The organism is Siphonobacter sp. SORGH_AS_0500, assembly GCF_031453245.1.
Lineage (GTDB): Bacteria > Bacteroidota > Bacteroidia > Cytophagales > Spirosomataceae > Siphonobacter.
In genome coordinates this window covers 2339019-2454361 of record NZ_JAVIYT010000001.1, presented here as the reverse complement: position 1 = coordinate 2454361, position 115343 = coordinate 2339019, and the positions used below count along the sequence as shown (strand labels likewise).

Here is a 115343-nt window from a genome sequence, read left to right as displayed (position 1 = left end):
TCTGCTCCTTCTTAACCAACCGAATACCCGAATCCTGACTCACATTGGTACTCGGTGCATTGACCGAAGGTGTCAGGACGGGCGTTTGAATTGGCGTATCGAAGGACTTTGGCTTTTCAACAGGTAGGGTCGCAGCCGGATAATCCAGACGATTTAATTTTCGCAGTGTCACCCGCTGAGCAACCAGATTAACCTGAGATTTTTGCCGAAAGTAGGTATCAACCACTTTCTGAATGGGCTGAGGGGGCCTCGAAGGCTCTGCCCGGTAAACCGGAGGTGGCGGAGCCGAAGTCCCCAGGTTTAAACTGGGCGTGTCCCGAATGCGGCGTAAATCAGCCGTTAGTAATTGATCCAGCGTAACCCCAAATAGCTGGGAAAGCTTGATTAGCGTCTCACGCGGCGGATTGGCCCGAGCTTCTTCATAGGCTCCAATATTGGGTCGTTTGGTTCCCAACCGACGAGCTAACTGCTCCTGAGTCAGATCGTTACGATTCCGTAAATATCGAATATTTTCACTAATGATGCTCATACCTCCTCGCGTTTTGACAAAATTTTTAGCAAAACTATTTAAAATTGAAAATCAGGCAAGCATTAATTGAGGTATTCGATTTTCTTGCCCATTTTTACTCGACTTACCACTATATTCTACAATTCTCAAAGGTGTTACTTTCGCAGTTTGTGAGTAGCTTTCCACACTTATTTATTGCAAATCCCTGACGCGTTCAGTTAATACCCCACCTTAGGTATGTCGACTTGTTTACGATTATTAGTTATCCTACTAACGATCAGCTTTTTAGCAATCCCATCCTGGGCTCAACTTGGCAATACTTCCCAAAATCAGTCTTCGCTGCAATGGTCACAAAAACGCACCCCTCACTTCCGGTTAATCTACCCAAAGGGCTATGATTCCCTGAGTAATCATTTAGCGAATACCCTCGAAACGGTTTATGATCCTGTCGCGAAAACCCTGGGACGAAGACCCCGACCTATTTCTTTAGTATTACAAACCCAAACTACCGTTTCCAATGGGTTTGTAACCCTCATGCCCCGACATACAGAGTTCTACATCACACCACCTCAGGACGCTAATTTTCTGGGGAATAACCGCTGGCTGGATTTACTGGCCGTCCATGAATTTCGGCATGTGGTGCAGTACGAGAAGGCCATGACGGGCCTTAGTAAAGCTTTGTTTTACGCCTTTGGCTATAACGCCACTTCTTTTATCAACTTGGGCGTTCCAGACTGGTTCAGTGAAGGAGATGCCGTTTGTACGGAGACCGCTCTAACGGCGGGAGGTCGCGGTCGAATTCCTGAATTTAACCTGCTGCAACGGACGCAGTTATTAAGTCGGCCTAAACCTTTCTCTTACTTTAAAGCCGTCGCGGGATCGTATAAGGATAATGTGCCGGACTGGTATGTGCTGGGGTATCAACTGACCAATTATACCCGCCGAACTTTCGGCCCGGAGGTTTGGGACCAGGCGTTGAACAAGTATTACCGTTTCCCCTTCTACCCTTTTTCATTCTCGGATAAATTACGAAAAACGACAAAAGTTGGCGTAGAGGGCTTGTATAGATTGGCCAATGAGGACTTTAAAAAGCAATGGTCGGAACAACAACCCAGGAACTTAACCCCTGTGGATTACCAATCGGCCCTTCCGAAGGTATATACAGATTATCAATTTCCCCAGTATTTACCCGATGGCCGCTTGATCGCTCTTAAATCAGGTTTAGCGAATATTCCAGCGTTTGTTAGACTGGATACATTAAAGGAAGAAACGCTTTTTGAAACGGGTTACCTCAATAATTCTGCTACCCTTTCTTTCGGTACCCATACGCTCGTTTGGGCGGAACAGCATTTTGATCCCCGGTGGGGAATGCGGGATTATACCGTACTAAAAACCCTGCACACGCAAACGGGAAAACTGAATAAATTAAGCTCCCTTAGCCGTTACTTCGCCCCGAGCATTTCGCCCGACGATTCTCGCATTATTACCGTTGAAGTGGATACGCAGGGCAAAAGTCAACTGGTATTACTTGATGCTTCCACTGGACAAGTTTTGCAGGTATTCCCCAATCCAGATCAGGCATTTTATCAACAGCCCCGTTTTTCAACCGACGGACAGCAGGTAGTGGTTACCAAGCAAATAGGCCGTAAAAAGACGTTCGAGATAGTAACGCTTGCCAACGGCAGTACCCAGGAAGTCTTTACACCCCTTATTCAGAACATTGCTCAACCTTTACTTCACCAGAACTGGTTGATTTACAACGCTCCGTATACAGGCATTGACCAGATTTACGCCTATCATCTTACCACTAAAAAGACGTATCAGGTCACCCGTCGACCTTTTGGGGCTTACCATGCGGCCCTTTCTCCTGATCGAAAAACGCTGGCTTTTCAGGATTTTGGTGAAAAAGGATTTCGAATCGGTACCATGCCTTTTGACCCTTCCCACTGGCCGGAAATACAGGAAATCCCGGCCGCTCCTGATCGCTCTTTTGGGCCTTTGGTTCAGCAGGAAAACAATGCCTCTATACTCTCAAAAGTCCCTGGTCAGGACTACCCTACTCGCTCTTATTCCAAAGCCAATTTATTCAATATTTATCATTGGGGACCTACGTTCAGTTCCAGCATTACGGACTTGAATGTGGGTATTGAATCCCAGAATCTTATTTCAACCGCTTTTACCTCTGGTGGCTACACCTACAACGCAGCCGAAAGGCAGGGCCAATGGTATGGTAACTTCAGTTATTACGGCTGGTACCCCGTGCTGGATGTGAGTGTGAGCAGCGGCTCCCGAGCCACCCGATATGCCTTAGACCGGCAAGCTCCGCTCGACAGCACGGGTGTGGATCGCTGGCGTCAAAACGACCTGAATGTGGGCCTTCGTTTACCCCTTACCTTCACGCATTCCAAGTACCGGGAAGGGCTATCAATGGCCGTTTATGGCAATTTCATTCAAACGAAAGGGTATGACCTTTGGGTTCGAAACCGGAACGAACCGGGCTCTAATAACCTGGCTGCTACGACGGTATCTTTCGCGTATAACCGCTTGTTACGGCAATCCAAACGCGATGTTCAACCTCGCTGGGGACAAACCTTTTTGGCCTACGCCCGCAATACGCCCTTTGGCGGTACTTTGCAGGGGAACCTACTAGCTTTACAAACGCGGTTGTACTTTCCGGGTTTTGCCAAACACCATTCGCTCCGCGTCTTTGGGGGTATTCAGTTTCAGGGAGCTTCGGATACTTATGTTTTCAGTAGCCCGCTATTTTTCCCAAGAGGTTATGCTTACGAAAACGCTCAACGCCTGACGACCGGATCGATTCAATATCAATTACCCCTGCTTTACCCCGATCTGGCCATCGGGCCCTTGTTATACATTCAGCGAGTGAAACTCAATGCCTTTGTGGATGGCGGCCATGCGTTGATTCCGGTGCGGAATAATGGTCTGCGGGATCGTTATTACGGATCTGCGGGTTTGGACATCATTTTTGATTTTAATCTGCTCCGTTTCCGGCAGCCGCTGGAACTGGGATTCCGGCAAGTTATCACGCAGGAAAGGAGGTATTCTGCTCAGCTTTTAGTAGTGGATATTGGCTTTTAATGCTACGCTTGTTCTCGATTAATGGTGTCTCTATGGGGTATCAGGCCAGCCCTTTCACATTTTTTAACGCCTGGAACGTCGATTTTGTCGCTGAAAAGAAAGGTGGGTATTGCTAATGTCAGCTTTGATGCCATACATTGCCCCCCTCAAATTTTGTTAAGCCATTCACTTTTCAGCCATGAAATCATTCCTTTTAGCCTTTGCTCTGTTGTGGAGCACTACCCTATCATTCGCCCAGTTTCGTCCCAACCGAAACGGTAATGCCAACAATCAGACGGTTCAGTTTTATTCCCGTTCCAACTATAAAGGCGATGTCATTCGACAAGGCATAGGTACTTACCGAACCATTGACTGGACCATCAATTCCATTCAGGTTCCTCAGGGGTATGTCGTAGAAGCTTTCTCACAGCCTAACTTCCGGGGAGAGTCCGTAAAACTGATGGGTAACGTTGCTCAGTCGGGTAACCAGATCCGTTCGCTTCGCATTAGCCGGGATTATACCAACGATCGCCCTGATTACGATAATGGTGGCCGCCCGGGTCGTCCAGGCCGCCCCGATAACTCCAGACGTCCCGGTTCCAATGACCGCAATGGTGCTGTCGTTTTATACATGGATGATAACTACCGTGGGGGCTCTGCTACCCTGAACGTAGGTCGTCACCGTTCGTCGGCTCTAGGTCAGTTAAATCGTCAGGCTTCTTCCATTCAGATTCCAGAGGGGTATAGCATTCAGGTTTTTGAAAATGACAGCTTCTCTGGCCCTTCCTATACCTTAACCAGCAGCTCAGATCGTCTGAGAAATATTGGCTGGAATGATCGTATTTCTTCGATTATTGTCAGTCGTACCAGATATTAATCCATCACTTACCAGTGCATAAAGCAGCAAGAGAGGCCCGTTACTACGAGCCTCTCTTGCTGCTTTATGCACTACTACTCTTTAAAACTGAAAATAGATAAAAGGCTGGACTTCGGCGGATTGTACCTGAGTCATTAAAATAATCACTCCTAATAACCAGGCCAGTTTTCCGACCAGCGGTAAGCGGGTAACCAAGCCTTCTGCCTGTAACTCTACTGAACGTGGAATGAAATGCAGGAAGTACCCTAAAACCATGACCAGTAATACATTCTGGTAGCCCAGCACAAATTCTGTGAAGATTTCAGGTTTGAATTGTGTGGCAATCTGGGTGAGTACCTCACGGGCAATTTCCATGGAGTCGGCCCGGAAAAATATCCAGCAGAAGCAGACAAAATGAAAGGTTAACACCTGAGCCAGCAACCGGGGCAGCGGAAAATTTCCCACTGAAAAATACGAGCGAAAGAAGCGATGCACCACCAGAGCTCCGCCGTGAAGCATTCCCCAGAGAATAAATCGCCAGGCTGCTCCGTGCCATAATCCACCCAGCACCATCGTCATAAATAGATTGAAATAGGTGCGAAACGTACCTTTCCGATTCCCTCCCAATGAAATGTAGAGGTAGTCGCGTAACCAACTGGAAAGCGAAATATGCCAGCGACGCCAGAATTCAGTTACGTTTCGGGATTGGTAAGGGGAATCAAAATTGATAGGATACTGAAAACCCAGTAGCAAAGCAATTCCAATCGCCATGTCTGAATACCCCGAGAAATCACAATAAATCTGTAAGGCATACCCATACACGCCAAACAGGTTTTCGAGTCCTGAATAGAGCGTGGGGTTATCGAAAATACGGTCAACGAAATTGATACTGATGTAATCGGAAATGATTACTTTTTTGAACATCCCGCTACCAATCAGGAAAATGGCTCGTCCGAACTGCTCGGGAGTCACGACAACCGGACGGTATAACTGCGGAATAAAATCCTTGGCCCGAACGATGGGACCTGCCACCAATTGCGGGAAAAAGGACACAAAAAAGGCGTAATCTAGAATACTCTTCACGGGTTTGATTTCGCCCCGGTAAATATCAATGGTATAACTCAGCGACTGAAACGTATAGAACGAAACACCCACCGGAAGAAAAATCGGTAGCGGATTAAAGGGTTCGTGCGTCCATTGCGTCCAGGCTTCGTAAAAGAAATTGGTGTACTTAAAATACGCCAGTAAGCCCAGATTGAGCACTAGGTTTATAATCATCCATACTCTTTTGTAAAATCGCTGTTCGGCATCGTAAATGAACCATCCCAGCACGTAATCAACGACTGTAGCCAGCACTAGCAACAGAAAATACCAGCCCGAAGACTTATAATAGAAGTACAGCGAAAAGAGCGTAACAAAAATAACTTTAGCCCGATGATGGGGCCGAAGAATTACGTAAAGGCAGGAAAAACCCAGAAATAACCACAGGAATAAACCGCTGTTGAACAACATCGGTGCATTGGCATGGTACTGGAATAAATCGGCTAACTTATTAAAGTCGATCTGTAACATATTCATTGAAGGCATTCATCAAAGCCTGGTATAACAAATTCCCCTGAAACTCGTAGCCTTGGCGGGTGTAGTGAACGCCGTCGCTGCCAATGAGATGATTCTTTCGCCAGAAAGATGCCGCTCCCGTAATGCCATACAGGTCCCAGCAAGGCAGGTGGTGCTGATTGGCGTAGTCGAGGATGGTCTGCCGTACCTCGCCCATTTTGGCATTGGGCTGTGTGCGTCTTTTGTAGGAGTCTGCCGGCGTAGTTAATAAAACGATGGCTTCGGGATTATTTCGCTGAATGGCCTGCACCATTGAATCAATCTGCATCGTCAACTCCGGCATGGTCAGTTTACTGCTGTGGGATTCATTAGTTCCCAGAGAAACAATCACCAAGTGAGGAGCTAACCCCCTGGTTTGTTCAGCAAAATATTGCGATTCGTTGTAATGCGAATACTGAGCTCCGTTTACGCCCACGGTATGATACAAAACGCCGGGTTGCCCGTTTTCCAGACTAAAGCCAAAGATGGTAGCATGGGTTTGTCCGGGACGACTCTGAACAGACTCAAGGGTGAACGAATCGTTCAGTTCGTGTAGATCAATCTGGTAAGGCTGTTGTCCGGCGACACTATCCGCGTATTCAGCCGAAGCCATGATGGCTCCACTCGCATCCAGAATGTTATAATCATAACTGTTACTATCCCTTAAGCAAAACAATTTCAGCCGATCAAACTGATACCCCAGAGCAGAATCCGAGCGAATTTCTACGTTGATCCGTTTTCCAGCTACAGTGTTTCGAACCGTCACGCCTCCAATTCCGTTGGGAATCAGATCGTTTGGCATTACACACCGACGCGACTCCCAGATGACATCGCTATTGGTTTTATACGTATAGGGTTCGTTGGTTCGGGCTACGTGAAAGGGCACAATAAACCCCCGGCCCGCATTCCCAAACTCATATTGAAATCGCTTGCGAACGATATGAGTCATAAGATCAGCCTGCAAATGCGAATCGCCAATGTGCAGGATATTAATAACTCCGGTCTGTCTGGTTTTAAGTTCAGCCAGTTTATCGAAAAACGGATTCAGGCTTTCGACCTGAGAGATCGCGTTTGGTTGCTGTGTTTCGTACGGTAAGGCTAGCGTCGCTGTGACTAGCGTTTTCTGTGCCTGGACGTTTGTGTAAAGCCCAAGGAGTAGTCCCAGCAGTGCGATTCTGATCATATTTTTTCTTTTCAAATAAAAATGCTCTGGTTAGGAGGCGGGCAATTTTGCGGCCACCGGCATATTTCATGTGGGTGTAATCTTTGTTAGCCAGCCCAGCATTGACGTATTTCACCATAGAACCTTCGCCCCCCATCGCTTCCCACAGATTCCAGAAGGTAACCCCGGTTTTTTGGGACATTTTCCGTTGAGCAGCGATCAAATACGGAATACTGGGGAAGGAAATATAGTTATCCTCCTGCTTCATGCTCCGGTCAGAAACCCCAATGATGAGAATGCTGGCCTCAGGAAATCCCCGTTTAATGCGTTCAATGGCAGCCATCATTTTAGGAACGTACCATCCGAGTTGCGTCGTATTAGGCTGAATCACATTTAAGCCATACTGCAAAATCACCAGCTTGTAATGCTGAAGCTTATTAAACTGCTGATACATGGATTCGGAAACGCCTAGCAAACCCCAACCGGAGTTACCCCGCATGCTGAAATTATCCACGTAAACGCCATGATCGGATTCAAAACTCAGCCCGTACAGAGCCAGACTTCCTCCGAACGACATACGAATCTGATCGCCCGAAGTATGTAAATCGTGTTCGGTTAAATACCCCTGCCCCGCCAGTGAGTCCGATTGCTCAGCATTTTTACCAAGCGTGTAGGTAACCCGGCTGTTCTGATTAGCCCGGTAGAACAATCGTACCCTCTCAAAATGGCTGGGACCATAAGGAGCAGCCGTTTTAAAATTTACTACGTTATTGCCTTCCGGTACAAAGCTGTAACCCGAAACTCCCAGGGGAGGCCCTCCGGGCGTTTTTTCTTGAACGGAATACGTTTTAAAATTTTTAAACTGGTGACGAATGGTCACGCGGAAATTAGCTACGGGCGACGTAACAGGCACGTAACCCACCCCTTTCCCGCCGAACAAAGCCTGTAAGGTATCGCGGAAATCGCCGCAAAGCATATCTCCTTCAATGAAAGAATCACCGAAAAAAGCAATCCGAACGGGTTTGTGCTGGGCTTCTTCCGCCAGTGCTTTCATGATTTGCTTCAGGCCCTGTCCCGTTGAATCATAATCTTCAATGCAGGTTTGCCCTTTCGGACAAGGCACTGAAGCAACCAGACCAGAATCTTTGGTAATGACCTTGGGGGCAACGGTTACCGAATCTGGTTCTTTTTCTTCGCTTACATCAGCAATTAAAGCAGGGTTTTCGGGTAAAACTGGCTTCGAGTTTTTCTCAATAGAAGAAAATAATCGAATGGGCTTTAGCTCGTATTCACTCCAGAATTGTTCGGGAATAAATGAAAAACCTACTAAACAAGCCACCAGCAACAGTGTCAGTAAAGGCACCTGCCGAACAGAATTGGAGGCCATTCTCTAAATCAGAAATTGATACTATGTCGGTTGGAAATAGACTAATGGCCGGATTACTCCCGAAAGGGTAACCCGGCCATTGATAACGTATTACTTTTTATAAATTTCGCCTTTAGCAGCCAAAAGTGTATTCTGCATCAAGGAAATAATGGTCATTTGTCCAACGCCACCGGGAACGGGCGTAATGAAGCTGGCCTTAGGAGCCACTTCGTCAAATTTCACGTCACCTTTCAGCGAGAAACCCGATTTTTTGGTTGCATCAGCTACGCGTTCCAGTCCTACGTCCAATACCACAGCTCCTTCTTTGACCATGTCTGCCGTAATAAATTCCGGGCGGCCCAAAGCTCCTACCAGAATATCCGCCTGACGGCAGATTTCAGCCAGATTTTTAGTTTTGGAGTGCGTAATGGTTACCGTACAGTTACCAGGATAGGAATTCCGTTGCATCAGGATGCTCATGGGTAAGCCCACAATCTGACTACGGCCCACTACCACGCAGTGCTTACCTGCGGTTTCAATGCCGTAATGTTCCAGCAACATCAGGCAGCCCTGAGGCGTGGCAGAAATGTAGGCAGGCAGCCCTTTCGCCATGCGACCAATGTTGATTGGGTGAAAGCCGTCCACGTCCTTCGCGGGATGAATGGTTTCCATCACACGGTCAGGGTTGATATGGGCAGGTAAGGGCAACTGAACGATCAGGCCGTCCATGTCTGGGTTTTCATTGATTTCCCGGACTTTGTCCAGTAGTTCTGCTTCCGTTACGGTTTCGTCAAAGCGAAACAGCGTGGATTCAAAGCCCAGCTCTGCACAGGCTTTTACTTTATGGGCTACATAGGTTTCCGAAGCTCCATTCGTACCAACCAAAATAGCCACCAGGTGAGGCGTTTTGCCATTGCTGGCCTTCAGTTGTTGTACTTCTGCGGCGATCTGATCCTTATAACGGGCAGCAACGGCCTTGCCGTCAATTAATTGCATACTCTCTTGCTCTAAAATGATAAAACAAAAATCAGCTTCAAAGATACGTATTCCTAAGGTCTGGTTGGCCTGTCTTTCCAATATTCCCACTGGAAAATTCAGGGGATAACTTTCCGCTTCTCATGACATACTGTGGGCAAAGGCTTGATTTCTGGCTAGTTATCCATTAATTTCGTGCTTGTATTACCCCCCTTTACTTCATGCAACTCTCTTTACTCCCCAGCGACGAACAACGTTATTTTCTTGACCTCTTCGCTCAGGTGGTGTTTGATACCCGTCGGAATCGTCCCAGACTGAAAACCATTTGTAGTCAAAGGGTTCCGGGCGATCTTGCGGTAAGTTGCCCCGCTCGTTTACTCAATCGTTTTCCCGAAGGAACCATTTATAAACTGGATGCCAAACTGGTTCAGTTACCCGGCAAACAACCGTACTTGGTGGCTGTGAATCGCCGAAATATGCAGCGGGCTCTGGAATTTTACGATCACAACCGACAGCTACAGAACGGCATTGCCAGAACTCGGCATACCTCCCGAAACAAACGCTCCTCTTCTTCATAACCGGGAATCAGTTATTTTATCCCCCTTTCGTTTGATTTTATTTTTATCCGTATTCTTTACTCATCCCGCATTACTCAACCTTTACTTCATCGATTCCTTGCTTTTCTTTCCGGTTTCCTGCTAAACAATCCCTATTTTTGGGCGTTTTTCATACAAAAAAACCTCGGTACCATGCCGGAAAACACGGAAGCAGGGGCGTTCGAAAACCCCATAAGACCAGATCAGGTGGCTGAAAATCCCGGCCTCCTTCCCTACGCTCACAATGCAGGCAGTGCGGTAGTACGCCCTGAAGATGAGGGAAAAATCAAAGCCAAAGCTCTGACCGCCATGCGTCAGCAAACGGGTAAGCAATACGATCAGCTCGCGGGCCAGATGAAGACCTTACTCGAACAGGCGAAAGAAATCCAGCGAAGAGTGGAAGTATCCGAACGGGTATACACCGCAACGGTTAATTTTGAACCTTTTATCGGTCAGACGATGTATCTCTACGAAAAGGCCGACGGCAGTGATCTGCTTTCGCTGGTGGCCCCGCACGAATGGGGCCGCTCGTTTAAATACAATCGCTTCGTAGCTCAGGTAACCATGTTGTATGACCATACCTGGGATGTGCTCTTCTACAATGAAGAAGGCGAAGAAGATCGAATCAAACTATAACGGTCTGCCGGATGACGGATCGTTGAAAACTGAAAATCCGAAAGTAATGAGTGTTAATCCAAAAACTGCCCCTATCCTTTCCTGGAAATTACCCTGGGAACCGATTAAAGAATACCGTGAAATCCGTTACCTCTATTATGAAGGGATCGCGATGATTTCCATTAACCGTCCTGAAGTGCACAATGCATTTACGCCTCTGACGGTATCTGAAATGATCGAAGCCATGGAACTGGCTCGTCAGGATACCCGCGTAGGGGTTATCATTCTGACGGGTGAAGGCGGACGGGCCTTCTGCTCCGGCGGCGATCAGTCCGTTCGCGGACACGGGGGGTACGTAGGCGAAGATGCCGTTCCTCGCCTGAACGTGCTGGATCTGCAACGTCAGATTCGCTCGATTCCTAAACCCGTAATCGCTATGGTAGCGGGCTGGTCCATTGGGGGCGGTCACGTTTTACACGTCATCTGCGATTTAAGCATCGCGGCTGAAAATGCTCGTTTCGGTCAGACGGGCCCTAAAGTGGGTAGCTTCGACGGAGGCTTTGGAGCCAGTTATCTAGCCCGGGTAGTAGGTCAGAAAAAAGCCCGTGAAATCTGGTATCTCTGCGATCAGTACGACGCACAGGATGCTATGTCGATGGGCCTGGTGAATAAAGTAGTTCCTCTGGAAGAACTGGAAGAAACCACGGTAAGCTGGTGCCGTAAAATCCTGGCGAACAGTCCCATCGCTCTTCGCATGCTGAAGTCCTCCTTCAATGCTGATCTGGATGGGCAAGCGGGTATTCAGGAGCTGGCCGGAAATGCAACCTTACTGTATTACCTCAGCGACGAGGCCAAAGAAGGACAGCGTTCCTTTCTGGAAAAACGGAAGCCTGATTTCCGTAAATTCCCTCAGTTCCCCTAAGTCACTTGTTCTGTCCCGGGCTTTTGCTTGGGACAGAATTTTTGTTTCAGGAGCAGTCTTTTCAGAAACTATTGAAAACCGCTGCTCCTGAAACCTCGTATACATAAGCCAACCATTCCTGTATTAGTTATGAATTACATCAAATCACTCGTCATATTTGTGGCTCTTGTCGGTCTGTTTTCAAGCTGTACTAAAGATACGCCACAGGACACCGATGAGCTAAGTTACCTCTATCAGACCTGGAAGCATTCGACGGAGGAAGACGTAGCCAATGAGCGGATCGTTTATCGCAATGCCAGTTATGGCTACCCCAACTCGAATCTTCGTCAAACATTTACATTTACGGAAAGCGATGTGCAGGTTTCAGTCATTACTAATGCTAAATTAACGACCTATAAAGGAAGTTATACGGTGGTTATGAATGGAAATTCCGTCAAGGAAATCACCATCAATTACACCGAAACGGGTCAGAAGATCCCTACCGTTTTGCGGTATGAGGTACTAATTCTGGCTAATGATGCCCTCATTTTAAAACAGTTATAAAAAACCGATGAATTTTTGGCTCGTCAAATCCGAACCTTTTAAATATTCCTGGGATGATTTCGTTAAAGAAAAGCGAGGCACCTGGGACGGTGTGAGAAACTTTCAGGCTCGTAATAACCTGAAAGCGATGGCGGTCGGAGATTTGGTTTTATTTTATCATTCTAACGAAGGTAAAGAGATCGTAGGCATTGCAAAGGTAGTTCGGGACGCTTACCCCGACCCTACTACCGACGATGAACGCTGGGTGGTGGTTGATCTGGAACCCGTAGAAAAACTACCCAAATCAGTTACGCTTGAAACGATTAAAGCCGATGAACGTCTGCAAAACATTGCCCTGATTCGCCAGTCTCGGCTTTCGGTTTCCCCCGTCCGGCCCGAAGAATTTGATATCATCATTGGATTAGGCCATGAACATTCGTAACCCCCTCTTTGTCATTACCCTGTTGCTGCTGGGTAGTTTGAATGTATTTGCACAGCAAAAGCGTTTGGAAATTCCCATTCCAAGCTCAAACGCTAACATCTTCACGATCCCCGTGGGTCAGGAAGGTGTGATGTTATTAACCCAAACCGGACGAAATTCCTACCACATTGACCGTTTTGATACCAATCTGGAGCGAAGCTGGTCGGTGGATGGAACCATTACCGATGGACTGGAATACGTGACGTATTCGTACGACGGTAAGAACATTTACCTGCTTTTTAGCCGGAACAAGAGTAATGTCTACGAAATCATTAAGGTTTATGTAGGCCCCGGTTTCACCGAAAAATTTGAAATTCACTCGGTGGATAAAATGGAAATCTCGCAGTTCAAGGCCTTCCACGATGGCATTTACATCGCTGGCGTGGTTCGCGAACAGCCCATTTTGTCCTACACAAACCTCCAAACCCGTCAGAATCGTCTGCTGAATGCTTCTTTCAAAGGAAAAGCTGAGGTACAGGCTATTGAAGTCGATTCCGTAACGAATCGCGTGAACGTCACCTACGCCGTGCAGCAGAAAAACCGGGAATTTTCCATCGTCGTTAAATCATTTGATGATGAAGGAAAACAGCTTTCTGAAATCGTGGTAACTCCCGACGAAGATTACGCCCTACTTGACGGTCGCCTCAGCCCTCTACCGGATGGCACCCAACTGATGATCGGAACGTACGGGTACCGCAGCATGCAGTCCCAAACGAAAGGTCACATGGTGCAGGGCATTTATCTGTGCAAAGTAACGGACAAGGAAATTCTGCCCTTGAAATACTATAGCTTCACCGACTTCAAGAATTTCTTCTCGTACCTAAGCCCCCGCGATCAGGAACGTCGCGAGCGTCAGGTTCAACGGAAAAAAGAAAAAGGCAGTGATTTGAAGCTGAACACGCAGTTATTACTTCATGATCTGATTCAGAAAGACGGTCAGCTCATTCTGGTAGCGGAAGCTTTTCAGGCTACGTTCCGTAACAACAGCAATGCCTGGGGCTACGGTAGTCCCTGGGGTAGCCCCATGGGTGGATTTTATCCGGGCTGGGGCTGGGGTATGTACAGCCTGAATCCTTTCTATTTTGGCAATCGCGGCTTCTACAACAATGGTGCTCAGATGTTTGACGGCTGGCAATATACCCACGCCGTAGTCGCTGGAATTGATCCTGAAAAAGCGACTCTGATCTGGGATAACAGCTTTGAAATTGACAAAGTGAAAACCATGTCTCTGAAAGAAAAGGTGAAAGCTAATGTTCAGAACAATCAGGTAACCCTGGTGTACAGTGACAATGGCAGCCTGCGTTCCAAATCGATTAAAAATAATATGGTGGTTGAAGACGGAACCGCTCAGGCCCTTGCTACGGGCAATACGGGAGATCGGGTGCGTCGGAATTCTACCGAAAACGTTGATTATTGGTACGATAACTATTTCCTGGCCTGGGGTTTTCAACGCATCACGAACGATGCTGAAGGCCGCCGGAATGTATTTTACCTGAATAAAGTAGCTTACTAATTTAAGTTTTTGAAAAAAAGGACAGGTGATGGCGAATCATCTGTCCTTTTTTAGCTTTTATATTGAACCATGAAATTACTTACCCCTACCCCCTGGCCGGATTACGAGCTGATTGATTGCGGCAATTTTGAGAAACTCGAACGCTTTGGTGCCTACACGCTGGCACGACCAGAACCGCAGGCCATCTGGGACAAAACCCTTTCGGATGCGGAATGGGAACAAAAAGCTCAGGCCTATTTCAAACGGGAAAAGGGGAATACGGAAAAAGGGGAATGGCTGACCAAGAAAGGCATGCCCGAACGCTGGACCGGAACGTACCAGTTAACGAACCAAAAACTGACTTATAAGCTGGCGTTATCTTCCTTTAAACACGTCGGCTTATTTCCAGAACAGGCGGCTAACTGGGAGTTTATTTACCAGAAAACCAAAGCGTTAGGCGTTCCGAATCCTAAAGTTTTGAATCTATTTGCGTATACCGGCGTTGCTTCGCTGGCAGCCAAAGCGGCGGGTGCTGATGTTACTCACGTGGATTCCGTAAAGCAGGTCATTAGCTGGTCTCGGGAAAACATGGAGCTCAGCGAGTTAACTAATATTCGCTGGGTGGTGGAGGATGCCATGAAGTTTGTGAAGCGGGAAGTTCGACGGGGTAATAAATACCATGGAATTATTCTTGATCCCCCCGCTTACGGTCGCGGACCCGATGGCGAGAAATGGGTTTTGGAAGAACAGATTAATGAACTGCTCAAGCTTTGTAAAGAATTATTAGAGCCCGAGCATCACTTCTTTTTGATCAATCTGTATTCGTTAAGTTTCTCGGCTTTGATCGCAGAAAGTCTGATTCTCCGTATTTTTGGCTCAACCAGTAACCCCGAATTTGGCGAGTTATACCTCCCTGATTCCTTCAACAAGAAATTACCTTTGGGTATATTTTATCGGTTCTCAACCGTTGAATAAGCCTGTTTTTAGTTGATTTAGCGTAGCAGGATCGATCCGTTCGGCTGCTTAAAATATATCAAATGATGAAGCTATTAATCATTGAAGATGAACCCAAAACGGTTCAGTCCGTACGGCAGGGTTTGGAAGAAAACGGATTTGAAGTAGACATTGCTTACGACGGCCTGATTGGTAAACATCTGGCGAAAAAAAATCCGTATGATTTAATAGTTTCAGACATCATCATGCCCGGCCTGAACGGCGTAGAACTTACGCGTGAACTTCGTAGCGAAGGTGTTGAAACGCCCATCTTGTTACTAACTGCTCTGGGCGGCATCGACGAAAAACTGATGGGTTTTGATGCTGGAGCGGATGATTATCTGACGAAACCTTTCGAGTTTGCCGAGTTACTGGCCCGTATTCGCGTATTGGCCCGTCGCTGGAATGGCTCAATGCCTATTGCTTCCAACATTCTCCGATACACCGATCTGGAGATGAATTTGGATTCAAAGACGGTTACCCGTGGAGAGAAAAAGATTGAACTCACCGCCCGTGAATTTGCTCTGCTGGAATTTATGCTTCGCAATCAGGGAAAGGTGCTTTCGAAGGCTGAAATTGCTGAAAAAGTCTGGGACGTTAACTTCGATACCGGTACGAATGTCATTGAAGTATACATTAATCTTTTGCGTAAAAAGGTAGATAAAGATTTCACGACCCGCCTCATTCACACGCAATACGGAATGGGTTATGTATTAAAAGTAGAAGATTAATTAAACGTTCTTAGGGAAAGTGTTCTGGCACTTTCCCTAAGAAAAACGCTCCTGATTACCCATTCCTGATCGCTTCATTCAGTATCCACTTATGCAGATTCGTACTCGCCTAACCATTCAATTTACATTGCTGGTTTCAGTGATTGTCTTGTTAGCGTTTACGGCCATTTATTATTTCAGAAAATACAATTTAGAAGAACAATTTTATTACCGGCTTCGCCAGAAGGCGTTAAGTACCGTTGAATTATTGGTTAATCAGAATGAAGTAAATTCTGAAACATTAAAGCTCATTGATCAGTCTAATCGGGACTTATTGTACAAAGAAAACGTCATTTTATATACCTACAGAAACGATATTTATCACCTTTCCAATGACACGATTAACTTCAATTTAGATCGGAATATACTGAACCAGATTCGATTAAATAAAGAGTTAAAAATTGAAAAAGGGGAATATAAAATTTACGGGTTGTACTACACCAACGAAGGTGAACGCATGGTCAGCGTAGCCGGAGCCGTTGACGTAGCCGATCAGATTAGTATGCGGGCTTTACTCCGCATTTTAGTATACGCTTACATCTCTTCTATCTTACTGGTTGCTGTTGTAGGCTGGTTTTTTGCAGGGAGGGCTTTAGTGCCTATTTCGACGGTTATTAATGAAGTACAGCGAATTTATCCGCAGAATTTAAGTAAGCGGGTTAATACCCAGAATGAAAAGGATGAAATCGGGCGATTAACCTTTACTTTCAATGCTCTTTTAGATCGGGTTGAACAGGCTTTTCGCTTACAGAATATGTTCATTTCGAACGTTTCGCACGAATTAAAAAATCCACTTACCAAGATTATTTCCCAGCTTGAAGTAACCCTCCTTCGGGAACGTTCTTCGGAGGAATACCGCAATACCATTGCATCCGTACTTGCGGATAGTCGTGATTTAAGCCAGCTTTCAAACACCTTATTGGAATTAGCTAAAGTTTCCGATCAGAATCAACCCTTTCTGACGGCTCCGGTTCGGATGGATGAAATCGTCTGGGATGCCCGTGATTTATTACGGACCACGCACGAAACCTACACCATTAAAGTAGAATTTCCGGCTGATATTGAAGATGAAACCATTTTGACCTTAAATGGCAACGCGTATTTGCTGAAAGTAGCCGTTATTAATTTAATGGAAAATGGCTGTAAATTCTCGGTAGATCATATTGTTAATGTAGCCGTTCAGCCTTCTGAAAGCGAATTGAAATTGATCTTCAATAATCGGTCCAATATCGCTGAAGAAGAAATTGGCCTGATCTTTCAGCCCTTTTACCGAAGCCAGAAATCCGTACGAACTTCAGGATATGGCATCGGGTTATCGCTCGTCGATCGAATCATCAAACTTCACAATGGAACGATTGAGGTACACTCCCAGAACGGAAATGTTCAATTTGTAGTCTCATTACCGCAGGAAAAATCAAATTTTCAGTAGATTTTAAGGATTGCTTCACCTTACATTAAGTATTCACCCGTTCATTTGCTATTGCAAAGCAAACCAGTTTTCTCATCCGGTTAGATGGTTTGTAATGGGGGAAATGCAGACACGCTGGGGTCCATAACGTCGGCCCCAGCGTAGTCTTTTTAAACCCTTGAGGAGTATGATTAATGATAGGACAATTTACTTAGTTTATCCTGCTAATAATTCACACTAGCGAGTCCATTTACTTAAGATATATTTCGATTATTCTTAAGTAAAAAATTGAAATTCATATTCTTAAATCAAGTGATTTAATTTCTCCTGCCCCACTCCTCCGCCAGTATCCTGTTTGTTATTTGTCAGATCATTTACGTTTTTGTATATGCCTTTCTATTTAAACGGATTACGGTATCGCCCACGCCCGGCCAAACGTACATTTCCCTGGATTATCGTTAGTTTACTAGTTATTTCTGTAGCTGGAAATGTACTGCAATGGACTACTCAAAAATCGATGCAAGTACGATTAAATAATGCCATTATCAGCAGTGACTCTACCCTAGCTGCCCGTCATGAAGCTGAGCAAAAAATCAATAAATTAACGGAAGAATTAGAGATCACTAAAGAAATTCAACAACTGCGGTAACTTACTGAAAATACATTGTTTCGGCTAATCGAAACGTATTGCAGTGAGCTTCTACAATAGCCGCCAGACGTTTGGAATATCCTCCTCCCATCACTACAACTATTGGTAACTGGTATTGCCTGGCATAATGAAACACCATTTCATCACGTTTTTTACAGCCTTCTTTTGTCAGACTTAGTTTACCTAATTTGTCCGTACCCAGTACGTCTACGCCGGAAATAAAAAACAGAAAATCTGGTTTTTGCTCTTCAATTAATGCAGGTAAATGTGCTGCCAACAAAGCTAGATAAGTCTCGTCCTGCGTATGCGTTGCCAGTTCTATGTCCAAGTCTGACTTTTCTTTATGCAATGGATAGTTATCTTTTCCATGCATCGAAAAAGTAAACACTCGAGGTTCCTTTTCAAAAATACAGGCCGTCCCATTACCCTGATGAACATCCAGATCAATGACCAGAATCTTCTTACTTAGTTCGGTTTTCAATAAATAGTTCGCGGCAATTCCTACATCATTCAATAAGCAGAATCCCTCTCCCTTATCCGCATAAGCGTGATGCGTACCACCAGCTACGTTCATTGCTACGCCATATTTCCGGGCATAATGACAGCAGTCGATGGTACCCTGAGCAATAATAATCTCCCGCTGAACCAGTTGTTCCGTCAAAGGAAAACCAATTCGCCGCACCATCTTATCTGATAACTGAAGCGTCCGCAGATCATGCCAGTACTGCTCCGTGTGGGTAGTCAAAATCCATTGTTCCTCAATGGGTTGAGGAACAAAAAACGAGTCCTCGGCTACGGTTCCTTCCCGCAATAACTGTTGAGGGATTAACTCATATTTTTCCATCGGAAAGCGGTGTCCTTCGGGTAAAGGGTAACAGTATTCCGGGGCATAGGCAATCTTTAGCATACCAAAACGCGTAAATAAAATCCTCAGGGTTTTCTAGTCAAACGTACAGCCTTCTGAATTGTTCATTAGCCAGGCTGGTCTCATTTTTTAACAAGTAATCATCAACCAATCTTCGAAATCATGAAAAAGCTGGTAGTTCTTTTCCTCTTTAGTGCCACTGTTTCTTTCGCTCAATCTTCTGTAGACGATTCGCGAAAGGATTTGGTGAGCAACCTGAGCAGCACAAGTGATTATTCCATGTTCACCAATGCGTTGAATGTCAGTGGCTTGTCTCAGACTATCAAAAGTAACGGCCCATTTACGCTCTTCGCTCCTACAGATAAAGCTTTTGAAAAAATGAATTCTTCGGAGGATCTGATGAAAACTGAAAACAAAGAGAAGCTTACCAAACTGCTCTCTAATCATATTCTGACGGGAAAATACACCTCTAAATCAATCAAAGAAGCGATTGAGCAAGGGAAAGGTAAGGCAGAGTTCAAGACTCTTTCCGGGGGAACGGTTGTGGCCTCGCTATCAGACAATGCAATCTTATTGACCGATGAAGCGGGTAACACCTCCCGGGTAACCATGCCCGATCAGAACTCGGAAAATGGAATCATCCACATCATTGATACCGCAGGAATGGCTAAATAATTGATGCATGCTATAACCAAAGGCCCGGTGAGATTTTTTCTTTCGCCGGGCCTTTTTCTGTGTCTGCTATCTAGTAACTTGCCTCCCATTATTATCCAACAGTTTAATATTTTTACATGGCTACGTGGTTTTTAGGTAAGATTCGATTCACGAAGGAGATTGATGCAGGGAAGTTTCAAACGGTAACAGAAGCCTATTTACTGGATGCTGTTTCATTTACAGATGCAGAAGCTCGTTTATACGATTTGTTAGGTGACAATGCTCCTGATTTTCGAGTATCGAGTCTTTCTCCAATGAAAGTTCAGGAAGTTTTTCATGTAGATGGACCTGAGTTAAAGTGGTTTAAGGCCAAAATTGTGATTACTACTTTTGACGAAAAAGCGAAGAAAGAGAAAAAATCATCCGCTACTTTTCTGGTCAATGCCGATTCAATTAAACAGGCGTATGATCGCGTAGAAGAAGCTCTGGGCCGTGTGGATGATTATGAAATTACGGATGTTTCGTTAACGCCAATTCTGGAAGTTGTTCCTTACGAGGCCGATAACCAGCGAATGGACCAGTTCAGACCTTTGCAGGAGGCGGTTTCCGCTTTTGAGAGTGAACCCAAAGCTCCAAAAACGGAAGAAGCTGCCGAAGAATCCATTACTGCTTTCGAAAAGGCAGAGCCTAGTGCGGAATAAGCACGCGTTCAGTAGTTCATTAAAAGCCTGTTCATCAAACCATTATGTCTGTAATGCGTAGAGGTGAACAGGTTTTTTCATGGATGAGCCGTAAATTTAGTTGCCGACGGGTACGAAGTTTAAACTTTTAATAGTTTAGTTCGTTCTAAATCTCAAGCATTGACCTATTTACCCCTCTACATGATGAAAAAGATTGGAATTCTAGCCTTATTCCTCTACAGCTGTGCTCCTACCCAAAGCCCCAGCAAATCTACCCCCTCTACTACTCCAGCATCAACGGACACGCCGGCGGTAGCCTCGGGTGGACGAACGAACATCAGCGATCAGACCAGTCAATCTAATACGCATACCATTCTGGCGAAAGCGTTAAAAGAGTCAGGATTTGCCAATACATTAAAAGGAGCGGGTCCATTTACCTTCTTTGCTCCTACGGACTCCGCTTTTTACAAATCGGATGAAATGCCCGCCTTAACGCAACCACAGGAAGTGGCTAAGCTTAGAAAAATTCTGGCTTATCACATTGTTCCCGGAATGTGGTATACGCAGAATTTCCAGCAAATGATGGATGACAAGGGTATTAAACGTGTGGAATTAAAAACAATGACCGCTCAATTATTAACCGTTACGAAACAGGATACCCTCTGGATTATTACGGATGCAAACGGCAACCGAGCTTCTATCATTGATGCTAATTTAAAACGAAGCAATGGCGTGGTGCACAGTATTAATGCTTTACTGGAGCCTAAATAATAGGCTCTTCTTTAACATTACTTAACTTAATTAGCTCAACTTTGCCGCTTACTTTTGCGTATATATTTTTAATTACAATCAAAAATCAACCCAATTTCTTTATCGCCAAATCAATTTGTCATGAAAAAAATCATTCTTTCAGCGGTTCTACTTGCTTCGGTTTCAGTAGCTCAGGCTCAGACGGGAGCTTTTGCGAAAGCCGCACGAAATGTAAAAGCTACGCCTAATTTTCAAAAGGCTGATTCTGTTACGCAGGGTGAACCAAAGAAATTAGCGGTAGTCATGACTGCTCAGAAAAGCATTTCAGATAATGCGGTTACTTCACCTGATTTGAGCGACTTCACCAAAGCACTTGCTCAGACGAACGTAAAAAATACGCTTTCAACGGCTGGCCCATTTACGGTTTTTGCTCCTACAAACACCGCTTTTGAAGCTGTTCCTGATGCCGCTAAGTTTTTATCAGCAGAGAATACCAATGCCTTGCGTAAGACGCTATTTCACCACGTAGTAACCGGTAAATGGACGTCTGCTAATTTGCAGGATGCTATTAATAAAGGTAACGGCAGAACCGTTTTGAAAACCATGACTGCTCAAAATCTGACCGTTTCTAAGAAAGATAATCAGTTTGTTATTTCGGATGAACAAGGCCATCAGGCTGTCGTAGTATTACCCGACCAGGAGCAAAAAAATGGAATTGTCCATGTTGTTTCCGCCGTGTTAATGCCTAAATAATCCGATACATTTTCATGCATCAAAAGGCTTTCGATGATCCATCGAAAGCCTTTTTTTATACCTAAATATCTTTTATAAACACGACCCGATCTTCCCCTTTCCCGGCGTAGTCCGTTACTACCGGAACCGTATATTTACCCAGTTCTCCTATCATTTCCATTCCCATTTTGTGATGATGAAAAGCAATGGATTTTTCGTTTTGTGGCGTAGTGATCGCCTTCAGCTTATGGTATCCTTTTGCCTTTAAGTAAGCTATAAAATGCTGATAGAGTAAACTTCCTAAACCTTTTTTCTGATAACTCTCCCGAATACCTACCAAATGGACATACCCAGCGGATTGATCAGAAATAAACCCAAAAAGGTAGGCGATGGGCTTTCCCCCATCCCTAATGACGAAAGCTGTTTGTCCAAATTCATGAATGTAAATAGGATGATGATATTTTAACGTCCGATTGCTTCCCCAGAACTCAACGATATCCTCCACAATGCTAAAATAATCCTCAAGTATACAGTTTTCAACTTTCATAGTAATGATGCGACAGAGTGGTTTTAAAACTAAGCAATAAAAAAACCGATGTTCGAGAGAGCATCGGTTTTTTTATTAATTCAATTCAGCTTGCCTTACTTCACTTCCTCGAAGTTTACATCCTGAACGTCTTTGTCATTGGCAGAACCATCAGCCTGACCGTTACCGGCTTCGCCTCCGGGGTAACCTGTAGGTTGACCTTCTGCACCGCCGGCATTTGCCGCATTGTACATTTCAGTAGAAGCAGCAGACCAAGCGTTGTTTAATTGCTCGGTAGCGGCATCAATGGCAGCGACATCCTGGCTTTGATGAGCAGTACGTAAGCCCGTTAAAGCCGTTTCAATGGCTGATTTATTACCTTCTGAAAGCTTCTCACCGTATTCTTTCAACTGACGTTCCGTTTGGAAAATCAATGAATCGGCTGCATTCAGTTTTTCAATTTTCTCACGTTCTGCTTTATCCGAAGCTTCATTTGCTTTGGCTTCATCACGCATGCGTTGGATTTCAGCATCGCTCAGACCGCTGGAAGCTTCAATACGAATCTTCTGTTCTTTACCCGTTGCTTTATCTTTCGCCGATACGTTCAGGATACCGTTAGCATCTACGTCAAAGGTTACTTCGATTTGAGGAATACCACGAGGTGCGGGTGGAATATCACTCAGGTGGAAACGACCCAGCGTACGGTTTTGACCCGCCATTGGACGCTCACCTTGCAATACGTGGATTTCAACCGAAGGTTGATTATCGGATGCCGTAGAGAACGTTTCTGATTTCTTGGTAGGAATCGTAGTGTTGGCGTCGATCAGTTTCGTGAAGACACCACCCATCGTTTCAATACCTAATGATAAAGGAATAACGTCTAACAGAAGAACGTCTTTCACTTCACCCGTTAATACCCCACCTTGTACTGCTGCACCAATGGCAACCGCTTCATCAGGGTTAACGTTTCTTGAAGGCTTCTTACCAAAGAATTTTTCTACTTCTTCCTGTACTTTAGGAATACGCGTCGAACCACCTACCAGAATTACTTCATCAATTTGTGAAGTGCTGATGTTGGCGTTCTTCATAGCCTTCCGAACTGGTTCCATCATCCGTACGAACAGGCTGTCAGCCAATTGTTCGAATTTCGCCCGGGTCAGCGTACGCACCAAGTGCTTAGGCATGCCGTTCACGGGGAAGATGTAAGGAAGGTTAATTTCGGTTTGGCTTGAAGAAGAAAGTTCAACTTTAGCTTTTTCAGCGGCTTCTTTCAAACGCTGAAGAGCCATAGGATCCTGACGTAAATCAACGCCTTCGTCAGCTTTGAACTCATTCGCTAACCAATCGATGATTACCTGATCGAAGTCATCACCGCCCAGGTGCGTATCACCATCGGTTGATTTTACTTCGAAAACGCCATCACCCAATTCAAGAATCGAAATATCAAACGTACCACCACCTAAGTCAAACACGGCAATTTTCATGTCATGTTTTTTGTCCAGACCAAAGGCCAGAGCAGCAGCCGTAGGCTCGTTAATGATACGCTTCACATCCAGACCTGCAATTTGTCCCGCTTCTTTCGTAGCCTGACGTTCTGCATCGTTGAAGTAAGCAGGTACCGTAATAACGGCTTCGGTAACGGTTTGTCCCAGGTAATCTTCAGCCGTCTGCTTCATTTTCGTTAGAATCTGAGCTGAAATTTCCTGTGGCGTATATAAACGATCGCCAATGCGAACGCGTGGAGTATTGTTAGGGCCTTGTTCTACTTTGTACGAAATGGTTTTCATTTCATTTTGTACTTCAGAGAAACTCTTACCCATAAAACGCTTGATTGACTGAATCGTATTCGTTGGGTTCGTAATAGCCTGACGTTTGGCAGGATCTCCTACTTTACGTTCGCCATTACCATTATCCATAAAGGCTACGACCGAAGGAGTAGTCCGACGACCTTCGCTGTTTGGAATTACAACGGGCTCGTTGCCTTCCATTACTGCAACGCAGGAGTTCGTTGTACCTAAGTCAATGCCAATGATTTTTCCCATGATTAATATATTGTTTTAATTTTCTCGGTTATCGGTAGATATGCCTCTATTATCTAAATCCCCGTGCCCGGAAATGTTTTTTATGGCTTTTATGACAGATTGACAGTAAAAAAGGAAAAGTCCGCAGAAATAAATTCCACGGACTTTCTCAATACTTATATATCGTTAATGAATGCGATACGAATTATTTGCCGCCGAAAAGCCCGCCCAGTAATCCGCCGAGGCCTCCTTCATTTTCCTCTTTCTTTGCTGTATTGTTACCTCCTAACAAACTTCCTCCGATATTTTTCAGGTCGTTCATATCTAACTTGCCATCGGCAAAGGCCCCGGCTACTTTGCTAAAATCAAAACCTCCCGTATTAGCTCCTGAGCCCGCTAATAGCGAGCCTAATACTGAACTCATATCTAAGGATTTATCTCCTGAGTTATTTAATTTACTAATAAAGGTGCTGAGTACCAGTGGTAATACTGAGCTAACAATGCTTTGAGCAGTACTCCCACTGATTCCAAATTTATCCATCAGACTTCCTATGGCATTCTGGGAAATTCCAGACACAACGGGACTTTGATTAACGTCCTGTTGTCCAGATAACAATTCCATGATTCCACCAATATTTCCTTTGGCCGCTTCGCCCTGAAAACCTTGTACAATAGAAGTTAAAAGCGTGCTTTGCACCGCTTCATTATCCTGATTTGGAACGGCAGGATTATTCACTACTGCTTCCTGTGAGTTATTTTTGATGATATCTAACAATTGGTCTAACATAATTTCTGAATTTTAGTCATACGTTGATTAAACGAATAACAAGAGTGAAGGGCTTTTTGATTTAGAAAAATAAATTTGACTTCTGCATAACTAATCAGAAATTTACCAAAAAACAATACCGATAACTCATTCCCAAACATAACCTTCGACGTTTTATGACAACCCGACTGGCATCTAATCAGTTAATTGAAGATTTAAAAAAAGAGGTAGAGGGCTTATTGTACACAAGTGAATCAGACGCTCCCTTTGAGGTTACTCCTTTGAGTTGGACGGGCGAAAAATCCCCTGAAAAAGAGGATTTTATCAGGCTTTTAGAGTTGGAAGAAGGAACGCCCATCCAAACTCAGCGGCTGGATACTTTCTTTAAACCTTTACTAAAAAGTTACGACTGGTTTGGAGAAGAAGAAACCGCTACGCTAGAACGGTATCAGAAACTGAAAGAATACGTTACTACTCAACTGACACACACCCAGGTGTATCGGGTAGGCGAAGTAGAAATCAAAGTATACATCGTGGGCGAAACGATCGATCAGCAATGGGTAGCTCTGAAGACCGAAGCCACTGAAACGGAGTAAGGCTCAGAATGTCTTTTCGTCAGTTATGATGAGTTCTGTAACCGAAAAGAATGTCAATCTGACGGTTATAAACGAAAAAGACCTCCGAGTTTTCGGAGGTCTTTTTATGGGTAGATACTAATAGCTTAGTCTACAAATCATTTCACATGATCAACTACAGCTTTGAACGCATCAGGATGGTTCATGGCTAAGTCGGCAAGTACTTTACGATTCAGTTCGATACCTGAGTTATGCAGTTTGCCAATGAATTGAGAGTAGCTCAGACCGTGTTGACGAACACCCGGCGTTGATACGAGCAATCCATAAAGCACGGAAATTCCGTTTTTTCTGCTTACGGTCACGGTAAGCATAATTTAAACCACGTTCAACGGCATTTTTAGCTACCGTCCAAACGTTTTTACGACGGCCATAATAACCTTTGGCCAATTTGAGCACTTTTTTGCGACGTGCCCGAGACGCTACGTGATTGACACTACGTGGCATAATGTGTTAGTTTTTTGACGTTGGCGGAAAGGGTTTTGAGTTTGGGGTTGAGAGTTTTGAGTTAAACTCTAAACAAACAACTCTAAACGCTAAACTCATTTCTCTTGAAGGCCATTAGTCGGGTTAAACAAGGAAAACCTGTAATCAGTCCGAAGAATGAATTACTTAGCGAGCAGAGCGATTACGCGAGCGTGATCTGACTCATGCACCAGCGTGGTTTTAACGAGGTTAGCCTTACGCTTGTTAGACTTTTTCGTTAAAATGTGGCTGTGGAAGGCATGCTTCCGCTTGATTTGTCCGGTTCCAGTCAGCTTAAAACGCTTTTTGGAGCCCGAGTTTGATTTTTGCTTAGGCATAAAACTGAACCTGTTAACGTTATAAAAAAGGTACTATTTGTGAAATGAACCGCAAAGGTAAGGAAAAATGACAAGATTTTAATAGGAAGGCGGATTCAATTTTAGGGAAACTGTAATTTATTCTTGTGTACAGGCAATTGAAATTCTTTTTACCGCATGCACCTTTGAAAAAGGCATGAGCCTTTGCCAAAAATAAAATGCTTATTCTCCCTGGTTGGTGTCCTCACCAACCATTTGGCTCTTAGTAATGGCTAGTGAAGGCACCAGCCAGGGAGGGAACATTCTGAACTGTAGTAATCAAAACTGCCTCTTACCCAGACGCGATCAATCGCGTCTCTACAAAAGATAAATACCTATAATATCCGCCCTGGTTGGTGTCCTCACCAACCATTTGGCTCTTAGTAATGGCTAGTGAAGGCACCAGCCAGGGAGGGAACATTCTGAATTGTAGTAATCAAAACTGCCTCTTACCCAGACGCGATCAATCGCGTCTCTACAAAAGATAAATACCTATAACTAAAAACCCTCCGCAGAAAACTGCGGAGGGTTTTGATCTATTAGATAAAGCTTATTTTTTCACTTTGGGTGCAATGATGATGTTCATCCGGCGACCTTCCAAGCGAGCTTCTGATTCCAGTTTTCCGTGCTCTTCCAGATCTGACATAAATCTTTTCAGCAGGTTGAAACCCTGATCTTTGAACACGATTTCGCGTCCTGAGAATTGTACGTAAGCTTTTACTTTCGAACCTTCTTTCAGGAAGTTGATCGCGTGTTTCAATTTAAAATCGTAATCGTGGTCATCCGTTGTAGGACTGAAACGAATTTCCTTGATAACAACTTTAATTTGCTTGGACTTAAGTTCCTTTTGCTTTTTCTTCTGCTCGTACTTGAACTTAGAATAGTCAACGATCCGACAAACCGGAGGTTCAGCATTGGGAGAAATTTCAACCAGATCCAGCTCTTGTTGTTGAGCCATTTCGAGGGCCTGACGGATATCCACAATACCCTGGTCTACGTTTTCTCCAACCAATCGTACTTGTTGTACTCCGCGAATCAATTGATTAATGCGGTAGGGTTCTTCTTTCCTTACAGGAGGTCTGCGGTTCATACCGCCAGGGCGTAATGCCATACTTCTTAATTTGGTGTTTTTTGAGTTTTTCAGTTAGCGAGTTTTCAGTGGGATACAGATCTTACCGAAACCTCTTTATCCTGACTGAAAACTGAGAAGAAGCCGTTAAATAAGCTTCCTTATTTAACGGCTTCAAAAATTATGTGCCTAAGATCAGCTATTTCTGAAATTTAAGCAAATTTTTATTGATTTCCTCCTTAGCAAGGGCAATAAACTGACCGATTGGCATACTGCCTAAGTCACCTTCGCCTTTTTTACGGATAGAAACCGTTCCTTCAGCCTGTTCCTTCTCCCCAACGATGAGCATAAACGGCGTTTTAGAAACTTCAGCATCGCGAATTTTCTTACCGATTTTTTCATCCCGGTGATCTACATACCCACGCAGGTCTTCTTCCTGTAACAGCAGGAAAATTTCATTGGCGTAGTCGGTATATTTTTCCGAGATCGGTAATACGGCCAGCTGATCGGGAGAAAGCCACAGCGGGAAGTTACCTGCCGTACTTTCAATCAGGATAGCAACGAAACGTTCGAGCGAGCCAAAAGGTGCCCGGTGAATCATAACGGGGCGGTATTTCTTATTATCTGAACCGGTGTATTCCAGATCAAAACGCTCGGGAAGGTTATAGTCTACCTGAATAGTACCTAACTGCCATTTCCGTCCCAGGGCATCTTTCACCATGAAGTCCAGTTTGGGACCGTAGAATGCCGCTTCTCCGTATTCAATAACTGTATTTAACCCTTTGGCTTCAGCGGAGCGAATAATAGCCTGTTCCGCACGATCCCAGTTTTCGTCGGTTCCGATGTACTTCGCCCGATCTTCCTGATCACGCAGGGAAACCTGAGCACTGTATTCACTGAAACCTAAGGCTTTGAATACATACTGAACCAGATCGATTACTTTCATGAACTCCTCTTCTACCTGATCGGGACGGCAGAAAATGTGAGCATCATCCTGCGTAAAGCCCCGCACGCGAGTCAGACCGTGTAACTCACCCGACTGCTCGTACCGGTATACCGTTCCGAATTCCGCAAAACGAACCGGTAAATCCCGGTAACTGCGTGGTTTCGAACGATAAATCTCACAGTGGTGAGGACAGTTCATGGGCTTGAGCAGGAACTCTTCGTCTTCATCCGGCGTATGAATCGGCTGGAATGAATCCTTGCCATATTTTTCATAGTGACCGGAAGTTACGTATAATTGCTTCGAGCCAATGTGAGGAGTAACCACGGGTAAATAACCCGCCCGAACCTGAGCCCGACGCAGGAAATTTTCCAGACGTTCCCGCAGAGCCGCACCTTTGGGTAACCACAGGGGTAAACCCTGTCCTACCCGCTCGGAGAAGGTGAAGAGTTCGAGTTCTTTCCCCAGCTTGCGGTGATCCCGTTTCTTGGCTTCTTCCAACACGTGCAGATACTCTTCGAGTTCTTTCTGTTTAGGGAAGGTAACCGCGTAAATACGGGTCAGCATTTTATTGTTTTCGTTGCCTCTCCAGTACGCACCCGCTACGTTCAGAATTTTCGCAGCTTTGATGAATCCTGTATCTGGAATGTGAGGACCACGACATAAGTCCGTGAAATTTCCCTGGTTGTAAAACGTGATTTTTCCATCTTCCAGATCTTTCAGCAGATCCAGTTTGTACTCATCTCCTTTTTCTTCGAAGTAAGCGATGGCATCCGCTTTCGAAATGGACGTACGGGTGAATACCTCTTTCGTACGGGCCAGCTCCAGCATTTTGTCTTCTACTTTCTTGAAGTCTTCCTGCGAGAATTTGTGATCGCCGAGGTCTACATCGTAATAAAATCCGGTTTCGATGGCGGGGCCAATACCGAATTTCACACCAGGATATAAAGCTTCCAGGGCTTCGGCCAGCAAGTGAGCGGACGAATGCCAGAAGGTTGATTTGCCTTCCGTGTCGTTCCAGGTCAGCAATTTCACGTGGGCATCGGAGTCGATAGGGCGACTAGAGTCCCACACCTGACCGTCTACAACGGCGGCTAATACATTACGGGCAAGGCCTTCGCTGATGCTACGGGCGATGTCCATGCCGGAGACACCCTTCGGAAACGTACGGATGCTTCCGTCCGGCAGGGTAATTTGGATTTGGTTTTCCATTTGTATTTAGTAAATAGAACGATTAAAAAATCACGGAGATACAAAGTCCGTGAGTGCTTTGTTAGTTTAGCGTTTTGGGTTAGGGGTTTTGAGTTAATTATGATTACTCTTTTTCAACCACTCGAAACCCAAAACTCCTAACAACTAAACTATATGGTATCGCCTTCGGCGGTGCCGTTGGTTTTGTCGGGAACGGCTAGTCCGGGGCGGTATCTTTCTTCCTGACGTAAATACGGGTAATTCGTCAATTGCCTCCGCCGGGTTCGCCAATACCCTCCTACGGCTTTGCGATTGGCTGGATTTTCTCTGGCTTCCTCCAGGTAATAATCCATGGCTTTGTCATCGTCCCCTGTATATTCAAGGCACTGAGCCATGAGAAAGTTCAATCCGGGGTAATTTGGGCTTGTTTTCTCAACAATTCGCAAATGCTTGAGAGCTGGGACCACCTTTTGCACGCCAAATAAAATAGATGCTGCGTACATATTCGCTCCCGGATGCTCAGGTTCTACCTTTAAGGTTTTGTTAAATTCCGCATAGGCACTGTCTACCTGAGCGGTATGCGTAAAAGCCAATCCTCGCCGGTAGTGCAAGTCCGCATCTTTGGGGTAATAATTCAGCCCTTCCCGGGCGAACCATAAGGCTTTCGGATAGTCCTTTTGCTGGTAATAAATGGAAGAAAGCTGCTGATACGCTCCCAAAAATCCGGGAACCAGCGTTCGGGTTCGCATGAATAATACCAAAGCTGCCGTCGTGTCTCCAAGCTTGGCCGCAATCATCCCCCGGTAGAAATACGCCTCTCCGTAGTAAGGATTAATCTGCAAAGTACGGGCCAGGTATTGTCTGGATTTCCCTAGCTGATTGACCCGCTGGTATAAGTCGGCCAGCAAAACATAGACATCAGGATTCCGTTCGTTGAGAATTTCGGCTCGCTGAGCGGCCTGTAAAGCCTCGTTAATCTGCTTTTTTTCACGTAAAATCCGGGCTTTGGTCACGTAATACCGACCCGTATTTCGTTTCAGATTAATAGCCGTATTAATATCTTCCAAAGCGGCGTCCAACTCCGACCGTTGCAGGTAAATCTCAGCTCTTTTCTGATAATTTTCCGCCAGATCAGGATACTGCTGAATGGCCCGACTCAGGAATTCCAGGGCTTTAGGCGTTGAGAATCCTTCGTTCATATTCGGTAAAGGTGGAATACGCACGCCCTCCTGTTCTTCCGAAGAACAGCCCATCAATACCCAACTCAGAACGACCAGAAACCCTACAACTTTCCCGAAATGAATCATTTCTACAACTTAAAACGCCGCAAAATTAGTCGGTTTCGGGGAAAGTTTGACGTTTTGCGTTTAGAGTTTTGAGTGAAAGCATTCATTGCTCCCCCTCTATCTTCTCATTAACCTTATTTAACTTTAAAGAAAGGTTCGTTAACCCTTTCCTTTTCTAGGGTCGGGTACTTTCGTCCAAAGAAATGATTTTCCCCATGAAAAACCGATACCTACTCCTCTTCTTACTGACGATGATCTCGGGCTGGGCTGCTGCTCAAACGCCCTGGAATCTGAAAGGCAAACTTGCCGACTCTTCGGGCATTGCCATCCCTAATGCTTCCGTAATGCTGCTGGACACGAAAGATTCAACCCTGATTGAATTTTCCACTAGTGGTACCAACGGTGAATTTTCTTTTAAAAAGTTACCACTTCACGCTTATATTCTTCGCGTAACTCACCTGAGTTTTTCGGAGTATGAAGCCCTGGTCAACAAACCCGATCTGGGTACGATTCGACTAAAAGCCAAAGGCAAAGATTTGAATGAGGTCATTGTGAAAGGCGAAAAGGCTCCGGTAACGATGCGTCACGATACCGTAGAGTTCAACGCCGACAGTTTTAAGACCCGCCCCAACGCAACGGTTGAAGAGTTACTGAAACGATTGCCGGGCGTTGAGGTAGAAAGCGATGGAACCGTCAAGGCTCATGGGAAAGAAGTCCAGCGAATTCTGGTAGATGGGAAGGAATTCTTCGGAACGGACCCCAAAATGGCTACTAAAAACCTGGCAGCCGAAGCCATCAAGGCCGTTCAGTTATTCGACCGCAAATCAGAACAATCGCGTTTTTCGGGGGTGGATGATGGCACGCGGGAAAAAACGATTAACCTGGAGTTGAAGGAAGATTTCAAGAAGGGGATTTTTGGTACGGGCTCGGCAGGGTATGGTTCTCAACATCGATACGCCGGTCGTCTGAACCTGAACCGCTTTGCAAAAGATCAGCAATTTTCGCTGGTGGGTACGTTGAATAACATCAACCAGCAGGGTTTTACGATGAATGATTACTTCAACTTTTCATCGATCAATAGCTCCGGTGGTGGTGGAATGTCGGGCGGTGGAACCCGAACGACGAGTATTCAGGGAGGTAGCAGTTCAATTAATGGCGTTCCTGTCAATATGGGTGGGCAAACGTCGGCAGGTTTCGTAAACTCTGGTTCCGGGGGATTGAATTTCTATCAGCAATTAAGTAAGAAAACAAAAATTGACGGCAACTATCTGATTAATAACACGAACAGTACCGTCGATAAACACTTGGACAAGGAGAATTACCTGGAAAGTGGTAACTACAAAAGTCTGCAAAACAGCAACACCACGAACAAAAATCTGAATCATCGGCTCAGCTTTAATCTTGAACACCAACTGGATTCAGTAAATACCATTCGCTGGACGAATACGGCTTCCCTCACCAACAGTAATTTCCAGACCTCCAGTCTTACTCAAACCTATGGCACGGGGGGTAACCTGCGAAACGAAGGGAACCGGATCAATCAATACGCAGGCGATGCCTATTCCTTAAATTCCAATTTTGCCCTTCGCCACCGATTTGCTAAAAAGGGTCGAACCCTGACGGCCAACCTCATTTTCGGATTAAATAATGATCAGCGGAGCGGTGTTATTAATGCTCTGAATCAATATTTCGATACGAACACCGCTGATACGACGCTTCAGAACGATTCGCAGAAAAATGGTAAAATCAATTATGGACTAACCACCTTTTATACCGAACCCCTGAGCAAACGAAGCTTTCTGGAAGCGAATTATTCTTACCAGAAAAATTTGAATAACACCAATCGTGAAGTATACGATATCAAGGGCGAACGTTCGACGCTTAATAATCAGTTGAGTAACACGTATGATAATCAATATTATTACCATCGTGGCGGTTTGAGTTACCGATATGTGGGCAATCAAATTAATATTTCGACGGGATTGAATGTACAGGAGGCTACGCTGGTCGGTAGATTTCCGAGAACGGAAACGAGTCTGAATCGTTCGTTTGGTAACCTCCTGCCTAACCTTCGGATACGTTATGATCTGGCCAATAGTCGAAACCTGAATTTCAACTACGAAACCAGCGTTAATCAGCCCAGCCTGACGCAATTACAACCCATTATTAATAACACGGACCCGCTGAATATTACCATTGGTAACCCTAACCTGCGACCCGAGTATAACCATTCGTTTTCGCTGAATTACTTCTCTTTCAATACAACTCGGTTCCGTAACTTTTTTGGTAATGCCTTCCTGACGTATACGACTAACAAAATTTCCAGTTCGCAGTCGGTAAACGAGCAGTTAGTGACCACCACGCAATCGGTTAACGTACCCAATGCCATTCAGGGAAATACATTCATTGGCTTTGGCTCCCCCATTCAGCGAATCAAGGGAATGCGGGTAAATGCGAATCTGGGCATAACTTACAATCGGGGGATCAGCATCATTAATAATGCAGAAAATCGTACAAATACGGTGGCCACTACGCTCGGAACACGATTGGATTACCGCAATGATACCAAATTTGATGTGAATGCCGGGGCTAATTTATCGCTGAACCAAACGCAATACTCGCTGCAATCAGCCATGAATCAGAATTACCTGACACAACGCTACACCCTGGATGCGAACTGGAATCTAACGCAAACCTGGTCGATTGGCAGTTCCGTTAACTATCAGGTCTTGACGGGCAATAACTATAACCAGAAAATTCCGATCTGGAATGCCTCGATTACCAAGTATATACTCAAAAATAATGTTGGTGAAATTAAGCTGAGTGCTATCGATTTACTCAATCGAAACGTAGTAATTAACCGCTCGGCTCAGGTGAATTACTATCAGGAAGAGCGGGTTACCTCGCTGGCTCGTTACTTCCTCCTTACCTTTACCTATTCCCTGAGAAATAAGGCAGGCATGGGAGGTAATAACCGTCGCAACGGGCCACAGATGATTCGTTTTAATTAGTTCTAACATCTTTCATGGCTGGTGAAGACACCAGCCATGAAAGATCCTCTTAGCCATGGTTGGTGTCTCCACCAACCATAGAAAAAACAAAGAAGGGGTTGAAAGTCATCATGCTTTCAACCCCTTCTTTGTTAGGTTACTAAAGCTAAGAGAGTTAGTTACCCGGACGCATTCGCATACCACCCCCGTTTTTCCGCATTTCTTCCATTCGTTTCATCATAATTTCCCGCACTTCTTTTTCGGTAACCGCCTTTCCTCCTTTCGGAGCTTTTAACTCAGAAGACTTTGGTTTCCGCCACTCCATTTCGCTAACGGTATACAGGCTTTCACCATTATTCACGTCTACTTCCAGAATCAATCCGGGTAAGCCACTGTATTTTTCCGGACCAATTGAAACCGGAATTTCGGGAGCGTACCAGGCCACGACGGTTCGAAGCATGGGTTGCTGATTTTCTCCAGCCGGAGGGCCTCCCGGCCCCATCATGATTTGCTGAACCCGCATCGTGTCCGTAAAAGAGGCTTTCTGACAGACAAAACCTTTGATTGTTCTGGTTTCCTTACCCAACTTCCACCGTTGGTTCACGAGGGTGTCCAGCACGCGGTACTTTTCACCAAAAATATCCCGAGCTTCGGTTCTCTTCTTTTCGGCTATCTGCGTATACACTATGCTGGAGCTACCTCCGAACCGCATCGGACCGCCCATGGGGCCACCCCCTCCAAAACCATTCCCTTCTTCGATTACGGCGGCGGGTTCATATAAAGCTTCCTGAGGCGTAAACGCTAACTGATATTGCCGGGTAATATTCTCCGGCATACGAGCCTGCATGGCCGGGTCCATATTCTGGAATCTGCTTTTCAAATTAGTTTTTTGAGTATAGGTCAGAACGCCCTCCGTTTTCTGGGCGTAGGTCGATAAACTGATCAAACTCAGGACAACCCAAGCGGTTTTCTTCATAATCAAAGGGGATTTAATGTACCTGACAAAGCTAGGTCACGGGCTCGTTAACGATTCTTACAATAAGGTTAATCAACGTTAATAAATCGGTTTTACCGTTTGAAAGCTTCTATCTTTGAATCCATGTGGAATTTAAAGTCACTCCCTTCCAATCGTACGCTTATTACGTTGATTACTAGCTGTCTGCTCGTATTAACTACCTTTCTTGGCTGGTGGTTGAGTCGTAGTTACAACGAACAAAAACGACTGCTGGCGGCAGAAACCAGTCAGCCTTTTTTTCGTTCGGTTAATATCCTCCAGGACTCTCTGGTCATGAAGCGACTCATTCGTCCGCTGGAAGAATCCATGCGAGAAAAGACTGCTCATAAAAAATTACGGATTCATGTTTTCCCGCGGGAGGACTCCAAAGGACCCGATACAATTATTAGTCTGGGTAGCAGGGGTCGGGTGTTTATTGCTTCACGGGAGCCTCGTTTCCGTAGACCTTTTCCGCCTGATTATCAACCTGATGAAGAAACTGGCGAATTGCATCGTCCGATGCGTTCCCATTTGTTTTCCCGCATATTACCATCGTTAATGGGCAGAGCCAGCCAAGACTCGATTCGGGATTCCATCAAGATCCGTGATCTCCAGCAGCAATTTCGGCGGGAGCTGGATTCTTCCAAGATCAACGTAGGCACCCGTATTGTACGTCTCCAGGCACCGGCTCATCGTTCACTGGATTCCTTGCATACGGCTTCCTATCAGGCAGGTTTGCCCCCCAGAGATTTTTATGTAGCTTATTTAACGGATTACCAGGGAGTAATTTTCAAGCGATTACTCCCACAAATCCTGTTTTCAGTTTTTCTATTAGGGTTAACATCCGGGGCCTTTTTGTTGGTTTTTAAAAGTTTAGAACAACAGCAACAATTAACCCAACTAAAGAACGACTTTATTAGTAATGTTAGTCACGAATTAAAAACGCCGATTTCGACGGTTAGCGTCGCCATTGAAGCTCTGAGTAGTTTTGATGCTTTGAAAGACCCTCATCGCACCAAAGAGTATTTAGCCATTTCTCAAATGGAACTCAACCGACTGAATTTACTGGTTGATCATGTGCTCCGAACCGCTTTATTCGATCAGAAACAGCAGATCTATCAATTTGAGGAGATTAATCTTTCCAGTCTGATCGAAGAAATTCTGCATTCACTAAAATTTCAGTTTGAGAAACACCAGGCACAAGTCGATTTTCATCCATCTGGCTCTAACTTTAGGGTTACTGCCGACCGCATTCACCTGACCAATGTGATTTATAATCTGATCGACAATGCCCTGAAATACAGCAATAATCAACCTAGGGTTACCCTTCATCTGGAAGATCAGGGCGAGCAATTAGGCGAGCAATTAGTAGTACGGATTCAGGACGAAGGCATTGGTATTCCCCCTCAGTATCAGCAACAGGTTTTTGAGAAATTTTTCCGCGTACCTACCGGAAATATTCATAATGTGAAAGGACACGGTTTGGGCCTGAATTACGTCCATCAGGTGATGGGAGCTCACGGCGGGACGGTTACTCTTCACAGCGAACCAGGTCAGGGTAGTACTTTTGTTCTGTATTTTAAGCGATGAAAACTAAAATATTATACGTAGAAGACGAGCCTTTTCTGGGCCGAATTGTCAAGGAAAGTCTGGAAAGTCGTGAGCTGGAAGTCAACATGGTAACCGATGGATTGGCCGTACTTCCTGAACTTGAACAGTTCCTTCCCGACCTCTGTGTGCTGGATGTGATGTTACCCAATCTGGACGGATTTTCCGTTGCTCGGGAAATTCGGCAGCGTCACCCCCACTTACCCATTCTTTTTCTAACCGCTAAAACGCAGGTGGAAGATGTCGTTCAGGGCTTCGGGGTGGGTGGAAATGATTACCTCCGCAAGCCCTTTAGCATGGAAGAACTGATCGTTCGGATTGATAACCTTCTGCGGATGAAGCTCAACTCTCCTTTTTCGACCCCTAAAAGTACTCAGGCGATTCCGCTTGGAAACTATGAATTCTGGCCGCAGAAATTCGAGCTTCGTTTACATGAGCACATTCGAAAGTTATCTCATCGCGAAAATGAATTACTGAAAATCCTCTCCGAAAATCGTCACCAAACCATTGCCCGCAAAGAAATTCTGATGCGGGTTTGGGGCGATGACTCTTTCTTTAATTCAAGAAACCTTGACGTGTACATTACCCGTTTGCGGGAATATTTACGGGAAGATCAACAGCTTCAACTGGTGACAATCAAGGGCGTTGGTTACCACTTCATCACGGATTAATTCACTTTAGTCGCTTTGCCAATGATCTTTTGGAAGGATTCGATAATTAGGGAAGAAAATTCTTTTAATTTTGAATTTTCCGAACAATTTATTCATCGGCATGAAGAAGATTTCCCTTTCCTTACTTTTAACCTTCTTTGCGTTACAAAGTTTTGCACAGCTTTCTCCCAAAGAATTTTTAGGTTACGAACCCGGTACCACCCGTTGTACCCCCCATTACCGCGTTTTAGCTTACTTCGAGTATCTCGCTCAGCAGTTTCCTAAACAAATTAAGCTCCAGAATTACGGCACCAGTTACGAAAACCGTCCTTTGATGGTAGCCGTGCTGGCTTCGGAAGAAAACTTTCCCCAACTGGAAACCATCCGTACCAATCACTTAAAATCGATTGGTTTGATGGAAGGCTCTGCTTCGGGCAAGTCGGTTCCCATCTCCTGGATGAGTTATAACATTCACGGTAACGAAAACGTGTCTTCCGAAGCCGCTATGATTGTAGCGTATAATCTGCTGAAAGGGGATAGCAAAGAGGTGCTGAAAAACACAATCGTTGTGATTGACCCTTGTGTGAACCCCGATGGCTATGACCGCTACGTGAATGGGTACAACCAGCGTTTAGGCAGCATGGCTAACGCCTATGCCAATGCCTGGGAACACACCGAGCCCTGGCCCGGTGGACGTATGAACCACTACATGTTCGACCTGAACCGCGACTGGGCCTGGATGGTGCAGAAAGAAAGTCAGGCTCGTAACAACCTGTATCAGCAGTGGATGCCGCACGTTTTTGCGGATTTTCATGAGCAGGGCATTAACTCACCTTATTTCTTTACGCCTCCCGCCAAACCCGTTCATCAGGACGTAACGAGCTGGCAACGGGAGTTCCAGACCATCATCGGTGATTACAACCGCAAGACCTTTGATAAGAATGGCTGGTTGTACTTCACGCGTGAAAACTTCGATTTATTCTACCCCAGCTACGGCGATACCTACCCTACCTTCAACGGTGCCATCGGTATGACCTTCGAGCAGGCAGGTAATGGCCGGGCAGGTTTAGCCATCATCAAAGCCGACGGCGATACCCTGACCCTGAAAGAGCGGATTAGTCACCACGTTGCGGCGAGTAAAGCCACCATGGAAGCCCTGTCAGCCAATGCGGACAAAGCTTCTTCTGAGTTCATTAAGTTCTTTACAAACGCTAAAAATAACCCCACGGGCACGTATAAGAGCTACGTAATCAAGACGAAAGGCGATGAAGGTAAAGTAAAAGCTTTTACCAACTACCTGACGAAAATGGGCTTTCAGTACGGATACGCCGAGAAATCGCTAAACCTGTCTGGTGCTTATTCTTTTGTGGATGATAAATCAGCGAATGCAGGTGTGGAAGCCGGAGATATCATCATCAGCACCTCTCAGCCTCGCTCCACATTCCTGAAAATCCTGATGGAGCCTAAAACTTCGCTGGAAGATTCTGTTACCTACGATATTACTTCCTGGGCTTTGCCTTACGCCTATGGTCTGAAGGCGTTCGCAACGAAAGACAAGCTGGCTTTTACAACGACCAAGCCGGCGGCAACGGATAAACCAACGGCTGACGTTGCTAAACCCTACGCTTATTTATTACGCTGGAGTTCGCACGAAGATGCTCACGTATTAGCTCATTTGTTCCGTAAGAAAGTCCGGGCTCGGGTGGCTACGAAGCCTTTTGAAGTAGACGGTCAGAAATACGGAATCGGCACGGTCATTATTACACGTGGCGAAAATACAAAGCTGGGAGATGCCTTTGATTCGATCATCAAAGAAGAAGCAGAACACCAGAAAATCAGCCTGATCCCGGTAGCAACGGGTTACGTAACCAACGGCCCTGACTTTGGCTCTAACTACGTTTCTCAGTTAAAAGCACCCAAAGTGGCTATCCTGACGGGCGAAGGAACCTCTCCTTACGCCGTGGGTGAGGTTTGGCACTACTTCGATCAACAACTGCATTACCCCGCCACAATGATTGGCACCAACGATTTCATGGGTGTGAATCTGGCTGATTTCGATGTACTCATTCTGGCAAACGGTAACTACGGTCGCGTATTGAATGAAGCGGCTGTTACTAAAGTTCGTACCTGGATTCAGGCAGGCGGTAAGCTGATTGCTCTCGAAGGGGCGGTTTCGGCCCTGGCGGGTAAAGATGGTTTCAGCATTACGAAAAAAGAAAGCAAGAAAGAAGGGAAAGAATCGGCAGAAGATAATCTGAAACAATTTGGTAACCGCGAACGCGAATCAGTTTCAACAGATACGCCCGGTGCGATTTACAAATTCACGATTGATCCTACGCATCCACTCGGTTACGGGTTACCTTCGTATTACCACGGTCTGGTTTTATCTACCACCGAATACGAATTCCTGAAAGATGGCTGGAATGTAGGTTACCTGAAAAAAGGCCCAGCCGTGGCGGGTTTTGTAGGTAACGAAGCTAAGAAACGACTGGAAAACACCTTAATGTTCGGAACGCAGGATATGGGTCGCGGGCAGGTAGTGTATCTGGTAAATAACCCTCTATTCCGTGGCTTCTGGTATCAGGGTAAACTGGTATTTGCTAACGCTGTATTTATGGTTAATTAATTACAAATACTAAGTTCTAAAAAAGCTCGGCTCTTGGAGTCGAGCTTTTTTTACGGGTAAGCCCTATGTTTTATAAAGTTACAAACGTATCTTAAACTCATTATCAATAGTTCTATTCGCCTAAATCAACCTAATCGAATGAAATTATTTCTTCTTTTGAGTTTATTATGCATTTCAGGAATTAGTTCCGGTCAGGAAACCAGTAAGTATCATGAAGAGGATGTGAGCTTCTGGAATAAAACGGATTCTGTTCAACTACACGGTACGTTAACTATTCCTACGATCGGTAAAAAATTTCCCGTAGTGTTACTAATCACCGGCTCCGGCCCGCAGGATCGCAATGAGACTATTTTAGGCCATAAACCTTTCAAAGCCATTGCCGAGTATTTGGGAGATCGCGGATTTGCTGTATTGCGTTACGATGATCGCGGGGGTGGAAAAATGAATAAAGTTTTCACCAATGCAACGATTGATAACTTCATTAAAGATGCCTCGGCTGGCGTAGATTTCCTGAAAACCAGAACAGAAATTAATCCTAAAAAGATTGGTTTATTGGGACACAGTGAAGGCGGCAGTGTAGCTCCTGTCGTAGCAACCCAGCGAAAAGACATTGCGTTTGTGGTATTAATGGCCGCTCCCGGGGTGAAACACATGGAGTTAATGAAGCAGCAAAACCGCGATTTATTCCGGGGAATGAAGCTGGATTCGGCAGCGATTGAAACATACGTGAATGACTATTACGAAGACGTTTTCTCTGGTTTCGGAAAAGGTCTGGATAGTACCCAGCAATCTCAGTTAATCAGTTCCAAACTGGATCTTCTACGAGAAAAATTATCAGAGAAGCAGTTATTTAATTTCATGATTCCAGCGAAGGATAAAGAAGCCCCCTACATTCGTCAGGTGTATCAGACTTCGCATGGGAAATGGTTCCAACAATTCATCAATTTCGATCCCTCTGTTTACTTAGAGCAATTAACGGTTCCTACCCTGGCAGTCAATGGCACCAAAGACGTACAGGTTAATGCAGACTTAAACCTTCGGGGAATCGAAAAATCGTTGAAAAAGGCGGGTAATAAAAATTATAAAATCGTAAAATTGGAAGGATTAAACCACCTGATGCTGCCCGCAAAAACAGGATTACCGCAGGAATACGCTACCATCAAAGGCGACATTGATCCTGCATTTTTGGAAACGGTTTATCACTGGTTACACGGAATTTATCCTTAATTTAATGTTTTGCAACTCTATGATGTCAACTTGGGCAAGTAATACCCGTCCTGTTTGTATATCCCCCAAGTTCAACTTGGCCCTGCCGATGCCAGCTTTTTTGCTGGCATCCGCCTCGTAAGGTATTAGCCATGTTGTTGTACTTTCCTTTGTAAAACAGGATGGTTAATAACCACTTTACTTTCTTTATTCTCCTCAGTGTATTGTAGTCGATGATGCCAGCGGAAAAGCTGACATCGGCAATTCCAGCTAGCTGTTTTATACGTAGCTGTTTGCTTTGCTTGCTGTTATCCAACTGCAGCTATTATCCTCAATGGTATAACCCTGTCTTTCCTTCTTCTAAATACGAACAGGACGGTTATGAGCCGTCCTGTCTGTGATCTTTTATCCATTTACTATGGTAGTAATGCCAGCAAAAAAGCCGGCATCGGTAGGCTTGATTAGCGGTTTTTTAGTCAGACGCCAGCTTTTTTAGGGCATCCAGCCGACAGGTATTAGTCGCCTCGGTATAGCACCGCCGTGCCTTCCATGATGTACCCATTCGAAGTGGCCGTGGTGTAATACTTGTACTTTACGTCCATAACGGCGTTGGCACCCAAAGCTTCGGCTTTCTTTACTAACATTTCAGTCAGCCGGTTTTTCTGGCGGGCGTCATTCCCCCGACCTACCATAGGGCCACGGGTTTTTCGCTGCTCTTCCGTCAGTAACATTTCTTCCTGAATGCTCACCTGATCAATTACCTGAAAGGGACGATCGGGCTTTTTATCGTTCTCCCAGAAAACATCCAGATCGTACTTCGGATTTCTTCTGATGGGAACGGAGGGGCTAAAGCAACTTACGACACTCCAGGAAATCAGAATCATTCCCAAAGCCTGTAAGCTACGTTTTCTCAACGGACGATTAAATGCTTTCTGAATCATAAATCAGTACACGATCCCAGTATTGTTTGCAAGTTTCAACAAACTTCAGGTGAATGGGTGCAACCTGATACACATCGTGAGCGGCTTCGTCTTTGAAAACGGTTAGCAGGCAATAATCATACGAACGATCAATCACGGGGCGATCCGTTGCCGCAGGCTTTCCTACATTAAACACTTCAATCCCTTCCACATTTTTCAATGAAGAAACCCCCTCTTCAAACTTCGCACGATCTTCCGCCGAGAGGCCTTCTTTCAACCAGAAATTAACTACGTGTACAAACATTACTAGATTTCTTTAAAGATTTAGTTACCAGAATATTATTTCAAAAGATCTCTCTGAAGAACCTTCATTTGACGCTCCTTTAAATCTTCGGATGTCTTCATCAAAGGCAGACGAACGTCGGAGGAAATAATACCCAATGACTCCAAGATGCCTTTAACCCCTACCGGGTTGCCTTCTTCGTATAATAAAGGATCGATATCCAAAAATGAACCTAATCCTTTACGAGCAGTAGCAAAATCTCCGGCCAATGCCGAGTGAATGACGTTGCCGAATTCTTTAGGGAATGCATTGGCAATCACCGACATCACTCCTACGCCACCAATGCTGATAATGGGAACAGCCTGTACGTCATCACCGGAGATCAGCAGGAAGCCTTCGGGCATATCACGATAGATTTCCATGCATTGTTCGATGATGCAGGAAGCTTCTTTCATCCCGATAATGTTGGGGTGTTGAGCCAGTTCTACTACTGTTGCACTGGTCATGTTAATACCCGTCCGGCCCGGGATGTTATACATGATGACAGGTACCGGAGAGGCATCCGCCACAGCCTTATAATGAGCAATAACCCCCTGTTTACCGGGCTTGTTATAATACGGACAAACCGACAGAATGGCATCAACTCCCGAGAAATCAATCTTCTGGATCTGATCTACCACCTTGGCTGTTACGTTACCACCCACCCCATAAACGATAGGAAGCTTACCGGAGTTGTGTTCCTTTACAAACTGTAAAATTTCGGCTTTTTCAGCGTCCGTCGTCGTCGCTGATTCGCCCGTCGTGCCCTGAATCACGAGGTAATCTACCCCTCCGTCAGTCACGTGCTGGATCATTCGTTCAAGACCCGCCCAGTCGATGGAGCCGTCTTCATTAAAGGGAGTAACTAAGGCGACTCCAACGCCGTGAAATTTGTTCATAAAAAGTGTTGCCGCTGGAAGATCGTTGATCGTGGCTAGTTATTTGTTGTTAGTTTTAAAATATGCCAACAACGAACAACCAGTCACGAACAACTATACTCCGCTAAACTAGTAAATCTAAAAATTCTTCTATCGTAATTAACTGTACATTCAACTTCTTAGCTTTATCGACCTTCGAAGCTCCGGGTTTTTCGCCGACAATCAGGTAATTCAATTTACCCGAAACCCCGCTCAATACTTTCCCGGCGTGGGCTTCTATTAATCGTTCGAGATCCTCCCGTTCAAAGTTCTGGAAAGTTCCGGTGTAGAGAAACGTTTTTCCTAAAAGTTTATCACTTAATTGCTCAACAATGGCTTCCTGACCTACCGTCATCTGCAAGCCGGCAGCCTTTAGTTGATCCACCAACGCCCGGTTGTCGGCATCCTGGAAAAACTCTACCACACTCTGGGCAATCCTTCCTCCGATTTCGGGAACGGCGGCCAGTGCTTCAGCCGTAGCATTTTCAATGGCTTCAATGGTTTTGAAATAACGAGCCAGTTTCTGAGCACCTGTTTCTCCGACATAGCGAATACCGATGGCAAAAAGCACCCGTTCAAAAGGAACGGATTTCGAGGCCTCAATCGCATTCAGGATGGATTGCGTTGTTTTTTCCCGAAAACCAATCTTTTTACTCTTTCCCGTTTCAGGATCAGTGATTACCTTTTCTAAACCAAAAAGTGTTTCGTAAGATAACGTATAAAAATCGGCAACCGTTCGTACCAGTCCTTTTTCGTATAATAATTCTATTTTCCCTTCCCCCAAACTATCCATATTCATGGCTTTTCGCTGAATGAAGTGTTCCAGTCGAGCCCGAATCTGCGGCGGACAACCTTTTTCATTAGGGCATAAGCGAGCGACTTCGCCCTCCCGCTGAATCAGTGGCGTGCCACAAACGGGACAAGTCGTGGGATAATGAATTACTTCGGAAGCTTCGGGACGCTTCTCCAGATTTACTCCGGTAATTTTCGGAATAATCTCCCCACCTTTTTCGACAAACACGTGATCGCCTAGACGTAGGCCCAACCGCTCGATTTCGTTGGCATTGTGCAGACTGGCTCGTTTCACAACGGTTCCGGCCAGTAACACGGGCGTCAGGTTAGCGACTGGCGTAACTGCACCCGTCCGTCCAACCTGATAACTGATGGAACGAAGCGTCGTTTCCACCGATTCGGCCTTGAACTTATAAGCAATAGCCCAACGTGGTGATTTCGACGTATAACCCAATTCGCGTTGCTGGGCAAACGAGTTTACCTTCACCACAATCCCGTCGGTATTCAGGGGCAGATCAAAACGTTTGGTTTCCCATTCGTGAATGTAGGCCATAACTTCCTGGATACTCGAACATTTCCGCCAGGTCGGTGAAACATTAAACCCCCACCGCTGCAAGGCCAGCAGGCTTTCTTCGTGGGTATTAAAAATCTCGGTATCAGCCAGAAAGGAATATAGATAGCAATCCAGTCGACGGCGGGCCACCTCACCTGAATCCTGCAATTTAAACGTTCCGGCGGCGGCATTCCTTGGATTCATCAGGGCTTCTTCACCAATATCCACGCGTTCCTGATTCAGCTTATTAAACGAAATCAGAGGCATATAGCCTTCGCCCCGTACTTCAAAAATGGGTGGTACATCTTCGGCTTCGATATGATGAGGTAAAGTCCGCAATGTCTTGACATTGTTGGTAATATCGTCTCCCCGGGTTCCATCGCCTCGGGTTACCCCGGCGGTCAGAAGTCCATTTTCGTAACGGATCGACAGCGAAATTCCGTCGAATTTCTGTTCACAGATAAACTCAACGGGTTCATCAGGAATGATTTTTCGAATCCGTTCTTCCCATTCCAGTACTTCCTCTTCGTTGTACGTATTTGAAAGTGAAAGCATTGGGTAGCGGTGCTGAACGGTCTTGAATTCTTTCGAAACCGTCCCGCCTACGTGTTGCGTAGGCGAACCTTTGTGCTTGAACTCGGGGTATTGTAACTCCAGTTGCGTGAGTTCCTGGAGTAGCTGGTCGAAATCATAATCAGAAACTTCCGAGATGGCGTCCTGATAATATCGTTGATTGAGGTAGTGTAGCCGTTGTGTCAGCTCGTCAATGCGTTGCTGGGGATTCATTCTTTACTAGTTTACAGGTCTCGAAATTTGAATGGTGAAGTAGTGGCCTCACCGAAAATCATTCAGGCGAAAGAAGAAACTTCAGATAGGTTCCCTCCAAAATCACCCGCCGAGAACTGATTTTTTACAAAGGTACTTTTCTGACGGAAAAATTTACCTTTGTGCTATGAAAACGCCTTTAATTGCTCCTTCAGTCCTTGCCTCTGACTTCGCGAACTTGCAGCGGGAAATCGAAATGCTGAACCGTTCGGAAGCCGACTGGATTCATTTTGATGTAATGGATGGTGTCTTTGTACCGAATATTTCCTTCGGTATTCCCGTCCTCGAAGCCGTTAAGAAGTACGCTCAGAAACCCATTGACGTGCATTTGATGATCACGCAACCCGAGCGTTACATCGAGACCTTCCAGAAAGCGGGGGCCGATGTCATCACGGTTCATTACGAAGCCTGCACGCACTTACACCGAACCATCCAGCAAATTAAAGATACGGGGTGTAAGGCCGGAGTGGCCCTCAATCCTCATACGCCAGTAGAGTTACTGGAAAATGTGCTGGAAGATTTGGATATGGTATTGATCATGTCTGTTAATCCCGGTTTTGGGGGACAAAAATTCATTAACCGCACCTTTCAAAAGCTCAACCAGCTGAGTGAAATGCGGGAGACGCTGAATAAAGACCTGTTAATTGAAGTAGATGGCGGCGTAAATGCCTCCAACGCGAAAAAATTACTGGAACACGGAGTCAATGTATTAGTAGCCGGGAATTTTGTTTTCTCTTCTGAAAACCCAGAGCAGACAATTGCTGAACTGAAGAAATAATTGTCGTATTCCCTCATGTAACCACCCCAAAGACAACAGCGTTACGTACATCGCTGCCAGCGGAAAAGCTGGCAGCTTTTTTTGACCCAATCTCGGACCAGTTTAAGCAAGCGACAGTAAAAAGTAACTTCCTTCCTCCGATTCACCCTGCTCCTGAATTTGCCACCCTTGCGACTGGTAAAACGCTAGAGCGTTCACGTTTTGTTCAAGGCATTTAAGCTGGGCAGGTCTCCCCATTCTGGCTAAGCAACGCGACAATAACTCCTTCCCAATTCCTCTGTTTGTGTAGGCTGGATCAATAAACAGATGATGAACAAAATTGGCTGGTGCATACCATGAAATAAATCCAATTGATTGGCCCTCACAAACCGCAACCAGAATTACTTCGTCAACCGTCGCTTGATCAAAATCATCTAGTGTATAATTTGCTGTATCGAGCCAGGTAAAGGTCTGCTGTCGTGACTTTAGATACATTTGTCGAAGGTCATCGGTATGTTCATTCGTAAAAGCACAAACTTCGTAAATCATTGTAAAATTGTTTGTTATAAGAGAATCGTCAGATCAAGTTTGTAGAGCAGCAGACGATTCAACTCCCCGAAAGTTTAAATCAGGGCACGCTGCCTTTCGGGAAGTTATTACAAAGTGTTAAGTTAAATAGATTGCTGTTATCAGTATTCACAGCTATTTCCTACGCTCTATCGTAAATATCTTATAAAATAATCCATAAAAAACTTTTTATTATCCAATATTATTCTTAACTTTCATCTAATCAAACCAAGAAAGTTATGAGTACGATTGAACGTATAGAACATTGGGGCGATACACATCACCCCGTCTGGCTCGACGCCTTGCGAGTCGCTTTGGGTATCTTTCTTTTTACCCGGGGTATTTCCTTCTTAATGGATACCAATGGCATTGGGCCGCTTTTAACGCAGTCGAATTTCATTTGGTCCATGGCCGGAATTCATTACGTGGCCTTTGCTCATTTGTTCGGAGGTTTATTGATTGCTTTCGGTTGCATTACCCGTATTGCCGTTGCCTTTCAGATTCCAATTCTAGTAGTTGCTGTGTTTTTTGTTAATATTTCCCGGGGTTTCTCTTACATCAATTCGGAGTTGTGGCTGTCAATCCTGACCCTAGCTCTGCTGATTTTATTTTTAATCGTTGGCTCGGGAAGATTTTCCGTCGATCAATGGATGAAGTCTCATGTACATTGATCTTTTTCAGTGCCTTCAACCTTTGTTGAGTATGGTGGTAAAAGAAAACCCGAACGAAAATTCCGTTCGGGTTTTCTTTTGGATAATGATTCACTTAAAGTTTAACTTCAAAAGGTATTACCAGTTTGAAGCTCAGGTTACGCCCCATATTAAAGACGCCAACCCGACCCGTCCGCTGGTTTACATCCAGATACTTCAAACGGCTCTGGTGCGACTGATACGCTACGTCAAATACGTTATTAGCCGAAAAATAGAAGGAAGCCAGCGTCCGCTTGTTCTTGCTGACCAGGTCCGTTCCCAGCCCAATGTTCACTAACTGGTAACCCGGCGTAGCCGTTTCAGTGCCATACGCTTCCAGGAAACGATTCTGCTTCTGCGTTACTTCCAGGTCAACCGTTAGATAAAGATTACGCAGAAAATCCTTATATCGATCTTTGGTTAACTTCACTTGGGAAATCCAGCGGGGAGCGGGCATGAAGGGCAAGTATCGGGCAGCCGTTTCCTGAGCGGATAAATTGTCCCCAAATACGGCTGAATAACTTTGGGTGATGCTAAACCAGCGAGCGGCCTGTGGATTGAACGTTACCGTTCCCTCTACTCCACGTAAACGGGCATTTCCCTGAGCATAACGATAAATAGGGACATTTCCGTTATACAATGTATCCTGCCCGTTAGCTCCCTGCACTCGTTCGGAATACGTATAATTTTTAATCGAATTCTGGAAAACGCTCAGATCTACGTACCAGTTTTTGTCTTCGTAGGTTAAGCCCAAATCACCCTGATATGCTACTTCAGGCACCGCATCCAGTTTCCCAATTTCATAGCGGAAGGTTCCGGCGTGAATGCCGTTCGAGGATAACTCAGGAACGGTGGGTGCCCGGAAACCACGAGAGCCATTAATCCGAACCGCCAGCTTGTCCGTCAGGTTATACACCCCTCCGATACTCGCCGAAACATTCTGGTAATTTTTGTCAAAACCAGCGAAACGTTCGCTACCTGAGCCCTGAGGTGTTACCTGAAAATTACCGTCGGGGTCAATGTATAACTTGCCAATATCCAGCAAACGAATGTCATAACGAATACCCCCCGATATTTTCAGCCGCTCATAACTCTTCTTGGCAAACATGAAAACCCCGTTATCGAAGAGATTATAGTTTGGATACAGCACCTGAAAGCCCTGGTTATCCAGTCGCTGGAACATCCCATTCGTACCCACGTTCACCTCCCAGTTATTCTTGGCGGCAAAGTTGTAACGAACGTCGTAATAATTCGTATAGAGATACAAATCCAGTTGTGACTCCCAGGGACGGGTTACGTCGCCATATTCACTCCGGCGGTTACGGGCCACGCTGAATACTCCTGACAACGACGAGCCATTCGAGAAATTCAGCAGGTTATTCCAGGAAACTTTCTCATTAATCAGTCGCTGCGAGTTATACGGAATAAAATCCCGGCTGTTCAATTCCGCATCCGTTACAGGGCGATCTACTACTTCTCCGCTATTGTCCAGACTTGCCGTTGTAAATCGGCCCGATGCGTCACGCGTTCCGTTGATGATGTTATACTTCTGATACGTCCGCAGGAAGTGAATGCGGGAATACCCCCACTTCTTATTTAAACCAAAATAACCATTGAAGTTAATGGGCTCCGTGAAATTGGAGGCAAACACCCGGCCATCGTAGGCATTGCGGTAATTTTTGGTGGACTTAGTGGAAGCCTGAGCCAGCCAGACAAACCCGTTTTTATTACCGGCCAATTGAGCAGAGATCCCGTAGAGATTATTGTTGGTCTGGTAGTTACTCAACACACGACCTACCATTTTGCCCTCTTCCACGGGGCGAGGCGATAACACGGACATCACGCCCCCCAAGCCATCCGAGCCGTACATGAGCGAACCCGCTCCGCGAATGATTTCGTACCGATCAATCGAATACTCATCAATCTGAATGCTGTGCTCTTCGCCCCACTGGTTATCCTCCTGACGAACGCCGTCGTGCATGGTAATCACCCGGTTAAAACCTAACCCGCGAATAATGGGCTTGCTCAAGCCCGCTCCCGTTGATACCTGCGACATCCCCGGCAGCTTAGCCACCGCATCGATCAGGTTGGTAGATGATTGTTGTAACAAACGAAGCTGGGTAATCGCCGCAATCGGAATGGGGCTTTCCTTGATCACCGTTTTTGTAGACGAGCCTGACACAATCACTTCTTCGAGCGACTGTGCCGCATTTTCCATCGTAAAATCTTTCGTGGTGGCTCCGTCAATCGTCACTTTTTCGATAACTGTACGGTGCGAAACATAACTTACCTGAACCGTGAACGTGCCTTTGGGTAAGTTAGAAATCCGATACGCCCCGTTTACATCTGAACTCGCTCCAATGCGGAGATCGGGAATGTAAATGGTGGCTCCGACAACGGTTTCGTTGTCTTCTTTGTGAATAATTTTTCCGGAAAGTGAATTTTGAGCCAGCAAGCTTCCCGAAATCAGGAAGCAGAAAAGTAAAAATAAATTTTTCATGAAGTTTATGCGGGAAAAAATGGACCACACACGAACTCACGCTGAGCAGACGGTACATGAATAAACCACCGCCTACGCAGGCAGAAAGCCCGTTTAGGGTATGAAGAGAAAAAAGAAAGACAGCAGAAATGAGTCGAATAACAAGTACAGACGAGCTCTGCGGAGCTATTCTCCGCAGCCACGAAAACGTACTTCTTTACCCGAAAAATTAACTCAGAGCCGGAGGCCCGCGATGGGAATAATACAGGAAGGGTCGCCGCAGGCGAATGCCCTGGTAAGCGATTACTAAAATGGAGACTTCAGCTAATACGACTAGCTGAAAATCAATGGATTCAAAATCCATTAACTCCAGAACGGGGTTTGACACCGCATCCAGCAGAAGTAACTCCAGTGAGGTATGGGAGTTAGGCTGAATGGGCCCTTTATTCTGGGATTTGAAGGGGTGAGCGTGAGAGATAATCCGCCCATCCGCCAGCCGGTGCCCGTGCCGAAACACTACCCCATTGACGAACATCACCGTAAACAGCACTAGAAAAAATCTAGCTGCTGGTTGCCGGTATAAGCTCCGCCAGGAAGGTTTGGATGACAGCGTCACGAGGAAGGTTCAAATCGGTTTACTACAAAAATAACAAAGGTTTTGACATTGTTTCATTTCCTGCCCTTTTCGTCCCCTTAAATGGCTTCCAGAAATAACAATTTGCAGACCAAATGACTTATACAGAGGACTTGTTTCGGGGTCTTAGGTAATTGTTAGCTTGTTTTATTTGATGAAAAGTCCCGCTTCCGTACTCATTCCCTTAATGCTTGGCACGCTCATGGCCGGGATCGACAGTAGTATTGTTAACGTATCCTTACCAACCATGAGCCGCGAATTTGGTGTGAAAGTCGATGCCATCGAATGGGTCATTACCATTTATATGCTGGGCTTTTGCATCTTCATGCCGCTTACCAACTGGCTGCGTCTCAGACTTGGCTTTTATAAATTGTATATCGGAAGTCTCAGCGTTTTTATTCTGGGGTCGCTTGGGTGTGCCTTAGCCGGAAATCTGGAACAACTCATTGCCGCCCGTGCCTTGCAGGCTTTCGGCGGTGGAGCTTTGTCTCCTACTGCTATGGCTATTCTGACTACCGTTTTTCCGGCGAACGAACGAGGAAAAGTCATGGGTTGGTGGTCGCTGGGAGGCATAACCGGTCCCGCTATTGGTCCAACCCTGGGAGGAATTTTAACAGAAGCCTTTGGCTGGCCGTCCATCTTTTACATTAACCTGCCCATCGGCTTGCTAGCCATCGGCATCGCCGCCCGATCCCTGAAATTCCTGGATCGTTCGAGTGATAAAAACATCCACTTTGACCGTGTGGGTTTTATCTATTTTACTGCTTTCATCGTCCTTTTTCAGTACGGCATCGCTTTATTATCAAGCAAGGGGCTTGGCTCACTTCAGGTCTTGATTCCTCTCGTCGTTTCCCTAGCGGCCTTTATTATTTTCATCAAACGCAGTTACAAACGCCCCGAAGCCTTATTTGATCTGAGTATTTTTGAACGTCCGCTTTACGTAGTTTGCATTTTCATTACTACGCTCCGATCCATCGCTCTCTTTAGTGGTCTTTTCCTGTTACCTTTTTTATTGCAGGGGTATCTTAAGTTTTCAGAACTGGATTCGGGATTAATGATCCTGCCTAACTCGGCAATGATGGCCATTTTCACGCCACTCGCCGGAAAGTTATCAGATAAATACGGCCCCAGACGTTTTGTGATGGCGGGCCTGGCTCTGGTTGGCATTTCCATGTTCCTATTTTCGCAGATCAACACGCCGAGTGTACCCTTCGTCATAGCCGCCATGACGGTGAGGGGCATTGGATTAGGCTTGCTGGTTTCCCCGCTTACGGCTACTGCCATGAATGCCGTATTACCCAATCAGGTAACCCCGGCCTCTTCGGTATATACGCTGGTTCAGCAGTTAAGCGGCTCTATTGGCATTGCGGTTAGTGCCTTATTACAGCAACTCATCTACCAATACTACGTCGGCCAGCACGCTTCTGACATGCTGGCCGAACATTATGCCATTCAATATGTATTTATGATTTCGGGTGTGCTGGTCATGGTCGGTGTACTAGTCGCTCGAAGGTTACCCCGCACGAAAGCCCGCATTCCTGAGCAAACGCCCGATGCCATCGTTTAATAGTTTTGCAATACCTCTTTCAACTCCTGAGTGTCTTTAGCCTGATCTTGCGGTAAAGCCGGAACGTTTACGCCTTCTGAATTCGCCAGCCTCAGAAAGTGGGCCGCCACTTGAGACAAATAAGGCGAATACATTTTCTGGTCGGGTTCGGTCACAATTCGGGCCAGATAGTATTGATTATTAGCCGCAAAAGCCATATACATCAAGATCTTTTGCTTGCCATTTTGTTCTACTTTTCCGGTCAAGGTTTCGATTTGGTCGACCGTCTCGGGCGTAAAATTTTGCGTTAAAAACCCATACTGGATCGCATCTTTTCGGGATTCTATCTTCAACCACTCCGTTAAAGACCTGTGTTTCGTCTCCTGAACGGGGAAAAGCGTATATACGAAAAGTCGTTTCGCAGGCAGGTTTTTCGGCCTCATATCGGTGTTCGTGCCATTTTGCGTACTGGTCCATCCTTTCGGTGGCTCTTCATGCCATCCACCTAATGCCAGTAGCAGGCTACAAATGATGTATTTCATAACAAGCTGTGGTTTAAAAATACATATACGTATCGTTTTCCAAAAAGATTGAATTTTCTCAGTTTTTCCGTTGGCAGTTTTCGGCTCCCGGTTGCTTTTCCCAACCAATTGTCCAGGTTTTAATTCATATAAAACTAAAATTAACGTTACTAAAACGTTTTAATAATTATTGATGCATACTAATCGATCTACCTATCGCTTTTTCTAAAAATTTCAGAAAGAAGGTTTGCTAGCTTAGTTGAATGCGGGTCGCCTTACAATAAAGGCGAAATCATGCGGGTCAGTTTTTCTAGCATTCGTTTCCATTTGGGACGATTAATCCATTGTTGAGGATCGATGCGTTCGGCGTGCTGAAGGTCTTCATAGAAGGCTTTTCGAAGTTTTTCGGAGAAATCTGCATCGTAGATAAAGGCATTTACCTCAAAATTTAACTCAAAACTTCGGTGATCCATATTGGCCGTTCCTACAGCGGAAAGTTGCCCATCGGACACAATGGTTTTAGCATGAATGAAACCCTTTTGATACCGATAAATCTCCACGCCTACCCGCAACAGATCATCATAATATGAACTCGCCGCCGTGTTTACAATCCAGGAGTCCGAAATTCCGGGCACGAGCAGTTTAACCTTAATCCCACTCAGGGCCGCTACAATCAGGGCATCCTGCAAACTATCACCGGGAATAAAATAGGGAGTGGTAATGAGAATCTCTTTTCGGGAAAGATTAATCACTTGTAATAGAGCGAATAAAATTGTAGGCTGCACCGAATCAGGCCCGCTGGCCGCAATCTGAACCAGAGCGTCCGCTGGAAAAGCATCGGGTTCGCAGTAATAGTGCCGGCTTGGTTCCAGCGTATCTTGGGCACAAAAATTCCAGTCGCACATGAAAATGTACTGAAGGTAATACGAACCTGGCCCGTCGATGCGGATGTGCGTGTCTCGCCAGTACAAATCGTTATTATTGGGATTTCGATAACGGTCGGAAATGTTGATTCCACCCGTGAAAGAGGTACAGCCATCAATGACAATAATCTTGCGGTGATTGCGGTAATTCAGTCGGTTGGCCAAAGCAATGAAAATAACTTCGTAAAAGGGATACGCCTCTACCCCAGCCTTCCGAAGCTCGGGAGCAATGGAACGGCGAATGGATCTGCTGCCAAAATCATCGTAAATAAACCGCACCTGAACGCCTTCCTGAGCTTTTTGAATCAGAATATCCTTGATTTCATTTCCAATGGCGTCGTTTTCGTAGATGTAATATTCAATGTGGATGTGATGTTTGGCATTCTTTAATGCCTTGATAATCTCGGGAAACGCCTCTTCGCCATTTAGCAATAACTTCACCTGATTTCGAGACGTTAATGGACTCAGGTTATCATTCAGCAGTAGATACGCTAACTCGCGATTTTGCTGAACGGCCGGGGCGTCGGCCTTCAGGTTATTTTCAGTAATCTGGGTAACCTGCGTATGGAGCTGTTTGAGTAACTGATCGTTGTCAATCAATTTCTTGGAATACAAACTTCGTTTTCGATAATTGATTCCGAAGGACAAATAGATGAAGATTCCGGCAACGGGAAGAAAAACCGTTAACAACAGATAAGCCAGCGTTTTAGTACTGGCTCGAGTATCATAAATGATGCGAACGCATACTAGAAAAACAATAAACCCGTAGACGACTTCCCAGATTAATAGCCAGTCGATTTCTTCTAAAAAATGCATGATTACTCTAAAGTTTTAGGAGCCTCAACCTGCTGACCACCGATTCTCTGAATCATTCGTTGAATACTTCCCGAGTTCCAGCCCGAAAAACGCCCCCGCTGCATCACTAAGCGATTATCATAGTCCGCATTTAAATAGAAGTGGAAAGCAAAGGCTGCATCAGGATTTTCCCAGCCTAATACCTGTCCGAAGCGAAGTACATTAAACTGCAACGCATGGTCCTGATCGCTGATGGTATAAAAGCCCCGGGCAAAATATTTCAGATCCTGCACTTCTTTTTCTTTTTGAATATTCCTCAATAACTCTTCCCGCTGCGGCACGAAATGAAATGGGGTCCATCCATGGTCAAAAACCGAGCGATACCCGATCTGGTACCCACCCGGCACCGCCGCTACCGCATACCATAACAAACTATTGAACGGCGTCGGCGTAGTGAAATAACCCGTACAGGTAATGGATTGAGTACGCAGGGATTCTTCAATCAATTGGTTGATTTTTCGTTTATGAAAAAGGGTAACGGAGAGGTACAAGAAGCAGGAGATCAGCCCCAGACTAACCCAGGCTTTTCGGGCGGAATGCTGGTTTTTCAGATAAAGCAACGCGAGGCAGGAAAGAACCAGCGGTAAGGTAAATAAAGGGTCGATTACGTAAAGTAAATTGAAAGTAATCCGCTGATGACTAAAGGGTTCGAAGATGCCCGTGCCGTACGAGTTACAAACGTCCAGGAAATCATGGAGTAACAGCTGAATCAGAAAGAATAGATAAAAATGGAGAAAGTTTACCTGCGGAAATTTCTTTCTTAATACCCATGAAAAACCCAAAGGAGCTAAAAAGGCGAGTAACAGGGAATGAGTAATCCCCCGATGTACCAATAGATTTTGGGCGGGCGACAGAAATAAAGCATCCAGTGCGTCGATATCGGGGAGATTCTGGGCAACGGCACCAATGAGTAAAGCTTTCTTGCCGATGCGTTTGGCAAGGAATGCTTCTCCGACGCAGGCCCCGATGGTGATGTGAGTGAGCGTATCCAATTCGAGCAGTTGAAAGGTTTTTGTATTAACTACTGAACAGGAACGGTGGTTCTACCAAAGAATTTCTTATGTCTGGTTAAGAGGCGGTTTTGTTATGTTTACGTTCCCCCCTGGCTGGTGTCTTCACCAGCCATTAACAGTGGTTGGTGAGGACACCAACCACGGCGGACACTTCTGAGTAAAGGGCGATTTTAACACCCCTACGTTCCCACCCTGGCTGGCATCTTCTCCAGCTATTAAAGTGGTTGGTGAAGACACCAACCACGGCGGAACGGTGGTTCTGCCAAAGAATTTCTTATGTCTGGGTAAGAGGTGATTTTTGTTACTCCCCCTGGCTGGTGTCTTCACCAGCCATTAACCGTGGTTAGTGAGGACACCAACCACGGCGGATGATTGTCAATCCAAAAAAGCATAGTAACAAAACAGACGGCAGGAAAACCTGCCGTCTGTCATTTGGGGACACCATTTCGTTCCCCGTCCAAACGCGATGGCATCGCGTTTGGGCTATTTTTTCTTCTCGAAATTGCCGCTGGCAGTTACCACCCCGCCTTTCTGGCTGTTTACTTCGATATTCCAGTTACTAGGATTACCCTTTACAATCCAACGTAGACGTACATAACCCAAACCAGGAATATTCGCTACTTCGAGTTTATCGGGATTTAGTTTCTGCTCTCTGTAACTCTCAAAAGCAGGAGATGGACCACCATAACCCATACCGCCACCGTCGGGGTTACTCATCTGCAAGCCACTCACCACCTGTGCTCCTTTCAGTGTTACGTAGTCCGGCAGGTTGATTTTGTTTTTTACGTCAAAAGATGAGTGCGTAGGGATGACGCGGCTATTGGTAATGGTTGCCGTGATTTGAGTTAATCCGTTACCCAAATCCTGCTTTTCCACTTCCTTCACCTCAATTTTTGGCATCTGGTTCGCGTGGAAAATCGTGAAAGCCGCATTCCGGTGGCCGTCGGTTTCCAGAATAAAACCGGGGTGATTTCGGATGTAGTTTTTCTTGAATCCACCAATTTCGATATCACCGTATTGCGGATGTTTGAAAGGTTTCCATTCAACAAATGCATCCCCGTGCAGTAACAGACGATCAAAATCATAAGGCTCGGTATTGGGAGCATTTCTGAGTTCGTTCGACTCTCCTTTTTTGTTGAAATACAGGTAAGACGTCCACAGCTCGTTTGAGAACATAAAAATGCCCCGACCCAAAGCAAACCAGTCGATTTCGCCGCCGTAAACCGTATAAAGGATTTTATGAATCGCTCCGTATTTATAGGATGGAATCATTTTTTCGCCCGTTTGTCCGAGGTAATCGTATACCTGCACGTCCTCGCGGTCGTAATGAATATCGTCCTCCGCCGCACCGGGGCCGCGTAAGAACATCCCGCTGAAATTGTGATAACTCTGGGCACCCGCAATATTGGGATGTTTCATGACCCATTCCATAATGGCCCGAGGTTCGGGAAGACTGAAAGGGTATTTGTACGCTCCGCCCTGAATATAATCGGGCTGCCAGTTCCAGGCCCAGTCACGGTTCGGGTCATAACTTCCCGGACGATCTTCGTTGATCTGACCATCGCCGTCATTATCCAGCCCTTCGTAGCCCAGCATTTCGTATTCTCCTTGCTCGCCGGGTTTTACGGGAATCAGCATCCGGGGGTCTTCAGGATTCGTTTTCAGGCGACCATAAGGCGACTTCCGACGCATCATCGTGATTTCACCATCTCCGTCCAGATCGTCGAAGTTATCTTCATCTACCAAACCATCGCCGTCGTCATCAATGGGTAACATGCCCGAGCGTGGCGTGTTGGCGGTATTGGCATTGTAAATAAAGTCCTCGCGGGCATCGGGGTTAATCGTTGGAGCGAAGTAAAAGGCTTTGTCCCGCAAAAGTTCTTTAATAAAAGCATTGGAAGCATGGTTTTCAGTCAGATACCAGGCGGCATACAAAGCCATTTCCGAACCCTGCAACTCGTTGGAGTGAATGTTCCCATCCGTCCAGAAAGCCGGTTTTTGCGTATCAGGCTTCCCTGATTTCATATCCGTAATGGTAAGCACGTACAGGTCCCGGCCCTGCTGGGACTTACCGATGGTTTCGAGCTTAGCCAGGTTAGGGTAAGCTTTCACGATTCGCTGCATAATGTCCAGCAAACCTTTGTAGTCGTAATAGCGGTTCCAGGAAACCTGTACCTTCGGGTTGGGTGGGGTGCCAATGGCCCGAATCCCCACCGGGTCTTTCTGCTGGGCCATTACTGAAGCTCCAGAGAGCAGTAAGGCCAGCGTTACTAATTTTTTCATGCGATGAATATGTTGAGCGTCATCAGTTCAGGCTGAAGACGACAGAGTCATTATTTCAGGGTAACATTCACTTTCGCCGAACCCGTAGGGCCCGCAGATGCCTCAATTTCGAAGGTACCAGTACCGGAAACCAGCCAGGTCATTTGCTCAACACCGTTACCGGCAATAGCGGTACGAACCAATTGATGCGTACGACCCGAAATGATTTTCTGGTTTTTAGACGGAGTTGCAATTACCTTCAAACGGTCTTCGTATTTCACGCGATTACCGATCTCTGAATGCGTAGGTAATAACCCTTTATTATGCACATCAACCGTGATTCGGTTCAGACCTCCTGACAGATTTTCCGTTTTCACATGCACGATTTCAATCTCAGGCATGGCCTTGGCGAAGGCTAGCAGGAAGCTGGCGTGTTTGTCGGCGGCTGGTGTCAATAAGGCTACCGGAGGATTCCATTTCACAAAAGGCATCATGCCTCCTACTTCTACTTTCTGGTTGGGGAAATCGGGGTGCTTGATTTCTTTCCACTCTACAAAAGCCGGAATGTTATTCGTGGCCGCCCATTTCAGCACATTTACCTCGTCTTCTGAACCTCCCCCTACGGATGTCATGCCACGACCGGGCATTGCACCGGGACGCGGAGCAGGCGTTGCTCCTGCGGGGCGAGCCGCCGCTTTTGTGGTGTCTTTAGGCATCCACCAACCGGGCGTCGAGAAACTGAATTTACCGAAATGGTAATAAGCCCAGGTGGATACGTCACCTTTGCTGGGAGAAAGTGTCGGAGCATCGGTCAGGCCTGCTCCTGTGTATAATTTGCTGACATACTCATTAATCGCCACGTCTTTGGCTTGCCAACCTTTAATAATCCGCTGATTGGCTTTCATCGCATCAAACTTGTTCGGTTCAGTCAGGTTATTCGACATCCCGAACGTAATAATCGCGTAGACGTTTTTATTCTCATAAAGCCAGTCTACCAAGGCCCGATTTTCGTTTTCAGAAACGGGGTAATCACCCGCTCCGGGCTTGAAGGGTTCGTATTCGAAGGTAAAGTTTTTGTTCAGTTGAATCCCGCCTTCGCCGTCTTCGTTGAATTCCCCATCCTTGTCATTATCAATACCTTCCGTGTACACCAGGTAACGTCCGAGTTCACCTTTCGAGGGGTCCGCTTTCACCAGAACGCGACTGTCGCCTTTTGCCACCCGGTAGTTACCTTCGGGATCTTCGATGCGAATTTGGGTAATGAGGCCATCGCCGTTAAGATCGTCCGGGCCATCTTCGTTTATCCGGCCATCCCGATCGTCATCTGTTGTTCGGGCATTACCGCTGCGTTCATATTTTAATTTAGCGAAAAACTGAGCCGCTGCGTCTGGGTTTAGACTAGGGATAAAGTAGAACGTCTTGCTGGCTAACAGCTTCGATACACTATCCGTTGAAGCCTGGGCCAATAATTTTTCGGCGGTTTGCAGGCTTAGTTCCGTTCCGGCCAGATGCCAGCCTTCTACGTTAGCAATGATTACTACTGCTGGTTTTTTCTTTGCATCGCCCTGCCCGACACTCAGAACCCAAAGGTCTTTTCCGGTAGACGTTTTACCAATCGACTGAAGGCTGGTTAGATTTTTATGCTGGGCATTGATTTGCTGGAGACGTTTGGTCAAAGCGGCCTGATCGGGATAGACCGACTGAGCCCACAAGCGTCCACCCAGCAAGAGAGCAAGCCCAAGCGTGCTGATGAAGCGTTTTCTCATAGGGGATAATTGATTTTTTGAAGTATTTTCCGGCTGATACTCAAACGTTAAATTCTGCAAAAGAGGAATCAAGCAGAAAAAAATAAAAGTAGTTTGGTCCGTTACTTACAAAAATAGAAGTTTAGGCTCCAGTTAACTTTAGTTTTGTTTTAAATTTCGACTAAAAAACTAATTCATGAGATAAGAAGCTTTTACTTATCTTGGACTAGTAAATCACAAAGGATGATCGGACGGCTTTCCGTTTCTTTAATTCAGTAACAGGCAAGTTACTTTCCTGCTTGCCCCCTAGTATCTTTATTATTATTTATGAAAAGAGCGATTGGCCTGATCTTTATTTATGTTCTTGGAAGTGTAGCAGGGGCTTTTGCTCAACGCATTCATTGGGCCACCAAAGTAGTGCAGGTTTCCTCGGAAACGAAGACCGAAGACTTTTCCTACGCGGCTAAACAAGCTTTGGGAAAACCCAACTCCGGGCCGGGCATGGGCGATAGCCAAGCCGCCTGGCAACCCGCCCAGCCGGATTCTGGCGAAGAATTTCTGAAAGTATCTTTTGACACCTTAATGCCCGTCCGTCAGATTACCATCGTTGAAAATTACGGGGCCGGGTGCATTAATCAGGTTTGGCTGAGCGATCCGAAAGGAGACGAAAAACTAGTTTATTCTAACTCCGCCGCTTTTCCATCCCATCAGGGTAAAGTCTGGTCTATTCCGTTAGAATCGCTTACCCGTTATCCGGTGGCAGCTCTAACCGTTGTGCTTAACACAACCAGACGTCCGGGGTATACGCAAATCGACGCGATTGGCATTTCACAAGACACCGTCCCGTTTAAACCGACGATCCATCTTTCTAAAAAGTATACGGATCAGAAAATTAGTAAGGAGAATCTGGGAGAAGCCATTAATTCAAAAGTGAATGAATTAACACCGCTGATTGCCTCAGATGGCAAAACCCTCTACTTTACCCGATGGAATCATCCAGAAAACCTGGGGAAACCCGTAAAAGAAGGAGATGATGAGATCGAAAGAAAAAAGCAGGACATCTGGGTTTCCCATCAGATTAACGGAGTCTGGCAGAAAGCTCAGAATATGGGACCTCCTTTAAATAATGAGGACCATAACTGCCTTTTTGCCATTTCGACGGACTTGCGTACCGCTTACTTAGTGAATGAATACGATAAGTCAGGAAAAATGTCTCTCGGTATCTCCTCTTCTCGTAAAACACCAACGGGCTGGACGTTTCCCACTCCCATGAAAATCGAGAATTTTGATATTCTTCGTCAGCATGGTCGTTACTCTACTGAATATGCTCTTTCGGCGGATGAACGTATCTTATTGATGAGCGTATACCGGGCCGACTCTTTCGGAGGTCGGGATTTGTACGTTTCTTTTCTGAAAGCTCCCAATCTTTGGTCTACCCCCAAAAATCTGGGAAAAATCATTAATACCCCCGAAGAAGATGGCTCCCCATTTTTAGCAGCGGATGGCAAAACCCTCTATTTTTCCAGTAAGGGACATCCGGGTTTATGGTGAGCACGACATCTTTGTAACCCGCCGCCTGGATAATACCTGGCAGAACTGGTCAGAGCCAGAAAACCTGGGACCGATGATCAACACACCCAGTGATGATGTTTTTTTCTCTATCCCTGCTTCGGGAGATTATGCCTACTTATCTTCTACCGAGAATTCTTACGGAAAGGAAGATATCTTCCGCATTCGCACCACGGAAGCCATCAAACCCGAACCGGTGGTGATCGTTTCGGGAAGTGTGCTCCATTCGGTTACCAGAAAACCAGTAAACGCCAAAATTTTTGCTCAGGTCCTACAGGGCGAGAAAGACAGTATTCAAACGGAATATAACCCGGCCACGGGCGAGTATAAATTCATTCTGCCCAGCAAAAAGCTTTATGGGCTAAACGCCGCCAAAGAAGGGTTTTATCCCATTGCCGAAGAACTGGATTTGAGAGAGGAAAAACGGTATCGGGAACTTCGTAAAAACCTGTTACTGATCCCCATCGAAGCAGGAGCAAAAATCACGATGAACACCGTCTATTTTGAGCAAAGCCAGCCCGAAGTTGACTCTTCTTCTTTTGCCGAGTTACGTCGCCTGGTTCAAATCATGAAGGAACATCCTACGATGACGATTCTCATGGAAGGGCACACTGACAATCAGGGAGATTTCGATGCCAATCTGGTTTTATCTCAGCAACGGGTCGATCATGTCAAAAGTTATCTGGTCTTCAAAGGCATCTCAGCGAATCGAATTGTCTGCAAAGGCTATGGTTCCAGCCGACCACTGGTTAGTAATTACAGTGAAGAAAACCGGCGAAAAAATCGGCGGGTTGAGTTTACGATATTAACCAAGTAACCTACCCTTTTCAGCATCAGGGTTACCGCGTGAGTATGGGAATTACGTTCAGGTTGTGGATCGTTTTCACATCCTGTATTTACGCTGTACCCATCCCTAGGAAGCTTCTATTACCCGTGCACCGTTTCCATGATACATTCCCGTTAAGATTTGCATCCCCCAGCCTTTTTGACCATTTTCGCGACTCAATCAGCCTTCTTTGGTCCGAATTAGTGCCATGTCACGAAACCAACTTATCCTTTTCCTGTCTGGAATTCTGCTCCTGGCCTTTGGGCTTCGGGTGTATACACTAGGAGATTATAGTTTATTTTTTGATGAAAAATCGACCTTGCTCGTTTCGCAGGGCGTTCCGCTGGAAGGAGCCAATCAGCCCGAACTTCATCAGAAATATTTCACGCCCCAGGATTTCTGGCGACCCAAACACATGGCTGATTATTACGAAGCCATCAACCGCAGTGACATTGGCAACTCCCCGGCTTATTACGTATTGTTCCACGCCTGGGTAGCCCTGTTTGGGATGAGTGATTTCAGCGTTCGTTTTCTGTCGGTCATCTTTAGCGTTTTGATCGTTGCTCTGGGTTTTAGATTTACGCAAAAACACCTCAAAAGTGATAAGCTGGCTCTGAGTGTGGCTCTGGTACTGGCCATTGAACCCTTTTTCATCGCCTACAGTCATCAGGCCCGTAACTACTCGATGACCTTTTTCTTTACCTTATTACTGACCGACGTCTTTCTCGATATTGTTCGTTCCCCGAATCCGGTTCACTGGACGAAGTTCCTCTGGTATGGCGTACTGGCGTGGCTCGTCTGGTTCTGTCATTTACTGGCCATTATTGTCATCGCTATTCACGGCTTGTACGTGCTGTTATACGTTCGGAATCTTCGCACCTGGATCGGGCTGGGCTTATCCCTGTTATTACCCATTGCAGGCATGGTCTGGTGGATGTCGCCCGGAAAAGGCGGAGAATACACCTTGCACACGCTGAAATATCAGGGCGAACTGTATAATAAAGTAGCCCATACGCAATCACCGGAAATGCTCGCTACTCCTAAAAATGTTTGGAGTAAACTGGCTCCCGTGCTGACCGATCAGTTCTGGATTACCAATGGGCTGGCCAGCCGTTTAACGGGAAAGACCAATTTTATCATCTGGGGCATTACCACGCTACTTTCACTCTTTGCCCTCTGGCAATATCAAAAGTATCAGCGGTTCAAATGGTCGATTCTGGCTATTCTCGCCACCCTCGCTTCTTTATTTTTATACAAAACTCAACCCTGGGGATTTTTGGCTCTACAAAGTGGCTTTATCCTCTTAGGGGTTCTGATCTATTACGGTACTCGGAGAAAGGCGGCTTCCGAGCGTTCATTACTTGTACTTTTCGCCTTATTAACCTTCGTCCCTACGGCTTTTCTGGTGGTCATGACTCTGAAAAACGGGCATACGTTTGGCATTACCCAACGATACGGCGGCTTTTCATTCCCTTATGCTATCATTCTGATTGCTATAGCCCTACGGGAAAGCTCTAAGCTTGCCTTGTGGGCAAAGGTCATTATCGTAGTGGCCTGCGTGACTCAGTTCGGGGCAATTGCTAAAATGCTAAGAGAAATCTACCAGGATCGTTCTCCCAAGTACACTTATCGGTCGGAAGCCCGGATTCCTAATCCTTATATCAAATCCGCCGAACTGCTGAAGAAACTATACATGCCTGGCGATACCATTCTTTATCCGAGCGGGGTAAAGGATGTTTTTGGAGCGGCTGATGAATACACCTATGGCATCAAAGTATCCGTTGTGGATGCTCAGCTTATCAATGTCTATCTCCCCAAAGACGCAACCTATTGGCAGCGAATCGACCCCGCCGAGTCAGATAAATTGTATCTTTGGCAAAAGTCAACCGGAAAAAAACGGCTGATTTTTGATTTCGAAGGAGCCAAGTATCGCTATTAATAGTGCAATAGCCTCCTTTGAAGTGACCACGTCAGAATTAATTTCATCGACAAATAACTGGATTCTCCGAACATTCAGCCTTTAAAAAGGTTTGAATCTACGAATCCTACCATTGCGATTACCAGTAACCAATTTCAACTGCCAGCCTTATTTTTCCATGTTGGAAACTGAATTAAAACAATTAGCCGGAGAGTTGCGACTCAAAACGCTGGGGCTCTACAAAATGGCCAATGCTGGTCATATTGGTTGCTCCATGAGTTGCCTCGACCTGATGATCGGAACACTAGTGAAGCAAAAACGCGAGTCCGAAACCTTCATTCTTTCGAAGGGTCACGCGGCAGCGGCACTGTATATCTGCCTGAACTACCTCGGCGAAATCTCTGACGATACTTTACAAACGTTTTATAAGAACCACACTACGCTTCCCGCTCACCCGGCTCCCAACAAACACGCCGGCATTCCTTTTGCGACGGGTTCGTTAGGGCATGGTCTGCCCATTGCCACGGGTATTGCCAAAGCCAATCAATTATTGGGTGCTGATTTACTGACCTTTGTGTTAATGTCTGACGGAGAAACCAACGAAGGCACTACCTGGGAAGCTCTGCATTTTGCGGTGAATAATCAACTGGATCAGCTCATTGTGTTGATTGACCGGAACCGTTTGCAGGGATTCGGACAGACGCAGGACATTCTGGGTGATTCAGCCGATCCCCGAAAATACGAGGCCATTGGAGCTGAAGTACACGAAATCGATGGTCACGATATTCCAGCGATTATCCAAACCGTTGAACATCTTCGCTCACAGCGGAATGGCAAACCCAAAGTCATTGTGGCCAATACGGTAAAAGGCAAAGGCATTTCTTACATGGAAAATCGCATGGAATGGCACTACCTGCCCATGTCTGCCGACCTCTACGAGCAAGCCCAAAAAGACGTTACCGAGACTTATCAACTATCTGTAGAACACGTTCATTAGTTTTCGGTTGTTAGTTTTCCGTTGTCAGTTATTGCTTCTATGCATCAATTGAAAACTGAAAACTGCAAACGGTAAACTGCCCCATCGAATGACCGAATCATTACGTGACGATATATTGCAGCTGCGTGGACCCATTTTTGTATTTGGTGCCAGTGGGTTTATTGGAGCTGCATTGTTTGAAAAACTCTTTGCCATCCGCAAAGATGTATATACCCTTACTCATGATGCCCGCAAGGCCTGGCGTTTGAAGTTACTGGACGTTCCAGCCGAAAATGTCATCCACTGCGACATCGTTTCTCCGACCTCCGTTAAAGGTGTTTTTGACGAGTTAAAGCCCAAAACGGTCTTTAATCTCGCAGCGTATGGGGCTTACTCCAAGCAACAGAACATTACGCTGACCTATGAAACGAACGTAATCGGAACGGTTAACATTTTGGAAAACTGTACTTCCGAAACGGTATACATCCACGCCGGAAGTAGCTCGGAATATGGCTTTAACTGCACAGCCCCCTCCGAAATGGATCCCGTAGAGCCGAATAGCCACTATGCGGTTTCAAAAGTTTCTTCGGCCTATCTCGTTCAGTTTTATCATCAGGTTCAGCAGAAAAAGGCGGTTAACCTTCGTTTGTATTCCATTTATGGAGATTGGGAAGAACCCGACCGCCTCATTCCAAGACTGATCGAAAACGTTCGGAAAGGACAACTTCCTCCGCTGGTCTCGCCTGAAATTTCCCGGGATTTTGTGTATGTAGACGACTGCATTTCTGCCTTCGTGAAAGCCGCTCTGGCGGACTACAGCGTGATCGGAGGAAAGTCCTATAATATTGCTTCTGGCGTTAAAACCACCATTGCTGATCTGGTCAGAACCGTTCAGCAACAATTTGGAATTAAGCAGGAAGCCGTCTACGGAACCATGCAAAACCGGAAGTGGGACCTAGCCGAATGGTACGGTGATCCGACTGCCGCCCGTCAGGACTTGAACTGGGGGACCAAATTTTCATTGGCCGAAGGGCTGCAACGCACCTACGACTGGCAGCAGAAGCATCAGTACGAAGAGCGGATTGTTCCGGCCTTCGAAAATCCATACTTAAACCCGGTTATCTCGGCTATTATTGCCTGTTACAAAGACGCTCAGGCCATGCCTTACATGTACGAGCGACTCGTAAAGACGTTCAATGCCATGAAGGTTCGTTACGAAATCATCTTTGTAAATGACCGCTCCCCCGATGATACCGAAGCCGTTCTGGAACAGCTCTGTGCCAAAGATCCGAACGTCATTGGGATCACCCACTCCCGCAACTTTGGAAGTCAATCGGCCTTTCTCAGTGGGATGGAAATTTCTACGGGCGATGCCGTGGTATTAATGGATGGGGACTTACAGGATCCCCCAGAAATCATTCCTGACTTTTACGAAAAATGGCAGGAAGGGTTTGAAGTGGTCTATGGCACGCGAGTACAGCGGGAAATGAAGCCGCACATGCACATTTTCTACAAAGGCTTCTATCGTATTTTCCAGAACCTGAGTTACATCCCCATTCCCCGCGACGCCGGTGATTTCTCCATGATTGACCGGAAAGTGGTGAAAGAACTGGTAGCCCTACCCGAAACCGAACAATTCCTTCGGGGCTTACGAGCCTGGGTCGGCTTTAAGCAAACGGGAGTACCCTACGTTCGTCCCGAGCGGATGTTTGGTGTTTCTACTAACAACTGGCGAAAAAACATTGCCTGGGCCCCGCAAAGCAATTTTCTCATTTAGCTTTGTTCCTTTGGAGTTGATGAGTTACGCTGGCTTCATCCTGACTGGTCTGTCCGTTCTTGGTATTTTCTACCAGATTCTGGCCAAATACGTCATCGACCCAGATACGCCGCAGGGCATAACGACAGTTATTATTCTGATTACTTTGTTTGGCGGATTGACCCTGCTGGGCCTTTCCTTCCTCGGCGAATACATCAGCAAGATTTTCGAAGAGACGAAGAAACGTCCCAAGTTTATCCGCACCATGGTTAGAAAAGGCGGCAAAAAATACCAGACCTCCGAAGAGATCAAAACGCTGGTTACTCAGCAGAAAAAATAAGGACAGTTTACTGTTGTCTGTTTACTGTTGTCAGTTATGGGATACTTTAAAACTGACAACAGTAAACAGACAACTGACAACTAAACCATCATGAGAAAAGAATTTAGTGAAGCCATTGAGAAGTTAGCTTTGGAGGATGAAAAGCTTATTTTCATCACGGGCGACTTGGGGTATAGTGCCCTGGAAAATGTTCAGAAAGCCATGGGTCCCCGGTTTATTAACGCAGGGGTGGCTGAGCAGAACATGGTCGGCATGGCCGCAGGAATGGCTTCACGAGGCTATAAAGTGATTTGTTATTCCATCGCTCCCTTCGTAGTGTATCGCTGTTTGGAGCAATTCCGTAACGACGTTTGCCTGCACAATCTGCCCGTTTTTCTGGTGGGTAATGGAGGTGGTTATGGCTACGGAATTATGGGAAGTTCACACCATGCCATCGAAGATTTAGCTGCTCTGAGTCCCCTGCAAAACGTAACCTGCTACGTTCCTGCTTTTGCTGACGAAGTTGGTGATTGTGTAAGAACCATGGTACAGACTGGACGTCCGGCTTACCTACGTTTAGGCTATGGAAAAAATACACCTTCGCTGGAGCAGACTTCAGGGTCTTTCAAAGTGCTGAAGAGTTACCCCGATGCAGAAGCCAGTGTGATTTCACTAGGCCCAGTTACGCAGAATGTCCTGACAGCTTTAGACGGTGATGACCGTAAGATTAACCTATTGACAGCCCTAACGCTACCGCTTCAGGTAACGGATGAAATCGTCCGGCTACTGACTGATGCAGGGCATGTCATTGTTACTGAAGAACACGTCAGCATTGGTGGTCTGGCTCAGCAACTTTCGGTGCAATTGCTCGAAAGAGGAGTTTCCTTAAAGTCATTCAAAAGCCTGCGAGCCGAAGGGTATCCCGACGGATTATACGGCGATCAATCCTATCATCAGCAGCAATCCCATCTTGATTCAGCATCCATACTGGAAGCATTACCTGTCTAATGTTTTGAGTTTTGGGTTTAGCGTTATTATTGTTGTTTCTACAGTGATAACGCTAAACCCAAAACTCTAATTTCTCCCCATGTCCAACAATCGATCTATCTCTTTACTGGTCTTTGGTATGGGCTTAGTACCTATACTTCTGTACTTTTACTTGCTTGATTCACTGGCCATTAATATTCCTAAGTGGGATGATCACGGCTTGCGGGCCTTTATCATGCGATTTCAGGAAGCTCAGTCACTTCCCCAGTATATTGACGCGTTCTGGAGACAGCATAATGAACACCGCATTGTTTACGACCGAATCGTTTCCCTTCTGGACTATGTTCTTACGGGTCACCTGAATTTTGTGCACTTGATGTGGGTAGGTAATCTGTCTCTGCTCCTCATTGTACTGGTCTGGTATAAAGTATTGAAGCAATCCGTAGGCTTACTTTATGTATTACCCATTCCTTTTCTGATTTTCAATCTCTCCCAGTGGGAGAATATGTATTGGGGCATGGCCGCCCTGCAAAACTTTGGCGTCATTGCCTGGGTCATTTGCTGTCTATACGCCCTAGCCTATCAGCTACCTTTAGGGATCTGCATTTCATTGGCTATTTTAACCAGTATCACCAGCACTAATGGGTTATTAATCTGGCCCCTTGGTGTCATTGTGTTGTGGCTTCAATCGCCTAAAAAGAAAGTGTTTATCTGGCTGGGGGTTGGCGTTCTGGTCTGGGTTCTTTACTTCCTTCATTACGAAAAGACGGAACAACCCACCCACCCCGTTCCGAATAAAATCGTTGCCTACGTCCGGGCTGTTTTATTGATTCTGGGGTCCATCGCCGAACCGCTCTATCCCCGAAAATCAACCTTACTGGTTTTGGGGACTGGCTTGATACTGTTTGTTCTTTCTGGTGGCATTCTCCTGCGATTAGCTTTAAAAGTTTTTCAAAAACAATCCTTAACTAAAGTCGAGTATTTCCTAGGGTCTGCTTTAGCTTTTGTTCTGGGTACTACTGCCATTGTCGCATTCGGTCGGTTGGGTTTTGATGAAAATACCTTTACTACCAGTCGGTATAAAGTCTATACGATAGTCATAAGCCTGCTGGTTTATACCTGGCTCATCCTGCAAACCAATGGCTTTGTTCGAAAAACGATTGGATTAGTAACGTTACTGTTCAGCCTCCTCATTGCCTGGACTAGCTATTCCTATTTTTATGACGATAGCTTACGGCTCAGAAACCAATTGATGAGTGATCAGTTTAACTATTCGTATCCGGCTGAACCTGTCAAAAGTAAACCTATTAATGAAGCAGCGGCTGCCTGGTACAATGCCTCGCTGAACACGTTACTCCAACCCGACACGAATCAGCTTACGGCCTACCCCGGCCTGAAAATTACCCAGACGAAGCAGGTTAGTGTTCTGGAAATGGAGAAAGCTGGCGAAGCAGCGAAAGATTTTACCCGTTCCTATTACCTGCTCCACAAACCTGGTAAATCTTACCTGGTTCCGTTCATGTTTACAGCTATAGATCGTCCCGGAGTGGCCCCTGCTAGCCGGAACTATATTCATCCGTATTCATCGACAACGATTGACCATAATCCGAACCAATATTTACCCGGTGATTATTCGCTTTTAGTGGTTACCCATGACCATGGGAAGTCTACTCTCTATAAAACGGGACAAACGATCCATATCCCGGATCAGGATCAGACACCAGCTTTAAAACAGAACTGGTAGTAGATTATCAAAATATTATATTTAATCAAACGATACAATCTTATATGAGTTAGCAAAACAAAAGGTCCAGCTGTAGGTTATCCAATTACGGCGATTACGCAACTGGTAAGTAAGTATTTGTCTAGTGATTATCTTAAGGTAAAAGACAAACGCTTAGTCCCAGAGTCTAATAGCTCGTATTCGGAAACCTGTTTCATCAAAATAATGCACTACCTTTGCTGAATCAACCTTGCTTGTTGTCTTTTCAGTAAGAACCAATAGTTATTTCATGTCTGTCCTGCTATCTATTGTAATGCCTGCCTATAACGAGGAGGAAATCATTGAAACCGTCGTTAAAAATTGGTCAGCATTTCTTGAAAAATATTTCCAGCCCCTCGGTGAAACCCGTCTTATCGTTGTAAATGATGGTTCCAAAGACTCAACCGGAGCCAAACTTGACCAGATAGCACCCAAGTATCCTCTTTTAATGGTGGTTCATCAGAAGAATGGTGGCCACGGAAACGCCGTTGTTCACGCGTATCGCAAAGCAGTAGAAATTGATTCAGAATGGGTATTCCAAACCGATTCCGATGATCAGTTCGTGGCTGAAGATGTCCTCAAGCTTTGGGAAAAACGGAATGAATCCGAGTTTATCATGGGTTTCCGTCAGGTCCGCCATGATGCTACCTTCCGCCTTTTTGTTACCCGCGTTCTCAAGTACTCTTTGTTTGCAGTATATGGAACGTTCATCAATGACAGTAATATTCCTTTCCGTCTGATTAAGGGTAGTTTACTGAAACGATTATTAGCTCAGCTCCCAACGCCACTACCTTTTGCTCCCAACATTTTCCTCGCCATTATGGCTCGGAAAGCTGGTAATAAAACATTTGATATCCCCATTACTCACAAAGAACGGGCCACTGGCGAGGTATCCATTCAGAAAATGAAGCTGCTTAAAGTTTGCTGGCAAAGCTTCAAGGAATTATTCCAGTTCCGTCAGGAATTGAATTCCAAAGTCAGAGCGATCAAGGCTTAGTAACACCTCATTTCTGAAATTGCACTTACATTAATCCTTATGAATTATAAATACGTCATTATTGGTTCTGGTCCGACGGGTCTTGGGGCAGCTTATCGTCTGAAAGAACTGGGTATCACTGATTTTATCGTCCTTGAAAAAGAAGATCACATTGGTGGATTAGCAACCAGTTTCGTCGATGAACAAGGTTTTACCTGGGACGTTGGTGGGCACGTACAATTTTCGCATTACAAGTATTTTGACGAGTTAATGCTGAAAGCTCTGGGAGCAGACGGCTGGCTTACGCACCAACGCGAAAGCTGGGTATGGATCGAAAACCGTTTCGTTCCCTATCCTTTCCAGAATAACATCAAGTACCTTTCTCAGGAAACGATGTGGAAATGTCTGGATGGTCTGATTGATCTTTATAAGAAACCTTTTCAGGGCAAACCCGCAAACTTCCGGGAATGGATTCTGGCCACGCAGGGCAAAGGGTTAGGTGAAGTTTTCATGTTCCCTTACAACTTCAAAGTCTGGGCATACCCTACCGAAGACATGAACGCTGTCTGGGTAGGCGAACGCGTTTCGGTCGTTGATCTTCATCGCATTACTAAGAATATTTTATTCAACAACGACGATTATTCCTGGGGGCCCAATGCTACTTTCCAATTCCCCAAACATGGCGGTACGGGCGGTATCTGGGAAGCCGTAGGTGATCTGGTAGGTCGGGAGAATATTATCCTGAACGCCAACGTCGAAAGTGTTGATGCCGCTAGCAAGCAAATTACGCTGGCCGATGGGCGTACCATTGGTTACGAAACGCTGCTGAACACGATGCCACTGGACTTGTTTACCCAAAAAGTAAAAGGTCTGGATTCGGCTATTACTGAAAAAGCTCAGGGACTGAAACATTCTTCCACGAACGTAATTGGGATCGGTCTGAAAGGAAAGCCGAAAGCTGAACTCGCTACCAAGTGCTGGATGTATTTCCCTGAATCTAATAGCCCTTACTACCGAATCACGGTCTTCTCGAATTATTCGCCAAACAACGTTCCCAACATTGAGGAGCAATGGTCATTGATGGTGGAAGTAAGTGAATCTCCGAAAAAACCCGTCGATCAGGAAACCCTGATGGCGGAAGTGATCAGAGCCCTCAAGGAAGATCAACTGATTGAATCGGAAGAGGATATCATCTCGCAATTCCACATTCGCTTTGAATATGGCTACCCAACGCCAAGCGTAGAACGCGATGGCATTCTGAAAACGGTACTTCCTGCCCTCGAACCCCTGGATATATATTCCCGTGGTCGTTTCGGAGCCTGGAAATACGAAGTTTCTAACCAAGATCACTCCCTGATGCAGGGCGTAGAATGGGCCAACCGGGTAGCCATGAATGTACCTGAACTTTCGCTCTTCTTCCCAGATACGGCTAATGCCATGTGGGGAAAATAACGTAGCTAAAAAATAAGTAAGTACCATAAAATTGCCAGTTGGGAACCCAACTGGCAATTTTATATCAGATGTTCCGTATTTTCGGTAACTGAATGGTACGCAAGTGTTGCGTCTTAAAACAACCCATTTATCGGATAAAAAATTTATTACCGGGTGAAGCGTCTTTACTGGTTTCTGGGAATTGTGTGTTTGGCTGGCCTGGCCTGCTGGGCCTACTATCGCTGGAGTACCAACGAACGTTCGGTGTGGGCTTATATTCCCGAAAATTACCTCTTAGCCGTTGAGAGTACTGAATTACAAAATCCGCCGGAACCGCTGCGTTCTTACCAGATCAAATTAACCGATTTACCCATTCTGGAAGAAGCCCAGGATGCTCTTCAATTGCTACGTCAGGCTGTTCCTGATACCTCTTTACTACACTCATTTCTGCACAATAAAACCATAACCTATTCGCTCCACGCCGAGACGAATAGCGTGGTTAACTACCTGATTTATGTCCCTTACCAGCCGGGAGATCAATCTTTTCTTTCGTATCTCAATGGATTAAATTCGAATGAAGTCAGAGGCCTGAAACATCAAACCGCGAAGCAGAGCATTACGGACGTCACCATCTCTAAAAGCCGGAAACGATTTTCTTTCATGCAGTATGATAACTATCTCATACTGAGTCCCTCCTCCTTATTGGTTGAGAACGTGGCGATGAAAATCAGTAAATTACTTGATGTACCGGATAATGCTCCCCCTACTCCTGACGAATACGCCACGGCTAAGACTAAATTCTGGCTTAACTGGGCGAATCTGAGCGTTCTTGCCGGACGCATGATGAGTCAGCAATCCGCAGCGGGATCATTACTGGCCTTACTTCCCGTAAATACTGCTTATAAAACTACGGTTAATAAAGTTCGGAAAGGCCTGCTGGTTGAGACGACCACCGCAACCAAGGATGCTCACGCCTATTGGCAAACCTTTGATTCCCAGCAAGCCGCTGCCCTGATTAGTCAACGCTTTATTCCTAATTCTACCGCCGCTTTTTACCAGTTTAGCCTCTCTGACCCCATTGGCTGGGCGAATCGTTTTCTGCGTTATCAGAAAAAACACGAGCCCTCGAAAGCGAATTTAAAGTCTGAGTGGCAAGACAAGTACATCATCAGTCCGGATTCGGTTTATTACCACATCAATCGGGAGCTGATTCTCTGCCGAATGGAAAGCGATGAATTGAACGAAGGAGGCAATATCTTGCTGATGAAACTGAATAATGCCCGGGCCTTCCAGAATTGGATGCACTACGAATCAGGCAGTATTCGGCAGGAAGAAAAAGCAAAGAAATTTGAGGAAATCATCTCGGGCTATACCATACGTCAGATTTTGTTACCGGAGTTACCTTCCCTCTGGTTTGGATCTATTTTTCAGGGTTTTCCTAAAACGTATTACACGGTCATTGATGGCTATGCCGTCGTAGCGAGCAACATGCAGGCCATGCGGAATTACATTACTGATTATAAACGCGGTAATGTGTGGATGAACTCCGCCCAGGGACAGGAAGTGCTTCGCATTTTACAGCCTCGTCCTTTCAGTTTGGTTTTCAACGCTGGAAAATCTTGGTTTTCGATCCTGAAAAACCTCAGAAGTGAATGGAAAGGACCCATTACCAATCTTGAAGAACCCATCAAACGTTTGAATTTCCTGACCTGGCAGGTGACGGTTTTGCCCGGTAAAGTGGATCATCAGTTTGTCTGGACGAAGGGCCGGGTTACCGCCGATCCTAGTTTGCTAAGAAAAGTTTTCCTGCAAAAGTTAATTCCTAATCCGCTCGGCAGACCGCTTCAGCGAGAACCGTATGTCTACCGAAACGCAGTCACCGGAACGACAGATTTAATTCTTACCACTAAAGATAATTACCTGATTCCGGTGACCGTTGGAGCCACGCCTACGGTCAAGTTTCGCCTGTCGGGGCCACTGGTAGCTCCGGTTCAGCTTATGGATTATTTCGGTAAAGGGCGGGATCAACTGGTATTATTTACCGAAACCCACTTGTACATCCTGAATCCTACCTCCAAGGGCTATCAGCTTTACGCATCCAAGCCATTTAGTAAATTGCTTGATTATGAATTAACTCTTTTTGATCAAACGCCCGAACGCAAAAAGCAGTTTTCTGCTCTCGATGCAGACGGACATTTATATACGATTACAAAAGCGACCTTGTCTCTTATGCCTTCGGGTTTGCGTTCCGACATTCGCCATGCCAACCTTCCCATCAGCATGGCCTACACCCAGGGCGATTCGTATGCCGTGTTGCTGCAACCCAACGGAAGCGTTGCCTTGTCGAATGCGAAAGGACTCAGTCTGCCTAATTTTCCCGTGCAACTAAACCAGCCGTTCGATGGCCCCGCCTTCGTGGAAACCACTGATCGCGATGCTGATTTTGCCCTTCAACTGGTTAGTGCCAATGGTGAAATTTTGAAGATGTCTCAGGAAGGAAAGGTGGTTAATCGCCGTCAGTTGATCAAACCTTCGAAAGAAACGCGATTCCGAATGCTGGTAGAAGAGTCGGCTAAGGATTGGCTCATTATTCAGCAAACAAATCAGAATGTTACCTTGTTTGATAAACAGGCAAACTCCCTTTTTAATATTTTCCCGATTACCTCAGAAAGTCAGCTTCGATATTATGACTTCGGAGCCGAAACGAAAATCATCGCAGTCACCGATTCTCGTGGAACTATGCTTTATAATTTACAGGGCGAAGCTTTGATTCAGGCTCCCATTCCAAGCCTTTACAAGGTTACCATTGAATTTGCTGAATCCTATCAGAAACTCTTTATTTACGCTACCAGTGATAAAGGCGTTCAAATCCTAACCTCGAAGATTCGTTAATACCTTTGGAATCACTTTCTGCTGGTTTAGACCGATATTGATAATTTTGAGCCCCATTTACCAAAAGTCGAATGATTTTTAATTCTCTTCAATTTCTTCTTTTCTTCGGAATTGTTACGTTAAGTTATTTCAGTCTGAAGTGGAATGGACGCTGGATTCTGCTTCTTCTGGCGAGTTGTTACTTTTACATGGTGTTTGTACCCGAGTACATCATCATTCTTTTTGCTACGATTATCATCGATTATCTCGCCGGAATCTGGATTGAAAATCAAAAAAATCCAGTCAAGCGAAAATGGTTACTTACCCTTAGTCTGGTTGCCAACGTCGGTATTCTGGCTTTCTTTAAGTATTTCAACTTCATTTCTGAGAATATTGAGCATGTCGTACACCTATTGGGTTCTGACACGCATGTTCCGCGACTAGGTACCGACATTCTTCCCGGTATCTTATTACCCATTGGCCTTTCTTTTCACACTTTCCAGGCCATGAGTTATACCATCGAGGTCTACCGGGGTAATCAGAAAGCTGAACGCCATTTTGGGATTTATGCCCTCTATGTAATGTTTTATCCGCAATTGGTAGCGGGGCCCATCGAACGTCCTCAAAACGTGCTCTGGCAGTACCACGAATACTTCCGCTACGATTGGGAAAACGTAAAAGAAGGCCTCATCCGCATGGCCTGGGGCTTATTCAAAAAAGTGGTAATTGCCGATCGGCTTGCCATGGTCGTAGACCCTGCTTTTGGTCATATCACCGACCATAACGGAACCAGTTTGTTAGTAGCTGCCTGTTTCTATTCCTTCCAGATTTACTGTGATTTTTCGGGTTACTCGGATGTAGCCATTGGAGCTTCCAAAGTAATGGGCTTTACGCTCATGGAAAACTTCAAGTCCCCCTACGAAGCGGCTTCCATTGCTGAGTTTTGGCGGCGTTGGCACATTTCGCTGTCCACCTGGTTCCGCGATTACATTTACATTCCTTTAGGCGGTAGCCGGGTTTCCCCCGTTCGTCAGTATATCAATCGCTTCATCGTGTTTCTGGTCAGTGGAATCTGGCACGGAGCAAGCTGGAATTTTGTAATCTGGGGCGTTCTACACGGCTTTTATCAAACCATGGGCCAGCTTCGGGATCGTTTTATGGATCGCCAGGGCATTACCGTCCCTAGTGCATCATGGTATCGGGGGTTACAAATAGTTCTTACCTTTGGATTAATTACGCTAACCTGGGTTTTCTTCCGGGCTATTACCCTCCGCGATGCGTTGCTCTACTTCAAAGGAATCGCGTCTATATCCGTTCATGACAAACTCCAAACGCCGCTCAATGCAAACGAAATGATTTTCTGTTTGCTTCTGATTGGATTCTTGCTTTGGAAAGAAAACCGTTACTTCCAGATTCCTACCAGAAGTAACGTGAAGTTCTGGGCCATTTTCAGTGCCCTTGTCGTTAGTTGTTATTTATTTGGAGTCTTTACTGCCAACCAATTTATCTACTTCCAGTTTTAATGAATACGATAATCAAATTAGGCATTTTAGGGGCTTTGGTCATTTTTGCTATTTTCATTTATTCGCCTAAATGGCAACGTAAATTATCAGAAAAAGGATTTATTCCGAATCAATATCGATTCGGTGATTTATACAATACCAGTAATTTAACTCGAGTTAAAGAAGAAAACTTTTACGAAAATGATCAGGTTCCACTGAATGAAAAACCCACCAAAATCAAAAACACTACGGTTGCTATTCTAGGCGATAGTTTTACCGGAATGGGAATTGATACTTCTTTATTGGCGGGGGAAAAAAACTATCGTCGTTGGCTCAATGACGACTCCTATTTGACCGTAAAGCTAGATACCAGTCACTACAACGTACTTTTATTTGAAATTGTCCAGCGGAGTATCATCGAACGATTAAATCCAGAAACGGAGTATATCTACATAGATCGGGGAATTAAAACGACAGAACCAGAAATTAAAAATGTCAGCCCGGCAAACGATCACTCCTTTTCTTTTAATAGCTTAGGATTAGATTTTTTATCAGCGGAGTCCGTTAATCAGCGAATTGAGTTCCTGGTTTTCAACCAGAATTGGGCTTTAAAATGGAAAGAATTCAAAGCTGAATTACACGCTACTTTATTTGATCGTGTGGTAGGGAAAGCGGTATTGACAGAAGATAAAAAGAATATGTATTATGACTTCGAAACAGATACTACCAATTTATTTTCAACCTATTACCCTGTTAGAGACACTCAAATTGATTCAGTAGTGCTTACGCTGAATAGTATTCGTAACCATTATTTAAAAATGGGCTTTGATGAAGTCGTATTAACAATTATCCCCAACAAAAGCCTAATCTTTGAACCTAACCGCCTGCCTTACAATCGAATTATTGAACGAATTCAGCAACACGAGGATCTTCAAATGCCTTACATTGATATGCACCGTTTGTTAAAAGGCAAACCAGAATTGTATCATAAGGGCGACGGGCACTGGAATAATAAAGGAAAATTAATCTGGTTGAATCAAGTTAATAACTGGATACGTGTCCATGCTCCTGCTCCGAAAAATCAAGTATAATGCGTCAATTAGCTCGATTAATACTCATCTTTATTTTAGTCGCAATATTCCTGATCGGATTATCTAAATCCTTTTATCATACGCTTGGATTAGCAGGTTATTTACCGGATGATTACAAATACGGCGACTTATATCGTTTTACTAATCTTGTTCAGTTCAAACAAGCTCATGTAACTTGTCCAAAGCTATATCCCACCGGTGCTCCCAAAGCATCGATTGCACTGTATGCCATTGGGGACAGTTTTATGGAACCTGGTTCGGTTGATAGTTCAGATTTCATTGCTCAGCGTTATTCTTATACTCACTGGAATGATCAGAAAACCGTACGGCTAGATACTTCCTTACACAATGTGTTATTGATTGAATCCGTCGAGCGGCATTTTCGCGAACATTTAGCTACTTTAATTACCAACCTTTCCATTGTACAATCTTCGGTACCCAACACCCATGCCTCGGTGCCTACCAATGATTTGGTTGCTTTCTTAGAAGGCACGCATGATTCCCGGCTTAAGGTGCCTGAAGAACGTTACGACAACGTATTATTTAACTGGCCTGTCTTTCTTCGGTTAAAAGAATTTAAAGCCTGGTTGAATCTCCACCTCTTCGATCGGACGCATGCCATGACTTCACTATCTCCTGATCGTAAGCATGTTTTTTTAAATTTAGATACGGATTCTACTTTAATTAACTCCAATTTTAATTCAGTCTCAGAAGAAGAAATTACGAAGCTGATTACTCATTTAAATGAGAGTTATGACAACTATCATTCGTTAGGATTTGATGAAATATACCTTAGTATTATTCCTAATAAAACGACAGTAACTGCTCCCGAAATGGGGCCTTATAATCACTTAATTGAACGCATTCAGTCGGATACGCGTCTTAAAGTGAAAATAATTGATGCGTATTCTCTGGTAAAACCTTTAGGTGCGGAAGGTTACCAAAAGGGAGATAGTCACTGGACTTGCCAAAGCCGTGATCTATGGTTAAGAGCCATTAATGAACAGTTGGCCAAGAGCAGGATTCCATCCATACCATAAGTCTGTTCAAAAAAAGACACGCCTAGACGTGTCTTTTTGGGTTAGTTAAAAACCTTATTAATTTCCTTTATTAATCATTTGTAAAGTATATACGAATTCGGAAGCTGTAATAAAGAGCATTTTTCGATCTTTCCCTCCAAAACAAACATTACCTACCCATCCGGCTGGTACAGGAATATGCTGAATTTTCTCGCCTTTAGCGTTATAAATGAAAACGCCTTTTCCGGTAATGTATAAATTCCCTTCCGCGTCCAGCGTCATTCCATCGGAACCCTGATTGACAAAAAGCTGACGATTACTTAGACTTCCGTCTTTATTAATCTGGTATTTATACGTTTTATTAGCCTGAATATCGGCCACAAATAAATAGTTGCCATCAGCTGACCCAATAATCCCATTCGGTTTTACTAACTGATCGTCAACTACCGTCGGCTGTTTTTTTCCTTTGGGCAAATAATATACTTTCTGCTCTTCAATTTCAGGTTTCTGACGTTGCCAGTAATTACGTTGATAGTAAGGATCGGTGAAGTATATCCCCCCTTTTGCATCGATCCATAAATCGTTAGGGCCATTCAGTTTTTTACCCGCAACATCGCTCATCAATACTGTTACTTTTTTGTCGGGTGAAATGGACCATAACTCATTTTTCTCATCCGCACAGGAAATCAGGTTACCTTTTTTGTCAAAATAAAGTCCATTCGATCGGCCCGTTTTATCCATCCATAAGGTCAGCTTTCCATCGGTGTCATACTTCCAGATTTTATCGTTTGGCTGATCGGTAAAATAGATAGTACCGTTTTTATCAGCCGCGGGGCCTTCCGTAAAAATGAATTGACTGGAGATTTTTTGTAGGCTCGCCCCCGGAGCAATCAAGTTTTTTTCCTGAGCAAAAACTGAAGTGGATAAGGCAATTCCTAGCAGAAGGTTTAGAGAAGTTTTAAGTCGCATCGGTCTGAATGATTAATAATGCTGCAAATGAAAGAGATTATAGCTGTTTTAGTTAAGATTTCAGGTAACAAATCCAAAACGGCACCGATTCTGATCCTTGCCGCTAAATTATCCTACTCATATAATTGCATTGTGTTGAATCGCAATCGATCAATCAACGACCGCAGCGGCGGCCACTAACAATATTAACTACTTAATTAATGCGGAAAGGATATTTTTCCCATTGACACACTAGGCACTCCCTGTCTATGCCCAAAATTAGTTTTACCACCCGCCAGGGCTTCATTAGCAAGCGTAGCAAACAGAACAGCTTCCTTGGCATCCCCAAAAATCCCTAATTCGTCGGTCTTTCTAAGGCTAAACTTGGGTAATAACTCCTGAATATGAGCCAGTAACAAAGGATTATGCACCCCGCCCCCACTTGCATAAATTACCCATTGGGTAGAACTTTCGTGCCAGGCTAGCGATTGTTTCACTGCTTCAGCGATGGTTTCAGCCGAAAAGCGAGTCAGAGTCGCCAGCACGTCTTCGGGAGACAGCTCTTCCGTCTGGCTTCGCTGTTGTGCTCTTTGCAAGTAATCTAGGTTAAATAACTCAGGACCCGTCGTTTTTGGGAATGTTTTCTGAAAGAAAGGATCGTTTTTAAGTTCTGCTATTAATGCTTCATTAATCACGCCACGCTGGGCTATTTCAGCATTTTCGTCATAAGGCAAGTCAAAATACTTGCGGGTTACTGCATCAATTAACGTATTACCCGTGCCTGTATCCGTCGCAAAAACTTCATCTGCATTCAGGTTGGCCGGTAAGTAAGTGAAATTGGCGATGCCGCCCATGTTGAGAAGAATGCGATTTTCTCCGGGTTTTGAGAAAATCAGGTAATCGCCATACACGGCTAGCGGAGCTCCTTCACCACCCGCAGCACAGTGCTTCTGTCGAAAATCGGACAGGGTAATGATGCCCGTTGTTACAGCCATGTGATCGCCGTCACCAATCTGAAGGGTTGCGTTGGGAAATTTCGCTATGCCATGTAAGATTTTAGGGGCGTGAAAGACCGTCTGGCCGTGGCTGGCAATGCAATCAATGTCTGCGGAATTTACATTCCATTCCTTCAAACAATCTAGCACGATGCTTCCGTGAAGGTTACCAATCCAGGGATTTAATAAAGCAAGTTGCTGAAAATCAATCTCACGGCGAGCAAATACTTTTCGAATTTCGTCTTTAATCGACTCGTCGAAAGGGACCGTTTTAAAGTTTAACACCCTTATCTGCGTTTCTCCCCCTTGCCCCTCGAACTCGCAAAGCACTACATCCAGCCCATCCATCGAAGTCCCTGACATCAACCCAATGATCCGGCGGTTTTGCTTATTAGCGATCTGGTATAATTTCTCAATATTTGAATTCATAGTTTATTGCTATTTATGCAGGCAAATAAAGAATCTACCAATTGACCTACATTATAAATAAACAAATGAAAAGGACTACTCAGGTGAGTAGTCCTTCTTTATTAGCCATTCTGTTTTTTCAGGTATTTTGTCAGAATAACAATCAATTGTCCATCGATTTTCCCTTCAATCTGCTCTGGATTATCTTCAACCAGTCGAATATTTTTTACTACGGTTCCAATACGGGCATTAATCGAACTTCCTTTCACATCCAGCGTTTTGGTTAACACCACAGAATCGCCGTGATTCAATACATTTCCTAAGCTATCTTTATGCTCCAGAGCCGCGATTGGTTCGTCCTCTTCTCCGAGAGCCTTTGCCCAATCCAGCAACTCTTCATCCAGGTAAAGCATATCCAGCAAATCCGCTGCCCAGGTCTCCGTCTTTAACCGATTCAGCATTCGCCACGCTATTACTTGCACGGCGGGTTCTTCGCTCCACATGGCGTCCGACAGGAAATGCCAGTAATCGGGTTTCAATTCCGTTTTACGCTCAATCTGATCCAAACAAGTTTGGCAGAGTATTACTTTGTTCGGAAAAGAACGGACGGGTTGCACTTCATACACAGAAAGTTGCTCCGAAGAACCGCATAATGCACAAATTGACATGGGGATACCTTTTAAATGAATGGATTAATAAGACAACTGAAAACCAAAAAAAGCCTGATTATCGGCTGATAATCAGGCTTTAGCAGAGGGGAAGGGATTCGAACCCTCGATACCCTTTAGAGGTATACACACTTTCCAGGCGTGCTCCTTCAACCACTCGGACACCCCTCTGTGTTTTGGGTCCGCAAGATACAACTTTGAAATGCCCAAAAGCAAGCGTTTAGCTTAATTCTCCTCGCAAAGATTCAGATAATTCTTTTCTAATGCGTTCGATGTCGTCGCCGTATTGTCCTAATAAAAACATCAATTTCGTAACGGCGGCTTCCGACGTCAAGTCTGCCCCACTCACTAAGCCCATGTCGTTCAGATACTTACTGGTCTGATAGCGTCCCTGCATTACTTTCCCCCCCATGCATTGCGAGACGTTCAACAGGATTACGCCGCGTTCAGTTGCTTTTTGTAAAGCTTCCAGAAACCAGGGAGCTGTGGGAGCATTCCCGGCACCGTACGTTTCCAGCACCACTCCTTTCAGGTTTTCAATCGACAGAATACTATGTAAAACAGACGCAGAGATTCCGGGAAAAATTTTCAGAATAACCACATTTGAATCCAGTTTCTGGTGCACCCGAAACGGTTGGTCTGGCTGGTAAGGCCGGATGTAGGGCCGATTGTAATCAATGGTAACCCCGGCTTCGGCCAGCAAGGGATAATTCTCCGACTGAAACGCATTAAACTGGCTACTTTCCTGTTTACGTGCCCGATTTCCGCGTAGCAACAGCGAGTGAAAATAAATGGCAACTTCCGGTACCATCGGCTGGTTATATTCGTCACGAGCGGCGGCTATTTCGAGAGCGGTAATAAAATTCTCGACAGCATCCGTCCGGGCGGCTCCGATGGGCAACTGAGCTCCGGTCAGGATCACGGGTTTATTCAGATTCTCAAAAAGGAAGCTCAGAGCCGAAGCCGTATAGGCCATAGTATCGGTGCCGTGAACAATGACAAAACTATCGTACTGATCGTAACGCTCGGCAATAATATGGCTCAGGTGCAACCAATGCTCCGGCTGCATGTTGGACGAATCCAGTAATTCATCCAATACCAAGACAGAAATCGAAAAACGGAGGCGGGCTAATTCTGGAATGCGATCCAGAATTTGCTCGAAATTGAAGGGAACAAGCGTTTCCAGACGACGATCATAGACCATGCCAAACGTTCCGCCGGTATAGATGACCAAAACTGAAACCGGGGAATGGGCCGAAGCCGCCGTATCAACAGTAATAAGTTTCAATGAAGTATGCTTTAGGGTATTGGTTAATCTTACTGAAGCAACTGTAAGGCATTTTCAGTAGTGATTTTAGTAACAGTTTCCAGCGAAACCTCTTTTAAATCCGCAATTTTCTGAGCAATCAGAGGTAAGTAACTGGATTCATTTCGCTTTCCCCTGTATGGTACGGGAGCCAGATAGGGGGCATCCGTTTCCAACACCAGATGTTTTAATTCTACTTCGGGAATGACCTTATCAAGCCCCCCGTTTTTAAAGGTAACTACCCCACCAATGCCTAACAAAAAGTTAAGCTCAATCGCTTTTTTGGCCTCTTCAACTCCACCCGAAAAACAGTGAAAAATCCCTCTCAAATTCGGGTCGTTGTGTTTTTCGATTAGTTCTACCGTCTCCCAAAAGGCATTCCGGCAATGAATGGCAATGGGAAGTTTGTAGGCCTGAGCCCATTGCAACTGCGTTAAAAAAGCAGCTTTTTGTTGCTCCGCAAAGGTAACATCCCAGTAAAAATCAAGACCAATTTCTCCGATGGCTACAAATGCTGACGGGTCTTTATCAAGCCACTCTTTCATGATGGCCAGCTCTTGCTCTACATTCTCCTTCACATACGTGGGATGCAGACCTATCATAGGGCGGCATTTTCCGGGATAATTTTTAGCCAGCTCCATCATGCCCGGAATCGTTTCCGAATCGCAGTTGGGTAACCAGAATTGGTCTACGCCTTTGTCGATCGCCCGCTGAATCATAGCTTCGCGATCGGTATCGTATTGCTCATCGTACAGGTGAGCGTGAGTTTCTATAATCATAAGCCCTGAATAATCCTGCAAAACTAAGAAAACCCAGACGGATCGTCCGGGTTTTCTGAAAAGTAAGTTCCATTAGATGGAATCGTCCACAGCCCGCTTCCGGCGTTCGTTTTCGATGGGAATGTTTCGTCGCGTAAAGGTAGGGTTCAGGAAAAAAACATCCATCACCGCTTTCGGACGAGCCAGGTATTCCCGAACCAGGGTTTTAATCGAATATCCATTGGGTACATCCTGAGCCGCAAAAGCCACCGCCTCAACATTTAGTTGATTAGCCAGAAATAAAGCTCTGGCGTTATGAAAAGGTTGCGAAATGACGGTTACCTGCTTATGCTTGAAAACTTCCCGGCAGCGAACAATACTGTCGTACGTCCGGCGACCCGCAAAGTCATGCTGGATCACATTAGCCGGAACACCTAAAGCCACGAGAGCATCTTCCATGTCTCGGGGTTCATTGTAGTATTCGGAATCATTATTGCCACTCAGAATCAGCACTTTCACTTTTCCTTCATGGTATAATAAAGCCGCTGCTTCCATGCGGTACTTGAAAAACAGATTCTGACGACCGCTGGCACTGTATTTACTTGTTCCCAGCACTAGCCCGACATCATTAGCCGGAAGTTGCTTCAGAAAATAATAATTCTGGTTACTCGTACTTAGCACTACCCAAACATTACAAAGCAGAATGATTATGAACACAGCAAACCCTACCTTGGCTGTCCACTTGATAATTTTTACCAAGAGGCTAGTCCGGTGACTCACCTGGCGTGTAGCACTAAAAAGTAGGGTTTTTTCGGTCATATCCATCCATTCTGTGATTACGACCCTAGCGGTTCGTTACCTAAATCTCGCAAGACTTCTTTATCCAAACAAATCGAGCTGGTTGAGCGAGGCAGGATCTTCCTGATTTTCAATCTCCTTTTCCTCCAAATTTTCTGCAACGCTCTTTACGGGCTTCGTCTCTTGCTCTACTGGCTTTTCCACGATTTTAGGAGCTAAGGCTTTCACTTCCACCACTTTATTAGAGGTCAGTTTATTACCCAGAGCTTTCCACCCTCGCACTTCCACCAGTTCATCCACGGCCAACTCTTCTTTCGTGATTGGGCCTTTGTCGGTTTCTTTTGTACTCAATTCGATCCGAGGGAAATCAGCCACACTTGCGACCAGCAGTTTAGAGCCTTTCGCTTCACCGATGAAGTAGAATTTCTTATCGACAGTCGTTGTTTCGATGTGGAAACGTTTGACAAAGTAATTCTTTTGTCCTCCGTCGAAGTGAATCGCTGAAATAACGGTTTCTGGAGTAAATTTCGAAATACTCAAAATCTGATCCTGCTCGTAACGGTTGGTTAACTCGAAACTGGTTAACTCATAGTTACCATCTTTATAAATAACCAGAATTGAATCTTTTGCTTCGAAGTTACCCAGGTATTGTCCCCGATTATCACGGTTCAGGCGACTGATCGTAGGATCATACCAGATGTCCACCCCTCCCAAGGTAGAAACACCCGTCCGCTTCAGCTCTACTTTCCGAATCGGATACTTGGTTACCTGATTACCCAAGGCTTCGCGGTTTTTGATGGATAATTTCGCGAAATCCCATTCAAATTGCTTTACCTTGGCCGTGGATGAAGCCGTTAGTTTTACTTCAACGGTTTCTGCTTCCCCGTTATCATTTACCGTAAACCACAATACTTTCGATTTTGGATTACCTGCCGTCAGGTCATATTCCCGGTCGCGGGTAACAGCCGTTACGCAGAAGCGTTTCGCATAACTGACCCCCGATTTTGAATCGCTGTACATCAGATTATACACCCGGCGATCGTCTCCTTTTCGGAACACGCCGCAATACATAATGTCCTTCCCAACGAAGACTTTGTCCTGAATTTTGGTAACGAGACACTTGCCGTCCCGACGGAAGACGATAATGTCGTCAATATCCGAGCAGTCGCATACGTATTCGTCTTTCTTGAGGCCGAAACCGATAAACCCATCTTCGCGGTTTACGTATAACTTGGCATTCGTTGCCGCAACCACCGCCACCGAGACCGTGTTAAAGCTCTTGATTTCCGTTTTACGTTCGCGGCCTTTACCAAATTTCTTTAGTAAGTTTTTGAAGTAATCAATCGCGAAACGCGTCATATGAGCCAGGTGCTCCATGACTTCGGCCAGTTCTTTTTCCAGCCGTTTCATGGCTTCATCGGCCTTGAAAGCATCGTATTTAGAAATCCGTTTAATCCGAATTTCGAGCAGTCGCAGAATATCTTCTTCCGTTATTTCACGGTAGAAATCCTTCTTATAGGGGTCCAGTCCTTTGTCAACGGTCTGAACGACGGCTTCGAACGTTTCGCATTCTTCAATCTGACGGTAGATCCGGTTTTCGATGAAGATTTTTTCAAGCGAAGAAAACAGAATTTTTTCCTGTAATTCCAGCCGACGAATCTCCAGCTCCCGACGTAATAATTCCTTCGTTTGCTCGGTATTAATCCGCAGGATGTCGCTTACATTCGAGAAAATGGGTTTATCAGCCGTGATGACGCAGGCATTCGGCGAGATACTTACTTCGCATTCGGTAAAGGCATACAGAGCATCAATAGTAATGTCTGGAGAAACGCCAGGGGCCAGATGAACGTGAATTTCTACGTTCTTTGAAGTCAGGTCTTCAACCTTCCGAATCTTGATTTTTCCTTCGTCATTAGCCTTTATAATCGAATCCTTCACGGAAGTTGTCGTCGCTCCGTAGGGAATTTCGGTAATGACCAATGTTTTCTTATCCAGCTCTTTGATTTTGGCCCGCACCCGAACTTTACCTCCCCGCTGACCGTCGTTGTAGTTCGTGGTATCGACCATTCCTCCGGTCGGGAAATCGGGTAATAAGGAAATGGGGTTACCCTTCAGAATATCAATCGAAGCTTCGCAGAGTTCAATGAAATTATGAGGGAGAATTTTAGTGGACAGACCTACCGCAATCCCTTCTACGCCCTGAGCCAGCAACAAAGGAAACTTAACGGGCAGAGTAACGGGTTCTCGTTTACGACCATCGTAACTCAATTGCCATTCGGTCGTGTCATCATTAAATACGACCTCTCTACCAAAGGCAGACAGACGAACTTCGATGTAACGGGCAGCGGCGGCACTGTCGCCGGTATTAATGTCGCCCCAGTTTCCCTGGCAGTCAAACAAAAGACCTTTCTGGCCAACATTAACAATGGCATCATAGATGGAAGCATCGCCGTGGGGGTGATACTGCATAGCAGCCCCTACGACATTCGCAACCTTGTTAAAACGACCGTCATCTAACTCATTTAAGGCGTGCAGAATTCGGCGTTGCACGGGTTTTAGTCCGTCTTCAATAGCGGGCACGGCCCGCTCCAGAATCACATAAGAGGCATATTCCAGAAACCACTGCTGATACATACCGTCAACGGCAATCTGATCGTGCAGGGATTCTTCCTGTTCGAATGGTTCGGACATGGGTAAAAAGGGGTTCAAACGAAAAGGGAAGACCAGTTTCGTTAGTAAAACACGGGTACTAAAGCTTGAAAATGAGTGATTATTTCCTGTTTCAACAAAGATTTCATCTTCACTTCCTTCATCAATTCATACTTATGGATTGACTAACTTACTTAACTGAGTAAAGATAATGAATTTTATTGATCAATACCAGCCAATAAATGCATTCAATCTGGATTTTTGCGTAAAAAAACCAACCACCCTTATTACTTGGCTTCGTTTAATACGACTAACAGTTCGGCAATCATCATGGCCGTTGCTCCCCATACTTTCTGATCCTGTAAGAGGTAATAAGGAGCATCAAATATCAGGCCTTTAGACTCCCGTTTTTCAGTGCCTAACACTCCTTCGTTCATCATTTCTTCCAGCTCAATTTCCAGAATCATATCGACTTCCACTGGATCAGGATAGAAATCAGGACGGTAGGAAAGCGTTCCAATAACGGGTAATACCCAAAAATTACTGGGTGGAATATATAATTTTGTCAGTGAACCCAGGATCTTCACGTCGCTGGCTTTGATTCCTATTTCTTCCTGGGCTTCCCGTAAGGCGGTATGAATCAGACTTTTATCTGTCCGCTCCATCCGACCACCCGGAAAAGCCATTTGCCCACCGTGCACGCCTTCATACTTCGGACGCAAAATCAGCGGCAGGTATAAATTACCCAAATATTCGTAAAACAGAATCAGAACCGCACTTTGACGCGTGCGTTCATTAGGCTGCATTTTAATACGAGCTTTGCCCCCGGCTGCCATTTTCTGATGAGCCAGCTCTCCCGGCAACGGCTCTTGTAGACGTTGACTTAGTGAAGCAGAGAATTCAGAAAAGGTTGCGGTTGCTAAATTCATATTGGTAGAAATTACGGGGTATTGCCTGCAAGTTAAGGCTTCCTGAGCGGAAATAGGTTATCCATTCGGGAAGTCTTTCCCGTAAGATTAACTTAAGTCACTGAAAATGTATTCATTCTCAAGTAGCATTTTTTTATCGGAAATAGCGATTTTCAAGCCCATTTATGAGTTTATCTAACGATAATTCGCCGCTAAAGCCTCCGCACAGCGTTCGCCATCTACGGCAGCCGAAACAATTCCTCCGGCGTAACCGGCTCCTTCACCACATGGATATAACCGCTTAATTTGTACGTGCTCATAGGTCTCTTTGTCCCGAGGGATTCTGACGGGAGAAGACGTCCGGCTTTCGATACCGATCAACTGGCCTTCGTTCGACGTATACCCTTTCATGCGTTTACCAAATTCCTGTAAGCCCAGTTTTAAAGGCTCGGCAATAGTTTCAGGTAAGATGTTCGATAAATCCAGTGAAACTAATCCGGGCTGATAGGAGGTCTCATTGAGTTCAGATGAAACTTTTCCCTGAATAAAATCCTGCACACGCTGCGTCGGAGCTTTTTGGGTTTGAGCCGCCGCCTGACAGGCTTTCTGCTCGATTTCCTGCTGGTAATGTAAGCCCGCTAAAGCACCGTATTTAGAATATTTCTTCCAGTCGGGTTCATTCACCGCCACAACCATGCCAGAATTGGCAAAGTACGAGTCGCGACGGGAAGGCGACATGCCATTTACGACTAACTCGCCCGGAGCCGTAGCCGCTGGAACGATAAAGCCACCGGGACACATGCAGAAAGAAAACACGCCGCGATCCACTCCTTTGTACTTCGTCTGAGCCACCAGACTGTACGCCGCTGCAGGCAATAACCCACGCTCGGGCCGATGGTACTGGAGCTGGTCGATTAAAGCCTGTGGATGTTCAATACGAACACCCATGGCAAAAGCTTTAGCTTCCATGAAAACGTTACGCTTCTGGCATAAATCAAAAATATCCCGAGCCGAGTGACCCGTCGCCAAAATCACGCCAAGTCCGGTATGTTCCTGCCCATCTGCCGTAACTACCCCTCGCATGTGCCCCTGTTCGATGATAAAGTCGGTTACCTTGGCATCGAATTTCACTTCTCCACCCGAAGCCAGAATCTGTTCCCGCAGGGCCGCAACTACGTAGGGCAATTTGTTCGTCCCGATGTGCGGATGGGCGTCGATAAGAATATCCTCCACCGCTCCATGATTCACCAGAATTTCCAGAATCCGCCGAATGTCACCCCGCTTTTTAGACCGGGTGTATAATTTACCATCGGAGTAAGTCCCCGCTCCACCTTCACCAAAACAATAGTTTGAGTCAGGATTAACGATGTGTTCTTTATTAATAGCGGCCAGATCGCGACGACGAGCCCGCACGTCTTTTCCACGTTCCAGCACGATGGGTTTAATACCCAATTCAATCAGTCGAAGAGCCGCAAATAAACCGGCTGGCCCCGCTCCAACGATCACTGCTGCAGGAGCGGCACTCACATTTCCGTATTGAAACTGATACTGACGCTGGGGTTGGGGAATTTCATTGATAAAGACCTCCGCTTCGATATTAACCTTTACCTGCCGCCCCCGGGCATCAACCGATTGACGGGTTTTGCGGACCTGCCAGTCGGCGGAGTCCAGTGGTAAAGCTAATTCTTCGGAAATGTGCTGACGAAAGCGGTCAGCATCCAGAGCTATCTCGGGCTCGAGAACGTACGTTACTGTTTTTTTCATGGGTTTGTAAGGTAGTTAACCTTAAAAGTTTTCAGTTTACTGTTTGCAGTTTTCAATTATATTAACTGCCCCTCTACTCTGTGCAAATCTGAGCAATACTTAGTGAAACGCTGTGGTTGATAGAGTCCAGTATTTCAATTAAAACCACACTCTTATATTAATTTCTCAATTTGCTGATAGGCCTGGGTTACCATTTCGTTTAATCTTCTGGCGACTAATCGGGCGGATCGTTTTTTGTCTTCGATTTCTGCCAGCGTCAATGAATTTAGTAGGGTCTTTACCTGCTCATCCAGCGATTCGTCTGTATTAATTAACCAGGCGGCATCCCGAAGAAGTTCCCAGGTATCGGCTTCTTTACTACCGCAAAAAATAATGGGAGATCCCGAACAGATCGCACTTACGGCTTTGGACGGTACGGCAATGTGTGTCCACTTCGGCAACAAGCTTACTAACTGAACATCAAGCCAGTGCAACTGTGCCCGGGGAATATTTTTTAGTACCAGAATGCCCGGCTTCCCTTCTGCCAGTCTGATCAGATTCTCAGCCTTCGTTCCGTACAAAGCCAAAATCAGTCGCTGATGATCGGGATTTATGTGATGGATGATACGTTCCAGAAATTCAGCCGAATGAGCCTCTCCCACGTTGCCTGCATAACCCAGATAGATTTTGGAGTCATCCATTCGCCATTCAGGGCGAGTTTCGTCCTGGGACTGATCGACCAGTACGCCGCAGGGTAATAAAATGGTAGGGATGGAATGCTGGTATTTCCAGCGTAATAGCTCCGCCTGATTGGGCCCCAAAGCAATCAATGCCTTCGGAGCATTCTGATACGTTTTCTTAATAATCCAGCGATAAATCGAATTCGTTTCTTTAATTTTTCCATCCGCCGCGAAGCCTTCAGGAAACAAATCCATGCTCCAGAGTATCCAGTTTTTCCGTTTCAAAAACAGAGAAGCCCAGAAGGGTAGTAAGGGCGGGCTGGTCATGACTAACAAAGGTCCTTTACGAATTCTAAGAGCCTTTCGAATTAACAAAAAACCGTCTAATGGACCAGCAATGAAGCGTAGTAATGGATTTTTCCCTTCGTAAATAGTCGATACTGCATGCGTCTGACCTAGGGGTTGCCGAATGGCTCCGCCGCCATCGTAGGTGCGGTCAATGTGAACAATATGTACATCAACGCCATGATTTTCAATGAGTACCTGAGCAAGATCCCACGCTGACTCGCCGGTAATACCGGGATTGGGAGGATAGTGGCGATTGACAATGGTAAGTGACTTCATGCAGGGAAAAGTCGCGGTGGCATTTTGCCATGACGCAGATTTCCCGCAAAAATAATAGCTAATTGGCCATATAAGTAGTTGTTAGTTGTTAGTTATTAGTTATCAAATTGATATTCAACGTTTTATAACCAATAAACATATTGTTAGATAATCACAAAAACTCAACATCCCGAAAGCTTAAAGCTCCCGGGATGTTGGCAAAATTCGGCTCTTACTTCGTCCGGTTTTTCAGTACAATTAAGGGCAGGTTCAAGTTCCAGTTTGGTTTATAATCCTCCTGATTATTAAAGCCTCGGGAATAATTACCCAGCACAATATCGAGATCGCCGTCGCCGTCCCAGTCTTTAGCATCCATGCAAATCCAGCGGCCATTTGCGTGAACGGGCACGGCATGAGGGACCCATTGTTTACGGGCATCCTGCTCGAAATAGATGAAACTTTCGTCCGGGTTATTTTTAAAATCGGCGAAGAAAGCAATCGTTGCTAAGTCGATATCTCCATCCTGATCAAAGTCAGCGGCCATTACTTTTGTGCAACCATTGACGGGATAAAACCAGTTTTGCTTAAAAGTAAAATTACCCTGATTGATAAACGTATAAACGCCGTGATAAGGCTTCAGAATTTTGGAATAGTCGCTGTTGTCTCCACTAGTGTAGATTAAATCCAACTGCCCATCTTTGTTTAAATCGACTAATTGAAAACTGGTTGACCCCGCCAATGGCAGAAACTGCTGAATGCGTTTTTCTTCAAATCCACCCTTTTTATTATTCGTGAACAGCCAGAGCCCTTCGTCCCCATGAGCAAACAAAGCCATGCAATCGGGCCAGCCGTCTTTGTTAAAATCATCAACCACCACCTGAGTAGCTCCGGCCTCCGCCCGAATGGGACGGGTCTGATAACTGCCATCAGCCTGTTGCGTTGATAGGTATAGTCCACCTTTATCATGTCCAAAACCGCAAATGACCCAGTCCATCCGTCCATCTTTATCAAAATCCCCCGCAACGGATTGAATAGGGCGTGGTAACTGGCTTGCAATGAGAGTCGTTTTTTTGGTGGCTAGATCTACTTTCACCACCTCTCCGATGGGCTGATCTACGGCCAGCAAGGTTCCGATGGTGGTAACGGCTGCTTCAGTTGGGCTGATAAATTCCGCATTCACTACGGGCGATTGGAGACTGATTACTTCCGAACGATTCAGGTTTTTATCCCAGGCATACATCGCAGTCTGACCATTATGACCAGAATAAATTTTATCGCCTTGGAATTGCACCATCGTGGTTAACGCATGTTCCGAAAATTCTTTAGGTTTTTGTAGTTCAAAAATCGCCCAGTCTTTCTTAAGAGGTTCACGGCTGGCTGCTTTCAGGCTATCAGGGGCCATCTTTTCAAAATAAGCCACGAGTTTTGTCCATTCCTGAAAAGACAAAGCTGACTTCTCCTGACTGTTGGCTACGATGTAATATTCGCCGCTTGCCGTCGTAGGGATGCCCAATTTGGGAGCCATTGCGGGTAACACATGCTTGAGCCAGGTTTCCTTATCCAGCAGTTCAGGCTTGACGGATAAATGGCAACTCGAACAATAAGTTTCGACCAGTTCGGCTCCATCTTTTTCCTTCTTCGACTCAGGCGATTGTCCACAGCCCATCAACAGACTTAGGCCTATGACCCAAAAACGATTCGTTCTATTCATAACTCGTATGTGTACCATCGAAAAATCCCGTCTAGTGGGGAAGTTAGACGGGATTTTCTACATTCAATTCTTCTTAAGCCAGAATCTTCGACAAATGGTCAAAACTGATTTTTACGTTATCCATCGAAGGAGCTAAATCCTGTTCAACAAAAAAGTACTTTAACCCGGCAATCTTTGCAGCACTAAACGCTTTTTTGAAGTCAACTACGCCATTACCTACTTCCGTAATGGTCTTCAAATCGGATTTTATGTCCTTAATGTGCCAGATTGGAAAGCGTCCGGGATGTTCTTTAAAAATCGCTACCGGGTCTTTGCCTGCTTTGGTGGCCCAGGCTAAATCCAGCTCCATTTTCACTAAATCAGGACTCGTTTGCGAAAGGATTACTTCATAAGGCGTCTTCCCTCCTTCCACGGGATCGAATTCTGTGGCGTGGTTATGGTACGCAAACTGAACTCCCGCTTTTTTACTTGCTTCGGCTGCTTTCTGGAAAACCTCAATCGAACTCTTGATTTCCTCCATCGTAGCCACGGGCGTACTGGCACACACCAGGTAATTTAATCCTGCCTCAGCCGCTTCGTCGGCCAGTTGCTGATAGTTCTCTTTTAGGTTTAACGAAGGTGGAAACGTCATTGGCTTGCCATCCTTACCCAGCGGCATTTTCATACCGGGGCGGGGTTTAAATGGGGCTCCAAGGGCATGGTGCGAACGCCATTTCATGCCTAAATCCTCTACGATTGCTTTGAATTCCTTGGGCTTAAAGCCGTAATACCCTCCCCGACTGCTAAACGCAGATTCAATTTCCTTATATCCAATAGCTGCGATTTGTTTCAGCGTTCCTTTCGGGTCCTGATTCATGGGTTCAAACACCGTAAACAACTGAATTCCGATGGGCTTTGCTACGAATGCACTACCTACCTCCTCGGCTCTGCTCAGCAATGGGTAAAGCGAGCTACCAGCCAGCATCAGACCAGCACTCTTCAAAAAACCTCGACGTGTGTTCATGAGATTGAGTTTAGGGTTTTGTGTTCAGCGTTTTGAGTTCAAATGTTCGGGTTTAGAGTTTTATTTAACACTCAACTCAAAACGCTAAACCCAAAACCTTCTCTAAAAGAAGATAGGCAGCAAGGTGCTGCCTATCTGTCCGATTACATTAACCTTATGATTAATAACCTTGGTTCTGCGTGAGAGTCGGAGTGCCATTTACTGTTGACAAGTCGATCTGACGCTGAGGAATAGGGAAATAGTTGTTTTTAGGAGCCGTGAAACGTCCACCCGTTAAGTCCGTAGTAATTTTACTTTCGTATGCGATGTAGGCGTTCAGCGTCTGTTCCGCAATACCCCAACGGGATAAGTCAAAGAAACGGTGACCTTCCATCGCTAATTCGATTTTACGCTCGAAATAGATCGCACGGAGGGCCTTGTCTTTTCCGTATCCTGCGAAGGCACCGGCGGGATACTGAGCTACTTTGTAGTTAGCGGCAGGCGTAGAAGAGAAGCCCGACAGAGGAGCCTTATCGTTTACGTAGCTATACACTAAGGTTTCTGGCTTAGCCGCACGAGCCCGTACCATATTAACGTAATCTTGAGCTTTTGACAGGTTTCCTAACTGAGCTTCCGCTTCGGCAGCCATCAGTAGTACGTCCGCGTAACGGATGATCAGCACGTTGATAGCGGTTCCAGGAGCCCAGGAACTTTGGTCGGCATATTTGTCCTGAGTAGCCTGCCAGTATACATTTTTCTTGGGAGAATAAGGCCCCGCATAAGGCTGACTCCGAATCCAGTCTTGACCGGGATGTTTACCCCAATCCAAATAAGGAATACCACGACGACCTACGGTCCAGTCTAGGCGTGGATCTAACTGCTGCTTATCAGGCGTGAAGGTGGAATCTTTCGAACTCACACCCATATCATTTTTTACAGGATTACTGTTATAATCATCCACGTAAGGCAAACCTGAAGCATCCGTACGGAAAGAGTTTACCAGATCCTGACTAGGCTGATAAAACCCGCAGCAACGGAAGGGACTATTATAAGGGAAGTTCAACATCTGACCAATATTGGAATTATCAATTGAGTTTGTTCCATCCTTAGCCACCATTTGAACTGCAAATACCGATTCCAGGTTGTTTTTTGTTGCCGCATCAAAGTTATCTTCATATCGGTCCGATAATCCATACTTCAAACCATTGGAAGTAACACCACTCGCAATTACCTGATCAAACATGGTTTTTGCTTCCTGATATTTCTTCTGGTACAAATACGTTTTAGCCAGGTATGCTCCCGCTGCCCACTTATTAGCACGGGCTACACTCGACTGAGTGGTTGGGAGATTATCGAAGGCAAATTTGAAATCTGCTTCGATATTAGGCCAGATACTCGTTGTATTAGCTTTGTTGAAATCTGCGGGATTAGGGTTAACATAATCTGTGGTAGTTTCATCAACCCAAGGCACATTATTAAACATCTTTTTCAAATCGAAGTAATAATGTGCCCGCAAGAAACGAGCTTCAGCTTCTATTGTTTTTGCTTCTGCCGCTGTTAAATCCTGTGCTTTTTTTATGTAAAAAAGAGTAATGTTTGTGCGATTAACCCCTTCAAAACTAGCTTTCCATTTGCTATTGAAGAAACCATTACTGGCGTTTTGCGTGTATTGCATGATGTCATTCATGCTTCCCTGATCCGCTCCATCACTGCCTTTGTGGGCATCGCCACCCGCCACGCTACCGTAAATCCAGTTGCCCGGAGCCGCATCCCAGGCGTTGGCAGCACCTGCACCATTACCATCCAGAACCCCGTAGGCCCCAATTAGGAGTGCATTAACTCCAGCTTTATTTGTCAACTGCGTATCGTTCAATGCCCCTAATACGGGTTGATCAAGAAATGAATCTTTGCAGGAGAACGTACTTAGGCAAGTGGCTAAAACAGCCGTCACCTGGATATATTTGAATGCTTTCATCGAGTTCTTCACGTTTGTTTAGAATGACAAATTCAGACCTAAAATGAATTGGCGTTGGTTGGGATAAACTCCTTCGTCAATACCAAAGGACGTTGTCGTAGCAAATGACTGGTTGTTACTACCGCCTGAACTGTTATTAGTGTTAACCGTCGTTCCAATTTCAGGATCTAAGCCCGAATACTTCGTAATTGTAAAAAGGTTAGCTGACTGTAAGTACACCCGTAATTTCTGAACACCCAGTTTTTTCAGCGATGCGGCTGGTAACGTATAGCCAATCTGAGCATTTTTCGCCCGGAGGTAGGCTCCTTTTTCTACGTAGTAAGAGTTGGGAACCTGGTTGGTACTAAAGGAACCAGTATTTTCCTGAATGGGAGCTTTTGCGTTCATGTGGTCAGGAGTCCAAGAGTCGTAATAGGCCGTACGGCTTTTCGCACCGCCAAAGCTTGGATAGAAGTCCGTCCACCATCTCACGTTATTCCAGATGTCATTACCCTGAACCCCGTAAAGGAACATTCCAAAATCCCAGTTTTTGTAGTTTAAAGCGATATTCAGACCGTAGCTAAATTTAGGGTTAGGATTACCAATGAACGTACGGTCTGCATCCGTGATCTGACCATCTCCATTCACATCAGCATACCGGAAACGACCCACTTTGATTGCGTCCTGATAGACTGCGGATGCGTTTCCGGTAGCTTCCTGAGCTTTTGCGTTAGCCGCATCAATCTCACTTTGAGAATCCCAGAAGCCTTCTACTTTATAGCCGTAAAACTGTCCAATCGAGTGACCTACGGCATTACGGACGATGTTACTACCGTTAAAACGACGTCCCTCCTGATCGAAATAGTTACTACCATTCGACACTTTCAGAATCTTGTTGTCATAAGTGGTCAGTGTTCCTGTCAGATTCAGCGTCAGGTCACCCGTAATCTTCTTGTTCCAGGTAACAGCTAGGTCAACTCCAGAGTTTTTCATGTTGGCAATGTTCACGAAAGGAGCACTACCCTGACCAACGGCACCCGCTAATTCTGGGTTATACAACAGATCACGAACGTCTTTACGGTAATAATCAACCGTTACGTCCAACGCACCATTAAACAACGTGGCATCAATACCGATGTTAGAGTTAATATTCCGCTCCCATTTCGCATCAATGTTACCAATTCTGGTACGCTGAATACCAAAAACGTTAGTATTACCACTTCCGGTCATGTCATAATACGATTGCCCACGGACCCCTCCATACGTCGTATACGCATTAGCAGGATCTACGTTCAACTGGTTACCCATGACCCCGTAGCCCCCACGAATTTTCAGATCCGTGATCCAGCTAATGTCTTTCATGAATTCTTCCTGAGAAATTCTCCAGCCCGCACTCACAGCCGGGAATACCCCATATTGCGTTTTCAGGAATCGAGAAGAACCATCCCGACGAACGGTTGCACTTAATAAGTAACGGCCTAACAAGTTATAGTCTACACGACCAATCCAAGAGTATAAGGCATCAGCATAACGTGAACTATAATTCGTAGGTGTTCCTGAACCCGAAGTCAGGTTGGTAAAGTCGGGATCGAACGAGAAATAACCCGTCGTGGTTCCACCCACGTTACGGCCCCGGTTAGCATACGCTTCCGTACCTACTAATACCTTCAGATCATGCGTGTTATTGAAGTTATGAGACCAGGTCAGGGTATTAGTCCAGGTCCAGTTAAATCCAGCGAACGTGTTCTCCGTATATGAGTTAACGGTTACGTTCTCGGAATTCTCGTATTCAGGATAAGCAAAGGAGTTAAATGCTCCTGAGAAAACCTCACCTCCAAAACTGCTTCGTGCTACGAGATCTTTAAAAATGTCTGCTTCAATGTACATGTTACCAAAGAGACGCGTTTGCAGACCTTTGTTATTACGAGCACGTTCCTGAATCGCTACCGGATTTTTCGCGTTACCTAACTGGTAGCCATATGATCCTGCGTAATTACCACGAATATCATACACTGGAATAATGGGTTGCATACGGAACGCCATACCAATTGCACTACCTTCTGTTGAGGAATTAACCCGACGGTTGTCCGTAACGGCAAAGGCCAGATTTTCCCCTACCCGAACCTTATCACTAATATTGAATGTACTATTAGAACGTAAAGTGTAACGTTTCAGATAAGTATTTAACAGGGTGCCCTGTTGATTGAAATAGTTCAGCGAGAACAGATAGTTACCCTGAGCCCCACCACCACTTACCGCTACGTTATGGCTTTGGATCGAAGCTGGTTTAAAAATTTCATGGAACCAGTCAGTACCTCCTTTATTTGCTTTTACAATTCGATTGAATGAATTAAAATCGTCAGAATTAGTGTAATTAGGATTTACATAATATGTTGATTCGTCTACAGTATTCGCCCCGGTGGGAACGATATAGTTTGGAAGTACAGGGTCCTGACCATTACCATACATATCATCCTTTACTGCATTAGAAGAAGAATTACGTAAAGCTCTGAATTTCAGATTAGCCATATCCTGAGGAGACAGAATATCCCAAACGTTACCGCTCTTCACTCGCTGCGTTCCGTAATAGGCGTCGTACGTAATTTTTACTTTGCCACTACCCTTTTTCGTAGTCAGGATGACCACGCCGTTGGCAGCACGAGAACCGTAAATGGAAGCCGAACCCGCATCCTTCAACACCTGCATCGACGCAACGTCGTTAGGGTTAATATCGTTGATGTTCTGAGTGGGAACGCCATCTACTACATACAAAGGAGCGTTATTGCCAAAACTGTTAATACCCCGAATCCGAATCTGAGGGGCTTCACCCGGCTGACCAGAACCTAATACCGTCACCCCGGAAGCACGTCCCTGAAGCTGACTGGTTACCTGCGGCGATGGTTGTTCCGTCAACTGAGAAACGTTGATAACCGATACCGCACCCGTTAAATCTGATTTCTTCTGCGTACCATAACCAACCACCACCACTTCACCCAACTCCTGCGAGTTACTGGCTAGGATAACCGTTAGATTCGTCTGATTACTGATTTCAACTTCTTTGGGTGTGTACCCAATCGAGGAGACGACAAGTGTACCGGTCAAATCTGGAACGTTCAACGAAAACTTACCTTCGGCATCTGTACTGGTACCCGCCGTAGAGTTTTTCAGGCGAACCGTTGCTCCGGGAATTCCGGCTCCGGCTTCGTCTGTTACTTTACCCGTAATCACCACTTCTGGAATGACCCGTGAAGCACTCGTTCCAGAAGAGTTATGTACGGGAATATTGGTGATGCTGCGGCTTAAAATAATGTTACCACCCGATACTTCATAATTCAGGTTATAGGGCTGTAATAATTGCGACAGCACCCGATTTAATGACTCGTTCGTTACTGAAATGGTTACCTTACGGCTAGCCTGAATTAATTGTGAACTATATACAAATTTTACATTGGCAAGACGCTCTACGGTTTTTAAGGCATCCTTCATGGATTGTCCCTGAATGTTCAGTGTTACTTTTTTATTCAGAACATCCTGAGCAATACTATGATGAGCATAACTCGCACCCACTAAAGATGTGGCAAGTGCCAGTTGTGCGGCACCAATCTTCATGAATGCTAACATTAGCCGTTTATTTTTTTTCATACCTTTGAGGTGTTTTGTTGAAATGCGATTCGGCAAAAAGAATCCACGGGCAACCCTTCGGAAGTTGCTGTTCACCTGGCAGTGAGAAGTGGAAAAAGTTAGGGTCGGCGGTGCTGGTAACACTGCCGATTTTTTTTACTGAAAGCGGTCAAATTTTATTTCATAGGCAAGAGATGCAGGTTTTTTATAGAGTTTGAAAAGTCGTATTAGGAAATTGATCGCAATTCATTTAACATCCTCGGCCATACACGATAATCTGTCCATCCAGGACTTCGTAACGAGCTTCTACTGCTTTACAGATAATCGTTAGCATTTCAAACAGGGGCCGATTGGTGAACGATGCCGTCAGTGGACACTTGGCCATCGTTTCTTCGTCGTATATAATTCGCACGCCGTAGGCTTTTTCCAGTTTTGCGAAAACTTCCGTTAAAGAGCTATCAGAAAAATCAAAGGTTGAAACCTGATCGCTCTTTTGAATTAACTGGGGTTTAGTAACAATTCCTTTCAATAAGCGGGAGTCGCCACAGTGATGTTCTACTTGCTGATTCGGAGTTAACACAACGGCTAACTGTTCAGCGTGTTTCGTTACTTTCGTCTCATGTCCGTTTCTTGAAAATACAGAAACTCTCCCCGTCATAACCGCCACGCTGGCTTTCTCTCCTCCGGGTTCGGCATTTATCACAAAACTTGTCCCTAATACTTTAGTAACCAAGTCATTAGCATACACATAAAAAGGCCGATCCGGATTCTTAGTTACTTCAAAGAAAGCTTCTCCTTCCAAATACACGACTCGCTGCTGTCCTTTGAAGGCCGGGTCGAAACTAATCCGGGCACCTGGCTTTAATACTACTGAACTGTGATCAGGCAAATGAACAAAAATGGATGCTCCTGTTGTATTTTTTCGCTCGATCAACGGTTGACTACTAGTTGAAACCAGATACTGGTAAGCACTTGTTGCTCGATCACTTTTTTTTAAATAGACCCCTACTGCCACTCCTACACTTACCATGAAAAACAAGCCGGCAGCTACTCGTATCATCGGCCAGCGGACTATCCTCCGGGGCGGTTGTATGCGTTGCTGCATATCAAAAATCATGTTTTCCACTTCATGATCTTCAATATCGTGACCGGGCTTTACCTGAATAGATTGAAAGAGTATTTGTGCTTCATGAACTAGTGGTTGTTTAAAAGGATTTTGTCTAAGCCATTCTTCCCATTCTTCCGACGATTCGTTTTGTACGCCGCGTACCCAATCTGCAAAAGTTTCGTCGATCAGGAAATCTTCTATTTCGTAATGATTATAATTTTTCATTGATTGAATAGAATTATTTACCCGTCTTTGTCAGTAATATCCGCTTTGATCAAAAATCTACTGGTCAAAGTGTAAAAAAATGTTAAAAAAGTTACAAATTCTTAAAGACAGTTATATTAACTGCTGAAAATCAGCATAGTAGATATTGAATACTTAGTGTAAAATAAAAGTAATGATTCCGCCGAGAGCTAGTATTAAAGCAGGATAAGTGCAGGAAGAATACCAATTTTTACGCAGCCGTAGAATGGCTTCATGCATAAGGTTATATACTGACTGCCGGTTCATATTCATTACTTTGGCAATATCGTCGTGATTCAGTTCTTCGTAGAATTTCAGGTATAGAATTTCCTTTTGTCGTTTGGGTAGAGTGTTTAGCAGCTTCTGGAGCTTTTCCTTCATGTCTTCCGTCTCCTGCATCTCAATCAATTGATTTTCAACGGAAAACTCAACTGAAAAAGGCATTTCATCTTCCAGATTTTCGTAGCGATTCCATTTTCCCTGTTCGCGGAAAATGCGAAGACGTAAGGCTTTAAACAGGTAGGGCTTTACGGAGACCGTTTGCCTAATTGTGGCCCGGTGTTCCCATAGGTCAAAGTAGATGTCCTGGATACAATCTTTAACAAGATCACTGTTAGGTGAAAGTCGGCTACCGTATCTAAACAAAAGCCGGGAATATCGCCTCATCAGATCCGAAAAAGCACCTGCATCTCCCCCTCTGAATCGGCTCCATAGCTCTTGATCCAGATGCAATGATGATTTTTCTGAGGATGGCATTTAGTATTATTTCGGTTAAGAACTGAACAAAAGTAATTTTTTCTCTGATTGTATGTGCATAGATTAATTATTAAATTCAATTATTTTTTTTGTTTAAATCTAAGCATAGAATGCGTTATTTTGACACAATACGAATATACGATTGCAATTTTCTGATAACCAATTGGCATACCTAGACGTTTATACCTGCCTTTTATACTCTCCTATGAAGTACAATACCTAAAAACACGAACGTATATGTATATACGTAATCAGGTTTCTATAATTATTCCTGTTTTAAAAGGTTCATCGCGTAAGAAGCTCATTAAAGTTTAAGACCTTTGTAGTCTGTAAAATGAAGCATGACTCGGAAAGCCACTTTCCATTTTTATACATTGCATGATTACTGTAGGAAAAAAAAATACACTCACCGCCCTCCGACTGACCAGCGTTGGTATGTTTATGGGTAATGGTGAAGACGAAATTCTGTTACCTAACAAATACATCCCGGAAAATCTGGGAGAAGGAGACGCTCTGGAGGTATTCATTTACCGTGACTCAGAAGATCGTCTGATTGCCACGACGCTTCAACCCAAGTTGGAACTGTACGAGTTCGGTTTATTAACGGTTAAGTCTGTCAGTAAATTTGGGGCTTTCCTGGACTGGGGACTTGAGAAAGATCTGCTGGTTCCGTTCAGTGAGCAAAATCATCCGCTGGAAGAAGGTGAATCCGTTGTCGTGGGGCTGGTGCCTGACGTAGAAACGGATCGCTTGATTGGTACTTGTAAAGTGGGTCAGTATCTGGAATACGACCGCATTCCCTTTGCTCCGGGCAACGAAGTAGAATGTCTGATTTACGAACGCAGCGATCTGGGCTATAACGCAATTATCGATAACCATTACCGGGGGCTTTTTTATTATAATGAGGTTTTTCAGCCGCTCACGATTGGAACTAAAGTAAAGGCATTTATCAAACAAGTTCGAGTAGACAAGTCTATTGATCTCTCGCTACAACCTCAGGGATATTATCAAAGCGTTGATATTAACACTGAAAAGATTCTTAAAAAACTGGAAGAGCAGAATGGCTTTCTGGCTTTAAGTGATAGCAGTGATCCTGCTATGATTTATGCGACGCTGGAAATGAGCAAGAAAGCATTCAAGAAAGCCATTGGGGCCTTGTATCGGGAGCGAATTATTCGCCTGGAAGAGGACGGAATTTATCGGAATTAGCAACTTTTAGTACTGGCAACGCCCCGAAAGTTTTGAATTTTCGGGGCGTTGACTATTAAGTTAAATCTTAAAAGTTATAATCGAAGACCTTATGGCGAATCAGGGCTTCTGCAACTTTGAGGGATAACGGCAGGTTCTACCTGCCTTATTGTAGAAACGAGATGGAATCTCGCACCAGTGGAGTTTCTTCGATTGACTATACCTTGCAGTCGCTCGGCTCTGGCCGAGTGACGCTGTAGTCTGGCAGGCCTCTGGCCGATGTTCGCAAGCCTGTTTGGATTGGGTTCCCTGACTCCCTACTCTTTCGCACCCTACCGGCCAGAGGCCTAGAGTTAGGTAGTCACTCGGCCAGAGCCGAGCGACTGCGGGAACGAAGTGAGAGACCTTCTGAGGAATGGGTCGGGTTTAGTCAAGTTACCGTATGACCCCATAAACTCGAAAAAGATCATAAGATCCTTCGCTTTGCTCTGGATGACAGACGCTGATGATAAAGTATCAAATAGCCTTAGATGCCAACCGTGTCCTCATAGTGTCCCCGGATTTCATCCGGGGCTATTTACATTTAACCCCTCCGGGGTTGTTGTTAACATTGTTAAAATAGTCTTACGACAAATAACCCCGGAGGGGTTGAACACGGGTAGCCCCGGATGAAATCCGGGGTACAAACATCGAGCTCCTTCGCTTCACTCTGGATAATAGATTATTGCTATATAAACTATTCCTAAAACGGTTCTCCCGAAGTAGGTAGAGAATTCCTACTTTATTTAACTCTTATTTTTAAAAAGTCTCTTACATTCTATTCTTCAATCAGGAACGTATAGTTTCCGGTCAGTAATCGGAATCCCTGTTTACTGTCCGTTCCAACGATAGGCATTCCATCCAGTTTTACTTTTTTGGAATTGATAAATACAGAAGCCGTACTGTTGGCAGGAATCGTTACTTTGTATTCAATGATCGTTCCTGAACGCTTCCAGGAAGAAACGATTTTACCGTAAGGTCCTTCGTGTTCAGCTTCAAACTGATCAAGATTCTTCACAAAATTAGGCCGCAGCCATACATTTTTGAATCCGGGATTTTCTGGATCGGGCTTAATACCTCCTAACCCTTTATATAACCAGGCTCCAATTTCCCCGAACATAATGTGATTCAGTGAAATATCAGACTTGGCCTGAATATCCCAGTTTTCGTATAACGTCGTTGCACCATTTTTAATCCACCAGCCCCAGGATGGATACGTCTCTTTGGAAGCCAACGTATAAGCCACATCGGCATAACCATTTTCGCTCAGGGCATTAAGAATAGCTTTGGTTCCGAGTAATCCCACGTCCAGACTATTGCCGTCCGCTGCTACTCGTTTCGCCAGATGAGCGGCTACTTTACTTTTCAGATTTTCAGGAACAACGCCCCATTGCAATGGAACAGCCTGTTCCGTTTGTAATCCAGAGCCGTAGACGCCCGTTTCTTTGTTCAGGTATTTGTCATTAATTGCATCCTGAATTTTTTTGGCTAGCGATGCATACAACTGCTGCTCAGCGGGTTTACCAAGCAATCCCGCAGCGTTGGAAACAATCGTAGCATCAACGAAATAATAGATACTGGAAGTTAATTCCACGGGTGATTGAGACTTCACGGGTATCCAGTCACCCAAGCCCCAGCTCGTCAAGCCATTGGGAGCAATGTCTGTGATGTGATCCACGTAACGCTTCATGTTTTCGTAGTTATCCTCCAGTGGTTTTTTATCGCCGTAAAACAGGTATAAATTCCAGGGAATGATGGCAATTGTACTCGTCCAGTCAGGACCATTGGCCCAATCGTAGCCCCAGCCGCTGGTTGGTATAATGGCGGGCAAGATGCCATTGGGCTGTTGCTCATCTCGATGATCGGCCAGCCATTTTTCATAAATAGTGATGCCATCATAACTATATAAACCCGTTTCGACCGCGATTTGCCCGTCGCCCGTCCAGCCATTTTTTTCCCGTTGCGGACAATCGGTTGGGTAACCGAACAGATTGGACAGATACGAGTTATTCGTCGCCCACCACAACTTATCCAGGGTCGGATTTGATGAGCTAATTTTCCCTACTGGGGGCACATCACTGTGCATGAAATAGGCCATCAGGTTTGCGGGAGTTAAGTCCAGATCGCGATTTCTGGACGTTATTTCGACGTACTGAAACCCTTTGTAATTGAATTTTGGCATGAACTCATCTTCCCGGCCACTCAAGGTTACGACATCTACCTGAAAAGGATCGGTGTTATCCGTAGGGCGGTAATGAGCATCAATGTTCGACAAATCCACCCGCCCATTTTCCAGCAAACGTTCGCCGTGTTTCAGCCGAACCATAGTTCCGGAATTTCCTTTCAGCTTCAACTCGGTTACGCCCGAAATATTTCGCCCAAAGTCGTATACCCAGGTAGTATCATCGAGATGAACCATACTTACCGGACGAAGGGCCTCTACGTTCCGAATCGGATGCAGGGCCTGAGCTACAATGTGAAGGGAAGGAGCCGGACGATTGATTGCATTTTTCCATTTGGAATCATCGAACGCAGCCGTATTCCAGCCTTTTTGCTCTTTACGAGCATCATAATGCTCAGCGGTATAGATACTGTTGAAGATCACCGGACTCAATGCCGTTTTCCAGGAAGTATCACTTGAAATCGTTTCCGTGGTGCCATCCTCATACGTTACCCGAAGATCAACGCAAACGGAAGGGCGGCTTCGCCAGGGAGCCTGATGGAAATACCACACAGCCGTTGACTGGTGGTTATACCAGCCATTGCCAAGTAAAACGCCCACTGCATTTTTACCTTCCTGGATTTGCTTCGTTACATCATACGTTACGTACAACGTTCGACGATCAAAGCGGGTATACATGGGGTCAAGCCGATGATTACCAATCTTCTGACCATTGAGATACAGTTCATACAAACCCGCCGCCGCAATATAGGCCCGGGCAGAACGCACCCGTTTTGTCGTCTGAAAACTTTTCCGAAAGTACGGAGCGGGTTTGATGGTTACATCACGAGCATCTGAAATCCAGGAGCCTTTCCAATTTTGCTGGTTCATGTGCCCCGTTTCAAAACTTGCAATTGAACTCAGTCCCGAAGGTTTTCCGTCCTGATCCCAGGTTTGAACGGCCCAGTAATATTTGGTGTATGGTTTTAAAGCAGAGCCTTCATAGGTAACCAGATTTCGAACAAACGCCACTTTAGCCGTTTTCCAGACTTCGCCTTTCTGAACCTGAGCGGAATCCGTACTTACAAAAATTTGGTAAGCGGTTTGGCGAGCTCCTTTGCGGCTATCCTGCAACTGCCAGGTTAGTCGCGGTTGCGGCGTATCAATGCCTAAAGGATTGGTTAGATATTCGCTTTGAAGTTTGGTGGGCTGAGCCAATAACGCATGTGAAGCCAAAAAAAGTAAAGGGATATAAAATGCTTTCATTAGGTTTAGAGATATACTAGAACTGCTGCAAATTAATAGATTTTCAATGGTTAACCCCGCAAAAGTTGCAAGGTCAGGGCAAAAGAAAAAGCCAAAGGCTTCACCCCTGGCTTTTCATTAGTAGTAATGTACTGGCTGTATTCACGCATGCTGGTTATTCATGCCCAAACTCCAGATTAGCCGCCTGCTGTTTTCCATCCACTGGAACGTTTGACTGCTGGAGAATTAAAGCAGTGGTCGTTAACTGAATGACCTTGAAATTTCCCGTAAAGCCCACTACTTCGATGGACATATTCGTATCGTCATCTTTCAAGTACCAGGTACCGCCATTCAGGACCTGACCACTTTTCAGATCAACCGCCCGGACACGGTTATTGCTAAGGAATTCGATGGTCATGCCGAAGATGGCCTGAGTAGCCACTCCTAAACGAGACTCCACGATCGTGGTACCATTGGTGTCCGTCACCCGAGTGAGTTTCCAGGGCTTGTTAACAATAATATCCGCTTTCGTGGTTGGTTCCGGGTCCTTTTTGCAGGAAGTAAAGCTCAATAAAATCAGGCTAAAAAGGCCGAAGATCAGTTTTTTTGTCATGCTATTAAGTTGGAAAGACCGATGTCTATCGCTTCAAACGTCTATTCAAAAGTAGGGATTGCCTTTCCGATCTGCAAAAATCGGCTTTATTTTGTTCAATTGAATTCCAGACATGAAAACTATCGATTTGAACGTATTACCTTCTTCCCTACTCCGCATTCAGACGCTAGTGGTAGCGATTCTTGGGCTATTGACTCCCTTTGGGGGTTTCTCACAAACCTGTGAGACGCCCTCTTTTCAGCCTTCGACGGCCAACGGGGTGATTAACTGGCAAAAATTTCCAGACTTTTCCTTACCCTTCACCATCGTTTACAGCGGCCCTCGTCTGAATGATTCCCAACAAACGCCACTCAGAAAAGGCTTTTCTCACCTGGCTAATTTTAACGAGTACGACGGTAGTCTCCCCCGGGCCAATCGGGCCATTCTCTGGTATGGCACTGCCACCGGCATTAACCAGCCCTGGGATGTCATTCGTTCGCCCTGGGGTAATAATCTGAGCACCTACCGTAGCAAATGGGCCAATGAAATGCGTTCGTTTGCTAACTTATTCAGTGATTCTCACGGGAAAGCCATGCCGGACGTAGACATTCTCATGGCCGACATCGAACGTCACTACAATACCAATGATAGTATTCTGAGTTTGAAACGCCGGAATCTGGTTCCTGCCGTTTATACCCAGTTGAGCGACGAAGCTTTTCTGATTCGTTACCATCGGGATATGCAAAATCTGTACGCGGCTCCCTTCCAGTACATGCGGGACAATGGCTTACCCGCCAGCACCCGCCTGACTTCTTATTCGGATTCACCCATTCGAAATACCTTCCTGAATATTGACGGCAACTCCTGGCAGGACTGGCTTACCAATCCCGAACGAGTTCATTTTCTTACGAAAGATTCAGTCACCAATACCGTTGGGGGTTCGTTTTACAATCGGCAGGATTTCCTACTTCCTTCGGCTTATTACATTTACGACTACCCCAATCCTTACGCGGGTAACTATCTGGCCTACTTGCTTTTTCAGGTAGAAGCCAACAAAGCCTGGAGTTCCAAAGACGTCGTACCAATTGTCTGGTTACGTTACACGAGTACAAATATCAATAAGCCCATTCAGACCTGGATGGCGGAGGCTACAGCTATTTTTCCCTTCTTTTCAGGAGCAAAAGGTTTGTGGTTATGGGAAAGTCCGGGGAACACTGGAACGAATGAAAACCTGGCTAATTATGAGTACTTTACGCAGGGCTTATACCGACTTTCCCAGTTCAAGGATTTTTTCAATGGCGGTTTGCTTTATGTGCCCAAATCGGCCCGCGATCATTTTGCCGACCAGGATGCCATCTGGCGTGGCGTAGTGAAAGGGAATCAGATTCTGGTAGCAGCTCATAACCCCTTTGCCGCCGAAAACGCCAGCACACCGATGACGCTTCGTTATGGCAACTGGCAACAGGAAATCACACTTCAGGGACGGGAAATTATGCTTTGTGCGTTTGATTTACCCGAGTCCGCTTTGCATGTGCTCGACATCAAGCCTTACCCCAATCCCGCTTCGGCCAGCCTGACCATTGATGTGTTTACTTCCGAAGATCGGGATGTCAATCTTCAGCTTTTCTCCGTAACCGGGCAGATCGTTCATCAGCAGACGATAACGGCTAAAACGGGTAATAACCCCGTTTCTCTTCACACGCATAACCTCGCTCCTGGCATGTATTTAGTGAAGGTTGGGGATGGAAGTAAGTCCGTAACGAAACGGGTTTTAATTCGAAAGTAGAGATGCCCCTTCTGTCCTGATTCCTGACAACAAGTAAATTCATATTCCTCGTCTTGATAACGGAGGCTATGTATGTTAAACCCACTGAGGTTTCTATTCCAACGCTCAGGCTTCTTCCTATAACTTATCCATTCACGCTTTTGCGAAACTGAAAACCGCAAACAGATAACTGAACATTCAATGAATCGCCTCGTCCATGAAAGCTCGCCTTATTTACGCCAACACGCTCATAATCCGGTAGACTGGCATCCTTGGGGAGAAGAAGCTTTGAAAAAAGCTCGCGAAGAAGATAAACCTTTGATCGTTTCCATTGGGTATTCGGCTTGTCACTGGTGCCACGTTATGGAACGCGAGTCGTTTGAAAACGAGGCCGTTGCCCGACTCATGAACGAGCATTTCGTTTGTGTAAAAGTGGACCGGGAAGAACGTCCCGACGTGGATGCGATTTATATGGATGCCGTGCAGGCCATGGGTGTTCGTGGCGGTTGGCCTCTGAATGTCTTCCTCATGCCTGATGCCAAACCGTTTTACGGGGGCACCTATTTTCCTGCCCGAAACTGGATGGGGATTTGCAGTCAGATTGCGGAAGCTTTTCAGAATCAGCGGTCTGCCCTTCAGCAGTCTGCCGAAGGGTTTACGACCAATATGCATTACACAGAATCCGAGAAATATGGCTTACCCTTAGTCGAAGATTCTAACGTGACTATTTCTTCCGAAGAACTCAAAGCGGTTTACGATAAGCTGGCGGCTTCGTTTGATACCGAGCGAGGGGGCACCAACGGAGCACCTAAATTCCCCATGCCCTCGATCTGGCTGTTTGCTCTGCGTTACTATCAGCAAACGTACGATAGCGATACGCTTCAGGCCATTAAAACCACGCTTAATGGAATGGCCCTTGGCGGCCTTTATGACCAGATTGGCGGCGGCTTTGCCCGGTATTCAACCGACGGCGAGTGGTTTCTCCCTCACTTCGAAAAAATGCTTTACGATAATGCCCAGTTATTGAGCCTTTACTCGGAAGCCTGGCTGGTTACGAAGGAGCCTCTTTACAAACGGGTAGTTACCCAAACCGTTGCCTGGTTAACTCGCGAAATGACGCACCCGGAAGGCGGTTTTTATTCAGCTCTGGACGCAGACAGCGAAGGTGAAGAAGGAAAATATTACACCTGGACGAAAGCAGAAATAGATTCCATTCTGGGGCCCGTTTGGGGTGACCTGGTTAGTGGGTATTTTCAGGTCACGGAAGAAGGTAATTACCATGAAGAAGCCACGGGTCACGCTACGGGTAAAAACATTCTGTTCCCGCAGCGAACGCTGGAGTCTTTTGAAATGGAGCAGGAGTTACTCTCCGATCAGCTTCAACCGCAATTTGATAAACTCCTTCAATACCGCGAAGAACGCATTCATCCCGGTCTGGACGATAAAATCCTAACCTCTTGGAATGGCCTGATGTTGAAGGGGCTGGTTGATGCTTACCGCGTCTTCGCCGATGAATCTTTTCTGAAGCTGGCTTTAGCTAATGCTCATTTCATTAAAAATCGTCTCATCAAAGACGGCCTGTTGTACCACTCCTACAAAGATGGTCAGGCCAAAATTGCTGGGTTTCTGGAAGATTACGCTGCCGTTTCTGAGGCATTGATCAGCTTGTATCAGGCTACGTTTGACGAAAGCTGGTTACAACTTGCCGAGCAACTGATAGATTACGCCGGGGAGCATTTCTGGGATGAAAACGACGGCTTGTATTTCTTTACCGACGCCTCCTACTCCAACGAACTGATTGCCCGAAAAAAGGAGCTGTTTGATAACGTTATCCCCTCCTCAAATGCGATCATGGCGACGGTTTTATATCGCCTTAGCCTACTACTGGATCGACCTGATTTGGGCGAGCGTTCCAGCCAGATGCTGCAAAAAGTGAAGCCTCTGCTACTAACCAACGCAGACTATCTTTCGCACTGGGCCAGTTTAGCAGCTTACCGATCTACGCCAACGGTAGAAATTGCCATTGTTGGGCCCGAAATAGAAGCTTTTCGTCAAAAACTGGAAGCCAAGTATGTACCTAACAAAGTCATCACGGGGACCGTTACTTCCAGCAACTTACCCTTGCTTCAGCATCGGGGCTCGGATGGACGAACGATGATTTACGTCTGTTACAATCGAGCCTGTCAGCTACCCGTTGACTCCGTTGCCGCAGCCTGGGAACTGATTGGTTAAAATAGACAAGAGCCGTTGAGAAGATCAACGGCTCTTGTCTATTACGTCCCGATGGGATTCTTTTCTGGCTTTGCACTGCCATCTGAATCCGTATCTGCTTGAATTTTTTCTTCAACTACCTCCCGATCTTCGGCATCCAGTGTTAATTCGTTATCCTTCTGTAAAGCCTCAGCCTGTGGGTCATACGTCAGTTTAACGTACATCGGGAAATGGTCGGAATTAATACTTTTCAGTCGTTGCATTTCCAGTAGCTTGAAATCAGACGAGCAGAAAATATGATCAAGGGGGAATCTCAGAATCGGAATTTTAGCGTGAAACGTACTATAAAAACCTCTGCCCCGCCGCGGATCAAGTAAGCCGCTGGTTTTCAGGAATAATTCTGTGGTATAACTCCAGGCTACATCGTTCATATCTCCCGCCACAATCACCGGAATTTTTGATTTTTTAGCTTCTTTTCCTACCATCAATAACTCTTTATCCCGCTCGGTCGAGCGTGGATTTTCCTGCGGCACTGGCGGTGTTGGATGCAGGCAATAAAGCTGAATCTGCTCGTTAGAAGGCAGGGTAACCTTGGCGTGAATGGAAGGAATACCCTCTTCTACTAAAAACTTAACGGAGGCATCCGATAACTTCAGTTTCGAATACAGTAGCATTCCATACGTATTATCAATCGGTTGGAGAACGCGGTTCGGATAGTGCTGATGAATGGGCGTCATCTGATCCGCCCACCATTGATCTGTTTCGGCCAATAATACTACATCTGGCTTGAGCCGACTGATATGCTGTAACAACTTTGCCGACTCCCGATTGTATTGATAAACATTGGAAATCAGCAGACTAATATTCCGATCGGGCGTACAATCCGCACAATCCATGAGCTGTTTGGGCGAAAGAAACGTGTACGGATAAAGCTGATAGAATAAATAAACCATATTCAAAATCAGCACTCCAATAGTGACCAGCGTAAGGGTATCGGAAGGATCGCCTACCCAGGCCCAGAGAACCAGGAGGATTAAACACAGCAAAAATTTCTGATTTCTGGGATATTCAAAAACCCGAAACGTCCAGTAATCATGACGAATCAGTGGAATAAGCGAGAAAATCACCAGTAGGTATGTAAAAATCAGCAAGCTTAACTGCATAAATTTCTAGAAAATTGGGATAAGCAAAGTACTCTATAATACTCGCAAAAGAATTAAAAAGTTTATAAATTCATACAAATACAATAGATACTTTCAGTTTAGTTAAACTATAAATAAGATAAAATTTCTATATCTCCTAACAAAGTTCAATGAGAATGGATTTATAGTTTAGATCATTCAAAGTTCAGGTAACCGTTCAATTTTTAATAAAGTTAACATGCATAATAGAATTTTAGTCCTGGTCAGACATGGACAGTCCCAGTGGAATCTGGAAAACAAATTTACGGGCGATGTAGACGTTGAATTGACGGATCATGGTCGCGATGAAGCCTTACTAACCGCCAAAAAGTTAAAGACCATAACGTTTGACATAGCATTTACTTCTGAGCTCAAACGAGCCCAGGAAACGCTTTCCATCATCTTAAAAGAGATCAATGAAACGCAGATTCCAATAGAGAAAAATGCGGCTTTAAATGAGCGTAACTATGGTGATTTACAAGGCCTAAATAAAACAGACATTGCTGAGAAATATGGCATTGAACAAGTCGCTCTCTGGAGAAGAAGTTATGACGTGGCTCCGCCTCACGGAGAAAGCCTGCAAATGACTCAGAAACGCGTTATGGCCTACTACAATGAATCGATTGTACCTCATTTGAAAGCGGGCAATAACGTCCTGGTTGTCGCTCATGGAAACAGCCTCCGGTCACTTGTCATGGCGTTGGAATCGATCAGCGAAACAGCTATTTCTGAGGTAAATATTCCTACGGGAGCCCCACGTTTTTATCACTTTGATGAACAGATGAACCTCATTCACTCTGATTACCTTACCCAGTCTTTTTAATTGACACCAAACATCCGTATTAATAGCTGTTTTAAATCATTTTCGACGAAGGGTTTCATTAACGAATCATCAATTCCAGCATCCAGTAATTCCTGCTGATGCTCTGGAATTGATGTCCCCGTAAAGGCTACGATTCGCACGTTTGAAATGGACTTATCTGAATTATTTTTAATTTTCTTTGCCATTTCTAACCCATTCATTATGGGCATCTGAATGTCGGTAATAATTAAGTCAAAATGATTTTTGAGATGCAAGTCAAGGGCTTCCTGTCCATTAGAAGCTTCTGTTACTACTAGATGATGTTTTTGGAATATTTTATTTATTAGTAGCAAATTCATTTTATTATCATCAACAACTAATATATTTTTCCCCTCCAGAATTGCACTAATCTCCTGTGCTGATGACTCAGTAAACGTAGAAACCGGATGCTCTAGTAGCACAGATGGAATCGAGACTTTGAATGTAGAACCTACATTTACGGTGCTTTCTACCAGAATAGATCCGCCTGCTAATTCAACAATTCTTTTACAAATAGCCAGACCTAAGCCCGTTCCAGCAATTGTATTTACGTGATCTTCCCGGTCAATTTGTTGAAAATCATTAAAGATTATTTTTTGATTTTCCTGGGAAATACCAATCCCAGAATCTTTCACTTCAAAAGACCAGACTATTTTACCAGTTGCGGCTTCCAGAAGGGTTGAATTAAACTCAACCTTGCCCTTCTCAGGGGTAAATTTAATGGCATTACTTAACAGATTCATCATAACCTGTTTCATTCTGAAAGCATCGCCTGATAGGGTAACAGACTTATCAAAATTGATAGTCAAAGAGAGGTTAATCTGCTTGTTTTGAGCTTGAACGCCAACCATATCCATCATTTCTTTCATGATAGCAGCTGGTTGGAAGGGCTTATGGCATAAGTCTATTTTACCCTCTTCTAGCTTTGAAAAATCAAGAACATCGTTCACAATTTCAAGTAACAACCTTGATGAGGAACGAATGGCATTCAGATTATCCCTCTGGCTATCAGGCAGTAACTCCCTATTCATCTGTTCCGAGAAGCCAATGATAGAGTTAAGTGGGGTCCTGATTTCATGACTCATCGTAGCCAGAAACACGCCTTTCATTCTCGCATATGCCATGGCCTGATTACTGTAGTGCAAGAGGGCCAAATCGTTTTTATATAGTTTCCATATATTGAAAAGGATAACTACTGCTAAAATAAAAACAATACCCATGCTAATAACCGATAGATCATCCAGTTCTTCAATAGTATGCATGGTTCCCGTGAGTAATCGATCTCTATACCTCTCTTGTTCTTTAATCTCGTCTTTCTTTAGCTGACTCAATGCTTTCTGGAATTCAGCAAATATGGCTTCATTAAGGGCAAGAATTTCACGTTCGGTACAGTTAAGTTTCTGTTTATTAGTCAGCAGTTTTTTATAATAATCATTTAATGCTTTAATAGTATTTCTATGAGCTAGATCTGAACCCTGAGCCGATTTTTCTACTTTAGAAGAGGCCGTTGAATTAATATTCGTTTGATTTTCAAAATCATTTTTATTCGATATCGCATCCGCAATGCGTCTCCAAAGTTTCTTATTTTTTCTTTTTTGAATTACATGAACAGTGTCTATATTTTTTATTTTCTCAATGGTATGAATGGTCTTCATTTCTGGGTGATAATTTAATTCAACCAGTGAGGTATCCATATTTTTAGCAGAAAGCACCCATAAGCTGTCTGCTAATTGATTCAGGTACGAAAACTGATTGTTTTTTCTCTTCTTTTCTGCAATCAATTCATTCATATCTTGATGCATCAGAGGCATTCTTTTCTCATTTTCGCTCTGAATAACATCGATAATGGATGAGATCATTTCCAGTTGTTGCCGAAACTTGTATAAATAGGTAGTATCAGAAGTTACTGTATATAATCGGCTATTATTTTCAGCTACATATAATAGGGATATGCAAGTATCTATTTTCTGGTAATCGCTTTGTTCATCCTTTAAAACCGTAATATTTTTCTTGATTGCTGAAGACTTCGATTTACTAGTAAAGCCAATAAAAACACATACTAATGACAACAATACTAGAATGACTACCCAGATAAATCTGCGTAGGGCAATTTGCTTAATTTTATTCTCCATAATTCAGGTAGGCAATTACAAATTAGTACTTTTTACCTATCATTATTTTAAAAATGGATTAAAATAATGTCAGTACTAATCATCAGATACAAACTTATCAATATTTTAAGTACTTATAAACAATATGTACAAAAAGAGGAAGCCTGAGCTACGTAGCTCAGGCTTCCTCTGGGTACTAAATCATACGTTTTTAACCTTTGATGCGGTCCTGATTTTCTGCTAAAAATGCACTCCAGCTACCTTTTTTAGCCTGCTTAATTCCCAACGCTTTTTTACCCTTCGGAGTCGTTACTGAGTTCTCATGAAAATGGTGACAAATGGCTACTCCTAATGCATCGGTGGCATCCAGTCTTTCGCCTTCGAGCCTGGTTTTCAGTATACTTTCAAGCATATAGGAAACCTGTTCTTTGGAAGCATTTCCATTACCCGTTACAGATTGCTTGACCGTCTTGGGAGAATATTCGACAATGGGGATTTGTCGGGCGAGGGCTGCCGCCATCGCTACCCCCTGTGCTCGACCCAGCTTAAGCATGGATTGTACGTTTTTCCCAAAAAAAGGAGCTTCCAAAGCCATCTCATCTGGGGAAAACTCATCAATCAGCCCTGTGATTCGCTCAAAAATCTTGCCTAACTTTAATTCATGATTGTCATATTTTGTGAGGTTAATTACCCCGTATTGCAACAGGGTTACCTGCCCCTTTTCCACCAAAATCAATCCGTACCCCATGAACCTTGTACCCGGGTCAACACCTAAAATAATCTTTTCTGACATAGCTTTGCAGTGACAAACGAGAAGCCTGAAGCTTTCGCTGTCGCATTTGTATGCA

At 45.1% G+C, this 115343-nt stretch carries 89 protein-coding genes, 1 tRNA gene and 2 pseudogenes (2 of these 92 cut by a window edge); 43 read left to right on the top strand and 49 right to left on the bottom strand.

Going from position 1 to position 115343, the window contains the following annotated elements; genetic code table 11:
- Positions 1-529 carry the 5' portion of a helix-turn-helix transcriptional regulator gene (locus tag QE357_RS10365; RefSeq protein ID WP_309707215.1) on the bottom strand. It extends 437 nt beyond the left edge of the window, so 529 of the gene's 966 nt are visible here — the first part of the coding sequence; the start codon lies at positions 527-529; its stop codon lies beyond the left edge, outside the window.
- 216 nt (positions 530-745) lie between these two features.
- Here QE357_RS10365 and QE357_RS10360 point away from each other — a divergent pair, with 216 nt between their 5' ends.
- Both QE357_RS10360 and QE357_RS10355 read left to right on the top strand, forming a co-directional pair.
- Positions 746-3607 (top strand): hypothetical protein, encoded by a 2862-nt coding sequence (locus QE357_RS10360; protein ID WP_309707212.1) that lies wholly within the window; start codon positions 746-748, stop codon positions 3605-3607.
- Between the two features lie 178 nt (positions 3608-3785).
- Positions 3786-4463 carry a hypothetical protein gene (locus QE357_RS10355; RefSeq protein ID WP_106634851.1) on the top strand — a complete coding sequence of 226 codons (678 nt, stop codon included), beginning with the start codon at positions 3786-3788 and terminating at the stop codon, positions 4461-4463.
- A gap of 81 nt (positions 4464-4544) precedes the next feature.
- Here QE357_RS10355 and QE357_RS10350 read toward each other — a convergent pair whose 3' ends face one another.
- The 4 genes from QE357_RS10350 to QE357_RS10335 all read right to left on the bottom strand — a co-directional run bounded on the left by QE357_RS10350 (position 4545) and on the right by QE357_RS10335 (position 9562).
- The gene (locus QE357_RS10350) at positions 4545-6020 is read right to left on the bottom strand and encodes an MBOAT family protein (protein ID WP_309707210.1); all 1476 of its coding nucleotides are present in this window, start codon (positions 6018-6020) and stop codon (positions 4545-4547) included.
- On the bottom strand, positions 5995-6987 hold the full coding sequence (locus QE357_RS10345) for a GDSL-type esterase/lipase family protein (protein ID WP_309707207.1): 993 nt from the start codon (positions 6985-6987) through the stop codon (positions 5995-5997). Before QE357_RS10345 ends, QE357_RS10350 begins: the two co-directional genes overlap by 26 nt.
- A 79-nt stretch (positions 6988-7066) precedes the next feature.
- Positions 7067-8587, bottom strand: coding sequence for a hypothetical protein (locus QE357_RS10340; protein ID WP_309707205.1), 1521 nt, complete (start codon positions 8585-8587; stop codon positions 7067-7069).
- A gap of 90 nt (positions 8588-8677) precedes the next feature.
- A complete protein-coding gene (locus QE357_RS10335) occupies positions 8678-9562 on the bottom strand; it encodes a bifunctional 5,10-methylenetetrahydrofolate dehydrogenase/5,10-methenyltetrahydrofolate cyclohydrolase (protein WP_106635041.1) in 885 nt (294 codons plus the stop codon).
- 200 nt (positions 9563-9762) lie between these two features.
- On the opposite strand from QE357_RS10335, the gene QE357_RS10330 reads away from it, so the two are divergent.
- The 10 genes from QE357_RS10330 to QE357_RS10285 all read left to right on the top strand — a co-directional run bounded on the left by QE357_RS10330 (position 9763) and on the right by QE357_RS10285 (position 17989).
- Complete coding sequence (locus QE357_RS10330) at positions 9763-10119, top strand: hypothetical protein (RefSeq protein ID WP_106635042.1); 357 nt, start codon at positions 9763-9765, stop codon at positions 10117-10119.
- 171 nt (positions 10120-10290) lie between these two features.
- On the top strand, positions 10291-10773 hold the full coding sequence (locus QE357_RS10325) for a DUF2452 domain-containing protein (protein WP_307142964.1): 483 nt from the start codon (positions 10291-10293) through the stop codon (positions 10771-10773).
- A 46-nt stretch (positions 10774-10819) separates the two neighbouring features.
- Entirely contained in the window at positions 10820-11674 is an 855-nt protein-coding gene (menB, locus tag QE357_RS10320) for a 1,4-dihydroxy-2-naphthoyl-CoA synthase (RefSeq protein WP_309711357.1), read from the top strand.
- Positions 11675-11803: 129 nt separating this feature from the next.
- On the top strand, positions 11804-12217 hold the full coding sequence (locus QE357_RS10315) for a hypothetical protein (RefSeq protein WP_307142963.1): 414 nt from the start codon (positions 11804-11806) through the stop codon (positions 12215-12217).
- Between the two features lie 7 nt (positions 12218-12224).
- Complete coding sequence (locus QE357_RS10310; protein ID WP_106634856.1) at positions 12225-12638, top strand: EVE domain-containing protein; 414 nt, start codon at positions 12225-12227, stop codon at positions 12636-12638.
- Positions 12625-14190, top strand: a complete 1566-nt coding sequence (locus tag QE357_RS10305; RefSeq protein ID WP_309707201.1) for a hypothetical protein — start codon at positions 12625-12627, stop codon at positions 14188-14190. Before QE357_RS10310 ends, QE357_RS10305 begins: the two co-directional genes overlap by 14 nt.
- A gap of 69 nt (positions 14191-14259) precedes the next feature.
- A complete protein-coding gene (locus QE357_RS10300; protein ID WP_106634858.1) occupies positions 14260-15144 on the top strand; it encodes a class I SAM-dependent methyltransferase in 885 nt (294 codons plus the stop codon).
- Between the two features lie 65 nt (positions 15145-15209).
- Positions 15210-15893, top strand: coding sequence for a response regulator (locus QE357_RS10295; protein WP_106635044.1), 684 nt, complete (start codon positions 15210-15212; stop codon positions 15891-15893).
- Positions 15894-15984: 91 nt separating this feature from the next.
- Positions 15985-17361 (top strand): HAMP domain-containing sensor histidine kinase, encoded by a 1377-nt coding sequence (locus QE357_RS10290; protein ID WP_106634859.1) that lies wholly within the window; start codon positions 15985-15987, stop codon positions 17359-17361.
- A gap of 367 nt (positions 17362-17728) precedes the next feature.
- Positions 17729-17989: a hypothetical protein gene (locus QE357_RS10285; RefSeq protein ID WP_106634860.1), complete on the top strand. Its 261-nt coding sequence runs from the start codon at positions 17729-17731 to the stop codon at positions 17987-17989.
- A 1-nt stretch (position 17990) separates the two neighbouring features.
- Here QE357_RS10285 and QE357_RS10280 read toward each other — a convergent pair whose 3' ends face one another.
- Positions 17991-18896: a histone deacetylase gene (locus QE357_RS10280; RefSeq protein WP_106634861.1), complete on the bottom strand. Its 906-nt coding sequence runs from the start codon at positions 18894-18896 to the stop codon at positions 17991-17993.
- 120 nt (positions 18897-19016) lie between these two features.
- Here QE357_RS10280 and QE357_RS10275 point away from each other — a divergent pair, with 120 nt between their 5' ends.
- The 4 genes from QE357_RS10275 to QE357_RS10260 all read left to right on the top strand — a co-directional run bounded on the left by QE357_RS10275 (position 19017) and on the right by QE357_RS10260 (position 21691).
- Entirely contained in the window at positions 19017-19529 is a 513-nt protein-coding gene (locus tag QE357_RS10275) for a fasciclin domain-containing protein (protein WP_106634862.1), read from the top strand.
- Positions 19530-19645: 116 nt separating this feature from the next.
- Positions 19646-20209, top strand: a complete 564-nt coding sequence (locus tag QE357_RS10270; protein WP_106634863.1) for a DUF4494 domain-containing protein — start codon at positions 19646-19648, stop codon at positions 20207-20209.
- A gap of 180 nt (positions 20210-20389) precedes the next feature.
- Positions 20390-20959, top strand: a complete 570-nt coding sequence (locus QE357_RS10265) for a fasciclin domain-containing protein (protein WP_106634864.1) — start codon at positions 20390-20392, stop codon at positions 20957-20959.
- A 120-nt stretch (positions 20960-21079) separates the two neighbouring features.
- Entirely contained in the window at positions 21080-21691 is a 612-nt protein-coding gene (locus QE357_RS10260) for a fasciclin domain-containing protein (protein ID WP_309707194.1), read from the top strand.
- A 61-nt stretch (positions 21692-21752) separates the two neighbouring features.
- Here QE357_RS10260 and QE357_RS10255 read toward each other — a convergent pair whose 3' ends face one another.
- The 3 genes from QE357_RS10255 to QE357_RS10245 form a co-directional block, all read right to left on the bottom strand.
- Complete coding sequence (locus QE357_RS10255; protein ID WP_309707192.1) at positions 21753-22217, bottom strand: GNAT family N-acetyltransferase; 465 nt, start codon at positions 22215-22217, stop codon at positions 21753-21755.
- A 95-nt stretch (positions 22218-22312) separates the two neighbouring features.
- Entirely contained in the window at positions 22313-24238 is a 1926-nt protein-coding gene (gene dnaK, locus QE357_RS10250; protein WP_106634867.1) for a molecular chaperone DnaK, read from the bottom strand.
- A 184-nt stretch (positions 24239-24422) separates the two neighbouring features.
- Positions 24423-25004: a hypothetical protein gene (locus QE357_RS10245; RefSeq protein WP_106634868.1), complete on the bottom strand. Its 582-nt coding sequence runs from the start codon at positions 25002-25004 to the stop codon at positions 24423-24425.
- A 155-nt stretch (positions 25005-25159) separates the two neighbouring features.
- Between QE357_RS10245 and QE357_RS10240 the strand changes: the two genes are divergently transcribed.
- Positions 25160-25579 carry a nuclease A inhibitor family protein gene (locus QE357_RS10240; protein WP_106634869.1) on the top strand — a complete coding sequence of 140 codons (420 nt, stop codon included), beginning with the start codon at positions 25160-25162 and terminating at the stop codon, positions 25577-25579.
- A 137-nt stretch (positions 25580-25716) separates the two neighbouring features.
- On the opposite strand, the pseudogene rplT reads toward QE357_RS10240, so the two are convergent.
- From rplT to QE357_RS10215, 5 genes and pseudogenes are all read right to left on the bottom strand, one after another.
- Positions 25717-26062, bottom strand: a pseudogene (gene rplT, locus QE357_RS10235) (50S ribosomal protein L20).
- 161 nt (positions 26063-26223) lie between these two features.
- Entirely contained in the window at positions 26224-26418 is a 195-nt protein-coding gene (rpmI, locus tag QE357_RS10230; RefSeq protein ID WP_106634870.1) for a 50S ribosomal protein L35, read from the bottom strand.
- A 568-nt stretch (positions 26419-26986) separates the two neighbouring features.
- Entirely contained in the window at positions 26987-27547 is a 561-nt protein-coding gene (infC, locus tag QE357_RS10225; protein WP_106634871.1) for a translation initiation factor IF-3, read from the bottom strand.
- A gap of 157 nt (positions 27548-27704) precedes the next feature.
- On the bottom strand, positions 27705-29660 hold the full coding sequence (gene thrS, locus QE357_RS10220) for a threonine--tRNA ligase (protein WP_106634872.1): 1956 nt from the start codon (positions 29658-29660) through the stop codon (positions 27705-27707).
- A gap of 149 nt (positions 29661-29809) precedes the next feature.
- Positions 29810-30946 carry a lipopolysaccharide assembly protein LapB gene (locus QE357_RS10215; RefSeq protein WP_307142951.1) on the bottom strand — a complete coding sequence of 379 codons (1137 nt, stop codon included), beginning with the start codon at positions 30944-30946 and terminating at the stop codon, positions 29810-29812.
- A 194-nt stretch (positions 30947-31140) separates the two neighbouring features.
- On the opposite strand from QE357_RS10215, the gene QE357_RS10210 reads away from it, so the two are divergent.
- Complete coding sequence (locus tag QE357_RS10210; RefSeq protein ID WP_309707184.1) at positions 31141-33936, top strand: outer membrane beta-barrel family protein; 2796 nt, start codon at positions 31141-31143, stop codon at positions 33934-33936.
- A gap of 154 nt (positions 33937-34090) precedes the next feature.
- On the opposite strand, the gene QE357_RS10205 is transcribed toward QE357_RS10210, so the two are convergent.
- Positions 34091-34891 carry a GLPGLI family protein gene (locus QE357_RS10205; protein ID WP_106634875.1) on the bottom strand — a complete coding sequence of 267 codons (801 nt, stop codon included), beginning with the start codon at positions 34889-34891 and terminating at the stop codon, positions 34091-34093.
- Positions 34892-35014: 123 nt separating this feature from the next.
- On the opposite strand from QE357_RS10205, the gene QE357_RS10200 reads away from it, so the two are divergent.
- The 4 genes from QE357_RS10200 to QE357_RS10185 all read left to right on the top strand — a co-directional run bounded on the left by QE357_RS10200 (position 35015) and on the right by QE357_RS10185 (position 41020).
- Positions 35015-36499, top strand: coding sequence for a HAMP domain-containing sensor histidine kinase (locus tag QE357_RS10200; RefSeq protein WP_309707181.1), 1485 nt, complete (start codon positions 35015-35017; stop codon positions 36497-36499).
- On the top strand, positions 36496-37188 hold the full coding sequence (locus QE357_RS10195; protein ID WP_106634878.1) for a response regulator transcription factor: 693 nt from the start codon (positions 36496-36498) through the stop codon (positions 37186-37188). Before QE357_RS10200 ends, QE357_RS10195 begins: the two co-directional genes overlap by 4 nt.
- A gap of 100 nt (positions 37189-37288) precedes the next feature.
- Entirely contained in the window at positions 37289-39793 is a 2505-nt protein-coding gene (locus QE357_RS10190; protein WP_106635045.1) for a M14 metallopeptidase family protein, read from the top strand.
- A 138-nt stretch (positions 39794-39931) separates the two neighbouring features.
- Positions 39932-41020 carry an alpha/beta fold hydrolase gene (locus QE357_RS10185; RefSeq protein ID WP_309707178.1) on the top strand — a complete coding sequence of 363 codons (1089 nt, stop codon included), beginning with the start codon at positions 39932-39934 and terminating at the stop codon, positions 41018-41020.
- Between the two features lie 494 nt (positions 41021-41514).
- On the opposite strand, the gene QE357_RS10180 is transcribed toward QE357_RS10185, so the two are convergent.
- From QE357_RS10180 to ligA, 4 genes are all read right to left on the bottom strand, one after another.
- Complete coding sequence (locus QE357_RS10180) at positions 41515-41940, bottom strand: heavy metal-binding domain-containing protein (protein ID WP_106634880.1); 426 nt, start codon at positions 41938-41940, stop codon at positions 41515-41517.
- Positions 41921-42223, bottom strand: a complete 303-nt coding sequence (locus QE357_RS10175; RefSeq protein ID WP_106634881.1) for a Dabb family protein — start codon at positions 42221-42223, stop codon at positions 41921-41923. Before QE357_RS10175 ends, QE357_RS10180 begins: the two co-directional genes overlap by 20 nt.
- A 35-nt stretch (positions 42224-42258) precedes the next feature.
- The gene (gene dapA / locus QE357_RS10170; RefSeq protein WP_106634882.1) at positions 42259-43140 is read right to left on the bottom strand and encodes a 4-hydroxy-tetrahydrodipicolinate synthase; all 882 of its coding nucleotides are present in this window, start codon (positions 43138-43140) and stop codon (positions 42259-42261) included.
- 103 nt (positions 43141-43243) lie between these two features.
- Positions 43244-45289 (bottom strand): NAD-dependent DNA ligase LigA, encoded by a 2046-nt coding sequence (gene ligA, locus QE357_RS10165; protein ID WP_106634883.1) that lies wholly within the window; start codon positions 45287-45289, stop codon positions 43244-43246.
- A 166-nt stretch (positions 45290-45455) separates the two neighbouring features.
- Here ligA and rpe point away from each other — a divergent pair, with 166 nt between their 5' ends.
- Positions 45456-46106 carry a ribulose-phosphate 3-epimerase gene (rpe, locus tag QE357_RS10160; protein WP_106634884.1) on the top strand — a complete coding sequence of 217 codons (651 nt, stop codon included), beginning with the start codon at positions 45456-45458 and terminating at the stop codon, positions 46104-46106.
- Positions 46107-46208: 102 nt separating this feature from the next.
- Here rpe and QE357_RS10155 read toward each other — a convergent pair whose 3' ends face one another.
- On the bottom strand, positions 46209-46634 hold the full coding sequence (locus tag QE357_RS10155) for a GNAT family N-acetyltransferase (RefSeq protein ID WP_309707174.1): 426 nt from the start codon (positions 46632-46634) through the stop codon (positions 46209-46211).
- 257 nt (positions 46635-46891) lie between these two features.
- Here QE357_RS10155 and QE357_RS10150 point away from each other — a divergent pair, with 257 nt between their 5' ends.
- Complete coding sequence (locus QE357_RS10150) at positions 46892-47323, top strand: DoxX family protein (protein ID WP_106634886.1); 432 nt, start codon at positions 46892-46894, stop codon at positions 47321-47323.
- 94 nt (positions 47324-47417) lie between these two features.
- Here QE357_RS10150 and QE357_RS10145 read toward each other — a convergent pair whose 3' ends face one another.
- Positions 47418-49841, bottom strand: coding sequence for a TonB-dependent receptor (locus QE357_RS10145; RefSeq protein ID WP_309707171.1), 2424 nt, complete (start codon positions 49839-49841; stop codon positions 47418-47420).
- Between the two features lie 208 nt (positions 49842-50049).
- Entirely contained in the window at positions 50050-50436 is a 387-nt protein-coding gene (locus QE357_RS10140) for a hypothetical protein (protein ID WP_157830164.1), read from the bottom strand.
- 172 nt (positions 50437-50608) lie between these two features.
- Between QE357_RS10140 and QE357_RS10135 the strand changes: the two genes are divergently transcribed.
- Positions 50609-52021 carry an MDR family MFS transporter gene (locus tag QE357_RS10135; RefSeq protein WP_106634889.1) on the top strand — a complete coding sequence of 471 codons (1413 nt, stop codon included), beginning with the start codon at positions 50609-50611 and terminating at the stop codon, positions 52019-52021.
- Here the strand turns inward: QE357_RS10135 and QE357_RS10130 are convergent.
- The 5 genes from QE357_RS10130 to QE357_RS10110 form a co-directional block, all read right to left on the bottom strand.
- Complete coding sequence (locus QE357_RS10130) at positions 52018-52542, bottom strand: hypothetical protein (protein WP_309707169.1); 525 nt, start codon at positions 52540-52542, stop codon at positions 52018-52020. The genes QE357_RS10135 and QE357_RS10130 overlap by 4 nt on opposite strands.
- Positions 52543-52796: 254 nt before the next feature.
- On the bottom strand, positions 52797-54260 hold the full coding sequence (cls, locus tag QE357_RS10125) for a cardiolipin synthase (RefSeq protein WP_106634891.1): 1464 nt from the start codon (positions 54258-54260) through the stop codon (positions 52797-52799).
- A 2-nt stretch (positions 54261-54262) separates the two neighbouring features.
- Positions 54263-55291: a metal-dependent hydrolase gene (locus tag QE357_RS10120; protein ID WP_309707165.1), complete on the bottom strand. Its 1029-nt coding sequence runs from the start codon at positions 55289-55291 to the stop codon at positions 54263-54265.
- A 504-nt stretch (positions 55292-55795) separates the two neighbouring features.
- A complete protein-coding gene (locus tag QE357_RS10115; protein WP_106634893.1) occupies positions 55796-57595 on the bottom strand; it encodes a M14 family metallopeptidase in 1800 nt (599 codons plus the stop codon).
- Between the two features lie 50 nt (positions 57596-57645).
- Entirely contained in the window at positions 57646-59340 is a 1695-nt protein-coding gene (locus QE357_RS10110) for a M14 family metallopeptidase (protein ID WP_309707163.1), read from the bottom strand.
- Between the two features lie 306 nt (positions 59341-59646).
- Between QE357_RS10110 and QE357_RS10105 the strand changes: the two genes are divergently transcribed.
- The 13 genes and pseudogenes from QE357_RS10105 (at position 59647) to QE357_RS10045 (ending at position 78343) form a co-directional block, all read left to right on the top strand.
- Positions 59647-60870 carry a hypothetical protein gene (locus QE357_RS10105; RefSeq protein WP_309707160.1) on the top strand — a complete coding sequence of 408 codons (1224 nt, stop codon included), beginning with the start codon at positions 59647-59649 and terminating at the stop codon, positions 60868-60870.
- Positions 60821-61705: an OmpA family protein gene (locus QE357_RS10100; protein WP_309707158.1), complete on the top strand. Its 885-nt coding sequence runs from the start codon at positions 60821-60823 to the stop codon at positions 61703-61705. The genes QE357_RS10105 and QE357_RS10100 overlap by 50 nt, the downstream gene beginning before the upstream one ends.
- Before the next feature lie 217 nt (positions 61706-61922).
- Entirely contained in the window at positions 61923-63653 is a 1731-nt protein-coding gene (locus QE357_RS10095) for a glycosyltransferase family 39 protein (RefSeq protein WP_309707156.1), read from the top strand.
- Positions 63654-63810: 157 nt separating this feature from the next.
- Positions 63811-64629, top strand: coding sequence for a 1-deoxy-D-xylulose-5-phosphate synthase N-terminal domain-containing protein (locus QE357_RS10090; RefSeq protein WP_309707154.1), 819 nt, complete (start codon positions 63811-63813; stop codon positions 64627-64629).
- 88 nt (positions 64630-64717) lie between these two features.
- Positions 64718-66704: pseudogene (locus QE357_RS10085) on the top strand (NAD-dependent epimerase/dehydratase family protein).
- Between the two features lie 90 nt (positions 66705-66794).
- Positions 66795-67691, top strand: coding sequence for a transketolase family protein (locus QE357_RS10080; RefSeq protein ID WP_106634899.1), 897 nt, complete (start codon positions 66795-66797; stop codon positions 67689-67691).
- 79 nt (positions 67692-67770) lie between these two features.
- Entirely contained in the window at positions 67771-69414 is a 1644-nt protein-coding gene (locus tag QE357_RS10075) for a hypothetical protein (RefSeq protein WP_106634900.1), read from the top strand.
- Positions 69415-69682: 268 nt separating this feature from the next.
- The gene (locus QE357_RS10070; RefSeq protein WP_106634901.1) at positions 69683-70429 is read left to right on the top strand and encodes a glycosyltransferase family 2 protein; all 747 of its coding nucleotides are present in this window, start codon (positions 69683-69685) and stop codon (positions 70427-70429) included.
- Between the two features lie 39 nt (positions 70430-70468).
- Complete coding sequence (locus QE357_RS10065) at positions 70469-71860, top strand: NAD(P)/FAD-dependent oxidoreductase (RefSeq protein ID WP_106634902.1); 1392 nt, start codon at positions 70469-70471, stop codon at positions 71858-71860.
- 153 nt (positions 71861-72013) lie between these two features.
- Positions 72014-74731, top strand: coding sequence for a hypothetical protein (locus tag QE357_RS10060; protein WP_106634903.1), 2718 nt, complete (start codon positions 72014-72016; stop codon positions 74729-74731).
- Between the two features lie 71 nt (positions 74732-74802).
- Positions 74803-76233 (top strand): MBOAT family protein, encoded by a 1431-nt coding sequence (locus tag QE357_RS10055; protein ID WP_106634904.1) that lies wholly within the window; start codon positions 74803-74805, stop codon positions 76231-76233.
- On the top strand, positions 76233-77303 hold the full coding sequence (locus QE357_RS10050; RefSeq protein WP_106634905.1) for a hypothetical protein: 1071 nt from the start codon (positions 76233-76235) through the stop codon (positions 77301-77303). The genes QE357_RS10055 and QE357_RS10050 overlap by 1 nt, the downstream gene beginning before the upstream one ends.
- Positions 77303-78343 (top strand): hypothetical protein, encoded by a 1041-nt coding sequence (locus tag QE357_RS10045; protein WP_106634906.1) that lies wholly within the window; start codon positions 77303-77305, stop codon positions 78341-78343. Before QE357_RS10050 ends, QE357_RS10045 begins: the two co-directional genes overlap by 1 nt.
- A 57-nt stretch (positions 78344-78400) precedes the next feature.
- Here the strand turns inward: QE357_RS10045 and QE357_RS10040 are convergent, their stop codons facing one another.
- The 17 genes from QE357_RS10040 to QE357_RS09960 all read right to left on the bottom strand — a co-directional run bounded on the left by QE357_RS10040 (position 78401) and on the right by QE357_RS09960 (position 101161).
- Entirely contained in the window at positions 78401-79291 is an 891-nt protein-coding gene (locus QE357_RS10040; RefSeq protein WP_106634907.1) for an SMP-30/gluconolactonase/LRE family protein, read from the bottom strand.
- Positions 79292-79488: 197 nt separating this feature from the next.
- Positions 79489-80694: an anhydro-N-acetylmuramic acid kinase gene (locus tag QE357_RS10035; protein ID WP_309707143.1), complete on the bottom strand. Its 1206-nt coding sequence runs from the start codon at positions 80692-80694 to the stop codon at positions 79489-79491.
- Positions 80695-80795: 101 nt separating this feature from the next.
- Positions 80796-81341: a PhnA domain-containing protein gene (locus QE357_RS10030; RefSeq protein ID WP_309707140.1), complete on the bottom strand. Its 546-nt coding sequence runs from the start codon at positions 81339-81341 to the stop codon at positions 80796-80798.
- An 83-nt stretch (positions 81342-81424) separates the two neighbouring features.
- Positions 81425-81512 (bottom strand) — tRNA-Ser (locus tag QE357_RS10025).
- A 49-nt stretch (positions 81513-81561) separates the two neighbouring features.
- Positions 81562-82629, bottom strand: coding sequence for an asparaginase (locus QE357_RS10020; protein WP_309707138.1), 1068 nt, complete (start codon positions 82627-82629; stop codon positions 81562-81564).
- Positions 82630-82658: 29 nt separating this feature from the next.
- Positions 82659-83426 (bottom strand): TatD family hydrolase, encoded by a 768-nt coding sequence (locus tag QE357_RS10015; RefSeq protein ID WP_309707136.1) that lies wholly within the window; start codon positions 83424-83426, stop codon positions 82659-82661.
- A gap of 72 nt (positions 83427-83498) precedes the next feature.
- Positions 83499-84230, bottom strand: a complete 732-nt coding sequence (locus QE357_RS10010) for a vancomycin high temperature exclusion protein (protein ID WP_409050236.1) — start codon at positions 84228-84230, stop codon at positions 83499-83501.
- Positions 84231-84284: 54 nt separating this feature from the next.
- Entirely contained in the window at positions 84285-86894 is a 2610-nt protein-coding gene (locus QE357_RS10005; RefSeq protein WP_106634909.1) for a DNA gyrase/topoisomerase IV subunit A, read from the bottom strand.
- Between the two features lie 245 nt (positions 86895-87139).
- A complete protein-coding gene (locus QE357_RS10000) occupies positions 87140-87781 on the bottom strand; it encodes a CoA pyrophosphatase (protein ID WP_106634910.1) in 642 nt (213 codons plus the stop codon).
- A 174-nt stretch (positions 87782-87955) separates the two neighbouring features.
- A complete protein-coding gene (locus QE357_RS09995; RefSeq protein WP_309707134.1) occupies positions 87956-89524 on the bottom strand; it encodes an FAD-dependent protein in 1569 nt (522 codons plus the stop codon).
- 152 nt (positions 89525-89676) lie between these two features.
- Complete coding sequence (locus QE357_RS09990) at positions 89677-90807, bottom strand: hypothetical protein (protein WP_309707132.1); 1131 nt, start codon at positions 90805-90807, stop codon at positions 89677-89679.
- Between the two features lie 211 nt (positions 90808-91018).
- A complete protein-coding gene (locus QE357_RS09985; RefSeq protein WP_309707130.1) occupies positions 91019-92497 on the bottom strand; it encodes an FG-GAP-like repeat-containing protein in 1479 nt (492 codons plus the stop codon).
- Positions 92498-92570: 73 nt separating this feature from the next.
- Positions 92571-93500 (bottom strand): sugar phosphate isomerase/epimerase, encoded by a 930-nt coding sequence (locus QE357_RS09980; protein WP_309707128.1) that lies wholly within the window; start codon positions 93498-93500, stop codon positions 92571-92573.
- Positions 93501-93660: 160 nt separating this feature from the next.
- On the bottom strand, positions 93661-95454 hold the full coding sequence (locus tag QE357_RS09975; protein ID WP_309707126.1) for a RagB/SusD family nutrient uptake outer membrane protein: 1794 nt from the start codon (positions 95452-95454) through the stop codon (positions 93661-93663).
- 18 nt (positions 95455-95472) lie between these two features.
- Positions 95473-99075 carry a TonB-dependent receptor gene (locus QE357_RS09970; RefSeq protein WP_106634916.1) on the bottom strand — a complete coding sequence of 1201 codons (3603 nt, stop codon included), beginning with the start codon at positions 99073-99075 and terminating at the stop codon, positions 95473-95475.
- 229 nt (positions 99076-99304) lie between these two features.
- A complete protein-coding gene (locus tag QE357_RS09965) occupies positions 99305-100387 on the bottom strand; it encodes a FecR family protein (protein ID WP_309707121.1) in 1083 nt (360 codons plus the stop codon).
- A 153-nt stretch (positions 100388-100540) separates the two neighbouring features.
- Positions 100541-101161 (bottom strand): RNA polymerase sigma factor, encoded by a 621-nt coding sequence (locus QE357_RS09960; RefSeq protein WP_106634918.1) that lies wholly within the window; start codon positions 101159-101161, stop codon positions 100541-100543.
- A 378-nt stretch (positions 101162-101539) separates the two neighbouring features.
- On the opposite strand from QE357_RS09960, the gene QE357_RS09955 reads away from it, so the two are divergent.
- Entirely contained in the window at positions 101540-102370 is an 831-nt protein-coding gene (locus QE357_RS09955; RefSeq protein ID WP_309707118.1) for a S1-like domain-containing RNA-binding protein, read from the top strand.
- Between the two features lie 796 nt (positions 102371-103166).
- Here the strand turns inward: QE357_RS09955 and QE357_RS09950 are convergent.
- On the bottom strand, positions 103167-105815 hold the full coding sequence (locus QE357_RS09950; protein WP_309707116.1) for a family 78 glycoside hydrolase catalytic domain: 2649 nt from the start codon (positions 105813-105815) through the stop codon (positions 103167-103169).
- 154 nt (positions 105816-105969) lie between these two features.
- Complete coding sequence (locus QE357_RS09945) at positions 105970-106407, bottom strand: hypothetical protein (protein WP_106634920.1); 438 nt, start codon at positions 106405-106407, stop codon at positions 105970-105972.
- A 112-nt stretch (positions 106408-106519) separates the two neighbouring features.
- Between QE357_RS09945 and QE357_RS09940 the strand changes: the two genes are divergently transcribed.
- Both QE357_RS09940 and QE357_RS09935 read left to right on the top strand, forming a co-directional pair.
- Positions 106520-108172 (top strand): T9SS type A sorting domain-containing protein, encoded by a 1653-nt coding sequence (locus tag QE357_RS09940; protein WP_309707114.1) that lies wholly within the window; start codon positions 106520-106522, stop codon positions 108170-108172.
- A 180-nt stretch (positions 108173-108352) separates the two neighbouring features.
- Complete coding sequence (locus QE357_RS09935) at positions 108353-110383, top strand: thioredoxin domain-containing protein (RefSeq protein ID WP_309707112.1); 2031 nt, start codon at positions 108353-108355, stop codon at positions 110381-110383.
- 41 nt (positions 110384-110424) lie between these two features.
- Here QE357_RS09935 and QE357_RS09930 read toward each other — a convergent pair whose 3' ends face one another.
- Entirely contained in the window at positions 110425-111525 is a 1101-nt protein-coding gene (locus QE357_RS09930; protein WP_106634923.1) for an endonuclease/exonuclease/phosphatase family protein, read from the bottom strand.
- Between the two features lie 217 nt (positions 111526-111742).
- Between QE357_RS09930 and QE357_RS09925 the strand changes: the two genes are divergently transcribed.
- Positions 111743-112366: a 2,3-diphosphoglycerate-dependent phosphoglycerate mutase gene (locus tag QE357_RS09925; RefSeq protein ID WP_307142908.1), complete on the top strand. Its 624-nt coding sequence runs from the start codon at positions 111743-111745 to the stop codon at positions 112364-112366.
- On the opposite strand, the gene QE357_RS09920 is transcribed toward QE357_RS09925, so the two are convergent.
- Both QE357_RS09920 and ruvC read right to left on the bottom strand, forming a co-directional pair.
- A complete protein-coding gene (locus QE357_RS09920; protein ID WP_309707109.1) occupies positions 112363-114516 on the bottom strand; it encodes a response regulator in 2154 nt (717 codons plus the stop codon). The two genes, QE357_RS09925 and QE357_RS09920, sit on opposite strands and share 4 nt — an antisense overlap.
- Positions 114517-114706: 190 nt before the next feature.
- A complete protein-coding gene (ruvC, locus tag QE357_RS09915; RefSeq protein ID WP_106634926.1) occupies positions 114707-115288 on the bottom strand; it encodes a crossover junction endodeoxyribonuclease RuvC in 582 nt (193 codons plus the stop codon).
- A 50-nt stretch (positions 115289-115338) separates the two neighbouring features.
- On the opposite strand from ruvC, the gene QE357_RS09910 reads away from it, so the two are divergent.
- Positions 115339-115343 carry the beginning of a lysylphosphatidylglycerol synthase domain-containing protein gene (locus QE357_RS09910; protein ID WP_106634927.1) on the top strand. Its footprint extends 997 nt past the window's final position, so only the first 5 of its 1002 coding nucleotides appear in the window; it begins with the start codon at positions 115339-115341; its stop codon lies beyond the right edge, outside the window.

Excerpts from the sequence above, each read along its gene's own strand:
- QE357_RS10360 (WP_309707212.1), top strand. The coding sequence starts at position 746 with ATGTCGACTTGTTTACGATTATTAGTTATCCTACTAACGATCAGCTTT.
- QE357_RS10355 (WP_106634851.1), top strand. The coding sequence starts at position 3,786 with ATGAAATCATTCCTTTTAGCCTTTGCTCTGTTGTGGAGCACTACCCTA.
- QE357_RS10350 (WP_309707210.1), bottom strand. The coding sequence starts at position 6,020 with ATGAATATGTTACAGATCGACTTTAATAAGTTAGCCGATTTATTCCAG.
- QE357_RS10345 (WP_309707207.1), bottom strand. The coding sequence starts at position 6,987 with ATGACTCATATCGTTCGCAAGCGATTTCAATATGAGTTTGGGAATGCG.
- QE357_RS10340 (WP_309707205.1), bottom strand. The coding sequence starts at position 8,587 with ATGGCCTCCAATTCTGTTCGGCAGGTGCCTTTACTGACACTGTTGCTG.
- QE357_RS10335 (WP_106635041.1), bottom strand. The coding sequence starts at position 9,562 with ATGCAATTAATTGACGGCAAGGCCGTTGCTGCCCGTTATAAGGATCAG.
- QE357_RS10330 (WP_106635042.1), top strand. The coding sequence starts at position 9,763 with ATGCAACTCTCTTTACTCCCCAGCGACGAACAACGTTATTTTCTTGAC.
- QE357_RS10325 (WP_307142964.1), top strand. The coding sequence starts at position 10,291 with ATGCCGGAAAACACGGAAGCAGGGGCGTTCGAAAACCCCATAAGACCA.
- menB (WP_309711357.1), top strand. The coding sequence starts at position 10,820 with ATGAGTGTTAATCCAAAAACTGCCCCTATCCTTTCCTGGAAATTACCC.
- QE357_RS10315 (WP_307142963.1), top strand. The coding sequence starts at position 11,804 with ATGAATTACATCAAATCACTCGTCATATTTGTGGCTCTTGTCGGTCTG.
- QE357_RS10310 (WP_106634856.1), top strand. The coding sequence starts at position 12,225 with ATGAATTTTTGGCTCGTCAAATCCGAACCTTTTAAATATTCCTGGGAT.
- QE357_RS10305 (WP_309707201.1), top strand. The coding sequence starts at position 12,625 with ATGAACATTCGTAACCCCCTCTTTGTCATTACCCTGTTGCTGCTGGGT.
- QE357_RS10300 (WP_106634858.1), top strand. The coding sequence starts at position 14,260 with ATGAAATTACTTACCCCTACCCCCTGGCCGGATTACGAGCTGATTGAT.
- QE357_RS10295 (WP_106635044.1), top strand. The coding sequence starts at position 15,210 with ATGAAGCTATTAATCATTGAAGATGAACCCAAAACGGTTCAGTCCGTA.
- QE357_RS10290 (WP_106634859.1), top strand. The coding sequence starts at position 15,985 with ATGCAGATTCGTACTCGCCTAACCATTCAATTTACATTGCTGGTTTCA.
- QE357_RS10285 (WP_106634860.1), top strand. The coding sequence starts at position 17,729 with ATGCCTTTCTATTTAAACGGATTACGGTATCGCCCACGCCCGGCCAAA.
- QE357_RS10280 (WP_106634861.1), bottom strand. The coding sequence starts at position 18,896 with ATGCTAAAGATTGCCTATGCCCCGGAATACTGTTACCCTTTACCCGAA.
- QE357_RS10275 (WP_106634862.1), top strand. The coding sequence starts at position 19,017 with ATGAAAAAGCTGGTAGTTCTTTTCCTCTTTAGTGCCACTGTTTCTTTC.
- QE357_RS10270 (WP_106634863.1), top strand. The coding sequence starts at position 19,646 with ATGGCTACGTGGTTTTTAGGTAAGATTCGATTCACGAAGGAGATTGAT.
- QE357_RS10265 (WP_106634864.1), top strand. The coding sequence starts at position 20,390 with ATGATGAAAAAGATTGGAATTCTAGCCTTATTCCTCTACAGCTGTGCT.
- QE357_RS10260 (WP_309707194.1), top strand. The coding sequence starts at position 21,080 with ATGAAAAAAATCATTCTTTCAGCGGTTCTACTTGCTTCGGTTTCAGTA.
- QE357_RS10255 (WP_309707192.1), bottom strand. The coding sequence starts at position 22,217 with ATGAAAGTTGAAAACTGTATACTTGAGGATTATTTTAGCATTGTGGAG.
- dnaK (WP_106634867.1), bottom strand. The coding sequence starts at position 24,238 with ATGGGAAAAATCATTGGCATTGACTTAGGTACAACGAACTCCTGCGTT.
- QE357_RS10245 (WP_106634868.1), bottom strand. The coding sequence starts at position 25,004 with ATGTTAGACCAATTGTTAGATATCATCAAAAATAACTCACAGGAAGCA.
- QE357_RS10240 (WP_106634869.1), top strand. The coding sequence starts at position 25,160 with ATGACAACCCGACTGGCATCTAATCAGTTAATTGAAGATTTAAAAAAA.
- rpmI (WP_106634870.1), bottom strand. The coding sequence starts at position 26,418 with ATGCCTAAGCAAAAATCAAACTCGGGCTCCAAAAAGCGTTTTAAGCTG.
- infC (WP_106634871.1), bottom strand. The coding sequence starts at position 27,547 with ATGGCATTACGCCCTGGCGGTATGAACCGCAGACCTCCTGTAAGGAAA.
- thrS (WP_106634872.1), bottom strand. The coding sequence starts at position 29,660 with ATGGAAAACCAAATCCAAATTACCCTGCCGGACGGAAGCATCCGTACG.
- QE357_RS10215 (WP_307142951.1), bottom strand. The coding sequence starts at position 30,946 with ATGATTCATTTCGGGAAAGTTGTAGGGTTTCTGGTCGTTCTGAGTTGG.
- QE357_RS10210 (WP_309707184.1), top strand. The coding sequence starts at position 31,141 with ATGAAAAACCGATACCTACTCCTCTTCTTACTGACGATGATCTCGGGC.
- QE357_RS10205 (WP_106634875.1), bottom strand. The coding sequence starts at position 34,891 with ATGAAGAAAACCGCTTGGGTTGTCCTGAGTTTGATCAGTTTATCGACC.
- QE357_RS10200 (WP_309707181.1), top strand. The coding sequence starts at position 35,015 with ATGTGGAATTTAAAGTCACTCCCTTCCAATCGTACGCTTATTACGTTG.
- QE357_RS10195 (WP_106634878.1), top strand. The coding sequence starts at position 36,496 with ATGAAAACTAAAATATTATACGTAGAAGACGAGCCTTTTCTGGGCCGA.
- QE357_RS10190 (WP_106635045.1), top strand. The coding sequence starts at position 37,289 with ATGAAGAAGATTTCCCTTTCCTTACTTTTAACCTTCTTTGCGTTACAA.
- QE357_RS10185 (WP_309707178.1), top strand. The coding sequence starts at position 39,932 with ATGAAATTATTTCTTCTTTTGAGTTTATTATGCATTTCAGGAATTAGT.
- QE357_RS10180 (WP_106634880.1), bottom strand. The coding sequence starts at position 41,940 with ATGATTCAGAAAGCATTTAATCGTCCGTTGAGAAAACGTAGCTTACAG.
- QE357_RS10175 (WP_106634881.1), bottom strand. The coding sequence starts at position 42,223 with ATGTTTGTACACGTAGTTAATTTCTGGTTGAAAGAAGGCCTCTCGGCG.
- dapA (WP_106634882.1), bottom strand. The coding sequence starts at position 43,140 with ATGAACAAATTTCACGGCGTTGGAGTCGCCTTAGTTACTCCCTTTAAT.
- ligA (WP_106634883.1), bottom strand. The coding sequence starts at position 45,289 with ATGAATCCCCAGCAACGCATTGACGAGCTGACACAACGGCTACACTAC.
- rpe (WP_106634884.1), top strand. The coding sequence starts at position 45,456 with ATGAAAACGCCTTTAATTGCTCCTTCAGTCCTTGCCTCTGACTTCGCG.
- QE357_RS10155 (WP_309707174.1), bottom strand. The coding sequence starts at position 46,634 with ATGATTTACGAAGTTTGTGCTTTTACGAATGAACATACCGATGACCTT.
- QE357_RS10150 (WP_106634886.1), top strand. The coding sequence starts at position 46,892 with ATGAGTACGATTGAACGTATAGAACATTGGGGCGATACACATCACCCC.
- QE357_RS10145 (WP_309707171.1), bottom strand. The coding sequence starts at position 49,841 with ATGAAAAATTTATTTTTACTTTTCTGCTTCCTGATTTCGGGAAGCTTG.
- QE357_RS10135 (WP_106634889.1), top strand. The coding sequence starts at position 50,609 with ATGAAAAGTCCCGCTTCCGTACTCATTCCCTTAATGCTTGGCACGCTC.
- QE357_RS10130 (WP_309707169.1), bottom strand. The coding sequence starts at position 52,542 with ATGAAATACATCATTTGTAGCCTGCTACTGGCATTAGGTGGATGGCAT.
- cls (WP_106634891.1), bottom strand. The coding sequence starts at position 54,260 with ATGCATTTTTTAGAAGAAATCGACTGGCTATTAATCTGGGAAGTCGTC.
- QE357_RS10115 (WP_106634893.1), bottom strand. The coding sequence starts at position 57,595 with ATGAAAAAATTAGTAACGCTGGCCTTACTGCTCTCTGGAGCTTCAGTA.
- QE357_RS10110 (WP_309707163.1), bottom strand. The coding sequence starts at position 59,340 with ATGAGAAAACGCTTCATCAGCACGCTTGGGCTTGCTCTCTTGCTGGGT.
- QE357_RS10105 (WP_309707160.1), top strand. The coding sequence starts at position 59,647 with ATGAAAAGAGCGATTGGCCTGATCTTTATTTATGTTCTTGGAAGTGTA.
- QE357_RS10100 (WP_309707158.1), top strand. The coding sequence starts at position 60,821 with ATGGCAAAACCCTCTATTTTTCCAGTAAGGGACATCCGGGTTTATGGT.
- QE357_RS10095 (WP_309707156.1), top strand. The coding sequence starts at position 61,923 with ATGTCACGAAACCAACTTATCCTTTTCCTGTCTGGAATTCTGCTCCTG.
- QE357_RS10090 (WP_309707154.1), top strand. The coding sequence starts at position 63,811 with ATGTTGGAAACTGAATTAAAACAATTAGCCGGAGAGTTGCGACTCAAA.
- QE357_RS10080 (WP_106634899.1), top strand. The coding sequence starts at position 66,795 with ATGAGAAAAGAATTTAGTGAAGCCATTGAGAAGTTAGCTTTGGAGGAT.
- QE357_RS10075 (WP_106634900.1), top strand. The coding sequence starts at position 67,771 with ATGTCCAACAATCGATCTATCTCTTTACTGGTCTTTGGTATGGGCTTA.
- QE357_RS10070 (WP_106634901.1), top strand. The coding sequence starts at position 69,683 with ATGTCTGTCCTGCTATCTATTGTAATGCCTGCCTATAACGAGGAGGAA.
- QE357_RS10065 (WP_106634902.1), top strand. The coding sequence starts at position 70,469 with ATGAATTATAAATACGTCATTATTGGTTCTGGTCCGACGGGTCTTGGG.
- QE357_RS10055 (WP_106634904.1), top strand. The coding sequence starts at position 74,803 with ATGATTTTTAATTCTCTTCAATTTCTTCTTTTCTTCGGAATTGTTACG.
- QE357_RS10050 (WP_106634905.1), top strand. The coding sequence starts at position 76,233 with ATGAATACGATAATCAAATTAGGCATTTTAGGGGCTTTGGTCATTTTT.
- QE357_RS10045 (WP_106634906.1), top strand. The coding sequence starts at position 77,303 with ATGCGTCAATTAGCTCGATTAATACTCATCTTTATTTTAGTCGCAATA.
- QE357_RS10040 (WP_106634907.1), bottom strand. The coding sequence starts at position 79,291 with ATGCGACTTAAAACTTCTCTAAACCTTCTGCTAGGAATTGCCTTATCC.
- QE357_RS10035 (WP_309707143.1), bottom strand. The coding sequence starts at position 80,694 with ATGAATTCAAATATTGAGAAATTATACCAGATCGCTAATAAGCAAAAC.
- QE357_RS10030 (WP_309707140.1), bottom strand. The coding sequence starts at position 81,341 with ATGTCAATTTGTGCATTATGCGGTTCTTCGGAGCAACTTTCTGTGTAT.
- QE357_RS10015 (WP_309707136.1), bottom strand. The coding sequence starts at position 83,426 with ATGATTATAGAAACTCACGCTCACCTGTACGATGAGCAATACGATACC.
- QE357_RS10010 (WP_409050236.1), bottom strand. The coding sequence starts at position 84,230 with ATGGATATGACCGAAAAAACCCTACTTTTTAGTGCTACACGCCAGGTG.
- QE357_RS10005 (WP_106634909.1), bottom strand. The coding sequence starts at position 86,894 with ATGTCCGAACCATTCGAACAGGAAGAATCCCTGCACGATCAGATTGCC.
- QE357_RS10000 (WP_106634910.1), bottom strand. The coding sequence starts at position 87,781 with ATGAATTTAGCAACCGCAACCTTTTCTGAATTCTCTGCTTCACTAAGT.
- QE357_RS09995 (WP_309707134.1), bottom strand. The coding sequence starts at position 89,524 with ATGAAAAAAACAGTAACGTACGTTCTCGAGCCCGAGATAGCTCTGGAT.
- QE357_RS09990 (WP_309707132.1), bottom strand. The coding sequence starts at position 90,807 with ATGAAGTCACTTACCATTGTCAATCGCCACTATCCTCCCAATCCCGGT.
- QE357_RS09985 (WP_309707130.1), bottom strand. The coding sequence starts at position 92,497 with ATGAATAGAACGAATCGTTTTTGGGTCATAGGCCTAAGTCTGTTGATG.
- QE357_RS09980 (WP_309707128.1), bottom strand. The coding sequence starts at position 93,500 with ATGAACACACGTCGAGGTTTTTTGAAGAGTGCTGGTCTGATGCTGGCT.
- QE357_RS09975 (WP_309707126.1), bottom strand. The coding sequence starts at position 95,454 with ATGAAAGCATTCAAATATATCCAGGTGACGGCTGTTTTAGCCACTTGC.
- QE357_RS09970 (WP_106634916.1), bottom strand. The coding sequence starts at position 99,075 with ATGAAAAAAAATAAACGGCTAATGTTAGCATTCATGAAGATTGGTGCC.
- QE357_RS09965 (WP_309707121.1), bottom strand. The coding sequence starts at position 100,387 with ATGAAAAATTATAATCATTACGAAATAGAAGATTTCCTGATCGACGAA.
- QE357_RS09960 (WP_106634918.1), bottom strand. The coding sequence starts at position 101,161 with ATGCCATCCTCAGAAAAATCATCATTGCATCTGGATCAAGAGCTATGG.
- QE357_RS09955 (WP_309707118.1), top strand. The coding sequence starts at position 101,540 with ATGATTACTGTAGGAAAAAAAAATACACTCACCGCCCTCCGACTGACC.
- QE357_RS09950 (WP_309707116.1), bottom strand. The coding sequence starts at position 105,815 with ATGAAAGCATTTTATATCCCTTTACTTTTTTTGGCTTCACATGCGTTA.
- QE357_RS09945 (WP_106634920.1), bottom strand. The coding sequence starts at position 106,407 with ATGACAAAAAAACTGATCTTCGGCCTTTTTAGCCTGATTTTATTGAGC.
- QE357_RS09940 (WP_309707114.1), top strand. The coding sequence starts at position 106,520 with ATGAAAACTATCGATTTGAACGTATTACCTTCTTCCCTACTCCGCATT.
- QE357_RS09935 (WP_309707112.1), top strand. The coding sequence starts at position 108,353 with ATGAATCGCCTCGTCCATGAAAGCTCGCCTTATTTACGCCAACACGCT.
- QE357_RS09930 (WP_106634923.1), bottom strand. The coding sequence starts at position 111,525 with ATGCAGTTAAGCTTGCTGATTTTTACATACCTACTGGTGATTTTCTCG.
- QE357_RS09925 (WP_307142908.1), top strand. The coding sequence starts at position 111,743 with ATGCATAATAGAATTTTAGTCCTGGTCAGACATGGACAGTCCCAGTGG.
- QE357_RS09920 (WP_309707109.1), bottom strand. The coding sequence starts at position 114,516 with ATGGAGAATAAAATTAAGCAAATTGCCCTACGCAGATTTATCTGGGTA.
- ruvC (WP_106634926.1), bottom strand. The coding sequence starts at position 115,288 with ATGTCAGAAAAGATTATTTTAGGTGTTGACCCGGGTACAAGGTTCATG.